We start from the raw sequence: 115,343 nt of genomic DNA on the forward strand, positions 1-115,343 counted from the left end.
CTAGAGAGCTGCGTCAAACAATTGCAATGTTTTCGCCACTCAGCGAAAGACGGGCGGCATTATACATGCCGTACCTTACTCTCAAGAGTGCAATTTCCTCAGGTTGTGTCCGCGTATGACAGGCGAAATGAACATCCTCCCGCTGCCGCAGACCACGCCCGCGACATCGCGGCCGCTGGTGGTGAGCGGTGATCTACTCAAGCTGCTGACGCCGATGGAGGGCCTGATCTCCGTTGGGCAAACCGCCAAGGCTGAAGTGCTCTCGCTCAAGCAGACGGATCAGACTTTTCAACTGTTACTCAAAGTCACCCTCGACAGCGGCCGCCAAGCTACCGTTCAGGCCACCAGCACCCAGCCGCTGCCCCAAGGCACCAGCCTGGCGATTACCCAGCCGTCGGCGGGCAATCTGGCGGTCACGGTGCAACAGGCCATCGCCTCCAGCGTCGCCACCCTCACCCGCATCGACACGGCGCAACTGCCGGTCGGCACCCTGCTGCAAGGCAAAGTGCTGACCTCTCAGGTGATGCCGCAAGTGCCAGGCCAGCCGACGGTGTTTCGTTCGATGGTGAGCCTGCTCAACACCGCACTGAGCGGCAGCACGCTGAGCATCGACAGCCCGACGCCGCTGCGCATCGGCACCTTGCTGAGCGCCTTGGTGCAGGACACCCAGACACTGAAATTCGTGCCGCTGAGCAGCCGTCAGGAGCAGCTGGCGGTGACCCAACAACTGGTCAGCCAGCAAAGTCGCCAGGGTTCTCTGGATGGCTTGATCAAAGTCCTGCAAAACCTGCCGCCGTCGGATCAGACCTCCAGCGACCTGCGCGCCGCCGTAGACAAACTGCTTGCCGGCCTGCCGGACGTCCAGCAACTGAGTACGCCTAAAGGCCTGGCCCAGGCGTTGGCCAACAGCGGCCTGTTCCTCGAAGCCAAATTGCTGACCGGACAAAACCCGACGCTGACGCCTGACATGAAAGGCGACCTGCTCAAGCTGATCGCACAACTGACGCCGGGCCTGCCAGCCAACACCAACCTTAACGCAATCATCGCCGCCAATACACTGGCGCAGGCGCTGCCGAGTTTCGTGCGCAGCGCCCTCGGCATGCTCGGGCAAGTCAGCGCCAAGCCGCAGCCGACCAGCTTCCCCCTGCCCGCGCGCTTGCTGCAAAGCCAGGACGGAGAAGGCGATCTGGAGCACTTGCTGCGTTTGGCCGCGGCGGCCGTCTCGCGCCTGCAAAGCCATCAACTGTCGAGCCTGGAACAGACTGGCGTCACCGACGACGGTCGACTGCTCAGCACCTGGCAGCTGGAAATCCCCATGCGCAACCTGCAGGACATCGTGCCGTTGCAGGTCAAATTCCAGCGCGAAGAAGCGCCCGAGAAAGAACAACCGCACGAACGTCGCGACGAACGCGAACCCAAGCAACAGCTGTGGCGCGTCGAGCTGGCATTCGACATGGAACCGTTGGGGCCGTTGCAGATTCAGGCCCAACTGATCAAAGACAGCCTCTCCAGTCAGCTCTGGGCCGAACGGCCGTACACCGCAAGCCTGATCGAAAGCAATCTGGCCGGGCTGCGCGAACGCCTGCTGGCGTCAGGCCTGAACGTCGGCGATCTGGACTGCCACCTCGGCACACCGCCACAAGGCCCTCAAACCCGCCTCGAACAACGCTGGGTCGACGAAACCGCATGAACGATTCCACCGCACCACGCCAGGCCATCGCCCTCAAATACGACGGCACCCACGCCCCGACCCTCACGGCCAAAGGTGATGAAGAACTGGCCGAAGAAATTCTGCGGATCGCCCGGGATTATGAGGTGCCGATCTATGAAAACGCCGAGCTGGTGAAACTGCTGGCGCGGATGGAACTGGGGGACAGCATTCCGGAGGAGTTGTATCGCACGATTGCCGAGATTATTGCGTTTGCGTGGAATTTGAAGGGCAAGTTTCCCGAGGGGCATGATCCGCATGTACCAATGGTCGAGAAGGATGTCACCGATCGCGGGGACGATTACTGACAGGGCGTTTTAAAAGCAAAAGATCGCAGCCTTCGGCAGCTCCTACAGGAATACGTAAACCCATGTAGGAGCTGCCGAAGGCTGCGATCTTTTGATCTTTTGCTCTTCTCAGTTTCTGTGCAACTTACTCATCAACTCCGCCTCAGCCTGGGTCAACCCGCAAGACTGAGTCAGTTCATCGACGCTGGCCCCCATCCCCACCAGGCGCGCGGCCTGGGCGAAGGAAAGGCTCGACGGATCACGCTGCTCCAACTGCGCCAGTTTGTCCGGCAATGGCCCGACGACCGCGCGCAGTTCGTGCAGGTCTTCACCCATGCGCACGTTGCCGTTCTGGTAGTCGTCGACGCGCTTGGCCAAGTCCTTGATGCGCTGATCGCGCAGCGCATCGCCCTGGGCCTGCTGCGCGGCGATCTGCCTTTGAGCGCGGATGTACGCCAGGAACATCGCCAGCGTGCCTGCCCACAAGAGGAACAGGACAATCACAGCCACCTCAAGAATCAATCAGATACTCTCCAGTTCCGACCATTCTTCTTCGCTCATCATCTTGTCCAGCTCGACCAGGATCAGCAATTCGTTGTTCTTGTTGCACACGCCTTGAATGAACTTGGCGGACTCTTCGTTACCGACGTTCGGCGCGGTCTCGATTTCCGACTGACGCAGGTAAACCACTTCAGCCACGCTGTCGACCATGATCCCGACCACTTGCTTGTCGGCTTCAATGATGACGATACGGGTGTTGTCGCTGACGTCGACCGTGCCCAGGCCGAAACGCTGGCGGGTGTCGATCACGGTGACCACGTTGCCGCGCAGGTTGATGATGCCCAGCACGTAGCTCGGGGCACCCGGCACCGGAGCGATTTCGGTGTAGCGCAGGACTTCCTGAACGCGCATCACGTTGATGCCGTAGGTTTCATTGTCCAGTTTGAAGGTCACCCATTGCAGGATCGGATCTTCAGAACCTTTTGCATTCGTCGCTTGACTGCTCATACCTGACCCCTCGAAAAACCGCTCTTGGCGGTGTGTGTTCTGTGTGGCGGCATTCAACAATGCCGTCGCCTGCTTGTTATGTCGGCTGTTATGTCGATTTGTGTAGTGGCTTACTGCCGCCCATGTGCTTCGCCCCGCCGCTGGCGATCAATTCGGCCAGTGCGGCGACATCGAGCAAAGCGCACATGTGTTCAATCACCGTGCCGGCGAGCCATGGCCGCTGACCCCGATGACTTCTCCATTTGATTTCGTTCGGGTCCAGGCGCAACGAGCGGCTGACCTGATGCACCGCCAGCCCCCATTCGTAGCCCTGAACCGAAATAACGTATTGCAGGCCCTGGCGAAAATCATCACGGTAGCGGTCCGGCATGACCCAGCGCGCGGTGTCCAGGACTTTCAGGTTGCCGGCCTGGCTCGGCAGGATCCCGAGGAACCATTCCGGCTGACCGAACAGCGGCGTCAGCTCGTGCCCGGCCAGGGAATAAATCGAGCCCAGGCACACCAGCGGCACCGCCAGGGTCAACCCGGCGACGTCGAACAACAGGCATTCGAACGGCTCGGCAGCCCAGGCCGGACGGCCATCGGTTTCCACCGGAGGCGGCGTGTTGCTCGGCGGCAGATGAACTTCCACCACCGGCGGCACCAACGCTTGCAGCAACGGTGCAATCGTCGACACGGGCGCCAGAATCGGTGTCGGCGCTTCGATCACGGCCACTGGTGCTTTCACCGCTGGCGCGACGATTGGCGCTGCCACCACGGCGGGTTTCTGCGCATCGCGAGCCTGCTCTTCGAGCACCGCCGCCTGGAACTCGTTCAGAGAGGCTTGCGGCTCGACAACCTCGGGCAATACCTCGATTTCTGGCAACAACTCTTCGGTCGCTTCCTGCAGCAAGCCGTCCAGATAGGACTGGAGGGCCAGTTGCGGGCGCGAGGTGATCTGCACCGGCCGATTCACTGGAACACTTCCGTAGGAGCTGCCGAAGGCTGCGATCTTTTAACGGTTTCGAAGACGCCACAAAGCCAGATCAAAAGATCGCAGCCTGCGGCAGCTCCTACAGGGATAATTGGGTTCATCTCAAGCCACCTGCGGAACAAGTTGCTGCGCCAGCAGATGCTTGAGCAGTGCACGGTACGCGAGGACACCACGGCTCTTGCCGTCGAATTGCGAAGGCGTCAGCCCCGCCCGGCTCGCGTCACGCAAGCGGGTATCGATCGGAATGTAGCCTTGCCAGATTTCTTCCGGGTACTTGTCGCGCAGCACACGAAGGGTGCCGAGAGAAGCCTGGGTGCGGCGGTCAAACAGGGTCGGCACGATGTTGAACGGCAGCGCCAGTTTGCGCGAGCGGTTGATCATCGCCAACGTGTTGACCATGCGTTCCAGACCTTTGACGGCCAAGTGTTCGGTCTGCACCGGGATCACCAACTGCTGGCTCGCCGCCAAGGCATTGACCATCAGCACGCCGAGCAACGGCGGGCTGTCGATCACGGCGTAATCGAAGTCCTGCCAGAGTTGCGCCAGGCTCTTGGCGATCACCAGGCCCAAACCACTCTGGCCCGGCGACTGGCGCTCAAGGGTTGCCAGCGCCGTGCTCGACGGCAACAGGGAAATGCGCTCGTCACTGGTGGGCATCAGCAACTGACCGGGCAAGCCTTGCGGCACGCTGCCCTTGTGCAGAAACAGGTCGTAGCTGCTGTGTTCCAGGCTGTCGGGGTCGTAACCGAAGTAGCTGGTCATGGAGCCGTGGGGATCGAGATCGACCATGACCACACGCTTGCCCGCCTCAGCCAGCAAACCGGCTAAAGCGATGGAGGAAGTGGTTTTACCGACACCACCCTTTTGATTGGCGACTGCCCAGACTCTCATTCGGATTGTTCCTCCCGGTCAAAATGGTCGACCGAGAAATAGCTCAACGTATTAATGCGGGTGACGGAGAATTGACGGCACTCTCTCGTCCCGGCGACTTGACCGGGGTCGGTGCAGTTTGTGTGCCAGCACGCTTCAACGCGGCATCCGGTTTCGCATTGGCGGTTCCGGTGCCGGTGAGGCTGCGGCGTACATCGAGGTTTCGTGACACCACCAGCACCACCCGACGGTTGCGCGCCCGACCCTCGGCAGTGGCGTTATTGGCCACTGGCTGGAATTCGCCATAACCCACCGACGCCAAGCGGCCAGGGTTCACGCCCTGCATCGCCAGCATGCGCACGATGCTCGCCGAACGGGCCGAGGACAGCTCCCAGTTGGTCGGGTATTGCGCGGTGCGGATCGGCTGATCGTCAGTGAAGCCTTCGACGTGGATCGGGTTGTCGAATGGCCGGAGGATCGCGGCGACCTTGTCGATGATGTTGAACGCGATGTCGCTGGGCATGGCGTCGCCGCTGCCGAACAACAGGCTGGAATTGAGCTCGATCTCGACCCACAACTCGTTGCCGCGCACGGTCATCTGGTTGGAGCTGATCAAATCACCGAACGCCGCGCTGATGTCATCGGCAATGCTTTTGAGCGGATCGTTGGCGGCCTGGGCAATGCCGGCGTCGATCTGTTCGCTGTCTTTGACCAGCGGCTTGGCCGGGGTCACGGTCTGCGGTCGCTCTTCGCCGATGGGAATCGGCTTAAGGGCGCGGTCGGAGTCGGTAAACACCCCGATCAACGCCTCGGAAATGACCTTGTACTTGCCTTCGTTGATCGACGAAATCGAGTACATCACCACGAAGAAAGCGAACAGCAACGTAATGAAGTCGGCGTAGGAAACGAGCCAGCGTTCGTGATTGACGTGTTCTTCAGGTTGCCTGCGACGAGCCATAATCCATTACTCCAATCAATCCATGAAGCCCTGAAGCTTCAACTCGATAGAGCGAGGGTTTTCACCTTCGGCGATCGACAGAATGCCTTCCAGCAGCATTTCGCGATAACGCGACTGGCGCAACGCGATGGACTTGAGCTTGGCGGCAATCGGCAGCAGCACCAGGTTGGCACTGGCGACGCCGTAGATGGTGGCGACGAAGGCGACAGCAATGCCGCTGCCCAGTTGCGATGGGTCACCAAGGTTGCCCATGACGTGGATCAGGCCCATCACCGCACCGATGATACCGATGGTCGGCGCGTAGCCGCCCATGCTTTCAAAGACTTTGGCGGCTTCGATGTCGCGGCTTTCCTGGGTGTAGAAATCCACTTCGAGAATGCTGCGAATCGCTTCCGGCTCGGCACCGTCCACCAGCAATTGCAGGCCTTTGCGCGAGTAGCTGTCGGGTTCGGCGTCGGCCACCCCTTCCAGGCCGAGCAAACCTTCCTTGCGGGCGGTGAGGCTCCAGTTCACTACGCGATCGATGCCACCAGCCAGATCCACGCGAGGGGGGAAAAGAATCCAGGCGAGAATCTGCATGGCACGCTTGAAGGCGCTCATCGGCGATTGCAGCAGCGCCGCACCGATGGTGCCACCGAGTACGATCAGCGCTGCCGGGCCGTTGGCCAGCGCGCCGAGGTGACCGCCTTCAAGGTAGTTGCCGCCGATGATGGCGACGAACGCCATGATGATCCCGATCAGGCTGAGCACATCCATCAGATGCAGGCCTCAACCAGGTGCCGGCCGATATCGTCCAGGCTGTACACCGCGTCCGCGAGCTCGGCTTTGACGATGGCCATCGGCATGCCGTAGATCACGCAGCTGGCCTCATCCTGAGCCCAAACCGCACTGCCGCCCTGCTTGAGCAGACGCGCGCCTTCACGACCGTCGGCGCCCATGCCGGTCAGTACCACCGCCAGAACTTTGTCACCGTAGGACTTGGCCGCGGAGCCGAAGGTGATGTCCACGCACGGTTTGTAGTTCAGACGCTCGTCGCCCGGCAGGATTTTCACCGCGCCACGGCCGTCGATCATCATCTGCTTGCCACCCGGTGCCAGCAGCGCCAGGCCCGGACGCAGGATGTCGCCATCCTCGGCTTCCTTGACGCTGATGCGGCACAGCTTGTCCAGACGCTCGGCGAAGGCCTTGGTGAAGGCTGCCGGCATGTGCTGGATCAACACGATCGGTGCCGGGAAATTGGCCGGTAACTGCGTCAGCACCCGTTGCAGCGCAACCGGGCCACCGGTGGAGGTGCCGATGGCGACTAACTTGTAGGCTTTGCGTTTCGGCGCTGGAGACGATGGAGCCGCTGCATGGGTGGTGCGGGCCGGAATCGGCGCCGGTGCCGGACGCGCAGGCGCAGGCGCGCTGCTGCCATAGCTGCCAACGCTCGAAGGCGCAGGCGTCGGGGCTGCCGCGGCTACTGGAGCCGGAGGGGTGTAGGCACTGACACGACGGTTACTGCGCGAGATGCTGAGAATCTTCTCGCACAGCAGTTGCTTGACCTTCTCCGGGTTACGGGAGATGTCTTCAAAATTCTTCGGCAGGAAGTCCACCGCGCCGGCGTCCAGCGCATCGAGGGTTACCCGGGCGCCTTCGTGGGTCAGCGAGGAGAACATCAACACCGGGGTCGGGCAGCGCTGCATGATGTGCCGCACCGCCGTGATGCCATCCATCATCGGCATCTCGTAGTCCATGGTGATCACGTCTGGCTTGAGGGCCAGTGCCTGATCGATTGCCTCTTTTCCGTTGGTCGCCGTACCGACGACCTGGATATTCGAATCCGCTGCAAGAATTTCCGAGACGCGGCGGCGGAAAAACCCCGAATCGTCCACCACCAGGACCTTGACTACCATAAACACTCCATTAGACGGGGCGAGGCTCAGTCGCCCCGCTCCCCCAGAATCAAATACGCCGTGCGGCGTAACGCTTGAGCATGCTCGGAACATCGAGAATCAGCGCAATACGGCCGTCACCGGTGATGGTGGCGCCCGACATGCCCGGGGTTCCCTGGAGCATTTTGCCCAATGGCTTGATGACCACTTCTTCCTGACCCACCAGTTGATCGACGACGAAGCCGATCCGCTGAGTGCCCACCGAAAGGATCACCACATGGCCTTCGCGTTGCTCTTCGTGAGCGGCGGAGCTGACCAGCCAGCGCTTGAGGTAGAACAGTGGCAGCGCCTTGTCCCGCACGATCACCACTTCCTGGCCGTCCACCACGTTGGTGCGCGACAGGTCGAGGTGGAAAATCTCGTTGACGTTCACCAGCGGGAACGCGAACGCCTGGTTGCCGAGCATGACCATCAGCGTCGGCATGATCGCCAGGGTCAACGGGACCTTGATGACGATCTTCGAGCCCTTGCCCTTGGTCGAGTAGATATTGATGGTGCCGTTGAGCTGGGCGATCTTGGTTTTCACCACGTCCATGCCCACGCCGCGCCCGGACACGTCGGAAATCTCGGTCTTGGTCGAGAAACCCGGCGCGAAGATCAGGTTGAAGCAATCGGACTCGCTGAGACGGTCCGCTGCATCCTTGTCCATCAGGCCTTTCTTCACGGCGATACCGCGCAGAACATCGGCATCCATGCCCTTGCCATCATCGGAGATGGACAGCAGGATGTGGTCGCCTTCCTGTTCAGCGGACAGGATCACCTTGCCGCTGCGGGGTTTGCCCATCGCTTCGCGATCAGTCGGCTCTTCGATACCGTGGTCGACCGAGTTGCGCACCAAGTGGACCAACGGGTCGGCCAGGGCCTCGACGAGGTTCTTGTCGAGGTCGGTTTCTTCGCCGACGAGCTCCAGGTTGATCTCTTTCTTGAGCTGGCGCGCCAGGTCGCGAACCAGGCGCGGGAAGCGCCCGAAGACTTTCTTGATCGGCTGCATCCGGGTCTTCATGACCGCGGTTTGCAGGTCGGCCGTGACCACGTCGAGGTTCGACACGGCCTTGGACATGGCTTCGTCGCCGCTGTTGAGGCCCAGACGGACCAGACGGTTACGCACCAGTACCAACTCGCCGACCATGTTCATGATCTCGTCGAGACGCGCGGTATCGACCCGCACGGTGGTCTCGGCTTCGCTGGCCGGTTTTTCCGGTGGCGGCGCGGCCGGGGCACGAGCAGCCGGTGTCGCGGCAGCAGCAGGCTTTGGCGCTTCGGCTTTTGGCTCGGGCGCTTTGGCGACAGGTGCAGGCGCAGCAGCCTTGGCCACGGGTGCAGCGACCGAGGCAGTCGCCCCGACAGCGGCGCCCACTTCAGTGAACTTGCCTTTACCGTGCAATTCGTCGAGCAGCGATTCGAATTCGTGATCGGAGATCAGATCGCCGCCGGCGGCTTTAGCGGTTGGCGCAGCCGGGGTCGGGACCGAAGCGATCGCCGATTCCAGCGCATCGACCGCAAAGGTGCCTTTGCCGTGCAACTGGTCGAGCAGTGCTTCGAACTCGTCATCGGTGATGTCGGAGCTATCGCCTGCCGCTTTCGGGGCTGCCGGTGCGGCGGGCGCCGCGGCCACTGCATCAGCGGCGAACTGGCCTTTGCCGTGCAGTTGATCGAGCAACGACTCGAATTCGGCATCGGTGATTTCGTCACTGGCCGCCGCATCGCTGGTCGGCGCCGGTACTGGAACAGCGGCGGGTGCCTCGGCCTGAGCCTTGACGGCATTCAGCGAGTCCAGCAACTGTTCGAATTCGTTATCGGTGATGTCACCGGATTCACTTTCGGCGGCAGGCTCTTGCACCGCCTCAGCGACAGGTGCCACTTCATCACCGGTTTGCGGCTCGGCCAGACGGGCCAGAGCGGCCAGCAATTCAGGCGTGGCAGCCGTGATCGGGCTGCGTTCGCGGACTTCGCTGAACATGCTGTTCACCGCGTCCAGCGCTTCGAGAACCACGTCCATCAATTCCGAGTCGACGCGACGCTCACCCTTGCGCAGGATGTCGAACACGTTCTCGGCGATGTGACAGCACTCCACCAGCTCGTTGAGCTGGAGGAAGCCGGCGCCCCCTTTTACAGTGTGAAAACCGCGAAAAATTGCATTGAGCAAGTCCGCATCATCCGGTCGGCTTTCAAGCTCGACCAGCTGTTCGGACAGTTGCTCTAGAATCTCGCCGGCCTCAACCAGGAAATCCTGAAGGATCTCTTCATCGGCGCCGAAGCTCATTAAGGGGGTGCTCCTAACAGGTCTAAAAACCTAAAAAACCTAAAATTCTAAAATTCTAAAATCCCAGGCTGGATAGCAAATCGTCCACATCGTCCTGACCGGACACAACGTCTTCTCTTTTATCGGCATGAATCTGCGGACCTTCACCCTGAGAGAGATGTTTTTGCGGATCTTTTTCAGCCAGCATCGCTTCACGGTCATGTTCGATACCCGCAAAGCGGTCGACGTGACTGGCCATGAGCACGAGCTTGAGCAGGTTGCTTTCAACTTCGGTGACCAATTGGGTCACGCGTTTGATCACCTGACCGGTGAGGTCCTGGTAATCCTGAGCCAGCAGAATGTCGTTGAGGTTGCTCGACACAACGCGATTGTCTTCGCTGCTGCGTGTCAGGAAACCGTCGACCCGCCGGGCCAGTTCGCGGAACTCTTCAGCCCCGACCTCGCGACGCATGAACCGCCCCCAATCCGTGCTCAGCGCCTGAGCTTCGTCGCTCAGGCTGTTGATCAGTGGCGTGGCGTTTTCCACCAGATCCATGGTGCGGTTGGCCGCGGCCTCGGTCAGCTTGACCACATAACCCAGACGCTCGGTGGCATCCGTGATCTGAGACACTTCCTCGGCTTGCGGCATGTGCGGGTCAATCTGGAAATTGACGATCGCGCTATGCAGCTCGCGGGTGAGCTTGCCCACTTCCTGATACAGGCCACGGTCACGGGTCTGGTTGAGCTCATGGATCAGTTGAACAGCGTCGCCGAACCTGCCTTTTTCAAGGCTTTCGACCAGTTCGACCGCGTGTTTTTTCAGGGTCGACTCAAAATCGCCCTGTGAAGATTCGATATGCTCCATAGCTCCCCCGTGGCGCAGTTTCTCAACCGATGCGTTCGAAAATCTTCTCGATTTTTTCTTTCAACGCCTGGGCCGTGAAGGGTTTGACCACATAGCCGTTAACACCGGCCTGGGCCGCTTCGATGATCTGCTCGCGCTTGGCTTCAGCGGTCACCATCAGCACCGGCAGGTGCTTGAGCCTTTCATCGGCGCGCACCGCACGAAGCAGATCGATGCCGGTCATACCGGGCATGTTCCAGTCGGTAACCAGAAAATCGAAGTTACCGCTTTGCAGCATCGGCAACCCGGTCAGCCCGTCATCGGCCTCGGCGGTGTTGGTGAACCCAAGGTCACGCAACAGGTTTTTTATGATCCGCCGCATCGTTGAGAAGTCATCAACGATGAGGATTTTCATGTTCTTGTCCAATTCGACCTCCAAGCAGTCTTAAACGCGCCCAGCACCTGGACACGCCATTTCAATCAATCCGGCAAAGCACTCAATGACTGTCTGGAGCACAACAGATCGAGACCTGCGCAGTTCAACACCACACAGGCTCCATTCGCAGTGTCCCCACACTGCCTTCAGCGCGCTCGCCACTCCCCCAAACGCCCCCGCAAACGGGCCGCGCACTGGCTGTGTAACTGGCTGACCCGCGATTCGCTGACCCCCAGGACCTCACCGATTTCCTTGAGATTCAACTCTTCGTCGTAGTACAGCGCCAACACCAGTCGCTCACGCTCCGGCAAATTGGCAATCGCGTCCGCCAGCGCCGCCTGGAAGCGTTCATCTTCCAGATCGCGTGACGGCTCGAGATGAGCACTCGCGCCATCCTCATGCAGCCCTTCGTGTTCGCCGTCCTGCAACAGATCGTCGAAACTGAATAACCGGCTGCCCAGGGTGTCGTTCAAAATCCCGTAATAATCGTCGAGACTCAATTGGAGTTCGGCCGCAACCTCGTGATCTTTAGCATCACGGCCGGTTTTAGCTTCAATCGAGCGAATCGCGTCGCTGACCATGCGGGTATTGCGGTGAACCGAACGTGGCGCCCAGTCCCCCTTGCGCACTTCATCAAGCATTGCGCCGCGGATTCGTATGCCCGCGTACGTCTCGAAACTCGCGCCTTTGCTGGCGTCGTATTTGGTCGATACTTCAAGCAGGCCGATCATCCCGGCCTGGATCAGGTCTTCAACCTGGACACTGGCCGGCAAACGGGCCAGCAAGTGATAGGCAATGCGTTTGACCAGTGGCGCGTAACGCTCGATCAGTTCGTACTGCGCGTCACGCGCCGACTTCTTGTAAAGGTTGTAACCGCTGGCTGTCATAGCACGGGTCCTGCCGTTTGTTGCACGAGGCGCTCGACGAAAAACTCCAGGTGCCCACGCGGGTTGGCCGGCAGCGGCCAGGTATCGACCTTCTGCGCAATGGCCTTGAACGCCAGGGCGCACTTGGAACGCGGAAAGGCTTCATAGACGGCACGCTGCTTCTGCACGGCCTTGCGCACGCTTTCGTCGTAAGGCACCGCACCGACGTATTGCAACGCGACGTCGAGGAAACGATCCGTGACCTTGGTCAACTTGGCGAACAGGTTGCGGCCTTCCTGCGGGCTCTGCGCCATGTTGGCCAGGACGCGGAACCGATTCATGCCGTAGTCGCGGTTAAGCAGTTTGATCAGCGCGTAGGCGTCGGTGATCGAGGTCGGTTCGTCGCACACCACCAGCAAGACTTCTTGCGCTGCGCGCACGAAGCTGACCACCGAGTCACCAATGCCCGCAGCGGTGTCGATCACCAATACGTCGAGGTTGTCGCCGATGTCGCTGAAGGCCTGGATCAGGCCGGCGTGCTGGGCCGGGCTCAGATGAACCATGCTCTGGGTGCCGGACGCGGCCGGGACGATGCGGATACCGCCAGGCCCCTGCAACAGCACGTCGCGCAGTTCACAGCGGCCTTCGATCACGTCGGCCAGGGTGCGTTTGGGTGTCAGCCCCAACAGGACGTCGACGTTCGCCAGCCCCAGATCGGCATCCAGCAGCATGACGCGCCGGCCGAGCTCAGCTAGAGCCAGGGACAAGTTCACTGACACGTTAGTCTTCCCGACGCCACCTTTGCCGCCGGTCACCGCGATCACCTGTACGGGATGCATGCTGCCCATGTTATTTCTTTACCTTGTCTTACTTAGACGGAGGCCACATTACTGGCTGCGCGTTCACCATTGGAACAATGCATGGCAGACCATCGATGTAGGTACAAAAACTGTTCATTAATACCTCAGCCAACCCGCTTGGTCGGGCTGTGGTAAATATCAGCGAACATGTCAGCCATGGCTTCTTCGCTGGGTTCTTCCTGCATTTGCACGCTAACGGCGCGGCTGACCAACTGATGACGACGCGGCAGATGCAAATCATCCGGAATCCGCGGGCCATCGGTCAGGTAAGCCACCGGCAACTCATGGCTGATGGCCAGGCTCAACACCTCGCCCAGGCTTGCCGTTTCATCCAGTTTAGTCAGGATGCAGCCGGCGAGGCCGCAGCGTTTGTAACTGTGATAAGCGGCGGTTAGAACCTGTTTCTGGCTGGTGGTTGCCAGGACGAGATAATTTTTTGATTTGATGCCCCGTCCGGCCAGGCTTTCGAGTTGCATGCGCAGTGCCGGGTCGCTGGCTTGAAGGCCGGCGGTATCGATCAGCACCACGCGTTTGCGCAGCAAGGGTTCCAGCGCCTGCACCAGGGATTGGCCCGGATCGACGTGGGTGACCGACACATTGAGGATGCGACCAAGGGTCTTGAGCTGTTCCTGAGCACCGATGCGATAGCTGTCCATGCTCACCAGTGCGATGTTCTGCGCGCCGTACTTGAGCACGTAACGGGCCGCGAGCTTGGCCAGCGTGGTGGTCTTGCCCATGCCGGCCGGGCCGACCATGGCAATCACACCGCCTTCTTCCAGTGGCTCGACTTCCGGGGTGGCGATCATCCTCGCCAGGTGCGCGAGCAACATGCGCCAGGCCTGGCGTGGTTCTTCAATGTCGGTAATCAGCGCCAGCAGATCCCGCGACAACGGGCCGGACAGGCCGATGCGTTGCAGGCGACGCCAGAGGTTGGCCTGGGCCGGACGGCTGCCTTGCAGCTGATTCCAGGCCAGCGAACCGAGTTGCACTTCCATCAGTTCACGCAGGCTATTGAGTTCGAAACGCATCGAATCGAACGCACGCGGGTCCACGCCGGTCGCCGCGGCAGGTGCGGGCGCAGGGCGCCGAGGCTCGGCCAGCGTCGGTTCGATCAGCGGCTCGGCGGCGGTCAACGGCAAACCGGCGAACAACTGGCGGTTGGTGGTCTTGTCGCTCTCGCCATCGCTACGCAGGCTCAGTTCGGCCTGGGCGGTGACGATCCGCGACTGGGTCTTGCGCAGCTCATCCTCGAGTTCCATGTTCGGAACACGCGGGGCCAGCGCCGACAATTTGTAATCCAGGGCAGCCGTCAGCTCGACACCGCCAGCGATCCGGCGGTTGCCAATGATGGCGGCATCGGCGCCCAGCTCATCACGAACCAGTTTCATGGCCTGACGCATATCGGCGGCGAAAAAACGCTTAACTTGCATAAACCACTACCTCAGCCGTTGGGCCCTACTGTCGCAACGATGGTCACTTGCTTGTTGTCAGGAATTTCCTGGTAAGCCAACACATGCAAACCCGGGACTGCCAGTCGGCCAAATCGCGAGAGCATCGCGCGAACCGGGCCGGCTACCAGCAGAATCACCGGTTGACCTTGCATTTCCTGACGCTGCGCCGCGTCGATCAACGAGCGTTGCAGTTTCTCTGCCATGCTTGGCTCCAGCAGAACACCCTCTTCCGAGCCTTGTCCTGCCTTCTGAAGACTATTGAGCAATATTTGTTCCAACCTTGGCTCCAAGGTGATCACAGGCAGCTCGGACTCAGTGCCTACAATGCTTTGCACGATTGCACGGGATACGCCGACGCGCACCGCCGCCACCAAAGCGGCAGTATCTTGACTCTTGGCGGCGTTGTTCGCGATGGCTTCGGCGATGCTGCGAATGTCCCGTACCGGCACCTGTTCGGCCAGCAACGCCTGCAAGACTTTGAGCAGTTGCGACAGCGAAACCACCCCCGGCACCAGCTCTTCGGCCAGCTTCGGTGAGCTTTTGGCCAGCAATTGCATGAGTTGCTGGACTTCTTCGTGGCCGATCAGCTCGCTGGAGTGCTTGTACAGAATCTGGTTCAAGTGGGTCGCCACTACCGTACTGGCATCGACCACGGTGTAACCGAGCGATTGCGCCTGGGCACGCTGGCTGATTTCGATCCAGACCGCTTCCAGACCAAAAGCCGGATCTTTGGCGGTGATGCCGTTGAGCGTACCGTAGACCTGCCCCGGGTTGATCGCCAGCTCGCGGTCCGGGTAAATCTCGGCCTCGGCCAGGATCACGCCCATCAGGGTCAGGCGATAGGCGCTAGGCGCCAGGTCGAGGTTGTCACGGATATGCACTGTCGGCATCAGGAAGCCCAGGTCCTGTGAGAGCTTTTTACGCACCCCCTTGATCCGTGCCAGCAACTGCCCCCCCTGGTTGCGATCCACCAGCGGAATCAGACGGTAACCGACTTCCAGGCCAATCATGTCGATCGGCGTCACGTCGTCCCAGCCAAGCTCCTTGGTTTCCTGAGCACGGGCCGGCGATGGCAGCAGTTCCTGCTGACGCTTGACCTCTTGCAGAGCCTGGACCTTGACCGCGTTCTGTTTCTTCCAGAACAAGTAAGCGCCACCGCCCGCCAGGGCCGCCATGGACAGAAAGGAGACGTGCGGCATGCCAGGCACCAGGCCCATCACCGCCATCAAGCCAGCAGCTACCGCCAAGGCTTTTGGCGAGGCGAACATCTGACGATTGATCTGCTTGCCCATGTCTTCCGAACCGGAAGCACGGGTCACCATGATCGCGGCAGCGGTCGACAACAGCAGTGATGGCAATTGCGCCACCAAACCGTCACCGATGGTCAACAGCGCATAAACCTTGCCGGCATCGCCAAAGCTCATGCCGTGCTGGAAGATACCGACCGCCATACCGCCGATCAGGTTGATGAACAGAATCAGCAGGCCGGCGATGGCGTCACCGCGCACGAACTTGCTGGCACCATCCATGGAACCGTAGAACTCGGCTTCCTGAGCCACTTCCATCCGGCGCAGTTTCGCCTGGTTCTGGTCGATCAGGCCGGCGTTCAAGTCGGCGTCGATGGCCATCTGTTTACCGGGCATCGCGTCGAGGGTGAAACGTGCGCTCACCTCGGAAATCCGCCCGGCACCCTTGGTCACCACGACGAAGTTGATGATCATCAAAATCGCGAACACCACGATACCGACCACGTAGTTCCCGCCGATCACCACCTCACCGAAGGCCTGAATCACCTTACCGGCGGCGGCATGGCCGTCCTGACCGTGGAGCATCACCACCCGCGTCGAGGCCACGTTCAGTGCCAGTCGCAACAACGTCGCCACCAGCAGAATGGTCGGGAACACGGCGAAATCCAGCGGCCGCAAGGCGTACACGCAGACCAGCAACACGACGATGGACAAGGCAATGTTGAACGTGAAAAACACGTCCAGCAGGAACGGCGGCACCGGCAACATCATCATGGCCAGCATGACCAGCAGCAACAGCGGCACACCCATATTGCCCCGACTGAGGTCGGCAACGTTTGTGCGGGCACTGTTGATTAACTGAGAGCGATCCACCGGTTTTCCCCGTTCCTTTAAAGCAAACTTTTGACGCCTGAAGCAGGCGCAGGGCGGCTACTGCAAGAAGCCTTCCAACTTTTGCCGAGGCTTGAAATAGAGGTTTGTGCAGACCCAAAAAGATCAAAAGATCGCAGCCTTCGGTAGCTCCTGCGGATTAGGTTCACACCGCAACATCGCGGGTAACTCACGATCCGTGCAGGAGCTGCCGAAGTCTGCGATCGTTTGATCTATCAGGAATCGCGCCGCAGATCCGGTGGAATCGGCAGATCATCCTTGAGCGGATCCGGGCGATTGCCCTTGCCCGCGCGGTATTGGCGGATCTGGTAGACGTAAGCCAATACCTGAGCCACGGCCAGATACAGCCCGCCAGGAATTTCCTGCTCCAGCTCCGTGGAGTAGTAGATAGAACGCGCCAGGGCAGGCGACTCCAGCAGCAGCACTTCGTTGGCCACGGCGATTTCGCGGATCTTCAAGGCCAGGAAGTCGCTGCCCTTGGCGATCAGCATCGGCGCCCCGCCCTTTTCAGGATCGTACTTGAGCGCCACGGCGTAGTGGGTCGGGTTGGTGATGACCACGTCAGCCTCGGGGATGGCGGCCATCATCCGCCGCTGAGACATCTCGCGCTGAAGCTGGCGAATCCGCTGCTTGACCTCTGGCCGCCCTTCCTGATCCTTGTGCTCGTCGCGTATTTCCTGCTTGGTCATCAACAATTTGTTGTGGCTTTCCCAGAGCTGCACCGGCACATCGACCGCGGCGATGATGATCAGCCCGCACGCCATCCACAAGGTGCTCCAACCGACCACTTGCAGGCTGTGAATGATCGCCATGTCCAATGGTTCGCGGGAGATGCGCAGTAGATCGTCAATGTCCGACGACAAGACCGCCAACGCCACGAACAACACGATGAAAAACTTCGCCAGGGCCTTGAGCAACTCCACCAGCGCCTTGGCCGAGAACATTCGTTTCAGGCCTGCGGCGGGATTCATGCGACTGAACTTGGGCGCCATGGAGCCAGCGGCGAACAGCCAGCCCCCCAGAGAAATCGGGCCAATTAGCGCGGCCAACAGCAAAGTGATCATCACCGGCTGAACCGCCAACAGAGCGATCTGCCCCGAGTGCAGCAGATAAGTCGCCATGGAGCGCTGATCCAGAATCACCTCTCGCGAGAGCGAGAAGTTCATGCGCATCAGCTCCATCAAATCCTGGGCCAGAGCGCCACCGAAAATCAGCAACCCACCGGCGCCAGCGAGCATGACCGCCAAGGTGTTGAGTTCCTTGGAGCGCGCAATCTCACCCTTCTCACGGGAGTCCTTTTTGCGTTTCTCCGTGGGGTCTTCTGTTTTGTCCTGACCGCTTTCGCTCTCAGCCATGACTCAGCGCGCCCGTGCCAGTTCGCGTAACAACTGCAAGGCCTCGGCGGCCAGCGGTTGATACTGATTGAGAATGTCCGCCAGGGCGATCCAGAGGATGACCATCCCAAGCACCAGGGTCAGCGGAAAGCCGATCGAGAAGATGTTCAGTTGCGGCGCCGCCCGGGTCATCACGCCAAACGCAATATTGACCACCAACAACGCGGTGATCGCCGGCAACACCAGCAACAGCGCCGCACCGAGCACCCAGCCGAGCTTGCCGGCCAGCTCCCAGAAATGATTGACCATCAAGCCGCTACCGACCGGCAGCGTGGTGAAGCTTTCGGTGAGGACTTCGAACACCACCAAGTGACCATTCATTGACAGGAACAACAGCGTCACCAGCATGGTGAAAAACTGCCCGATCACCGCCACCGACACGCCGTTCGTAGGGTCGACCATCGAAGCGAAGCCCATGCCCATCTGGATCGCGACAATTTGCCCGGCGACCACGAACGCCTGGAAGAACAGCTGCAAGGAGAAACCGAGGACCGCGCCGATGATGATTTGCTCGGCGATCAGCAGCAGCGCGCTCAGGTCCAGCGCGTTGACGGCGGGCATGGGCGGCAGACCCGGTGCAATGACCACAGTAATCGCCAGCGCGAAGTACAAACGCACGCGTTTTGGCACCAGCGTCGTACCGAAAATCGGCATGACCATCAACAACGAGCCGATGCGAAACAGCGGCAACATGAATGTCGCCACCCAGGTGCTGATCTGGGTATCGGTCAGCTGCAGCAGCGACATGGCTTAACCGATGACCAGAGGAATGCTGTGGTACAGCTGCAGAATGTATTCCATGAAGGTCTGCACCATCCACGGGCCGGCAACGATCAGCGTCACCAGCATCACCAGCAGACGCGGCAGGAAGCTCAGGGTCTGTTCGTTGATCTGCGTGGCCGCCTGGAACATCGCCACCAACAGCCCTACCAGCAAGCTCGGAATCACCAGCACGGCGACCATCATGGTGGTCAGCCACAGCGCTTCGCGAAAGATGTCTACGGCAACTTCCGGCGTCATGGTGAAACGCCGCCGAAGCTACTGGCCAAGGTGCCGATGATCAACGCCCAGCCATCCACCAGCACGAACAGCATGATTTTGAACGGCAAGGAAATGATCAATGGCGAGAGCATCATCATACCCATCGCCATCAGCACACTGGCCACCACCAGGTCGATGATCAGGAACGGAATGAAGATCATGAAGCCGATCTGGAACGCGGTTTTCAGCTCAGAGGTCACGAAAGCCGGCACCAGAATCGTCAGCGGCGCCTGATCCGGCGCAGCAATGTCGGTACGCTTGGACAGGCGCATGAATAGCTCCAGGTCGCTGCTGCGAGTCTGGGCCAGCATGAAGTCCTTGATCGGCACCTGGGCCTTGGCCACGGCATCCTGCGCGGTGAGTTTTTCCGCCAGATACGGCTGCAAGGCATCCTGATTCACCCGATCGAACACCGGCGCCATGATGAACATGGTGAGGAACAGTGCCATGCCGGTGAGGATCTGGTTCGACGGTGTCTGCTGCAGGCCCAGGGCCTGACGCAGGATCGAGAAAACGATGATGATCCGGGTGAAACTGGTCATCAGCATGACAAACGCCGGGATGAAACTCAGCGCGGTCATGATCAGCAGGATTTGCAGGCTGACCGAGTACTCCTGCGCGCCTTCGGCGTTGGTGCCCAGGGTGATTGCCGGGATCGACAACGGATCGGCAGCGAACGCCAGCGGCGCGGCCAGCATCAGGACCAGCGTCAAGACGATGCGTAACGCACCCATTACTTCTTATCCTTCTGATCCTTGCCCAACAACTCCAACAGGCGCTGGGCGAACTCCGGGGTCGCTTTTTCAGTCCCGCTCGGCACTTGCACCGGCTCCTTGAGCACATGCAACGCAGTGATGGTGCCCGGGCTCAGGCCAAGCAGAATCTGCTCGTTGCCCACCTGCACCAGCATCAAACGGTCACGGGGGCCAAGCGCCCGGGAACCGATCAGCTCGATCACCTGCCCCTTGCCGGCCGGCCCGGCCTGCTGAACCCGGCGCAGCAGCCAGGCGAGGAAGAAGATCAACCCCAGCACCAGCAGCAAGCCGAACACCAATTGCGTCAATTGCCCAGCCACACCACTGCTGACGGCCGGCGCGGCAGCCGCTGTCGCAGCCGTCGTCACCGGCTCGGCAGCCAGCACACTGAATGGCAGGGCCAGCACAAAACCCAGAACCTTTTTCACTCAGCGCAACTTCTTGATGCGTTCACTTGGGCTGATCACGTCGGTCAGGCGGATGCCGAACTTTTCGTTGACCACCACCACTTCGCCGTGGGCGATGAGCGTGCCGTTGACCAGCACGTCCAGCGGCTCACCGGCCAGACGATCGAGCTCGATCACCGAACCCTGGTTGAGTTGCAGCAGGTTGCGGATGTTGATGTCGGTGCTGCCGACTTCCATGGAAATCGACACCGGGATGTCGAGAATCACGTCCAGGTTCGGACCGTCCAGCGTCACCGGATCGTTGTTCTTCGGCACGCTGCCGAACTCTTCCATCGGCAGACGGTTGGACGACGAACCGGCGGCGTCGGCGGCCAGCAAGGCATCGATATCGTCTTGCCCTGCATCACCGGTTTCTTCCAGGGCCGCAGCCCACTCATCAGCCAGTGCCTGGTCGTCCTGGGTATTCATATCGTCAGCCATCATTTGTCCTCGGCAGGCAACCTTCAATCAGAAGCCGTCAGTTAAAAGCGAAAGGGTTGAAGCGCCGGTCAGCGGCGCTCGATCGGTTCGATCACTTGCAACGCGAGGTTGCCTTTGTGCGAGCCCATCTTGACCTTGAAGGCCGGCACGCCGTTGGCGCGCATGATCATTTCTTCCGGCATCTCGACCGGGATCACATCCCCCGGCTGCATGTGCAGGATGTCGCGCAGGCGCAACTGGCGACGGGCAACGGTGGCCCCGATCGGTACGTCGACGTCCAGCACGTCCTGGCGCAAGGCGTTGATCCAGCGCTCGTCCTGATCGTCGAGGTCCGACTGGAAGCCGGCGTCGAGCATTTCGCGCACCGGCTCGATCATCGAGTACGGCATGGTCACGTGCAGGTCGCCGCCACCGCCATCGAGTTCGATGTGGAACGTCGACACCACAATGGCTTCGCTCGGGCCGACGATGTTGGCCATGGCCGGGTTCACTTCCGAGTTGATGTACTCGAAGTTCACTTCCATGATCGCCTGCCAGGCCTCCTTCAAATCGACGAAGGCCTGCTCCAGCACCATGCGCACCACACGCAGTTCGGTGGGGGTGAATTCACGCCCTTCGATCTTCGCGTGACGGCCATCGCCGCCGAAGAAGTTGTCCACCAGCTTGAACACCAATTTGGCGTCGAGGATGAACAGCGCGGTACCGCGCAGCGGTTTGATCTTGACCAGGTTGAGGCTGGTCGGCACATACAGCGAGTGCACGTATTCGCCGAACTTCATCACCTGTACGCCACCGACGGCAACGTCCGCCGAGCGGCGCAGCATGTTGAACATGCTGATGCGGGTGTAGCGGGCGAAACGCTCGTTGATCATTTCCAGGGTCGGCATGCGTCCACGGACGATGCGATCCTGGCTGGTCAGGTCGTAGCTTTTGACGCTGCCGGGTTCGGCAGCGTTATCGGTCTGTACCAGACCATCGTCGACGCCATGCAACAGCGCATCGATCTCATCCTGGGACAGCAGGTCCTGCACGGCCATGTCGTGTTCCTACTGCAGTACGAAATTAGTGAAAAGCAACTGTTCGATCACCACTTTGCCAAGCTCTTTCTGCGCCACTTCCTGGACGCTGGCCGTGGCCTTCTGACGCAACATCTCCTGACCGACCGGGGTCGCCAGCGTGGCGAAATCCTGACCGGAAAACAGCATGACCAGGTTATTGCGGATCACCGGCATGTGGACTTTGAGCGCCTCCAGATCAGCCTGATTGCGACCCTGCATGGTGATGCTCACCTGCATGTAGCGCTGGCGGCCGTTCACGTTGTAGTTGGCCACGAAGGCCGGCGCCATGGGCTCGAAGATCGCCGGCTGCTTGCCGACCACAGCGGTTTCAGCCGCGGCGGCAGGCTTGCTCTGGGCGCTGTGCATGAAGTACCAGGTCGCCCCCACGGACAAGCCGATCGCCAGCACCAAGGCCACGACGACCACAATGATCAGCTTGATTTTGCCTTTGGTTGCGGGGTCTTTTACTACTGCTTCGCTCTTCGCCATGCCAATAATCCGTCACTATTCGGGTTTTCACAGTCGCACGGCAAGGCAAGAGCAAGTGTTATGCCAGAAGTGTCGGGAGGGAGTGGAGGCAGAGGATCATCTGCCACCACAAAACAAATGTGGGAGCGAGCCTGCTCGCGATAGCGGTGCAACAATCAACGCAAATGTTGAATGTTACTGCCTCATCGCGAGCAGGCTCGCTCCCACACAAGGGGTTGGCGTTTGATCAGGCGTAATAATCGACCGCGCTGGAACCGATCACGCTGGTGGTGTTGGCGGCTACTTCAGCAACCGTCGCAGGAAGCTCTTCATCGACGGAATCGAGGCGACCGCCACTGGAATGGGTACGTCCACCCTGCCCTTGTTGAGCCTGTTCCTGGCCCTGGCCTTGCCAGCCACGGGACTGATCGGAAACGTTGACGTCAACCTGGCCCATGCCCTGCTGCGCGAACATGTCACGCAGGCGATGCATTTGCCCGTCGAGTGCTTCGCGAACGCTTGGATGTGCGCTCATGAAGGTCACCTGGGTCTGCTGATCCGGAACCATGTTCACCCGAATATCGAGGCGTCCCAGCTCGGCCGGTTGTAGCTGGATATCCGCCGCCTTGAGATTGGCGCTGGACAGGTACATGACCCGATTGACCACCTCTTCGGTCCAACCGCTCTGATGCATGGCGATCGGCTGGTTCACCGGCAATGCATTGGCCGTCTTCGGCGTTGCGGCCTGGGTCAACGCCGCCAGACGGTTGGCGAAGTCATCGACACGGGTATCGCTGCTGGCGGACTTGAGGTCCTTGAGACCATCATCGATCAAGCCACTGAAAGCCTTCTCGCCGCCCTGGCTGGTGCTGTCCTGACCGGTCTGCACATCAAGCATGCTCGCCATGCCCGCGGCAAAGTTCTGTGCCGAAGTCAGCTCGCCGTCGGCTTGAGCCGGGGTCGGAGCCGCTTTTGGCTGGGCCTGGCTGGCGGCCGAAACGTGCCCGCTCTGTTCCATGGCCATGCGTACCGCTGGCAGTGCATCGAGAGGATCGGCTTCGGGATCGAAATCAGAATCGGCGGTCGCAACAGCCTGCGTCGCTACTGAGGTAACGGTGACTGCGACAGGTGCTTCAACTTGTGGCTGCACAGACGCCACAACCGGCGGGGCTTCCGGTACAGGGGCTGGCACCACCGGTTGTACAACTTGCATCAACGCAGGATCGAGGGACGGATCAACAGGCGCGGTATCGGCCACCGACGTCGACGACTCAGCAGTATCCTGCGCGTCATCGCTGGCTGTCTTGTCGTCGGTCTGCGCCGGTTTATCGGCGGGCAAGGATTTGCCGCTATCGGCAACCGTCGGTTCCGGGGCGGCAGACTGGTCGTTGTTCACGTCCTTTTTGCTGGCGTTGTCCGTAGTTTTGTCGCGCACAGGCTTAGTCGATCCGTCCGCCACGACCGAGGGCTTGTTCTGGGCCTGATTGGCGTAGACCTGAGCGAAGCTGGACGCCTTGTCCCCGGGCTCAGCCGTCAGTGCCGGTGTATTGGCGGACACGGCTTGAGTCTTGGCCGCAGCGGCGGCCTGAAGAAGAATGTTGGGGGTAACGGGCATAAAACGGTCTCCGCTGCACTGGGGTCGTAGGTACAGTTGAGTAAGTTGACTGCAAAGGTCGAGCCAGCTTTGCTCGCTAGCCGCTAAAAGCGTCGGACGGTTGCGTTATTCAGCGAGGGAGCGCTGGCGCTCCGCTTCGTAGAGCGGGCGGATAATGGCGAATTCGCCGTCAATTTCTCCGACCAGCGCTTCAATACCTTCGAGGCTTTTTTGCTTGGCTCGCTGCTCCAGCTCATGACACAGCTCGGCCAGTCGGGTAGCGCCCATATTGCTGCTGCTGCCTTTGAAGCTGTGCGCAGCGGCGCCCAACTTCTCGGCATCGTCAGCTTTTCGCAGCAGGCTTAAGCGCTCTTCGGAATCAGCGAGAAAGGTATCGAGCAATTCTGGATACCCGTCCTCCATAACTTCCTGCAACGCGCTCAGCACGTCGCGATCCAGATGTGTGTCAGCCACTTGTTCACTCCTTGATCAAGAACGCCTGGGATTATGCCAGAGCCTCCCAGAAAAACTCCACGCGAGCACTTCGACCATTATCGGACCAGCTCGCATATTGACTCAACTGGCGGATCAAATTGATTCCGCGTCCCGACAGACGGACATCATCGACGGGACGCGCCATTACCCGCGCCACATCGAAGCCCTTGCCGCTGTCTTCGACCCGGACCGTCAGGCAACCGCCCTCGCCTTTTGGCATCACCTGCAAATGCACCCGCACATAGCCGTCCCGCAATTCGTCCAGGCGTGTGTTGCGCTGCTGATAATAACGCGCAAACCCCGACGCATCGCGTTTCAGATTTGAATCCAGCCCCAGCACGCCGTGCTCCAGAGCGTTGGAATAAAGCTCTGCCAGCACACTGTAGAGTGTGCCACTCTGAGCCCGCAGGCCATGGACCTCAAGCAGCAGTTGCAACAGATACGGCAGCGGATTGAAGCGTTTGAGGGTGGCGGCGCGGAACTCGAAACTCACCGACCAGTCCAGCGGGGAGGACTGGCCGCTGTCGGAATACACGGGCGTCGGCGGGCTCAATTTCGCCGCCTCCAGCAGGCGGACCTCGACCATGCTCACGTCATCCCGGGCCTCGCCGCGAAAGTCCCGCAGGGCCTGTTCGATTTCTTCGAACAGCGCATCAGGCTGACGATTGGCTGCAAACACCTGCTCCAATCGCTCTACGCCAAACAACTGTTCATTGGCATCGCAAGTATCGATCACCCCGTCAGACAGCAAGAACACCCGATCGCCGACGGCCATCGGGAACACCTCGGTGCGATCATCGAAGGCTTGCGGGCTCAGCACCCCCAGCGGCAAGTGCCGTGCCGTCAGCGCTATACGTTCGCCGCTGGCGGTGTTGTGCAAGTAACCGTCCGGCATCCCACCGTTCCAGACCTCCACCGAACCTCGCTGAAAGCTCAGGCACAGCAGGGCCGCACAGCAGAACATGTCCACGGGCAGGATGCGCTTGAGTTTGACGTTCATTTCACGCAGGGTTTCGGACAAGCCATAGCCCTTGGCCGTCATGCCGTAGAAGACTTCGGCCAACGGCATGGCGCCGACGGCAGCCGGCAAACCATGACCCGTAAAATCGCCGAGCAGCACGTGCATGTCGCCGGCCGGGGTGAACGCAGCCAGCAACAGATCGCCGTTGAACAGCGCATAGGGTGATTGCAGGTAACGGATGTTCGGCGCACTCAGGCAACCGGAGTGGGCGACCTTGTCGAACACGGCTTTGGCCACGCGCTGTTCGTTGAGCAGGTAATCGTGATGCCTGGCGATCAGGTCTCGCTGCTCCAGCACCGTGGCCTGCAAACGCCGCAAGCGGTCCATCGCCTTGATCTTGGCGGCGAGGATCACCTGGTTGTAAGGCTTTGCCAGAAAGTCGTCGCCCCCGGCCTCCAGACAACGGGCCAGGGCTTCGCTCTCGGTCAACGACGTCAGAAAGATGATCGGCACCAGGGTTTCCCCGGCCAGTGCCTTGATCTGCTGCGCAGCCTCGAAGCCGTCCATCACCGGCATCATGGCGTCCATCAGCACCAGGTGCGGTCGCTGCGAGCGAAACGCTTCGACCGCTTCGGCACCATTGGCAGCCGTCAGCACCTCATGGCCCTGACGACGGACGATAGTCGACAGCAGCAGGCGATCGGCCGCGCTGTCTTCGGCGATCAGTATCGTCAGCGGCTCGAGCGGCTGCATGACGCTCAACTGATGTCGAACAACTTGTCGAAGTTGGAGATGGCGAGAATCTTCTTCACATCGGAACTGCTGTTGACGACGCGAATATCGGAACTGTCGCCACCGGCGTGATCACGCAGCAAGAGCAACATGCCCAGAGCAGAGCTATCGAGATACGTGGCTTCCTTCAGGTCCACCACAATGGAATCGGGTTTCTTGTTGAGTTTTTCGTAGGACTCGCGAAACTCCTGATGTCGACCGAAATCGAATCGCCCCTTGATCGAGATCGTCAGCTTTTGCCCATCTGGAGATACTTCTGTAACGACTGACATTTCACGGCTTCCTTGTCATTGGCGAACGTACGTGTAGAAGGTTTAGCACCTGATGGGGGCAGGAGCAAGGTCAAAAGATCGCAGCCTTCGGCAGCTCCTATATTGACCGTATGCAAACCCGATCCTGTTGGAGCTGCCGAAGGCTGCGATCTTTTAAAACCGACACTCAATACGGATCCTGTCGCGGCAACCGCTGGGACAGTTCATCCAGCAGCTTCTGCTCACGCTTGTCTTCCAGTTGCTGTGCCTCATCCATGTAGCGCTGAACCAGCTTGCGCAAGCCTTCGACCCTGGCAAACGCCTGCTGCCAGGCTTCCCGGGCCTTGTTCAAGTTGTTTTGGTGCCAGTTCAGGCTCTGGCGCTGCTGGTCGATGGCCGTGCCCAATTGCGCGAGAAAGCCCTGATAACCCAGCAACCATTGGCCCGAAACGCCACTGCTGCCGCGCACGATCCATTGCTCCTGATATTCGAGACGGAACTTTTCCAGGTCGGCGAGTTTGCTTTCCGCCAGACGAACCTGCCCCTGGAAGTGCCCCAGGCGCTGGACCGCGGTTTTTTCGGCTTTCTCAGCCATTTCCACCACCGGCGCCAGGCGTGCCGCGCGACTCAGGGCCATGATCGATTAACCGCCCGGCGCTGGCGCGAAGACCGACGCAAGATGGCCTTCGCTGGCGCCCATGCTGATGTTGTCGTTCAAACCCTGGCGCAAGTACGTCACCATGGCCGGTTGCAGGGCGATGGCGGTATCGGTCTCACGATCACCGCCCGGTACGTAGGCACCGACACTGATCAAATCGCGACTTTGCTGATAACGCGACCAGTACTGCTTGAACATCTGCGCACGAGTCATGTGTTCTGGGCTGACCACCGACGGCATGACCCGGCTGATAGACGCTTCGATATCGATGGCCGGGTAATGTCCTTCCTCGGCCAGACGCCGGGACAGCACGATGTGCCCGTCGAGCACGCCCCGCGCCGAGTCGGCGATCGGGTCCTGCTGGTCGTCGCCTTCGGACAATACGGTGTAGAACGCGGTGATCGAACCGCCGCCCTTTTCGGCGTTACCGGCCCGCTCCACCAGTTTCGGCAACTTGGCGAACACCGACGGCGGATAGCCCTTGGTCGCTGGCGGTTCACCGATAGCCAGGGCGATTTCCCGCTGGGCCTGGGCGAAACGGGTCAGGGAATCCATCAGCAACAGGACATTCTTGCCCTTGTCGCGGAAATACTCGGCGATACGCGTGCAGTACATGGCCGCGCGCAGACGCATCAGCGGCGCATCGTCCGCCGGCGACGCCACCACCACCGAACGCTTGAGCCCTTCTTCACCGAGGATGTGCTCGATGAACTCTTTAACTTCACGACCCCGTTCGCCGATCAGCCCGACGACGATGATGTCGGCCTCGGTGAAGCGGGTCATCATGCCCAGCAGCACACTCTTGCCCACGCCAGTACCGGCGAACAACCCGAGCCGTTGACCGCGACCGACCGTCAACAAACCGTTGATGCAACGAATACCGACATCCAGCGGTTGGCTGATCGGGTCACGCTTGAGCGGGTTGATGGTCGGGCCGTCCATCGGCACCCAGTCTTCAGCCTTCATCCCGCCCTTGCCATCCAGCGCACGACCGGCACCGTCGAGTACCCGCCCGAGCATGCTCATGCCCATCGGCAAACGACCGTTGTCCGCCAGGGGAACCACGCGCGCCCCAGGGGCGATGCCGGCAACGCTGCCGACCGGCATCAGAAAAACTTTGCTGCCAGAGAAGCCCATGACCTCGGCTTCGACCTGCACCGGGTGATAGCTGTCATCGTTGATGACCATGCAGCGGCTGCCCATGGCGGCGCGCAAGCCTTCGGCTTCGAGGGTCAGGCCGACCATGCGCAGCAGGCGACCTTCAAGGATTGGCGCGCCAGCCAGCTCGGTGGCCTCGGCGTAGCTACCGAGGCGCTTGGCGAAGCTGGTGCGATCAAGGCGCATCGGGATCGTCCAGTTCTGGCTCGACCGGGGCAACCGCTGGCTTTTCGTCAGTCGGCAGCTCCAGGCTCAGGTCTGGCGCGGCCGGGTGCAGCGCCTGATCGTGCAATTGATCGAACAGCTTGGCCATGACCTGGGTCACACGGGTTTCGATGGTGGCGTCGATACGGCTGTGCTCCGTCTCGACCCGGCAACCGCCCGGCAACAGGGATTCGTCCTCGACGATGCGCCAGGTTTCTTCATGGCGCTCGCGCAAGGCTTTGACCTGTGCGAAATCCTGCGGATTGACGTACAACCGCACGTTGCCTACGCCCAGCGGCAAGAGCTTGAGCGCTTCGCGCATGACGTGTTCGATCTGCGTCGAGTCTAAGGCCAGTTCGCGCTGAATCACTTGTTTGGTGATGTGCTGCACGAGGTCGACCAGGGACTTTTCGATCTGGGTGTCCTGCTCGGCAATGGGCTCGAACAGGTTGACCATCAATTGTTCCAGGCCAGCGATCTTGGCCGCCAGGGCCACATCGGCTTCCTGACGGACCTTGAGCGTAGTGCTGTGGAAACCTTCTTTTTCACCAACCGCGAAACCCTCGTTGTAGGCCTCCTGGCGAATGCTTTCGAGCTCTTCAAGGGTCAGTGGCTGGACTTCTTCCAGCGGCACTTCTTCCATTTCCGGCGGTTCGGGTTCCGGCTCCGGCTCGGGTTCCGGCACGAACGGGTCGAAGCTGGGCAGCGACCAGATGTCGAAACCACCGACATCCTTGGCACGGATCAGGTCGGTATTGGACTCATCATGTTTGGACGACATAGTGACCTTAGATCATCTCTTCGCCGCCCTTCCCGCCGAGAACGATTTCTCCGGCTTCGGCCATACGGCGGGCAATGGTGAGGATTTCTTTCTGTGCGGTTTCCACGTCGCTGACGCGCACCGGGCCTTTGGCCTCGAGGTCGTCGCGCAACAGTTCGGCCGCTCGTTTGGACATGTTCTTGAAGATCTTTTCCTTGACGCCTTCGTCCGACCCCTTGAGGGCCAGCACCAGAACGTCCGAGGACACTTCGCGCAACAGCGCCTGAATGCCACGGTCGTCGACATCGGACAGGTTGTTGAACACGAACATGAGGTCTTCGATCTGACCGGACAGGTCTTCGTCGACTTCGCGGATCGAGTCCATCAGCTGACCTTCGATCGAACTGTCGAGGAAGTTCATGATGTCGGCCGCGCGCTTGATGCCACCCAGGGTGGTTCGCGAGGCATTCGAGTTGCCGGAGAACTGCTTCTCGAGAATCTGGTTGAGTTCTTTCAGGGCCGCCGGCTGCACGGTGTTCAGCGAGGACACCCGCAGAATGATATCCAGCCGGACTTTGTGGTCGAAGTTGCCCAGCACTTCACCGGCCTGATCCGGGTCGAGGTACGCCACCACGATCGCCTGGATCTGCGGGTGCTCGTAACGGATCACGTCGGCAACAGCACGCGGCTCCATCCACTTCAGGCTGTCGAGGCCACTGGTGTTGCCGCCCAGCAGGATCCGGTCGATCAGGCCGTTGGCCTTGTCTTCGCCCAGGGCCTGGGTGAGCATTTTGCGCACGTAGTCATCGGAGCCGACGCCCAGGCTGGTCTGATCGCCGACGATGTCGACGAACTCGCTCATGACCTGTTCGACCTGCTCGCGGTGCACGTTACCCATCTGGGCCATGGCCACACCCACACGCTGGACCTCTTTGGGCCCCATGTGGCGCAGCACTTGCGCGGCGTCTGTAGAACCCAGGGACAGCAGCAGAATCGCGGCTTTATCAACCCGGGACAGTTTGGCGACAGCGGCTCGGTTATCACTCATCTGCGTTAATCCACTCTTTCACGACCTGGGCCACGCGACCCGGATCTTCTGCCACCAGACTCTTGATTGCGTTCAACTGTGCGTCATAGCCTTCGCTCGGGCTCGGCAGCAGAATGCTGGTCGGGCCACCGAGGCTGACGCGGTCGTTGGCCAGTTCGCCGTCCAGACCGCCCACGCCACCGAGCTCCATGTCGCTGCCCAGGCCTGCCAGTTGCTTGTCTTTGCCGCCACCGGTGATGTTGTTGAGCACCGGACGCAGCACACCGAACACCAGCACCAGGATGAACAACACACCCAGCACTTGCTTGACGATGTCCCAGAACCACGGCTGGGAGTAGAACGGAATATCGGCAATCACTTCACCGCGCTCGGCGGAGAACGGCATGTTGATCACACTGACGCTGTCGCCACGACTGGCGTCGAAACCGACCGCATCCTGCACCAGCCGGGTGAAGCGCGCCAATTCATCGGCGCTCCATGGCGCACGAGTGGTTTCACCGTTGGCCGCGTTGACCTTGACCTGATCATCCACCACCACCGACACCGACAGGCGATTCAAACGGCCCTGTTGTTGTTTGGTATGGCTGATGGAACGGTCGAGTTCGAAGTTCTTGGTGGATTGTTGACGCTTGTCCGCCGGATACGGCGCCAGCATCGGCTGGCCGGTGGCCGGGTCCATGATTTGCAGACCGTTGGCATCGAGCAATGGCTGGCCTGGCTGCACCATACCGGCCGACGCGGTGGCGCCACCGGTGGTTTGCGGCGCCGAGGCTGGCGAAGGAGGCTGGTTACTCAGGGCACCCGGCACGCCTTGCGGGCCATTGCTGGCAGTGCGCTGTTCGTTGACCGACTGCTCGCTGCGCAATGCCGGCTGGTCCGGGTTGAACTGCTCGGAAGTCGATTCGACGGCGCTGAAATCCACGTCGGCGGAAACTTCGGCTTTATAGCGGTCGTTGCCGAGCACCGGTTGCAGGATGTTGTGCACACGCTGGGTGAGCATGCTTTCCATGCGACGACTGTAATCGAATTGCTTGCCGGCCATGGTCAGTTCGGAGTTTTCTGCCTGATCCGACAGCAGGTTGCCCTTCTGGTCGACTACGGTGATCTGCGATTTGCTCAGTTCAGGAACGCTGGTCGCCACCAGATTGATGATGGCGACGACCTGGCCTGGCTCCAGCGAGCGCCCGGAATACAGTTCAACCAGAACAGAAGCGCTGGGCTTGCGCTCATCACGCACGAACACCGAGCTTTTCGGAATCGCCAGGTGCACACGGGCACCCTTGACGTTGTTCAGGCTGGAAATGGTCCGGGCCAGTTCGCCTTCGAGGCCGCGACGATAACGGGTCGCTTCCATGAACTGGCTGGTGCCCAACCCCTGGTCCTTGTCGAGGATCTCGAAACCGATGTTGCCGTCGCTGGGAGTGACACCAGCGGCCGCGAGCTTGAGCCGCGCACGGGACAGGTCATCGGCCTTGACCAGCAAGGCACCGGAGTTCGGTTCAACGGTATAGGGAATATCAGCTGCGGCCAGGGTTTCCATGACCTGCTTGGCGTCCATACCGGCAAGGCTGCCGTACAGAGGCCGGTAGTCCGGTTGCTGGGACCACAACACCACGGCAAAACCAATCGCCACGCTCGCAGCCAGGCCGACCAACAGGCCCACCTGACGCAACATGGTCATCTCGGAGAGGTTTTCCAGGAAGGACAACCCGAACAGCGGCGGTTTGCCGCCTATTGGAGTGGCCTTGGCCGGAACATTATCGACGACTGCTTCTGCCATGACTCAATCTCGTCCTTAAACCGGCATCTGCATGATGTCTTGGTAAGCCTGAACCAGCTTGTTACGCACTTGGGTCAGCGCCTGAAAAGACACGCTGGCCTTCTGTGAGGAAATCATCACGTCCGTCAGGTCGACGCCGCTTTTACCAATCTCGAAGGCACTGGCCAACTGATTGGACGCCTGCTGGGTGTCGTTCACTTTATTGACGGCCTGACCGAGCATGTCGGAAAAGCTGCTGCCACCCATTTCAGGGACTGCGGCAGTCGATTTCGGCGCAGACATCGCATCCATTTGCATGGAGCGCATGTCTAGCATCAACCGATTGAATTCAATACCTTGGCTCATGGTTTCTCTCTTTGACGAAGCTACGTCTTTGGCTACCCGCAATTTTTTTGACACTCACTCGGCGGGTAGTGAGGTGTTAGCAACAAGGGTGCCAGCTCCGTGGCCGCTCTAAACAAAAGCTTCCGAGCTTTGCCTTAACCGTGAATCAGCGCAAAACCATTGTGGGAGCGAGCCTGCTCGCGAAGAGGGAGTGTCAGTCAACATTTATGTATCTGTTACACCGCCTTCGCGAGCAGGCTCGCTCCCACATTTAGATCGGTGTGCTTGCGTCAACTTTCAGGTGGCGAACAAGTACGCTTCCACGTCCATTCCGGCGTCGCGCATTTGCGCCAGCTTGTAGCGCAAGGTGCGCGGGCTGATGCCCAATCGCTCGGCGGCTTCCTTGCGACGGCCACGCTCGGAGCGCAAGGTGTCGATGATCATCTGGAATTCACGACGCCGCAGGTCATCGCCCAGCGCCCCCGCCGATTCCGCTTCGACTTCTACAACACGCGCTGGCGTCGCCGCCAACGTCGGCAGCGGCGCACACGCCACGGGCCCGGCGAGACAGAAATCCTGCGGCTGGATCAAACCGCCCTGCTGCAGAATCAAGGCACGCTGGATCGCGTTGTCCAGCTCTCTTACATTACCCGGCCACTGATAGCCGATCAGACACGCCTGCGCCTCAGGCGACAGCCTCGCCGCGGCATGCTTCATTTTATTGACGTGTTTGACCAACAGGCGCTCGGCCAGCGGCAGGATATCGGCGGTGCGCTCGCGCAGCGGACGCCAGGCCAGCGGGAACACCGACAGGCGATAGTAAAGGTCTTCGCGAAAACGCCCCGCCGCCACTTCAGCAGCCAGGTCGCGGTTGGTGGTGGCAACCACTCGAATGTCCAGTGTGATTGGCTTGCGGGCGCCGACTCGCTCGACCTCACGCTCCTGCAATACGCGCAGCAACTTGGCCTGAAGGCCGAGGGGCATTTCGGAAATTTCGTCGAGCAGGATCGTCCCGCCATCAGCCTGCTCGAACTTACCGGCCTGCGCCGCGATGGCGCCGGTGAACGAACCCTTCTCGTGACCGAACAAAGTGGCTTCAAGCATGTTGTCCGGGATCGCTGCACAGTTGATCGCAATGAACGGCTGACTGGCACGATGGGAGTGCTGATGGATGTAACGCGCCAACACTTCCTTACCGGTCCCCGACTCACCGGAGATCAATACCGTGGAGTCACTGCGCGCCACGCGCGCGGCCAATTCCAGCAATTGCGCACTGGCCGGCTCGAACGCCACGGGCCCTTCACTCTCGGTCGCGCCGAGATTGCCCAGCGCGTGACGCGCCACCAGATCGAGCAAGGCTTTGGGCTCGAACGGTTTGACCAGATAATCCGCCGCGCCTTGACGCATCGCATCGACCGCTCGATCGACAGCGCCATGCGCCGTCATGAGCAACACCGGCAATTGCGGCTGACGAGCCCGCAGCAATCCGAGCAGTTGATGACCGTCCATGCCCGGCATGTTGACGTCACTGACTACCAGATTGAACGCCTCGGCGCCGACCACAGTCAGCGCCTCTTCCGCCGAACCGACAGCGATGTATTCGTGCCCGGCGAGCAATAGCGTATCGGCCAATGCCTCCCGAAGTGCACGGTCATCCTCGACCAGTAAAACCTTGATTGCCATGGCCTTCATTCCATTCCTTGAACGCTGGGCTGCCCACTGGAAAAAAGCGGCAGGATCACCTGCGCGCAAGTGCCACGCCCCGGCCGCGAGCGCAACTGCAGTTCTCCATGATGAGCACGGGCCACCGCCTTGACCACGGTAAGCCCCAGGCCGGTACCGGTGGTTTTGGTGGTAAAAAACGGCTCGCCCAAACGCGCCAGCACCACCCCGTCGATACCGCTGCCGCTGTCGCTGACGCACAGGTGCAGGTTGTTGCCGCGGGTATACAGGTGAACCTTCAAACGGACGCCGCCGACACTGGCCTGAATGGCGTTCTCGATCAGATTGAGGATCGCCCCGACCAACGTGTCGCGATTGCACAGCAACTCACCGGCATGGCTGTCGCACTGCCAGCGAATCGGCAGATCCTGAACATGGGTCAGTGCGGCCGCTTGCAGCGCCTGCATCAACAGCTTGGGCGTCACCCGATCGGTCAACGGCAGCTCGCCGCGAGCAAACACCAGCATGTCGCGAACCTGGTGTTCAAGCTCATGCAGACGCTCTTTCAGACGGCCCGCAAAACGCTGCTGCGTGGCGACCGGCAACTCCTGCTCAGTCAAATGACTGGCGTAGAGCAACGCGGCGGACAACGGCGTGCGAATCTGATGAGCCAACGACGCAACCATGCGACCGAGAGACGACAGGCGCTCGTGGCGAGCCAGTTGATCTTGCAGATGACGGGTTTCAGTCAGGTCGTTGAGCAACACCAACTGACCGGGTTCGGCATCCAGCGAGCGGGTAGCGATCGACAGACGCCGACCGTCCTTGAGAGAGATTTCGTGACCGTCGTCTTCGCGGGGCGCAAAGCATCGAGCAATCACCTTGCGCCACAACTCACCCTCAAGGGGCAGACCGAGCAGTTCACGCGCGGCGGGATTGGTTTCGCGCACGATCCCTTGGGCATCGATGACAATGACGCCACCGGGCAATAGATCGAGGAGGTTTTGCAGACGGTTGGCCAGACGTTCTTTTTCCGCCAGTTCCTGCATGCGCTGAGCGCTGACCACCGCCAGCTCGCCCTTGAGCTCGGTGACCCGGGCTTCAAGCATGCTGTAGGAATCGGTCAATTGGCTCGACATCTGATTGAACAGCGCAAACGCCTGCTCAAGGCCAAGCCGGCTTGCCTGCTCTACGGACGACGGTTGCCCCGAAGCATCAGGGACAGGAGACATCTGGGCGGCTTGGGGCATCGTGCTCTCTCGCGTGGTTGACCGTCAGTTAAACGGAACGTTGCGAGGGATGTAGCAATACCCGTGCCTAAAAAAAACCGCCTATAAATGAAGGGGTTGAAAAACAGGCGTCAATCATCCGCCTGTTCATCACCGTCACGACGGCTCATGCCGTACTTGCGCATCTTCTCCACCAGGGTCGTGCGACGAATGCGCAGCCGTTCGGCCGCCCGCGCCACAATGCCATTGGCATCATCCAGCGCCTGCTGAATCAACCCCTGCTCCAGACCGCCGAGGTAGTCCTTCAGGTCCAGACCTTCCGGCGGCAGCAGGGCGTTGGCGGTGAAATCCGGGGTATGACCATTGATGGCCACCCGCTCTTCGAGATCGCTGCGCAGGCTGTCGACCAGCTGCTCGTCTTCGTCGTCGACGTAGCGGAATTTCTTCGGCAACTCGACCACGCCGATCACTCCGTACGGGTGCATGATCGCCATGCGCTCCACCAGGTTGGCCAGCTCGCGAACGTTGCCCGGCCAGCCGTGACGGCACAGCGACATGATCGCAGCCGAGTTGAAACGGATCGAACCGCGCTTCTCGTGCTCCATGCGCGAGATCAACTCGTTCATCAGCAACGGGATGTCTTCGACGCGCTCGCGCAACGGCGCCATCTCGATCGGGAACACGTTCAGGCGATAGTAGAGGTCTTCGCGGAAGGTGCCGATCTCGATCATGCTTTCGAGATTCTTGTGAGTCGCCGCGATGATCCGCACATCGACGCTTTGAGTCTTGTTGCTGCCCACACGCTCGAAGGTGCGCTCCTGCAAGACACGCAGCAGCTTGACCTGCATCGGCAGCGGCATGTCGCCGATCTCATCGAGGAACAGGGTACCGCCGTTGGCCAGCTCGAAACGCCCGGCACGACTGGTGATCGCCCCGGTGAAGGCGCCCTTCTCGTGACCGAACAATTCGCTTTCCAGCAACTCGGCCGGGATCGCCCCGCAATTGACCGGAACGAACGGCGCGTCACGACGCTTGGAGTGATAGTGCAAGTTACGCGCGACCACTTCCTTGCCGGTCCCGGACTCACCGAGAATCAGCACACTGGCGTCGGTGTCGGCGACTTGCTGCATCATCTGACGGACGTGTTGAATCGCCCGGCTGGTGCCGACAAGGCTGCGGAAAAGATTGGGTTCACGGTGACGACCGCGCTCACGGGCCTGGTCATACATCTCGCGATAGACCTGGGCACGATGCAGCGAGTCGAGCAATTTGCTGTAGCTGGGTGGCATTTCGAGGGTCGAAAGCACTCGGCGACGCTGGTCTTCCGGCAAGTCAATGGAAGAATTATCGCCCATTAACAAAACTGGAAGGAACTCATCCCAGGTTGAGAGTGTCTTTAACAAGCCCATGAGTGCACCAGGAGCATTGACCGTCCCGATGAGGACACAGATTACTTCACGACTTGATGACAAAGAGCCGACAGCCTGCTGCCAGTCATGGCTGCCACAGGGTAAATTTTCTTCGCCAAGAAAATTTAAAATCACCGCCAAATCGCGGCGGCGGACGCTATCGTCATCAATCAGCAGAATTTTGGTTTCACGCCACATGCAATAGCAACTTCCCTAGTCAACTCAATGCCCAAAATGAGGGGCAAGCTAGACGCTTGCAGACACAGTGTGCCTGTAGACGCCTGAAATCTGGAACCAGCCACTAGTTAAGTCAAAAAAACGTGCACAGTCAAATTTATGGCGCACTATGTTTGGATTAACTGAGGGTTAATTAACCAAACAGATGGTAAACCTTTGCCGCGCTCTGTGCTTGGTGGATCTGCGACATCTCGTCGACTATTGCCTGCCGCTCACCCGTCGCCGCCGCCAGAAGCTGTTTATACACCCCCAGCAACTCCTCAAGGTTGTCGCGCAACGCGGCCTCGTCCACCGAAGCTTCACTCAAAACGTCTTCCATGCAGGAACGGCAAGCCAGGTCCAACTCACCAATGGCCTCCCAGTTGCGCTCGGCCAATGCCTCAACCAGGGCGTCCCGGGCTTGTTCGATTCGCTGCAATACAAGACTCATGGTGATCTCCTTAAAACTGGGGAGCAGGTGCGCCGATAGCATCCCAACCGTCTTTCACCGTACGAAGCAAATCGGAAACTTCGTCGAGGATTTTTGGATCATTCTTGATATTGGCTTCAGCCAAACGCTTGGTCATGTAGAGATAAAGATTGTCGAGCTCACCCACCGACTCAATCGATTTCTCAAGATCCAGGCCTTCACGCAAGCCACCGACAATGCCGATAGCCTTGCTGATGAACACGCCTTTACTGGCTACATCGTTGCGCGACATCGCGCCCTTGGCCTGCGCAATTCTATCCAGACCACCCTCCATCAACATTTGCACCAGGCGGTGAGGACTCGCTTCGGAAGTCTGAGCCTGGGCGCCGATCTTCTGATACTGCCGAAGAGCTAACATCGGGTTCATGCTGTACCTCGTCACAACTCAATGGTTTTCTATAAATATTGTATCGACACAGCGTCAAAAAACTTTAGCCTCAACGCACAAAGCCCGGAGTACTGAAAAGTACTGCCGGGCTTTTGGCATTCAGTGAGGAATTACGACTTGTTCTGCGCGTTTATCGCGTCGAACATCGACGTAATGTTGCTCGCTGTAGCCTTTAGCTGCCCGACCAATACATCCATGGCGTTGTATTTCTTGGTCAAGACGTCTGTCAACGTTGCTACCCGACGAGTCACGTCGTCCTGCTGGCTCGCCAGGCTTTTTGCTTGAAGGTTCAAGCTATTGACACGGGTATCCAGGATACCGGTACCCGAAGCGGTATAAGGCTTCAGCGCCGCTTCCATACGCGAGAACAAACCATCAGCACCATCATTGGCAGTTGTACCCGTGAAGAACGTTTGAACCTCGCCCCCCAACTTTTTGTCAGTCATTGCCGAATTGAACTTGGTGCTGTCGAACGACAACGTACCGTCCTTCGCAGTCTGGACCCCCAACTGAGAAAGAACGGTCAACTTGCTACTCGCACCGGGCGCTACCAACTCGTTACGCATCACCGCCAGCATCTGGCGCGGCATCGCATCACCGGTAAATGCCGCGGCAACCGTCAGCTTGCCATCGCTGTCGGCAGTGGCCTGAGTCAAGGAGTTTACTGTTTTAATCAGCGTGTTGTACGCATCGACGAAGGACTGAACACTGGTTTTCAGGCCGTCGGTATTAGTTGCAACTGTGATTGTCGATTGCGCCGGAACACCGCCCGACGCTCCCGCCAATAGAGTGAAACTCAGACCACTGACTGCACCGGTGACGGTGTTGGTCTTGCTGGTCATGCTCAAGCCATCGACAGTGAAAACGGCATCGGCAGCCGGAGCACTGATAGCGCCCGCACCAGCGCCTACCAGCGCCGTCGTGCCATCGATTTCCAGGCCGGCAATACCACTGACGGAAATATCAGAACCGGCGCCAGTGGTCGTCGACCCCAATACCAGACGCGAACCATTGGCGTCGGTAACAATGTTCGCACTGATGCCGCTGGACTGCAGCTTGGTATTGATTGCATCACGCACCGACTGCAACGTCGAGCCCGCAGGTACATCGACGTCGTAATCAGTGCCATTTTGACTGACTTTCAAAGTACCAGTCGGAATGGCACTGGTCGCACCGCCAGCAAAGGCAGCACTGGCAACTTTTGAACTGGTGGCCAGACTCGTAACGGCAATGACATAGTTACCGTTGACCGCAGTGTTATCGGAAGTTGTCGTCAACACTTTAGTGTCGGACGAGGTCGCGGCAAAACCGGAAAAGGATGGAGTGGTTTTAACGTTGAGCTTGTTCATGGCTGCCTGATAGGCCGCCAACGCACTTTTCAACGTACCGGTGCCCGAGATTTTCAGACTATTGGCCTTGGTCTGGGCCGTCACCTGATTCTGCTTGGCTTCGGTATCAGCGCTGACCAGTGCCTTGACGATCGAGCTCACATTCAGGCCGGAACCCAGACCTGTACCCGGTAGAATTGGACTTGCCATGTTCGTCTCCCTGTTTGTGTGTCGCCAGTCTTTTGACCACTAAACGCCCCGAAGAGCGCTGAGACACATTTCATGCCAACTGTCAGGCCTTAGCGCTAAACAGCAGACTACTCGCATCTTTCAGACTGTTTGCCAACTTCAAGGCCTCCTCGGAGGGGATCTGACGAACCACCTCGCCCGATTCACTGGCAATCACTTTTACAACGACCTGACCTGAAGTTTCATCGATGGAAAATTCAAGATTACGGCGAACCGACTGCACAAATTTCTCGATCTGCTGCACGGCCACTTTCAACTTTTCCTGATCGGAGTCCTTACTCTCAGCCACAGCTGTAACACTGTCAGCCTGAGGTTTCTGCACCACGTTTTCGGCGGTACCAGCTGCCGTTTTATGAGCAGGATAAGACAAGTTCAGCTTCACGCTCATATCCATGTCCATCACCTCTTAAAGTAAAAAAGCGAGAGAGCACGACTAGCGCACTCCCTCGCTAAAACTCACCCGACTATTACTGAAGCAGCTTCAGTACAGCGGACGGCAGTTGGTTGGCCTGGGCCAGAACTGCGGTGGAAGCTTGTTGCAGGGTTTGCTGCTTGGTCAACTGAGCAGTTTCTGCTGCGAAGTCGGTATCCTGGATACGACCCAGAGCGGCAGTGGTGTTCTCGTTGATGTTGGTCAAGTTCGCGATCGAGCTGGACATACGGTTCTGAGCAGCACCCAGATCGGCACGAGTGGCGTTCACAGTTGCCAGAGCAGCGTCGATTGCGCTGATTGCGCCGTCGATTTTGGTGTGAGCAGTAGCGTTGTCAACACCCGAAATTACGGTGGTAGTCGAAGCAACCGACAGGGAGCTTGCAGCGAAGCTCTGAGTCAGGTTCAGGCTGATGTGCTGGTCAGCACCGGTAGCAGCACCAACCTGGAATTCCAGTACGCTTGCGCTACCGTCGGTCAGTTTCAGGCCGTTTTGGTTGGTGCTGGTGGCGCTACGAGTCAGTTCGTCCGACAGTGCGGCGAACTCTTTGTTCGAAGCGATACGGTCAGCAGTGCTGTTTGTATCGTTTCGTGCCTGAACAGCCAGCTCACGCATACGCTGCAGGGTGTTTACGTGTTCTTGCAGAGCGCCTTCAGCGGTCTGGGCGATCGAGATACCGTCGTTGGCGTTTTTGATCGCCATGGTCTGACCACGAATCTGCGAGCTCATGCGAGTAGCGATCTGCATGCCGGCCGCGTCGTCTTTGGCGCTGTTGATTTTCAGGCCGGAAGACAGGCGAGTCATCGAGGTGGACAAAGCGCTCGCGGCGTTGTTCAGGTTCTTTTGAACGTTCAACGACGTAACGTTAGTGTTTACTGTTAAAGCCATGACGAATTCCTCGTTGGTTGGGTACTGCGGCTTCCGGCCCTGGCAACCGCCGGGTGTGGCCTAGAGAACCTTCGTAATAGTTATCGTCGGGATCGCAGGTTGCTTTAGGGGATTTTTCAAAATTTTTGCCATCACACTGCCATCCCCCATAAAACAAGGGCTTGGAGGCAGTGCAAGCAAGAAAAATGACGTCAGATAAATGCCAACGATCAACGACGATGACAATTGACAGGTAATCCGTCTCAACCAGCCATCACGGCTTCGATCAACCCAACCAACTCGTACTCCAGGCAGTCAGCCAGTCCCAACCAATTCTGGGCCTCCTGGCAATCCAGCATCTGTGCCAACAAGTAAGCCCATTCCTTTTGCAATACTGGCTCGGCACTGACAATCGACAACTGAAGCTCATCGAAAAAATCGACCATCAGCAGTGCAGCCTCGACGTCTCGCCCCAAACGGAACAAACCAGCACACTGACTGGAACAATCAAGCAAAGATTCAAGCCCGGTCATTGCGTGAACTCCGGATGAAATGCCGCGCCGGAAATCATTGCTCCTGCCCGACTGGTATTGAAAAAGTGCACCTCGGGGTGCCTTGCCAGGTAACGCTCAAGCTCACACAAATAGCTGCGAAAATTCAGTTGAGTCTTCACCCTCTGGCCATATCCATCCAGCACCCAATGCTTAGCCACTGCCAACTGAGGCCCCAGATCGCCGTCCTTCCAGCCCGCGTGGGTTTTGTTGGCAGGAAAAGCAAAGTCAGCACCGAACAGGGTGACCTGACTGGCACCCATTTTTACGGCCAGGTCCACTGCCGGGTGAATCACACTGCCACCTGCATGCAGCCGTGCCTTGGGCACTTGTTGGCAGATTCGTTCGTAGACCGGGCTGACGGAATACCCCACGTACCGCGAACCCTGCCAGGCCTGCAGCACTACGGGATCGATCATCGGCATGTAGACCAGACTGATCCCTTGCGAGCCTTCAGGCGGTAAATGCCGAGTGGTGATCCGTTGGTCGATGCTGACCACGACGTTCGGCCGGATACCATGCTCCAGCAACGGCCTGAAGGCGGTATCGACGCAGATGAACAGTGGCCGCGGCGCCTGTTCAGCAATCGCTCGTAACCGCTCGAAGTGCTGCTCCAGACTTGGTCCGGTGGCAATGACAAAAACCTCGCGGCCAGACACTGTGGCGAAGAGTTCGGCAACATCAAGATCCGCCTTTACCAGTTCAAGGCTGGCCGCCAGCCGCCCGACAATCTCCGAATCGTCGGGGTCGAACTCACGATTATTGAAGGTCAGCTGAATTTCGCTGATCAAACGGTCACGGATCTTCGCATTGAAGTCATCGGCCAGCACCAACTCTGAAGGCAGGGCAAAGAACGGCAAACAAATTTCAGCCAAATCACCGGCGTAGTGCAACTCGACCCGCGAATCGCCGAGCCACGGCTGCTGGTCGAGCAATTGCAACACCAGCGCAAACACCGTGCCGTTGAGGATATGTACATGCAGCCGAGTCAGTTCCGAACGCTGCAGCAGCTCCAGTTGCAGATCCCCCAGCCCCGTGCCGTAAACGTGCAACACCGGACTGTCGACCGGCAGGCTTGCGGCCTGAAGCTGCGCTTCGCGGGTACGGTCATGGCGACTGGTCAGCTGGATGCCGTTGATGCTCAGGGTCGAGCCGAGCCCTTCCACCAGATCGGCCTGCAATGGTCCCGGATCTTCAGTCAGCAGACGCTTAGCCACGGCCGGCCAGCGACGCTGGATGAGTTCGGCGTTGGGTTGAAAAAACTCGCTCATGGCGCCTCGCTGTGATTCGGGCAAAAAAATAGCGCTCAAGGTTACACCTTGAGCGCTTTTTTTGTGTCTGGCTTTCTTTGACTAAAGAGCCGAGGCTCAAGGACGATAGATGATCGCCGAACCCCAAGACAAACCAACACCGAAACCGCTGAGTGCCACACGCTTCCACTTGGAATCGAGCACGTGTTTTTCCAGCAGCAACGGGATGCTCGACGATACGGTATTACCGGTCTCGACCATGTCCTTGATGAACTTCTCAGGCTCGCCCTCGAAACGCCGTGCCACGGCATCGACAATCGCCGCACTGCCCTGGTGAATGCAGAAGGCATCGATCTCGTCGGCCGTCAGGCCCGAGTCAACGAGCAGCTCATGCAAATGCGCCGGCACTTTGAGCAGCGCAAAGTTGAACACTTGACGGCCGTTCATGAAGAAAACCCCGTCGGAAACCTTCAGGTGCGGCGCGCCGGAACCGTCGGTGCCGAACTTGGCCTTGCCCAACTGCCATGGCGCGTCTTCGCCCATCCAGGTGGCGGTGGCGGCGTCGCCGAAGAGCATGGTGGTGTTGCGGTCTTCCGGGTCGACGATCTTCGAGTACGGATCGGCGGTCACCAGCAGGCCATTCTTCAGGCCCGCGGCTTCCATGAAACCTTTGATGGCGTAGATGCCATAGACGTAACCGGAGCAGCCCAGGGAAATATCGAACGCGGCCACGGTCGTCGGCAGACCCAGTTTGTCCTGAACGATGGCGGCGGTGTGCGGCAGACCTTCTTCGTCGCCGTTCTGGGTGACGACGATCAGCACGTCGATGGCTTCACGCTTCAAATCAGGGTTGTTGGCGAACAGCGCGTTGACTGCTTCGACACACAGGTCCGAAGTTTCTTGCCCGGCGTCTTTGCGCGGCAGGAAGGCCGAACCGATCTTGCCCAGGATGAACTCTTCATCCTTTTCGAATTTTGCACCTTGTGCGTAATTGTCCACGCCGGCTACAGGAACGTAGCTCGCAATGCTCTTTATGCCAATCATTACGGCTTCCCAATAATAAACAGCCCAATACCACCGCTCGCAAGGATTCGAGGGGCGCCGACAAACAACGAATAACGTCGCCCTCAATGGGGTGACAGCGGGAAGAATAAAAGGCCATCACTGGGCTAAAAAACAGACCAGGCGCCATCCCCCCGATTAATACAATACAGTGAAGATGCGCGTTATGACTCACAGGTCACGCTATTTCGCCGAATCAGCCCCACAAGCGGTTATTCGACCAACGACCATTCCAGCGGCGTTCCGCGCTTGATGGCCTGGCGGGCGCGGCGGCCCAGAAGGGTTTCAGCGTGTTTGGGGGCCAGCCCCAGGCCAGGGCGGATGGCCCGCAGATTGGCGACGGTGAAGGGTTCACCGGCAACCATGTCCTGGGTGACATACAGCGACCGACGGTACACCAGGGACTTGCGCTCGGCTTCAGTCACGCCGTAATGCACCTGGCCCATGGCCTGCCAGGCGCGTTCGGTTTCGATCACCAGGCTGGCGAGTTCGGCCGGTTCCAGGGAGAAACTGGCATCCACCCCACCGGCGGCGCGGTCGAGGGTGAAATGTTTTTCCACCACTGTCGCCCCTAGCGCCACCGCGGCGACGGACACCCCAACGCCCATCGAATGATCGGACAAACCGACTTCACAGCCAAACAGTTCACGCAGATGAGGGATCGTGCGCACATTGCTGTTGGCCGGCGTTGCCGGGTAAGTGCTGGTGCACTTGAGCAACACCAGGTCCTTGCAACCGGCCTCACGGGCGGCGCGCACGGTTTCATCGAGTTCGGCGATGCTGGCCATGCCAGTGGAAATGATCAGTGGCTTGCCGGTGGCGGCGACCCGGCGGATCAGCGGCAGATCGGTATTCTCGAAGCTGGCGATCTTGTAGGCCGGCACGTCGAGGCTTTCGAGGAAGTCCACCGCCGTATCATCGAACGGTGTGGAGAACGCCAGCATGCCCAGTTCTTTGGCCCGGGCAAAAATCGGCGCGTGCCATTCCCACGGCGTGTGGGCCTTCTCGTACAGCGCGTACAGCGAAGACCCGGCCCACAGGCTGTTGGGGTCCTTGATGAAGAACTCGCCTTCGGACAAGTCCAGGGTCATGGTTTCGGCAGTGTAGGTTTGCAGCTTCAAGGCGTGGGCGCCGGCCTTGGCCGCCGCTTCGACGATTTGCAGCGCCACCTCCAGCGACTGGTTATGGTTGCCGCTCATCTCGGCAATGATGAACGGCGGCGCATCGGCACCGATCGAGCGGTTGCCGATCTTGAAGCTAGTCATTGTTTTGGATCCTTCAATACGCGCGTGAACGCGCAAGCACTCGGAGTGAAACCTGCCTCGCGGAAAACCTTCAGCGATGGCTGATTGGCCGGCAGCACCTGAGCGGTGATGGCCTCAAGTTGGGGCCAATGAGCAGTAACGAACGCTTCACCCCGCGCCAGCAGCGCCCTGCCCCAGCCCAGGCCGAATCGGCCTTCGAACAGATAAATCGAGACTTCGGCCCGAGTACCGTCAAGGTCATAGCGCAGCACACCGACCGGGCCGTCATCCGCCTCGGCGATCAACAGCAACCGCCGCGGATTGCTCAGGCTCGCAGCCAGCCAGGCCTGATGCCGCTGCCAATCGATGACGTGGGTGTCCAGCGACCAGCGCCGTACCGCCTCGGCATTGCGCCCTTCGAACAACCCTTGCGCGTCGTCCTGAGTGGCCCGGCGAACCTGCAGCACCGCACCCGCCAGCGCTGCCGCCACCCGTTGCGCCCCACGGCCATCGACCAGCTGCCGCGAACGTTCGGCCAGACTCTGACGAACCCCCTGATTGCCCACGACAAAACCGATGGCCTGGCGCAACTGCTCGACGCTGACTTGCTCACGGTTGCCCAGGAACACATGAGCCCCCGAGGCCGCCATCACCTCGCCGTTGGCCTGCTGATTATTCGAGACCGCAATGCAGATCGTCGGCAGCCCCATGGCCGCCCGCTCCCAACTGGTGCCGCCACCGGCACCGACGAACAGGTCGGCTTCGGTCATCAGCCGGTAGAAGTCACCGACAAAACTGTGCAGGCGCCAGTTCGGGCGATAGTCCGCCAGCGTCTGCATCTGCTCCCAGGCCGGGTTGTCGGCACCCGCCACAAAATCGACCTCCAGCTCATGGAAATCCGCCAGCGCCAACATCGCGTGGTGGGTCTGCATGGCCGCATCGAAGCCGCCGAAGTTCACCAGCACTCGCCTGGCCCGAGGTTTGATATCGATCGCCGGGCAGCAAAACTCATCGCGCAGCAGGGCAAACCGTGGGCCGAGCAACGTCTGGCAGTCGGGTGTCAGCAGTGAGCCATAGGACTCTGGCGTGCCCGACAGATTCTGGTTGAGCAGCAGGTCGACGCGGTACTGCCGAGTGGCCAGGTCGTCCACCGCCGCGATTCGTGGTGCCCAGCGGCGGGCGGCGGTCTGCCAGTGATGATCGAGGCCATAGTGGTCGACGATGATCCAGTCGAAAGCCGTATGGCCTTCCAATGCTTGCGCCAGCGCGGCAATGTCCGCCTGCCACGGCAACATCGACTCGATGGCCTGCTGCGGGTCTTCATCGCGATAACGGTCCGGCAGCGCGAAGGTCTCGAAACCCTCGCTTGCCAGGTTGTCCAGTCGATGCCCCGGCAACAGCCGACACGCAAAGGCTACATGCGCGCCCTGCTTGCGCAACACCCTGGCCAGGGTCAGGCAGCGGGCGATATGGCCGCTGCCAATGGTCGGCGACGCGTCGGCACGGATCAGCACCCTCATTGCAGCTCTCCCCCGGCCTTCAACGCGGCATAAAGGTATTCGGCGCGTTTCCAGTCTTCGAGGGTGTCGATGTCCTGTACCAGATAGCGCGGCAGAATCACCGGCAAGCTCGCCGGCGAGAACAACACATCACCACGCAACCAGGCCTCGCTGCGCCCCCAGTAGAACTGGCCGGCATCCTGATAGGCCGCCGGCAAATCCTGCGAGCGGGTGTCGCGAAACTCCGGGTACAACGCGGTTAATGCGCCTCGATCGTCAACGGTCAGGGCACGCTGCACCGCAAAGCCGAAATCGCACACCGAGAACGCGAAGGATTTTTCCGGATGCTGCTCCAGCAGATTCAACCCTTGATGCAGGAACCGCGTCTGCAGTAGCGGCGCCGTGGCGTAGATGCAACAGGCAAAGTCAAAATCCTGACCCTGTCGACGTAATTCATCCAGAGCGTGCGCAATCACCGCGGCAGTGCCAGTGAAGTCATCGGCCAGGACCGCAGGCCGCATGAACGGCACCTGCGCACCGCTGGCACGGGCCAGCTCGGCAATTTCTTCGTCGTCGGTGCTGACCACTACGTGAGCAAACAGTCCTGAGCTGATCGCCGTCTGAATCGAGCGGGCAATCATCGGCACACCGTCGAACGGCTTGAGGTTCTTGCGTGGTATGCGTTTGCTGCCACCCCGAGCCGGGATGATTGCGACGCTGTTCACCGGCGTTTTTCCAGAAGGAACCAGGTGATGTCATCCACCGGGAATTGCGGGTCGCGATGGTAACCAAAACCGTAATCGACCAGTTGCAGATCCTCATAACGATCGAGCATTTCGCCGGCAAAATCGCGCTTGAACAGCTTGCCGCTATTACCACGATACGACACCTCGACCGGTGCCGGATTGTAGTACTCGGCGATCAGCACGTAACGATTGCTCAACTCATACAGCTGCGCATAAGCGGCGGCCAGCAACTCTGGCGCCAGATGAATCAGCACGCCTTTGCTCAGTGCCAGGTCAAAGGTGCGCTCGCGAGGAAAATCGAACAGCGACCCCTGCCAGATCTGCGCAATTCCCAGTGCCCGGGCCTGGGCGCAAGCACTGCTATTGATTTCCACCCCAAACAAGTCGCACTGAGGCAACAGTTGACGTAACGCCTGCAGGTTGTTACCGGCATTGGTACCCAGCTCGACCAGGCTCTCAATCCGCCCTGCCCGGGTCAGTGCCTTGGCAAACAATGCCAGGTTGGCAGCCACCAAAGGCTGCCCGACATTGCGCTCGACATACTGATTACCAAAGTCGCCCTGCCAGAATTTTTCCTGTTCACTCAGTTCACGCATCACACTTTCCCATCAGCGGCCCATGGCAGCATTTATTCGGTCAGCCGTCGCAGTTGCTCGACCACATAGTCCTGTTGTTCATCGCTCAGCAGAGGAAACAGCGGCAGGCTGATGGCCTCGGCGTAATAACGTTCGGCCTGGGGGAAATCCCCCTCGGCAAAACCCAGGTCGCGATAGTACGGCTGCAAGTGCAGCGGAATATAGTGCAGGTTCACACCCAATCCGGCCGCTCGCAAGCCTTCGAACACCTGTCGATGACTGAGGTTGATCCGCTCCGTCTGCAAGCGCACCACGTACAGATGCCACGCCGATTCGGCTTCAGGCTGCGCGCTGGGCAAGGTCAGTGGCAAGTACGCCAGCAACCGGTCATAACGCGCCGCCAGTTCACGGCGGCGCTCGATAAAGCCATCGAGCTTGTTCAGCTGTGACAGTCCGAGGGCCGCTTGCAGGTCGGTGATCCGGTAATTGAAGCCCAGTTCCACTTGCTGGTAGTACCAGGGGCCGTGACTGGGCTCGGTCATCTGCTCGGGATCACGGGTCATGCCGTGGCTGCGCAGGCGCTGCAAGCGCTCGGCCAGTTCCGGGCGATTGGTCAGCACCATGCCGCCTTCGGCGCTGGTGATGATCTTCACCGGGTGGAAACTGAACACGGTCATTGCCGCGAATTCGCCGCAACCCACCGGGCGCCCGGCATAGGACGCACCGACCGCGTGGGAGGCATCTTCGATCACCGTGAAACCATAGCGCTCGGCCAGTTCGGCGATCATGCGCATATCGCAGCTCTGACCGGAGAACGCCACCGCCACCAGCACTTTCGGCAGCTTGCCGTCGCGTTCGGCGATTTCAAGCTTCGACGCCAAGGTGTAGGCGTCGAGGTTCCAGGTCAGCGGATCGATGTCGACAAAATCGACGTCGGCGCCGCAGTAGCGACCGCAGTTGGCCGAGGCCAGAAAGGTGTTCGGCGTGGTCCACAACCGATCGCCCGGCCCAAGGCCGGCGGCGAGACAGGCAATGTGCAACGCCGCCGTGGCATTGCACACCGCTACCGCGAAATCGGCCTGGCAACGCTCGGCCATGGCCTGTTCGAAACGCTCGATGGTCGGCCCTTGAGTCAGCCAGTCGGACTGCAACACGGCGACCACCGCATCGATGTCCGCCTGATCGAGGCTTTGCCGACCGTAGGGAATCATGCCGACAGCTCCGCGTGCAGGTCGGCGATCTGGCCGACCGACAGGAAGTGCGGGTTGGTGTCGGAGCGGTACTCGAAGTCTTCGCTCACCGGCCGGCCCTGCTCGCCCAGTTTGTCGACGGCAAAATCCACGTCGACGCTGGTGAAACGGATCGACGGCTGAATGGTGTAGTGATCATCGAACTCCAGGGTCATGCGCGCGTCGTCCAGCGGCACCATCAGTTCATGGAGTTTTTCCCCCGGACGAATGCCGACGTGTTTGTGCGGCAAATGTTCAGCCATGCCCAGCGCCAGATCGACGACGCGAATCGACGGGATCTTCGGCACAAACACTTCACCGCCGTGCATGCGGGCGAAGCTGTCGAGCACAAACTTCACACCGTGATCCAGGGTGATCCAGAAACGCGTCATGCGCTCATCGGTGATCGGCAGCTCTTTGGCGCCCTCGGCAATCAGTTTGCTGAAGAACGGCACCACCGAACCCCGCGAGCCGGCGACGTTGCCATAGCGCACCACGGCAAAGCGGGTTTGCTGTTCGCCGGCAATATTGTTGGCGGCCACGAACAGTTTGTCCGACAGCAGCTTGGTCGCGCCATACAGGTTGATCGGGCTGGCGGCCTTGTCGGTGGACAGCGCGACGACTTTTTTCACACCATTGTCGATGGCCGCGGCAATGATGTTTTCCGCGCCATTGACGTTGGTGCGGATGCATTCGGTGGGGTTGTATTCCGCCGCCGGCACTTGCTTCAGGGCCGCGGCATGCACCACGTAATCGATACCACGCATGGCCTGACGCAAACGGTCGGCGTCGCGCACATCACCGATGAAGTACCGCATGCACGGTGCGTTGAACGTTTGTTGCATCTCGTACTGCTTGAGCTCATCGCGGGAAAACACCACCACCCGCTTGGGCTGGTATTGCTCCAGCAACCGGCGGATGAAATTACGCCCGAACGAGCCGGTGCCGCCAGAGATGAAAATCGATTTACCGTTGAACATGCCTTGAGTCCTTCTACCTGTCAGCCAGGCTTATGCGAGCAGCTGCGCCCAGTTCACACTGGTCGGTTCGCCGAGAGTAAAGCCCTTGCCGGTCAAGGCCAGGTTCTGGTTGTAGGCTGAGTCCTGTTCGAAGCGGGCCTGCCACTTGTCGCACAGGGCTGCCAGCACTGCCGGGGCGTCGGGCAAGGTGCCCGGATGAAGAATTTGCACCTGCGCAGTCCATACAGTCAGGAACCCGGCATCGGCGACCTTCAGGCACAGATCGACATCGCCGAAGCTATCGGCGAAGTGCTCCTCGTCCATACCACCGACGGCGTCATACAGCTGCTTGCGAATCATCAGACACGCCGACGAAACAGCCGAGACGTTTTGCTCGACCACCAGGCGCTGCATGTAGCCCCTGCTGTCTTTCTTTTCACCCACGAAAGGCGACCCCAGGCCAGCATTCAATCCAAGGATCAACCCCGCCTGGGTCACGTTGCCTTCACGGTCAATCAGCTTCGCCCCCACCACCCCCACTTCCGGACGCTGGGCCTGATTGAGCAACAACTCGATCCAGTTGGCATTAACCACTTCGGCATCAGCGGCGAGCAGCAGCAAATACTCACCCTTAGCCTCCCGATACGCCAGGTTATGCAAATGCCCGGCACTGAGATGGCACTCGGAACGCAAAACCCGAATTCGGCCTGCGGCGTGCTCCTGGCTCTGCAGCCAGACCGATACCTGTGGGTCTTTACTGCAATTATCGACAACCAGCACTTCGTATCGAGCATAACGCGTGCGCTGCACGACACTGGCCAGACAGCGCTGCAGTTCGGGCAGATTGTCCTGACTGTTGAGGATGATAGACACCAGCGGGCGTGCCTCGTGGCGGTAATCAATCTGGTAGGTGCCCGGAAACGCCGATCCAACCTGAGCCTGATAACCACGGTTTCCCAAGTGGCGCGTCAACACCTGACGCTCCTGAGGATTGTCGAGCAGCGCCGGCGCCTGACAAATCAACAGTGGTTCCGCCAAGTGAGCCAGCCCCGCCAGCCCTCCTTGTTCGATCAAACGCAATAGCAAATCCAGCTCCAGAGCCTGGCTGAACTGTGCAGAGTAACCACCGACTCCGACCAGTACCTCGCGGCGCACCAACCAATGCCGTGCCATCAGTGCGGGCAGGCTTTGCAGCAAGTCCAGATTGAAGCCAGGGCGGAACACATCGATCAGTACGCCGCTAGCCTGGCGATGTATCTCATCAGCCGCTACTGCACGGCACGCTGGCGCATCCTGCAATTCAAGACTGGCTCTAAGCAAACCACTGGGCGTGAACTCGTCGCCGGCTTCAGCCAGCAGCAACCAATCGCACGTAGACTGAAGAGCGATCTGGTTGAGCTTGTCGATGTAGTTGTCGTTGCTGACCTTTACGAAATGTAGACTGTTTTGCTCAGTGGTCGCCGCCGGTGGTTCGGTGGTGGTGAATACGACGACCTTGAACGCTCTGAAATCGCCGTCCAGCAAACTGTCGAACGAGGACTGCAGTTTGTCCATGTTGCCATCCAGGTGAAGCAACAGTATGCCGAACTGCGGTCCGCCCGCCCGGGCATTCAAGTGACGTGCAATCGCCTGGGCTTCATCGCGTGAAGGGGTACGTGCTTCCAGCCAGGTGAGCAACCGGCCGGTGTGCATGGTGTTCAGAAGCTCGCGGCTGTCCTGGGTAGAAACGCTGTTCAGGCGCTGCCACCAGACTGAAATGGCCTCGGCCATCGTGGACTCGCCATCGTCCCGCAACTGTTGCTCCAGGCGCTGGGCAACACGCCGATTGAACGCATTGCTCTCCAGTGCCTGCCACAAACGTGCCTTGATACTTTGTGCCGTGTCGTTGCCATGGATACGCAGTAACTGTTCTTGCTTGAGCAGCACCGCCTCGAGCTCTTCAAGCTGCAAACGCCCGGCCGGCATGGCGTGCAGCAAAAACTCAATTTCGCTCAATTGATCGAAGAACTGCTGGTTATAGAACGGCAGCTCCACGTACTGCTGCAGCCCGAACTGTCGAGTCGGCCCCGCAAGTGGATCGCTCCAGCGCGAAGTGAAGATTTTCTCGATGGTCAACGAACGACGCTTGTGCAAACACTCCGACATGGCCGCAAAGCATTCCAGCGCCAACTTGGTGACCTGGGCCTGATCGAGCCCGCTGATCTGCGTAGAAAGTGTGGCCAGAAACCCGGCGAATTTCTGCCGTTCGGCCACCGACTTCTGATCGGTATAACTGAGCACATGGATGACTTCAGTCTTATGGTCGGAAGTCCCGTAGTTGACCTCACGCACAACGTAAGGTACCGGCAGCATGCGCGCCTTGGCACGGGCCAAGAGGTAGTACACATGACCGATTTCCTGCCACTCGAAACTCAAGTCAGTGGGAATGACCGCGTTCCAATCCTGCAACAACGAGGTGCGCGTAACGGCATAGAACGGCGGAATGAACTGGCCCATGTACGACAACACCCGGTCTTGCGCGAGGTCATCCGAGTAATCTTCACGAACCTTCTTGTCACGCCGGTAGTAGCCCACATGATCGGCGTGGGTCAGGTACATCAGGCAATAGCCGTGGCACATACCATAGTCGGGATTGGCCTCAAGGAAGGCGACCGACTGGTTCAATGCGCCGTGCAGCATGAAGTCATCGTCAGTGGCGAACGCCATGAACGGCGTGCGAACCTGATCGACGCCGTACTTGAGTTTGGCCTGGAAACCCAGGCAGGAAAACTGCGGAAGGTGCTGGTAGTCGACCCTGGGAAACTGCTCGACAATGCCTTCAGCGGGGATTGCGGAGGAATCCAGTACCATGATCGTGCAAGGGTAATCACGGTAATACTGCAGCGCGCGCCTTAAAAATGCCGGGCGGTTTTGGGTAATCAACACCAGCGTGAATTGCTCACGTAGTGATAATGCGTGTTCAGAACCGTAATTACCTTGCATAACCCTTCCCCACAACCGGCGAATCGCCCAATGAACCCAACTATGAAACAGCTTAACGAACGCGACGCAGATAGCCGTCCGGCGCCACGGTGAGCAGCAGTTTGTTCTGCATCTGCTGGTCGATCTCGAAGTCCTTGTTTTCTTCCAGGTACTTCCACACGGCGGTCTTCGGGTTATCGCCCGGGCCCCACGGACGATCCGGGAAGAAATCGGCCGGCATGTCTTCGACCACGGTGTCCATGACCACGCAGTAGCTGTCCACCGAAACCAGTGGTGCGTACAGGCGCAGCTCTTCGAGCACGTGATCGTGGGTGTGGTTGGAGTCCAGTACCAGAATGACTTTCTTGCCTTCGGCAATGGCACGTACTTGCGCGGCAATCGCAGGATCGATGCTCGAGCCTTCGATCATCGAAATGCGCTTGCTCATCGGGTGGCTTTCGATGGCTTCACGGTTGTGCGGACGAATGTCAAGATCGATGCCCAGCACCTCACCGTGGCCTTGCAGCTCCAGCAACGAGGCGTAGTAGATGATCGAACCGCCGTGGGCGATGCCACACTCGATGACCAGATCCGGTTTGACCTGCCAGATGATCTCTTGCATCGCCATCATGTCTTGGGGCAGTTGGATGATCGGACGGCCCATCCACGAGAAGTGGTAGCTGTACTTGTGTTTGGCCGATTCGTTGAAGAAATCCCGGGCCAGGCCGGTGAGTTTCTGGTTGTCACCCTGCTGGGCGATCTGTTCCTGGCACTCGGCTTCGAAGGCTTTATTGATGCTGTTGTCGGTCATTTTCAAAATCTCAATAGTCACTGGAACGAAGCGCTGTCGACGGCGTGATAGACGTAGCGTCCACCGGTCATCCGCTTGATTTCTTCGAGGTAGTTGGAGTTCATCACAAACAGGTTGGCGCCTTCGGGCAAGGCATCCATGGCCTCTTGCGGCGAAGACACCCGCACGCCACTCAGGGGCAGATATCGGCCCTGTTTGGCCGGATTGATGTCCACCACACGATCTACCGCCACGCCCGCTCGTTGCAGGAACAGCGAATAGATCACGCCTTTGGACGACGCCCCCCAGATCGCCGAACCTTGCTCCGGGTTTGCCTGAATGATCTGCACCGCGCGCTCGAGGCTGCGGGTGAAGTTGTCGGGCAGGTCCAGGCGTGGCACCGGTTGTTCCGGGCTCAGGCGCAAGGTCGCCAGGTCGGCGACGATGTACAGGTATTGGCCACCGAACAGGTGACCGGCCTCATGCACGGTGCCGAACATCCGGCGCAGGTCATCGAGGCGGAAATAATTGACGTGCTCATAGAACAGATCGAACCAGGCACGGTGCTCGAGGATCCAGTCAAAGCACGGCACTTCGATGTAGATCTGCCCGCCCTGATTGGCCCGGGCCATCTCGGCGAGAAAACTCACCGGGGCCTGGATATGTTCCAGCACATGCCGCAGCACGATGGCGTCCGCCGACAGCCCCAGGCCGCGAGTGAACGGCGCCTTGATCACGTCGGCGTTGTCGCCCTCGTAGGCCGGGTCGATGCCGGTGATGGCGTAGCCCAGGCCTTTTAGCAGTTCAAGAAAGTAGCCTTTGCCGCAACCGACTTCGATCAGTTCCTGGCCCTTGAAGTGACGGGCAATGATCCCTTCGACATCGCTCAGGTGCTGCTGGAACTGGCCGGAATGCGCCTGCTCGTTCTGATAGTCGGCGTCGTAGCTGAGCTTGTCGGCGTCGAAGGCCTGATTGAAGATCAGCCCGCTCGTCTCGTCTTGCACCAACACCATGTCGGCGCAGGCCGAAGCTTTCGCCGATTGCGCGTCGGCAAAGGTACGGTTCTGCAACACCGGCAGGTCGGCGACCCGATACAACTCATGCCTCATGCTCTGCTCCCAGTAGCTGTTGCAAGCGGTCCGCCACGCCCCAGAACGCCATCGGCTCATGGGTCGGGTATGGGTAATGGCCCAGGTTCAAACGGATCGACGCGCCGCGCTCACGCAGCCGCTGCTCGACCAGCGCTCTGACCGATATCGGCTGGCCGCTGGAGCAATTGATCACACCGTCGAATTCGCACTGTTGCAGGATCGCGACGAGGTAATGGGCGGCCGTGTCGATCGCCAGGTAATCGCGCAACTGCTCACCGGCCGACATGTTGAAGCTGTCGTCCCCGGCCTCGATCGCCCGGTCCAGCGCCGCCAGCAAACTGTTGGGGTTTTGCCCGGCGCCGTGCAGGTAAAACAGCCGCGCCCATTGCAGGGTGAAGGGCTGTTGGCGCTGCAGGTTTTCGAGGAACAGACGCAAGGTGTTCTTGGCCAGCCCATAAGGGTTACTTGGCTGTGCCTCGGTCTGCTCACTGAGCGGCCCGCTCTGCAGGCCGTATTCGAAACAGGTGCCGGTGACCAACACTTGCGACACGCCCGCCTCGACCGCACCTTTGATGAACCGGTAATCGGCCATCAGGTTGTGCTCGAAGTGAAACAGCGCCTGATAATTCGGCAACCCCGGCCAGGCGAGATGTGCCAAGGCATCGACGCCATCGGTCAGCGTGGCAATGTCCAGGTCGGCGGCATGAATATCCGCCGCGATGAATTCCACCTCATTGATCCACGGCAAACCCGCAGCAGTCTCGGCATTGCGCGCCACGGCGCGAACGTCGCAACCCCGGGCGAGCAATGCTGCGACCAGATGCCGGCCGACGAATCCGGTAGCACCGGTGACCAGCACCTTCACAGGACGGTCAACTCGGGAACGGCAATCACGAAGCGGCCACCCCACTCACGCACCTGGGCCAGTTGCTGACTGACTTCGTGTAACAGGTTCCATGGCAGTACCAGGATGTAGTCCGGCTTTTCCAGATCGATCTGTGCCGGTGAAACGATCGGAATGCGGCTGCCCGGCAGGTACTTGCCCTGCTTGTGCGGGTTGGCATCAGCGACCCAAGCCAACAGATCCGGTTTGACCCCTGCGTAATTGAGCAATGTGTTGCCCTTGGCCGCCGCGCCATAACCGACCACGCGCTTGCCGTCGGCCTTGGCCTGCAACAGGAAGCGCAGCAGCTCGTGCTTGATGCGTTCGGCCGCTGACGCCAGGGTCGCGTAGTACTCGGGGGTTTTCACACCCGCCGCAAGTTCGGCCTGCAACTGCTGCTGAACGGCTGGCCGCACCTCACGGCGAACACCGTCGGCACGCTGGACGAACACCCGCAACGAACCGCCATGGGTCGACAGCTGGCTGACGTCGAACACTTCCAGGCCATTACGCTCGCACAAGGTTTGCACGGCGGTCAGGGACAGGTAGGAATAGTGCTCGTGATACAGCGTGTCGAACTGCTGCCCGGCCATCAGCGTCAACAGTTGCGGAAACTCGAACGTCGCCACACCGGTCGGCTGGAGCAAGGTGGCGAAACCACCGAGGAAATCATTGATGTCCGGGACGTGGGCCAACACGTTGTTGGCGGCCATCAGGTCGGCAGCCCAGCCTTCGTTTTTCAGCTGCGCAGCGGTGTCGCGACCGAAGAACAGCTCGCGAATCTCCAGGCCTTTTTCCCGCGCCGCTTGCGCGGTGCTGCGGGTCGGCTCAACGCCCAGACAAGGGATGCCGCGCCCGGCGACGTACTGCAACAGGTAACCGTCGTTGGCGGCGATTTCCACCACACGGCTGTCGGCGGTCAGGCCGAAGCGCTCGACCATCTCCGTCACATAGCGCTCGGCATGGGCCAGCCAGGTGCTGGAGAACGAACTGAAATAGGCATACTCGGCGTCGAACAGGCTGTCGGCGCTGGTGTAATCCTCGGTCTGCACCAGCCAGCATTGCTGGCACACCGCAACTTTCAGCGGCACCCATTGCTCGGCTTGCTCCAGCTGATCGGCGCGCACGTAGGCATTGGACGGCGGCGAAGTGCCGAGATCGATCAGCGGCAAGGCCAGAGGAGTACCGCAACCACGGCAGTTCATAGACGCACTCCAGCGAAGTGTTCATCGAGCAAGGGATGGCTGGAATCCCTGGCCGACAGATTATTGACAGGCAACGGCCAGGCAATCGCCAGCCGTGGATCGTTCACCGACAACCCACCCTCATGCGCAGGCGTGTAATCGGCGCTGTGCAGATAGAGCAATTCGGCATCATCGGTGAGGGTCTGGAAACCATGGGCGAACCCGGCCGGGATCAACAGGCTGCGACCGTCACCGGCCCGCAGGTGTTCGGCGTGCCAGTGCAGGAACGTCTCGGAGTCGGGGCGCAAGTCCACCGCCACATCCCAGACCTCGCCGCGCAGGCAGGTAATCAGCTTGGCTTCCGGCGCATTGGAATTCTGATAATGCAGCCCCCGCACACTGCCCCGCTCACGGGTGCAGGAGTGGTTGATCTGGCGGATATGAAACGGCTGGCCGAAAGCGCTCAGGCTGCCTTCGCAGAACAGCCGGGCGAAGTGCCCGCGATCGTCTTCAAAGCGTTTGTGCTGCACGCTGAACAGACCGGCCAGCGGCAAGGCTTTCAACAGAAATTCGCTCACAACGCGCCTCGGTACAGGTTTAACTGGCCCAGGGTGACTTCACGCATGTCATCGCCGTTCTGCCACGCCAGGTGCCAATCGAGGGTCTGGGTCAGGCACTGCTGCAACGACCAGCGCGGTTGCCAGGCCAACAGTTGACGGGCGCGACTGCTGTCCAGACGCAGCAGGCCGGCCTCATGCAGATCACTCGGTTCGATACGCAATCCGCGCGCTTGCGGCCAGCGGTTGGCGAGCAACTCGACCACTTCGCCGACGCTGCACATGTCCGCTTCGCTCGGACCGAAGTTCCACGCGCCGGCAAACTCCGGGCCTTGTTCGTAGAGACCGGCAGCCAGTTGCAGATAGCCGGCCAGCGGCTCCAGGGCGTGCTGCCATGGGCGCACGGCCTGCGGGTAGCGCAGGGTCACTGGCTGGTCGGCCGACCAGGCCTTGAGCACATCGGGAATAAGGCGCTCAGGCGCGAAGTCGCCACCACCCAGCACGTTACCGGCGCGCGCGGTGGCCAACGCCAAGCCATGCTCGGCATATTTGTCGGCCGGGAAAAACGATGCGGCGTAAGACTGTGCCAACAATTCGCAGCAAGCCTTGCTGCTGCTGTAAGGATCGTGACCACCCAGGGCCTCGTCCTCGCGGTACGGCCACAGCCATTCCTTGTTGGCGTAGACCTTGTCGGTCGTCACCAAAACACAGGCGCGCACGCCGCCGACCTGGCGGATCGCTTCGAGCAGATTGAGCGTGCCCATGACGTTGCTGGAGTAAGTGCCAAGCGGATCGCGGTAGCCTTCGCGCACCAGCGGTTGGGCCGCCAGGTGCAGGACGATTTCCGGCTGGGTTTCGACGATCAGTTCCAGCAAGGCGCCCAGATCACGCAGATCACCGCGCTGATCGTTAATGCCCTCGTGTACCCGCGCCAGTTCGAACAGGCTCGGTTCGGTGGACGGATCGAGCGAAAACCCGCTGACCTCGGCTCCGAGGCTTTGCAGCCACAACGTCAACCAACTGCCCTTGAAACCGGTATGGCCGGTCAGCAGGACGCGCTTGCCGCGCCAGAATTCCGGGCTCAGTCCCATTGCTTCCATGGGGCCTCCCCGCTCAGCCACAGCGCTTCAAGGTGATTTTTGTCGCGCAGGGTATCCATCGGGTGCCAGAAACCTTCGTGCTGGAAGGCCTGCAACTGATCCTCGGTGGCCAGGGCCGCCAGCGGCTCGGCTTCCCAAGAGGTTTGATCGTCAGCAATGTACGGCAAGACCTTGGGTGACAGGACGAAGAAGCCGCCATTGATCCAGCCACCGTCGCCCCGGGGTTTTTCGGTGAAACCCAATACCTTGTCGCCATCACGTTCCAGTGCGCCGTAACGTCCCGGTGGCTGCACCGCCGTCACGGTAGCGAGCTTGCCGTGGGTCAGGTGGAAGTCCACCAGGGCGCCGATATTGAGGTCCGAAACACCGTCGCCGTAGGTGAAGCAGAAGGCCTGCTCACCTTCCAGATAACGGGCAGCACGGCGCAGGCGGCCACCCGTCATGGTGTCATCGCCCGTATCGACCAGCGTGACGCGCCACGGCTCACTGTAGTTCTGGTGAACGTCCATACGGTTATTGCACATGTCGAAGGTGACGTCGGAGGTGTGCAGGAAGTAGTTGGCGAAGAAGTCCTTGATCGCATAGCCCTTGTAGCCAAGGCAGATCACGAAGTCATGAATCCCGTGGGCGGAGTACTGTTTCATAATGTGCCAAAGAATTGGCTTGCCGCCGATCTCGATCATTGGCTTGGGCTTTAGGTGCGACTCTTCGCTGATGCGCGTGCCCAGGCCACCCGCCAAAATAACTGCCTTCATCGTCTCCCCTCTTGTTCTTCACAGGGCTCGGCCAAGCTGTATCGAGCTTCTGCGGGCCTTCTGGCTAAAACTTTCTTGCCGTGTCGGGCGCTTCTGGAATGACCGGAAGTGCTCGTTTTATGGCGATATGAGGGGGGCCTGCAGGAAACGCGCCAGCTCTTTCAGGCCGGGGGACAGCACTTGAATCAGCGACAGAAGGTAATTAGCAGGTACACAGTCCCAATAAAAAGGGGAACCGGATCAGTCACGACCAGATTCCCCAAGTACTTCAAAAAAGACCTTCAACTCCATTGCGAGTGAAGGTCCGAAACATCAGCCAAACAAATCGAACGCATCACCATTGGCGGTTTTGAAATGCTCAATGGTATTGAAGCCTGCGTACCAGTCCTGCAGTTTCACGCCATGGTCGGGTACATCGCCCTGAATATCAAAGCGATCGTAGAGATAGAGATCATTGCCGACTCGCATGAGCTGCAAGTCGGCCGCGGATTGGACATTGTTCAATACCAGCGTGTCATCGGCACTCGCTCCGTCATCGCGGATAGTCACCAACTTACTGGTATTGACAGTATAGGTATCATCACCCTCTCCACCGTTGGCGAAGCCTCCGGACTTCATGTTCCAGGCGAACTCCCCCTTCACGTTCAGGGTCAACTTGTCAGTACCGGTGCCGCCATCGATTTTTGGCTCGCTCGCCCTGATCGGCTTCGCCTTATATCCGGTTCTTGTCCATCGGCTCGCGGTTTCGATTCACGCTTCCCCCCACACTCGATCGCCCTCATGCAGTTGCGCTTCACTTCGTTCGCTGTGGTCAGCTTACGGCGCGACTTTCACCCGCAAGATTGCGCCCATGCTGGGCGCACCAAATAAAACAGGCGGCCCAAGGCCGCCTGCAGGTGTACATCCATGCTCGATCAGTTTGGCAACCAGCCCTCGGCCCAGTAGTTGAGGTTGTTGCCCTTGAGCATGTAATCGCGCAGCACTTCTTCACGCAGCGCATCGCCCATGCGGTAGCTCGCATCAGGGTCGGACAAGTGCATGCGGATTGCCTCGAGCCATTCCTCGGTGCTGTTGCTGACGACTTTGGTGCACGTCAAATAGCCGCGATAGGCCTCGGTGTCGGTGCAAATGACCGGGTAGCCGCAAGCGCCGTACTCCAACAGACGCAAGTTGCTCTTGCAATCATTGAAGATGTGATATTCCAGCGGCGCCAATGCCAGGTCCAGATTCAGACTAGCCAGCTTGGCCGGATAGGCATGCAGATCGATGGCCGGGTGGAATTCATGAATGTACGGCTTCAACTCCTCGGGGCACATTCCGAAGAACACCCATTCCACGTCTTTGGCCAGAACCCGAACCACCTCGGCGATAATCTCCAGATCCCCTCCATGACTTGTCCCACCACCCCAACCGACACGCGGGCGTCTGGACGCTCTGCGGCGACTTTGCAACCCACTCCACAGATGGGGCGCGAGCATATTGGGAACGACACGAATATCGCTATGCATGCCAGCCAGTGCATCGGCCAGCGGCTGGGTCGAAACGACGACACGGTCGCACAGGCCGATCCCACGACGAATCGATTGTTCGATATCGGACGGCATGTTGCGCAGGTGCCCGTTCTTGCTGGGCACCTTGATGATGTAATCATCCATCTCGTAAATACGCAGTGCCTTGGAATAGGTCTTCAGCCGAACAATTTCGCCGACTGGGCCTTCACTGTAACGACCTTGCAGAATGATGACGTCCGGCGACTGACGCTCGATCTCGATGATGGAGGGCATCTCGTAGGCAATATGCCCACCGACGCGCCCCGCAGCTTCGAGCTCGATAAAAGGCTGACTGACACGGTAGTGACCAACCGCCGTCATGTTCATGGGCAACGCGAGGATGTTGGGCAGCGAACGTGTCGCAAACGGGTCCCAACCAAAACGCAGCCCAGGTTCGACACTGAAACTGGAACCGGTCAGGCTCAGGCTCGGATTGTAAGCAGGGTCTCTGGCGATGATCGGTAGCCAGCGCAGATACAGCGCCTGCTCTTCCTGTTCACGCAACTGTTGACGCGTATGATCGTCAAAACCTGTTGCCGGCGCCGCCAACACCAACTGTGCCGCGGGCGTCCAGACAACCAGGTAGCCGTTCTGACGCAGCCGCAGGCATAAGTCGACGTCGTTGAAATCATGACTGAAGGCACTTTCATCCAGCCCTCCGACGCTGTCGAAGGCCTGCTTACGCACCATCAGGCACTCAGCACTGACCGCGCTCCAGTTCTGCGCCACCTGCAAACGTTGCATGTAACCTCGGGCCTGCATCTGCTCGCCAGCGAACGGTCGACCGACCGGACCACGCAGCCCCATAATCAACCCGGCATGCACAATGGTGCCCTGAGGGCAAACGAGCTTGGCACCCACGACACCGATTTCGGGACGCTGGGCATGGTTGAGCAACGCGTCCAGCCAGTTCGGTTCGACAATGACCACATACGGACTGAGCATCAGCAGGTACTCACCATGTGACTGCGCAGCCGCGAAGTTGTGAATCGCCGCCACGTTAGCCGCCTGCGGATACTCCAGCACGCGTAGCACATCCGTTCCCAACTGACGGATACCGTCGAGCCAGGTACGCGTGTCGGCATCCTGACTGGCGTTGTCGACAATCAATATTTCGTAACGGGCATACGCCGTTTTTTCGAGCAGGCTTTCGACGCAACGACGAACTGCCGACAGCTGATCTTTGATCGATATGATGATCGATACCAGCGGCCGCTGCGGATGCACGTAGACCACCTGATTAATCAGCGACAGGTTGTCCTGATTGACTTGATGCCCGACGCCGATACGATTCAGATGGGCCTGCAGCACATGAGGGTTCTGCTCGACCACTTGAGGAAGCGAAAGCCACGTGGCCAGAGAGAACTGCGATTCCACCAGGACTTCGGCAATATGCTCGATGACGTGGGGGCCACTGGACTCCACCAGACGCCAAAGCAGATCATGGGGTGCCAGTTCGCCATAGACTCGATCAAAACCACCCAGCGCCAGAAAGCGTTCACGGTCGAACGCCAATGTGCGACCGACATAAGGGTAACCGCGCATCAGGTCCAGATTGAAATCAGGCTTGAATACCGGCTCTACCGATACACCATCACGCAGCACGTCTTCATCGCTGTAGACGCTGGACATCGATGGCCGCTCAGCAATGCGCTCAGCCATCAGCAACAGTGCGTGCTCGGTCAGCCGGTCACCGGAACGCAACAAATAGAACCAGTCGGCCCCATCGAGTTGCTGCACCAAGCCGTTGAGTTGCTGCCATCGGTCTTCCTGTAAAGCGAGGGTCAGCACCCTGCCACCCAGGTTTTTATCCTGAGTATCACGGGACAGCAGAACCACCGCCTCTGCCGGGTAGGACTGGCTTTCCAGACTACCCAGAGTGACTTCCAGCGCAGCACGGTCACCGCCGTCATCAATAATGACCGGAACGATCTTCGCCCGCCGCGACCAGCCAGCCAACCGTTGCGGCAGCAACCGTTGCTGCGCCGAAGACAGATTGCGTGCAGCCAGCCACTGCGCAAAGAGCTCTGGAAAACTGTCGCAGTCACTGCCCACTTTCCATTGCATGATTGTCTGCTGAATCCCTAGCAGACGCGTCAGGCACAACTCTTCCCACTGATGATCGCCATCATCATGGGACGCCTCGGTCAGCGCCGCGTATCGAACCCAACCATGGGCCGGTGGCGCCTCACCGTTTCGCGCTCGCAGCATTTGCCCCAGCCACTGCAATTCGGTCGCAGCCTGCTGCCTGATGGGTGCCTGATGACTCAACCGATGCGGATGCAGTCGCTCAATGCTTTGAACCTCATTGATCAACACCATATTGCCGCGGCGCAACAAACAGACAAACAAGGCGAAATCAAGCAAAGCCACAAAGCCTGGTTTCGATTCGGTCAAGGCCGGCAAGAACGTTTGTGCGTCGGCGCGACGCATCATCGCGCCACTCAGGCCGCCAAGAAAATTGATCGGCGAACCTTCGAGAATCGCCAGCAGATCATCACCCTTGAACAGCGCACTGACCGGCGAAAAGCAGCAGTTCTCCAGACGTGGCGTTAGCAGGTAATCTTCAGCGTCACTCAAGTAACGTTGCGCGACCACCAGCGTGGCATCCGGATACTCGCTGAGCGCCACCGCCTGACGGGATATGCAGTCGGGAAACAGTCGATCATCGTCACACAGGAACTTGATGAACTCACCACGGGCTTCTTCGAGGCAACGCACGAGATTGCTCTGAAACCCAAGCGGTTTCGGGTTGGGCAGGTAGCGCAGAGCCACCCTTGTCTGGGCAGAAAACGACTCGACTATCGACTTGATGTCATCGTCACGGCTGTCATCACAGACAATGATCTCGAGATTGTCGTAACCCTGAAACAAGGCGCTCTGCAGTGCCACGCGAAAGAAGCGTGGGTTGCAGGCGGGAATAGCGATGGTGACTAAAGGAACTGGATTCACGGAGGGAACTCTCGAGCGGTGGACGCTCACTCAGACAAGTGAGACGCCCTGTAACCGCTGAAAAAATACGGTTTGCACTCGACGACTGTCGCCAGCCGGACTCCTCGAAGGGAGCCCATTTAGATTTTGTTGAACAGGCCCAATTGCGAAATTTTGCTGAACGCCAATTGTGATGCCTGCAACATGGTTTGCTGCAGGGTCAGACGCGTCATGACTTCGGCAGCGTCGGAATCACGAATCGACGACTGGGTCTGGGTATTGGCCAGTCCCAGACTTTGATTGATGTCTGTCTGACTGTCCAGCGCCTGACCGCGTGCACCTACCGAGCTGAGCGCAGCCGACAACTGATCGTTACCACTTGTCAGGTTGGCCAGCCCGGAATCCAGAGACGCCTTCAAGCGCTGGGTGGCAACCGAGTCGCCTGCGGTTGGTACCAGCAGCGCCGTACGCAATTGGCTGACGGTATCCAGAATATTCTGGGTCTGGTGCGAGTTGACCGCAATGATTTGCTGGTCACCGGCAGCCGGTGTACCACTGACGTTAAAGGTCACACCTGAGGCCGTTACAGTGCTGCCGGCCATGGTGCCGGTCGACACTGGCCTGCTATTGGCCGTCAACGGCGATGCATACAGCTCGTAATTGGTAGCACTGGTGAATTTGAGGATCGCTTCGCCTTCCGGGAAGCTGGCGTGATAAGCAACCGAGTTGGTGATGGTGCTGCCGGTGATCAGCGCCGTGGAAGGATTGCCCGGGCTACGCGTAGTGGTGAACGTATCCGGTTTGGCCGCCAACTGGAAACTATGGCCGGCAATCACGGCATCAGGGTTGGTATCACCCGCCTTCAGGTTGATATTGAGGCGCAGGTCGACACCACGAAAGGTTACATTCTGGGAGTTGGCCGACGACGAATTGAACACACCATTGTTGGTAGCTTCCGAGGTCACATCATTGCCGAGCGAATCGGTGATTTGCAGTTGCGTGCTGCTCAGAAAGCTCACCGTGTAGGGTTCGCCGCTGCGGAACTTGTTGTTGAAGGTGGTATCGGCCGATACCTGTCCGTTGGACAACGTCACCCGCCCATCGTCCACTGCAGGTGAAGTCATTGTGGTCAGGCTGCGGCTGGTATTGACTGCCTGCTGGAACACCTCCCAGCCCGTGCTGTTAGTGGCCATCGACATGGTATCGCCGACCGGCAAATCCAGCGTGACCTGATCGCCGTTGTAGCTGTAGGTGCCGTCGCTGTTGCGCGAAAACGGGACGGTGTCGCCCTTGGAACCGGCAAAGATATATTTACCGTTTTCGTCTTTGGTGTTCATCAGGCTCAGCAACTGATCTTCGATCTGCCCCAACTCGTCGGCATTGGCTTTGCGGTCAGCATCGGTATAGGACGCGTTGCCTGCCCCCACGGCCAGTTCTTTGGCACGCTGCAGCACGTTATTGATACTGTCCATCACCGCCTCTGTTTGCCCCAGAGTGCCCTTGATGGTAGTGATGTTGGTATTGAACTGGCTCAGCATCGAACTCTGCTGATCCAATTGCAGCAGGCGCGAGGCACCGACCGGATCGTCGGCAGCGGTATTGATGCGAACCAGGCTGCTGGCCTCTTCGCTGCTCTTGACCACCTTGGAAAAATTCTTCTGATAGTTGGCAGCAGAGGACTCGTAAAACTGGGCGGTAGAAATGCGCATGGGCTACGACTCCTTAAAGACTGTTGATCAGTGTGCTGAAGATTTCCTGCGCAGCCTTGATGATCTGCGAAGACGCGGTGTAGTACTGCTGGTACTTGACCAGGTTGCCGGTTTCCTCATCGAGGTCGACACCCGACAGCGAATCGCGAGCGCCCTTGGCGTTGGCCAGGATGGCAGTGGTCGCAGCACTGTCGAGCTTGCCTTGCGCGGCCTTGGCGCCGACGCCCGAGACCAGTTTGCCGTAGGCGTCGCTCAGGGAAATACCATTGCTGGCCGAACCGGTATCCACGGCCTGCTTGGTCTGCAAGTTGGCCAATACAGTACCGTTGCGGTTATCCAGGCTGCCCGGTTGGTTGAGCGTCACGTTGATCGCCGTCGAGGTACCCGGTGAACCCGCAATGGTCATGTCAAACGACACAGTGCGCTGCACGATGGGCGGGCCCGGATCATTGATCGCGGCACCGGTAGCGTCGACCAGTGGAATGGTCAGGCTCAGCGTATTGTTCTGGCCCGGCACGATGGTGCCGCTGCTGAGCGAGTTGCCTTGGGCATCGAGCATTTGGTAAGTCTGAGTCGTACCACCGGCCGCACCGAATACGACTTTGACCGGCGTCGACGTCTTCAGGCCGTTCTGGATCGTGGTGGTGGTCGCCGTGTCGTAGATATCGAACTTGGTGGTCAGGGTCGGTTGACCGCTGGCCGGAATCGTCAGTGTGCCGCTGCCGCCCGCCGCAATGGCTGCGCCCAACGGTGCCGCGATGGCCAGACGTTTGGAGTCGGTCATTTCGGTCTTGATGTTGGTCGCCGCGTTGCGGGTCGGGGTAATCTTGAACGTGTCGCCGGCGGCTGCGGTACCACCGGAAAGTGTCATGGAGAAACCATCGATCACCGGTGGCGGCGTGGTCAGCGTGCTGTACGCGCCCATGGCGGTGCCTTCAGGCAGACGCTGCACGGTGTAGTTGGTAGCGCTGGTGAAGGTGACCTTGTAATCGTTGATGGTCAGCTTGCCGCTGTCCTCGATGCTCACATCGAAGTTGCCTGAGCCGGCGCTGTTGCCGACCGTGGCAACGCTGCGCTGAGCCATTTGCGCGGCACTGTTGATGCTGTTGAACAGGTTCGAACCGAAGTCACCGTTCTTGTCGATGCCCTGGGCCTGGACGGTGTTCATCTGATCGGCGACGACCAGCGCCACACGCCCCAGCTCATTCATGGCCGGGTCCAGCACAGTGCTGCGATAACGCAGTAAGCCGCCCATCTCGCCACCGGTCATCACCGAGGTGATATCGATGGTGCTCGAACCGCGATTGAGCTGAATGGCCGAACGCGACGGATCGTCTTTGCTCGGCACCACTTCCAGCTTGCTGGCGGTGCTGCCCATGACCAGCGGCTGACCGCTGCCCAGGTAAATGTCGAGGTTACCGTCACGCTCGAGCACTTGCGCACCGGTGAAGGTGGACAACTGGCGCACGGTCTCGTTGCGCGCGTCGAGCAAGTCGTTGGGCTGGCCGCCGGCGTTGGAAACTTCGGAGATCTTCTGGTTCAACTGGGCCACGGTGGCCGCCAGTTTGTTGACCTGATCGGCCATGTCCGCCAGGTTGCCGTTGATGTTCGCGTTCTGCGTGGTCAACTGGCTGGAGATCGAGTTGAAACGGTTGCTCAGGGCTTGCGCATCGCTGAGCAGCAGTTGGCGGGAAGCATCATCGCCCGGTTTGGCGTTGACGTTCTGTACCGAGGCGAAGAACTTGGTCAGAGCGCCGTTGAGGCCGGTGCCGCTGTCCGACAGCAACGCATCGAGCGGGCTGATCTGCCCGGCGTAGGCTGCCGAGTCGCTGTTGAGCGAGGTGGTGGTTTGCAGTTGCGTATCGAGGTAGCTGTTGTACACCCGACGCACATCGGCCAGGGTCGTACCCGTGCCGATGTAGACATTGCCGAACTGATTCGAGGCCTTGCTGCCCTGCACGGTTTGCTGACGCGAGTAGCCTGCGGTGTCGGCGTTGGCAATGTTGTTACCGGTAACCATCAACGCGCTTTGGCCAGCGGATAAACCCGACATCCCGATATTGAGCAAACTCATGGTTCAAACCTTATACCTTGTGCCTATAAAGGCGTGGTGGAAGCGCCCGCCGCAGCGTAGTTTTGGTAACTCGTCATCTGCTTGGCTATCTGCGAAATCTTGCTTGCGTAATCCGGGTCGGTTGCATACCCGGCTTTTTGCAACTCGCGTACATACTGTTCTGGGTTATCGGCCGCCTTCAGCACATCTTGATAGCGATTATTGCTTTGCAGCAGCGTCACAAGGTCATGGAAGCTGTCCTTGTAAGAGGCGTAGGAACGGAACTCGGCCGTCTCCTTGACCATCTGGCCATTTCTGAATTCGCTGGTGATCGCCCGCGCCGAATCGCCCTTCCAGTTACTGCTGGCCTTGATGCCGAACAGGTTGTGGCTACTGCTGCCATCCTGGGCGCGCATGACCGATTTGCCCCAACCGGTTTCCAGGGCAGCCTGAGCCACCAGGTAACGCGGATCGACGCCGATACGGTCGGCAGCCTCTTTGGCCATTGGCAGCATGGTGTTGACGAATTCGTCGGCGGAGCTGAAGGCTTTCTTCGCCGGTGCCAGTGGGATTTGAGCCATGGCACGACCATAAATCTGCAGACGCCCGCTGGATGTCGTGTCCGTTTGCGAAGCCAGCCAATCGCCGTTGTACAGAGAGCCGGAACCGGTCGTGGTGCTCGGCGGCACCTGGATTTTGTTCTGCGCTGCGGTGGCGGTCGTCGCCGCGGTCGATGTCGATACCGATGCAGATGGCACCAGCCCGGCGAGCAAACGGTCGGCCAGTTTCGGTGGCAATGCCAGACGCCGCTGATTGATCAGCGCCATGTCATTGCGGTGAGTGCCCTCGCCCGCACTGGCTGGCGCCTTCACCGAACGCGAAGCCCACAGCGGGCGCTCGCCATTGAGGCGCGACAGCGGCCCGTTGGTGGCGACCGTACCGGCGGCAATCGGCGTTTCCACGGCAGCTTGCGCGGCGGCCTGCTTGGCGGCAGACGCTGCCGCGGCCTCCCCCGGCGCCATCGGTTTGTTCTTCGACATCTGGCGCATCAGCACGTCCGCCAGGCCAATACCGCCGCCCTCGCGGGACAGGGAAACGGCCAACTGCTGGTCGTACATTTCCTGGTACTGCTTGGCCGCCGGCGTATTGAGCGGGTTGTCCTGGCCCAGCGCTTCGGTGGCCGAGCGCATGGACTTGAGCATTTCACCAAGGAACAGCGACTCGAATTCCTGCGCCACCTTGCGCATGTTCGCATCGCTGTTCTTGTCGCCAACCTTGAGCTGGTTCAGGCGATTCAGGTCCGAGTAGGAACCCGAATCGCTGCTGCTGACCAGACCGCTTTTGCGCATATCCATGATCGCCGTCCTCAGATCACGATCAAGTCGGCTTGCAACGCGCCAGCCTGTTTCAGCGCTTCGAGGATCGCCATCAAGTCACCCGGTGCCGCGCCGACCTGGTTCACCGCACGGACGATCTCGTCGAGGGTGGTGCCCGGGCCGAACTTGAACATCGGCTTGGCTTCTTGCTGAGCGTTGACCCGCGAGCGCGGCACGACCGCCGTCTGCCCGTTGGACAGAGGGCCGGGCTGGCTGACGATCGGGTCTTCGGTAATGGTCACGGTCAGGCTGCCGTGGGTCACAGCGGCCGGCGAAACCTTGACGTTCTGGCCGATCACGATGGTGCCGGTGCGCGAGTTGATGATGACTTTCGCCACCGCCTGACCCGGATCGACTTCGAGGTTTTCGAGGATCGACAAATAGTCGACCCGCTGGCTCGGATCGAGTGGCGCGGTCACGCGGATCGAGCCACCGTCGATGGCCTGAGCGACGCCTGGGCCGAGCATGTCGTTGATCTTGTCGACGATGCGCTTGGCGGTGGTGAAGTCCGAACGGTTGAGGTTCAGGGTCAGGGTGTTGCCCTGATTGAAACCGCTCGGCACGGCACGTTCGACCGACGCACCGCCAGGGATGCGGCCGGCCGACGGAACGTTGACGGTGATCTTGGAACCGTCACGACCCTCGGCATCGAAACCGCCGACCACCAGGTTGCCCTGAGCGACGGCGTAGACGTTGCCGTCGATACCTTTGAGCGGCGTCAACAGCAAGGTGCCGCCGCGCAGGCTCTTGGAGTTACCGATGGACGCCACGGTGATATCTATCTGCTGACCTGGCTTGGCGAACGCCGGCAAGTCGGCGCTGATCGATACCGCCGCAACGTTCTTCAGCTGCACGTTACCGGAACCTGCCGGTACCTTGATGCCGAACTGCGAGAGCATGTTGTTGAAGGTCTGCAGGGTGAACGGGGTCTGGGTCGTCTGGTCACCGGTGCCGTTAAGCCCGACCACCAGGCCGTAGCCGATCAATTGGTTGGAACGCACGCCGGAAATACTGGCGATGTCCTTCAGCCGCTCGGCTTGTGCATCGAAGGCCGCCGTCAGCAACAGGGCACCCACCATCAGGTGTTTGAAGTTCAACATGCTCAACTGGAAAGCCACCTAGAAAGGGAACAGCGGGCTGAGGAAGAAACGGTCGAACCAGCCTGGCTGACTCGCATCGGCAAACGCGCCGGTGCCCGAATAGGTGATGCGCGCATCGGCAACGCGAGTCGACGACACGGTGTTGTCGGTGGCGATGTCATCGGCGCGAACGAGGCCGGCAATCCGCACCAGCTCATCACCGGTATTGAGGGTCAGCCACTTCTCGCCGCGCACGGCGATGATGCCGTTGGGCAACACGTCGGCGACAGTCACGGTGATCGAACCGGTCAGGCTGTTGCCCTGCCCGGCTTTACTGTCACCCTTGGTCGCGCGATCGCCGCTGTAGCCGGCGTTCAGACTGAGATCACCAGTGTCTAACGGGTTGTTCACGCTGGGCACCGTACCAAACAGCGAGGACAGACCGATGCTGGCCTTGCTGGTCTTGTCGACCTGAGAGTTGGCGTTCTTGCTCGCCTGGGTGCGCTCGTTCAGGGTGATGGTGATGATGTCACCGACCCGGAACGCCTTGCGGTCGCTGTACAGGTTCTGTTCGAAACCGGCCTGGTAGATCGAGCCGTTATTGGCGGCAGCCGGCAGCGGCGTGCGCGGCAACACCGGGGCGTAGTAAGGGTCATTGGGCTTTGGCGTCGGACCGACGCACCCCGCCAGCGCGGCGACCCCACTCAGTGCCAGAACAGATACGAAGCGATTCATGACCCTACCTCACGGTGTTGCAGGCGACCTCATGGCCGCCTCATAGACTTGATTACAGATTCTGCGTTACGAACGAGAGCATCTGGTCGGCGGTGGAGATCACCTTGGAGTTCATCTCGTAGGCGCGCTGAGTGGTGATCATGTTGACCATCTCTTCAACGGTGCTGACGTTGGACGTTTCCAGGGTGTTCTGCAGCGTGGTGCCGAAACCGGCCAGGCCCGGGGTACCGACTTGCGGCGCGCCGCTGGCAGCGGTTTCCTGGAACAGGTTGTTACCCACCGCTTGCAGACCGGCCGGGTTGATGAAGTCAGCGGTTTGCAGGTTGCCGATCACTTGGGCGGCCGGGTTGCCGGCAACGGTGATGGACACGGTGCCGTCACGGCCAACGGTGAACGTCTGGGCGTTGTTCGGAATGACAATGGCCGGTTCCAGGGCGAAGCCGCTGGCGTTGACGATCTGGCCGTTGGAGTCCAGGTGGAAGGTACCGTCACGGGTGTAGGACGTGGTGCCATCGGGCTGCAGGATCTGGAAGAAACCACGACCGTCGATGGCCATGTCCAACGGCTGCTCGGTGGTTTGCAGGCTGCCGGCGGTGAAGTTTTTCTGGGTACCGACGATGCGCACACCAGTACCCACTTGCAGACCCGACGGCAATTCGCTGTCCTGGGTCGACTGGGCGCCTGGCTGGCGCTTGATCTGATACAGCAAATCCTGGAACTCGGCGCGGTCACGTTTGAAACCCGTGGTCGATACGTTGGCCAGGTTGTTGGAAATGGTGGTGAGGTTGGTGTCCTGGGCGGACAGACCTGTTTTGGCAACCCATAGAGCCGGAAGCATTCGATTCTCCTCGTGCGCCTGTTTTACGGCGCGACGTTCTGATAATTAGCTGATCTGCAAGACCCGAGCCATGGCCTGGTCATCGTCTTTGGCGGTGTTCATCATCTTGATGTGCAGCTCGAACTGCTTGGCCAGCGCCAGCACCGAGGTCATTTCTTCCACGGCATTGACGTTGCTCGACTCAAGGAACCCGGACACCAGCTTGACGTTGGCATCGGCTTGCGCCGGCTTGCCGTCCTGGGTGTGGATCGAACCGTCCAGGCCTTTGGTCATGTTCTTGAAGTCCGGGTTGACCAGCTTGATGCGGTCGACTTCGGCCATCACCCGCGGGCCTTCGCCCATCGCACGGATGCTGATGGTGCCGTCTTCGCCGACTTCGACTTGCTGCTCGGGCGGCACGGCAATCGGCCCGCCATTGCCCATCACCGGCATACCGTTACCGGCGCGCAGCACGCCCAGGGCGTCAACGTTCAGACTGCCGGTGCGCACGTAGCTTTCACCGCCATCGGGGTTCTGCACGGCGATCCAGCCGTTGCCTTGCACCGCGACATCGAGGTCGCGACCGGTTTCCACCAGCGTGCCCGCAGAGAAGTCGGTGGCCGGACGTTCGCTCATGGCAAACGCGCGCGCCGGAAAGCTGTCACCAAACACCGGCATCGAACGGGCCTGTTCCAGGTCCTTCTGAAAACCGTTGGTAGAGATGTTCGCCAGGTTGTTGGCATGAGCCTTCTGCGCCAGTGCATTCTGGCTGGCGCCGGTCATTGCCACATAAAGGTACTTGTCCACACTCTTTCCTCTGCATGCCGGACGTTTGCCGCCCACCGCTGTACTGCTGAGCCATAAGCAATTTGCAGACCAACTTTTTTCTGGCGGCGCAGGGCCCGGCAAACAAGGGACTTGAGGGTTTCAGAGGGGATGGGGGGAATGTATCGAAGACGAAAAACCGGCGGTGTTATGCCGCTTACGGCAAGCATCGACCTGTAGCAGCAGCCTCGCAGGCTCGGCAGCTGCTACAAAGGCAGGCTAGCCGGGCTCTTTGCCGACTTCATACTCACGCAACTTATTGGCAATGGTCGTATGGGAAACCCCCAGCCGCTTGCCCAATTGCCGACTGCTCGGATGCTCGGAATACAAGCGCTCCAGCACGGCTTTCTCGAAGCGCCCGACAATCTCGTCCAACCCGCCCTCGAGGGAGAAATCGCCAAGGGGCTGACGCACACCGTAATCCGGAAGACGAATGTGCTCGGCTTTGACTGTCCCGCCCTCGCACAGGGAAACCGCCTGAAACAGCACGTTCTCCAACTGCCGCACATTGCCCGGCCAGTGATAGTGACTGAGCCGCTCCATCGCCGCCGGGGCCAGTTTCGGCAACGGGCAACCGATCTGCCGACTGGCCTGATCGAGGAAATGCTCCACCAACGGCGCCAATCCGTCGAGGCATTCGCGCAACGGCGGAATGTGCAACGAGAGCACGTTCAAGCGGTGATACAAATCCTGGCGAAACTCACCGCGAGCACACAGCTCGGACAAGTCCACTTGAGTCGCGCAGATCACCCGCACATCCAGATAAACCTCTTCATCGCTGCCGACACGACGGAAGCAACCGTCCTGCAGAAAGCGCAGCAATTTCACCTGCAAGCGCGGGCTCATTTCGCCGACGCCATCGAGAAACAACGTACCGCCCGCCGTCAGCTCCAACAGCCCGAGCTTGCCTTCGGCCCGCGCTCCTTCGAAGGCACCAGGGCCGTAGCCGAACAGTTCGGTTTCGGCCATGGACTCCGGCAGACCGGCGCAGTTGAGCGCCATCAGCGGTGATTGCCCACGCGGGCTCGCCAAGTGACAGGCCCGCGCCAACAACTCTTTGCCGGTGCCGGTTTCGCCCTCTATCAACAGCGGCGCATCCAGCGGTGCCATGCGTCGCGCTTCGCGAACCACCGCCGCCATCACTTTCGAGCTTTGGAAAATGCTGTCGAACCCGCGCAATTCCTGCTTGCGCACGTTATAGATGCGCTCGCCCACCCGGTCCGCCCGGTGCAACGTCAACACCGCGCCGGCCATGGCCTCGCTTTCGTCATGTTCCGATTGCAACGGCGCGATGTCGGCGAGAAACACATCCCCCTTGACCTTCACCCGCAAGCCGTTGATCCGTGACTTGTTGGCGCGCACCAGCTCCGGCAAATCGAAGTCCTCGGCGTACCGCGACAGCGGAATCCCCGGCACCTCATCCACCCGCACCCCGAGCAACTGCGCCGCCGCACGGTTGGCCGCGACGATGGAGCCGCCCATGTCGATCGACAGCACCGGAAACTCCAGGGCACCGAGCAAGGCATTGAGCTCCATGTGCCGACGCTCGCTGGGCATCAGCCCTACGCGCTTGACGCCGAATACCCCGCCAATCGCCTCGAACTTCGGGCGCAACGCCTGGAACTGAATATTGATCAGGTTCGGGCAGTGCAGATAGATCGCATTGCCATGTTCACCGCCCACTTCGCCACGGGCGACATTGATCCCGTACTCGACCAGCAGGTTGAGAATGTCGCGCAGGATACCGATGCGGTTCTGGCAGTGGACTTTGATACGCATATAAAGGCCCAAAAAAGCGGTGAGTGAGGTTGATGCCTGGCGCACAACCTGTGGGGTATTCGCAGTGCCCTCGGACATTTTTTGCCGAGTGGCTCAGTTAGTCGTCAAGATTATGTGACAGGTAGAGCGCATTTCAAACCCTGAGAACTCAATACTTGCGCCATAGCGGCCAATCCGTAACGAATACTTTACAAAAAGCACGGATTTTTCCTACGCATAACGGGAATCACCTGCTGCAACACCGCACACCTTGGGGTATTTCTAGGTCCATAGCTGTACACACAACAAGAACGAATCCCCTAGCAGGAGAGCAGCATGAAGCAGACGCAATACGTGGCTCGCGAGCCCGATGCGCAAGGTTTTATCGACTACCCCGCCGAAGAACACGCGGTGTGGAACACGCTGATCACTCGCCAGCTGAAAGTGGTCGAGGGCCGTGCGTGCCAGGAATACCTGGACGGTATCGAAAAACTCGGTCTGCCCCACGACCGCATTCCGCAACTCGGTGAAATCAACAAAGTCCTCGGTGAAACCACCGGCTGGCAGGTTGCCCGAGTCCCCGCACTGATTCCCTTCCAGACCTTTTTCGAATTACTGGCGAGCAAACAGTTTCCGGTGGCGACCTTCATTCGTACCCGCGAAGAGCTGGATTACCTGCAAGAGCCAGACATTTTCCACGAAATCTTTGGCCACTGTCCGCTGCTGACCAACCCCTGGTTTGCCGAATTCACCCACACCTACGGCAAACTCGGCCTACAGGCTTCCAAGGAAGAACGGGTGTACCTGGCGCGTCTGTACTGGATGACCATCGAGTTCGGCCTGGTCGACACATCGCAAGGCCTGCGCATCTATGGCGGCGGTATTTTGTCCTCGCCGAAAGAAACCGTTTATTCCCTGTCGGACGCACCTGAGCATCAGGCCTTCGACCCGCTGGAATGCATGCGCACGCCATACCGCATCGACATTCTGCAACCGTTGTACTTTGTCCTGCCGAACCTCAAGCGCCTGTTCGACCTGGCCCACGAAGACATCATGGGCATGGTCAAACAAGGCATGCAGCTTGGATTGCACGCACCGAAATTTCCGCCAAAAGCTGCGTGACCCGCGCCTTTTGGCATCAAGTGAGTCTGTTACGGATCGCCGCTTTGCTTTAGCGTGGTCCCACTGACGACCGTTTTTCAAAACACTCGATTTCAGGAACACATCATGTCCACATTAAACCAAGCCCACTGCGAAGCCTGCCGCGCCGATGCCCCTCAGGTCAGCGACGAAGAATTGCCGATCCTGATCAAGCAGATCCCTGACTGGAACATCGAAGTCCGCGACAGCGTGATGCAGTTGGAAAAAGTTTTTCTGTTCAAGAACTTCAAACACGCGCTGGCGTTCACCAACGCGGTCGGCGAAATCTCTGAGGCCGAAGGTCACCACCCGGGCCTGCTGACCGAGTGGGGCAAAGTCACCGTGACCTGGTGGAGCCATTCCATCAAAGGCCTGCACCGCAACGATTTCATCATGGCCGCGCGCACCGACGAAGTGGCCAAAGACGCCGAGGGCCGCAAATAATGCATTTCGACGCCATCGGCCGAGTACCCGGCGACCCGATTCTCGGCCTGATGGAGGCCTATGCGCAGGACCCCAACCCGCGCAAATTCGACCTTGGCGTGGGTGTCTATAAAGATGCCCAGGGCCTGACGCCCATCCTCGAAGCGGTGAAGCTTGCCGAGCAGCGCCTGGTGGATCGCCAAGCCACCAAGACCTACATCGGCGGTCACGGCGATGCTGCGTTCGGCAAGGTCATCAACGAGTTGGTGCTGGGCGCCGATTCGGCGCTGATCGCCGAGCAACGGGCCGGTGCCACTCAGACGCCGGGCGGCACCGGCGCGCTGCGCTTGAGCGCCGATTTCATTGCCCAATGCCTGCCGGGCCGAGGCGTATGGTTGAGCAACCCGACCTGGCCGATCCACGAAACCATTTTCGCGGCAGCGGGGGTCAAGGTCAGTCACTACCCGTACGTGGGCAGCGATAACCGTCTGGATGTGGACGCGATGCTCGCGGTGCTCAATGAAGCGCCCAAGGGCGACGTGGTGCTGCTGCACGCCTGCTGCCACAACCCGACCGGTTTCGACCTGTCCCACGACGATTGGCGCCGGGTGCTGGACGTGGTGCGCAGTCGTGATTTGCTGCCACTGATCGACTTCGCCTATCAGGGCTTTGGCGACGGCCTGGAGCAAGATGCCTGGTCGACCCGGCTGTTCGCCGCCGAATTGCCGGAAGTGCTGATCACCAGTTCCTGCTCGAAGAACTTCGGCCTGTACCGCGACCGCACCGGCGCGCTGATTGTCTGCACGCAAACCGCCGACAAGCTGCTGGATATCCGCAGCCAACTGGCCAACATCGCCCGCAACCTGTGGTCGACACCACCGGATCATGGCGCCGCCGTGGTCGCGACCATCCTTGGCGATCCAGAGCTGAAAAGCCGCTGGGCCGACGAAGTGGAAGCCATGCGTTTGCGTATCGCCCAGTTGCGCAGCGGTCTGGTCGAAGCGCTGGAACCCCATGGCTTGCGCGAACGATTTGCGCACATCGGTGTGCAACGCGGGATGTTTTCCTACACCGGTTTGTCGCCGGAACAGGTCAAGCAACTGCGCGAGCATCACAGTGTGTACATGGTCAGCTCGGGCCGGGCGAACGTGGCCGGGATTGATGCGACGCGCCTGGATCTGCTGGCCGAGGCCATCGCTGACGTTTGCAAATAACCATCGAGCACTGCAAGTCCCCCTGTGGGAGCGGGCTTGCCCGCTCCCACATTTGAATGTGTGTCGCCCCCTCTTATCGACCTGTCTAGACAATCCCATCCGTCGCAACATGTGGACATAAAAGTCTATTTGTCATTTCTCCTGCTGTATCCTGCCCAGGCTTTTTTAAAGCGCGGATCTACCAGATCTATCAACAGACTTAGCGAGGAGCGCGACATGCACGAGATCCCTAATCTCCCCTTCCCAAGCCTGCACGAAACTGAGCAGACAACCACGCAACAAGCCGGTGCCCAACAGCCCGAGACGAAAGAAGCACCTGAACGCCGCCAGGCCGACAGCGAAGACTGATACATCCGCACCACCAGACCGTGTGGAAAGCGCTAATATGCGCTTTCCACACCGCCTGAACCGCGAGCCCCGCACCATGAGCGATGATTTTACTGAAGCACAGGCCAGCGTCCTGATCGGCACCGCCGAGAAGATGATCGACATCTGGAACCGCCTTTCCCCCGAGAAGCAAGCCGCCCTGCTGGCCCGCTTCGGCAGCGAAGAAAACGCCCTGGCCGCCCTGGTCACGACGCAACTGGTCGCCCCTGCAAAATCCTGACTCATCCCGTTCGGCAAATAGTTTTACTTTTTCACGCCTCGCGACTGTCCACGCCGCTATCATAAGCAGCCTATCTATCCTGCTGCCCCGTGGACCTTTTACCCATGTCAAAAACCCAGCGCCCCTTGGCGGTCACGCTGCAAGTTGTCTCCATCGTCCTGTTCACGTTCATCGGTTACCTGAATATCGGCATTCCCCTGGCCGTACTGCCGGGCTACGTCCACAGCGACCTCGGTTTCGGCGCCGTGATCGCCGGGCTGGTGATCAGTGTGCAATACCTGGCCACCCTGCTCAGCCGCCCGTACGCCGGGCGCATCATCGATAACAAGGGCAGCAAACTGGCGGTGATGTATGGCCTCGCCGGCTGTGGTTTGAGCGGTGTATTCATGCTGATTTCCGCCTGGACCCAAAGCCTGCCGACGTTAAGCCTGATCAGTCTGTTGATCGGTCGTCTGGTGCTCGGCAGCGCGGAAAGTCTGGTGGGTTCCGGGTCGATCGGCTGGGGCATCGGCCGCGTCGGCGCGGCGAACACCGCCAAGGTCATCTCCTGGAACGGCATCGCCAGTTATGGCGCGTTGGCGGTCGGCGCACCGCTGGGGGTGCTACTGGTGAGCCAACTGGGTTTGTGGAGCATGGGCGTGAGCATCGTGCTGCTGGCCGTGCTGGGCGTGGCGCTGGCCTGGCCGAAAGCCGCGGCACCAATTGTCGCAGGTGAACGTTTGCCGTTCATGCATGTGCTGGGACGGGTATTTCCTCATGGCTGCGGTCTGGCGCTGGGCTCCATCGGCTTTGGCACCATCGCGACCTTCATTACCCTGTACTACGCGACTCAGCATTGGTCCAACGCGGTGCTGTGCCTGAGCTTGTTCGGCGCCAGTTTTATCGGTGCGCGACTGCTGTTCGGTAACCTGATCAACCGCCTCGGCGGCTTTCGCGTGGCAATTGCCTGCCTCTCGGTGGAAACCCTCGGGCTGTTGCTGCTGTGGCTCGCGCCGGACGCTCATTGGGCACTGGCTGGCGCGGCACTGAGCGGTTTCGGTTTCTCGCTGGTGTTCCCGGCCTTGGGCGTGGAAGCGGTCAACCTGGTGCCCGCTTCCAGCCGTGGCGCGGCGGTCGGGGCTTATTCGCTGTTCATCGATTTGTCGCTGGGGATTACCGGACCGCTGGCGGGTGCGATTGCGGCAGGCTTCGGTTTTGCCTCGATCTTCCTGTTCGCCGCCCTCGCCGCCTTGAGCGGATTGATGCTGAGCGTTTACTTGTACCGGCAGGCGCCAAAGTATCGGGAAGAACGTGAAGCCCGCTAGAAATCCACCTTGCCACGCCCGGCCTTGATGCTGCCGCGTTTGGTCTTGGATTCGAGCCGACGTTTCTTCGAACCGAGGGTCGGCTTGGTCGGGCGGCGTTTCTTTTCGACTTTGGTGGCACTGAGGATCAATTCGCTCAGACGCTCCAGTGCGTCGGCGCGGTTCTGCTCCTGCGTGCGGTACTGCTGGGCCTTGATGATCAACACACCTTCGCTGGTGATGCGACTGTCGCGCAGCGCCAACAGCCGCTCCTTGTAGAACTCGGGCAAGGACGAGGCCGGAATGTCGAAGCGCAGATGCACGGCGCTGGAGACTTTATTGACGTTCTGCCCACCGGCACCTTGTGCGCGAATGGCCGTCAATTCGATCTCGGCATCCGGCAGATGCACGTTGTTGGAAATCACCAGCATGGAAAATCACTACCTCAGGTCGCTATGCGACAGATAAACCCAACTCCGACAGCAGCATCGAGGCTTGTGCGCGAGAAATCACGGCACCCTTGAACAGTTTGGCATCATTGAGCCGAAAACCGCTCAAATCGGCACCGCGCAGATCCGCACCGGCAAACGTCGCCCCATTGATACGTGCATGCGCCAGGCTGCAATCGACAAACTCAGCCTTGCGAAAGTCCGCATCGCTCAAGTCCGCCTCAGAGAAATCCAGGTTGCTCAGCGTGCTCTTGGCAAATGACATTCCCGGCAAGAAAGCACTGTTAAGTCGCGTTTCACTGAATGAAAGGCCCAGGCTCGAACAGTGACTGAAGTTCGCGCCCGTCAACTTGCATCCGTCGAAATTGACTTGCGCCAGTTTGGCTCGCTGCCATCGAGTGTTGTTCAAATCACAATTACTGAACGATGCCTCCAGCAGATGTGCCGCTTCGAAAATCGCGTGCGCACCCCGACAACCCTTCCATTGAGTTCCCTCCAGGCGCGCCCCGAGAAACTGGCTGCGCAACAATATGCAACGCTGGAACTCGCAGTGATCCAGCACCAGCCTCGACAAATCAGCGTCGGTAAAGTCCACGCCCGTGAAGCGCAATGGCACGTTGCTCCCGTCAATCAGCGCTTGAACATCTTCACGACCCAGCATCCCGCCTTCGATTTCATAATGTGTCTGCCCTTCGCCCATGCCTGGCTCCTATGTGATTGGATTGGCTGAAGGCAGTCTATCGCCACCTCGCGTAGGACCGCAGACAAAAAAACCGGCAGAAGCCGGCTTTTTTGTTGTCATCCTTTGCCTACTTGATCGCAGAACCGACAACAGCAGTGCCGTGGTCACGACGCTTGTTCTTGATGCCGTAGCAGATCCACATGAACGCGACCCACACCGGAATCGCATACACCGAGATCTGGATGCCCGGAATCAGCAGCATCACGCCGAGGATGAACGCCACGAACGCCAGGCAAATGTAGTTGCCGTATGGGTACCACAAGGCCTTGAACAGCGGCGTCTGTCGGGTCTTGTTCATGTGCTGGCGGAACTTGAAATGCGAGAAGCTGATCATTGCCCAGTTGATCACCAGGGTTGCTACCACCAACGACATCAACAGTTCCAGCGCGTTTTGCGGGATCAGGTAGTTCAGCAACACCGCGATCAACGTCACGGCGGCCGACGCCAGGATCGAACGCACCGGCACGCCACGCTTGTCGATCTTCGACAAGGCCTTCGGCGCATCGCCCTGCTCGGCCATGCCCAGCAACATGCGGCTGTTGCAGTAAGTGCCACTGTTGTACACCGACAGCGCCGCGGTCAGGACCACGAAGTTGAGGATGTGCGCGGCGGTGTTGCTGCCGAGCATCGAGAACACTTGCACGAACGGGCTACCGCTGTAGGCATCGCCGGACGCATTCAGCGTCGTCAGCAGGCTGTCCCAAGGGGTCAGCGACAGCAGGACCACCAACGCACCGATGTAGAAAATCAGGATCCGGTAGATCACCTGGTTGATGGCTTTCGGGATCACGGTTTTCGGCTTGTCGGCTTCAGCAGCGGTGAAACCGAGCATTTCCAGGCCGCCGAAGGAGAACATGATGATCGCCATGGCCATCACCAGACCGCTGACGCCGTTCGGGAAGAAGCCACCGTGGGACCACAGGTTGGTCACCGAGGCTTGCGGGCCGCCGTGGCCGCTGACCAGCAAGTAGCTGCCCAGGGCAATCATGCCGACGATCGCCACGACCTTGATGATCGCGAACCAGAACTCGGCTTCGCCGAAGACTTTGACGTTGGCCAGGTTGATCGCGTTGATCAGCACGAAGAAAGCAGCGGCCGAGGCCCAGGTCGGGATGTCCGGCGCCCAGTAGTGGATGTATTTGCCGACCGCAGTCAGCTCGGACATGCCCACCAGAATGTACAGAATCCAGCAGTTCCAGCCCGACAGGAAACCGGCGAAACCGCCCCAGTATTTGTGGGCGAAGTGGCTGAAGGAACCGGCGACCGGCTCTTCGACGATCATTTCGCCCAGTTGGCGCATGATCATGAAGGCGATGAAGCCGCAAATGGCGTAACCGAGAATCATCGACGGGCCGGCGGATTTGAGTACACCGGCCGAGCCGAGGAACAACCCGGTACCAATCGCGCCACCGAGGGCGATCAGTTGAATATGGCGATTTTTCAGGCCGCGTTTAAGCTCGCCTGAATGCGAGTTTTGTCCACTCATGAAAAGGGTCTCACGCAAGGTTTGATGATGTTCAGTAGACGTTGCTGCTCGGTTGCGATTTCAAGCAGCGCCGATCAAACCCCAGCGCAGGCACCAGGAGTTCAGCGTTTTTACGACAGTCATGCGTCACCTATTTGTTTTTATCTGTGACGAAATCGAACCCGACACGCTCGTGACGCGGCGGAGTGAACAAGGCGGGTAGCCTTGAAGTTTGCGCTATTGCGCAGAGGGTCACAGTTAAAACGCGGCGCATTGTACACCTGTAACCCCCTGCTGCCAGACACCGCTGGATCAGCGCGTCGGTTGCCGGGATTGCGTGTGTCCGCCTCGAGTGGCTCGGGCGGCTGCAAAAATTGAGTCAGGCCTTTGCAGGCCATCGACGGGAGCAGCGGAGAAATCGCTCCACGGGGTGAGATGGAGATAAGTCACGGCGTTCATTGCGCCTCCTTCTTGTTATGCACCTGCACGACAGGCATGGGGCGCATCTCACCCTTCAAACGATGCTGAAACAAGCGCACCAGAGCCCTTGAATCCCATCCACACAGCGGCGGACGGCAGCTTTTCCTTACAGCCCTTTCCCCAGCGGCATTCCACGGGGTTTGAGCGGGCTTTTCGTAAGGTTTTGTTTACAAGGCGTAACGCAAATTTTCCAAACCAGATCCAGAGACTCTCTGACTGTAAATTGACGATAGGAAGCTTGCTAAGTAAATACCCGACTTAGTTTTCTGTTTTCTATTAAAAAGTTCGCTTTCGAAAAACGGAATAAATAGTTCAAATGAAAATTGTTTGATTATTTTTTTGCATTCCAAAAATCTGTGAACTAGGTTTGCAGCAACTTGCCGAGCCGCATCGACCGACAAGTTGACGCGCTCTTCAACGGGTGAAAAGCACGCCGCTGTTCTTACCGAAGCTGTTCTTACCAAAAGAAGTCATCTAGGAGATTCACCATGCAAGCACTGGACAAAGACTTGGACACTGAACTGCAACTGGACGATTGGTTTGAAGCACCGACCCATGAGGCCGCCGTTGAAATGATGCAAGCCGATGCGGTTGTTCCGTTCGGCACGGCGATGTGGCCTTTGTAAGGTATTCCGACGGGCACGATCCGGCCGGTCGTGTCCGCCTCTTTCTCGGTTTGTCAGGGAGGACTACATGGATAAGCAGCGCGCCATTTCGCATTTCCTTTACTACCTCGAACATCACCCTGCCGTTGCCGGTGTCAACCCGGCAAAGGTCTTGCTCGGCCACACCGCTGACTACGAGGCACTGACCGGCGCCATTGCCGAGCAAGCCGGTAACAGCCCACGGTTCAGCTTCAGCGCAATGCGCCTGGACCTCGAACCCACCCAATTGCTGGCTCAGGCGATTGCCGACAGCGATCTGTACATTTTCTTCTACGACTCTTCCACCCTGCCCAACCCGCGTCCCGACGGCCCGGACTTTGTCCGTGCACTGCAAGGCGTTATGGCGCAGAACTGGAAGAAGTCGCTGCTGTTCAAGGATTACGGCGATTACTTCTACGACACCTTCAGTGTCACCCCGCAGCGAATTGCCGGATTGAACAGGCACTTGATCCAGCGCATGTCCCACGCCACCACCTTGAGTTTCAAAGATGATCATGGCTCGTGGTTCGAAACGCCATTGAGCAGTATCAAGAAATGGACCGACATCAACGGTATCGGCAACTTCGATCTGGCCCCCGGCGAGATCGCCACCCATAGCGAGGCCATTAATGGCCGGGTGAAGTTTATGGGGACGTTCCTCGGCACAATTCCGTTTGCCCGCAAGTACGGCGTACTGACGTCACCGCTGGAGTTGTGGATCGAGAACTCGACCATCAGCAAAATCGCCACCGATGTGCCGGGACTGGAGCATGACTTCAACAAGTACCTGGACGCCAATCCGTCCAATCGACGAATCGAGGAGCTGGGGATCGGCACCAATGAAGGCGTGAAAGCGTTGTATGCGCGCAATGCCGGGTTCGAGGAGCGCCATTGCGGCTTGCACCTGGGGCTGGGCGGTGGCGCCAAGGGTAGCCATCATCTGGACCTGATCTTCTCCAGTGGCGTGTTGGCGCTGGATGATGAGCCGGTGTTTAACGGACGGTTTGTCTTTTAGCCCAAGATTCTGCAGTGATGCCGAGGACGCCTTCGCGGGCAAGCCTCGCTCCCACATTGATCGCATTCCTATGAAACAACTCGGTCACCTGTGGGAGATTCTATGGTTGAGGGGAAGCCCTCAACCGGCTTTTGGTTGGTATTCGCTCTGCCCTTTCAGCAGAGCGAATACGATCCGAGCAAGCTTGCGAGCCAGTATCACCAGCGCCTGAGTGGTGCTGAAGCCTCGAGCTCTTTGCTCTTCGTAAAAGCCTTTCCAGGCGGGCGTACGGCTGGCCGACATGGCTGCATTGTGCAAAAGCCGGCGGGCTTCCGGGTCACCTCGCTTGGTCAGACTCCGACGACCATCCTTTTGTCCTGACTTCGACACGCGCAGATCCATTCCCAGGAAGGCAATAAAGGCATCCGCGTTTCTGAAGTCGCCCCGCTGAAACGCCGTGAGCAAGCGGGCTCCGGTCAAAAAACCAATGCCTTCAACTTTCACGCAACGCTTCAACTGACTGAGCAAGCCGGCTTCCTTCAGATGATCATTAATCGTCTTTTCGACCAGCGCCTCAAGCTGCTGCATGGATTTCACTTGCTCGGCGAAAGCTGTCTTCAACAGCGGCTCATTCGCCCAGCTTTGCACCAGGCCGACCCGCGCCTGAACCAAGGCTGCGCGACGACGGAAGAGGCTCAGGAGCTGGCGGTACAGCGGTGATGGCGGGGTCCACGGATGAAGATCATCACCTTCGTTCTTCAGATAGCGAGCGAGCAGCCTGGCATCCAGCGCATCGGTTTTGGCACGGATATTCACCCCTTTGCGGTAATGGCTGAGCTCATAGCCACCCACCATGTAAATCGTGCAGCCGGCCTCATAGGCCAGATCAGCGAACTCCAAGTGATAGATATTGGTCGATTCAATAGCTACCGCGACTGTCCCTGGCAAGGCCTTCAACCACGTCTTGATGGCTGCTTTGTTGTTGGGAATCTCTTCAAGCAGGTCAAGTTCGGCGTGATAGATCACCAGTTCGTTCTTGGCGACATCCACACCTACGATCGGCTGTGTGACAGAAACCGGCATTGCCATTGTATTTCCTCCGGGATATGGTTTTGAACACTTGAAGGGCTCACCCAGAGGCGCAGGCTTGTTCCTATCGTCGGTCTAGCCAGATGCATTCTTTATCGGCGCTTGGGTGAAAGGAGGAGGGGCGAAATCTCCCACGGATCTGTACTGCGTCAACAGTCAGAATCGGGCTTTGTCCCTCCTCCTCCCTTCAAGTCCTACCATACAAGCGGGCTTGCCCGCGATGACTGACTTACAAACACCCCTTCACTAAAACCAGCCCCAAAAAAAACGCCATCCTCGAAGGATGGCGTTTTTCATGGAGCGCTTACCGATTACTCAGGCTTGCGGCGACCGAAGCCCGGACGCTGGCCGGAACCGGCTGGTGCGCCGCGGCGCTTGCCCGATGGCGCGTCACGGTCGACCAGCACGATGCCTGGGCGTTTCTTCGGCGCCGGCTTGGCCGGGCGCTTGGTGTCGGCCGGGCGGTCTGCCACCGGCGTACCACGGCCGGCAGGCGCGCCGCGGTCGCTACGACCACCGGACGGAGCGCCACGGCCTTCGCCACGCTCAGTGCGACCGTTGGCCGGACGTGGAGTGCGTGGGCCGCGCTCGCCGTCCTGACGTGGCGCTGGCTTACGGGCCGGGCGCTCGCCTTCGATCTGCGGCTCGCGGGATTCGCGTGGGCTGGCAGCGGTCGCACCAGCAGCTGGACGCAACGTGCGCACGCGCTCGGTCTTGCCCATCGGACGCGACGATTTACGCTGCATACGATCGAGCTTGTCCTTGCTCTTGGCGTTCATCTGCGGCATCGCCACCGGGGTCAGACCGACTTCGGCACTCAGAATGTCGACTTCGTACTGGCTCATTTCGCGCCAGCGGCCCATCGGCAGGTCGGAATTGAGGAACACCGGACCGAAACGCACGCGCTTCAGGCGGCTGACCACCAGCCCCTGGGATTCCCACAGGCGACGGACTTCGCGGTTACGACCTTCCATCACCACGCAGTGGTACCAGTGGTTGAAACCTTCGCCGCCTGGTGCCTGCTTGATGTCGGTGAACTTGGCCGGGCCGTCTTCGAGTACCACGCCTGCCTTCAGACGCTCGATCATCTCGTCATCGACTTCGCCACGTACACGTACCGCGTATTCACGGTCCATTTCGTAGGAAGGGTGCATCAGGCGGTTGGCCAACTCACCGTCGGTGGTGAACATCAAGAGACCGGTGGTGTTGATGTCCAGACGACCGATATTGATCCAGCGACCTTCTTTCGGGCGCGGCATCTTGTCGAACACGGTCGGACGGCCTTCCGGGTCGACACGGGTGCAGATTTCGCCGTCGGGCTTGTTGTACATGATCACGCGGCGTACCGACTCGGCGGCTTCTTCGCGCTTGATCACCTTGCCATCGATGGTGATGGCGTCATGCAGGTCGACGCGCAGGCCGAGGGTGGCGTCTTTGCCATTGACCTTGATGCGGCCGTGGCTGATCCAGGCCTCTACGTCACGGCGCGAGCCGACGCCGATACGGGCGAGGACTTTCTGCAGTTTTTCGCCTGCGGGGCCGATTTCCTGGTCGTCTTTCTGGTCGTTGATACTCATCTGGGCACCTCCCGGTGTGATCAAGTTCAGGCCTTGGCCTGAAGATGTGAAATCTGGTCGTTTGACGAAGGAATCGCCAAAGGGTCGCGAATCATACGCTCATGGGAGCGTTCGCGCATCAGAGACTAGCTGATCGATGGGAGGTTATTGGCTTTTCCGCCGACCGGTGGCACCAAGCTCGAATTCAATACAGAACCAATGTGGGAGCGAGCCTGCTCGCGATAGCGGTGGATCAGACAACATTGATGTCGACTGACGCGCCCTCATCGCGAGCAGGCTCGCTCCCACAGGTTTTTGTCAATCTTCGAACTGGCGGCGCTCGGCCTCGATGGCTTCTGCCAAAGCCTGGGCTTCGGCTTCTTCGTCGGTCAGCTCGGGCTCAGGCTTCGGCTGTTCGAGAGCGGCGACGGCGGCCAGGAGCTTTTCGCGAGCTTCGGCAACGCCAAGAATGTCATCTTCCTGTTCTGGTTCTGGTTCTGGTTCGGCTTCGGCTTCGGCTTCGGCTTCAGCTTCAGCTTCAGCTTCGACCTGAGGTTCAACTTCGGTTTCAGGCTCGGGTCCTGCCAACTCCCCTTCAGTCTCGGTGAACTCGCCATCGCGCAACAAATCGTCGAAATCGGTCTTGAGCCCCTCCTCCATGGTGTCCAGCTCCAGCAGCAACGTATGGAAACTGGTTTCTTCCTTGGGCTCCTCCGGTTCGGCGCTGGCATCCGCCAATTCTTGCAACCCGGCCGGCACCGGTGCGTCATCGAACTCGAGCATCGGCTCGGGTTCCAGTTCACGCAGCTCCGCCAACGGTGGCAGGTCGTCGAGGTTCTTCAGGTTGAAGTGATCGAGAAACGCCTTGGTGGTGGCGAACATCGCTGGCTTGCCGGGCACGTCACGGTAACCGACGATGCGGATCCACTCACGCTCCAGCAGGGTTTTCACGATGTGACTGTTAACCGCCACGCCGCGCACGTCTTCGATCTCGCCCCGGGTGATCGGCTGGCGATAGGCGATCAGGGCCATGGTTTCGAGCATGGCCCGCGAGTAACGCTGCGGCCGCTCTTCCCACAAGCGTCCGACCCACGGTGCGAATTTTTCGCGGATCTGCAAGCGATACCCGGAGGCGACTTCCTTCAACTCGAAGGCTCGCCCATCGCAGGATTTGGCCAGAATCGTCAGCGCTTTCTTGAAAACCGGCGGTTCGGGCCGCTCGCCTTCTTCGAAGAGTTCGAACAGGCGCTCCAGCGATTGTGGTTTTCCCGAGGCCAACAGAAAGGCTTCAAGCAGTGGCGCCAGCTCGCGGGGTTCAGTCAGGTTCATGATTCAACTCGTTATTCGGCTCGGGCCCGGACATGGATCGCCGCGAACGGCTCATTCTGCACCAGCTCGACCAAGGATTCCTTGACCAGTTCGAGGATCGCCATAAAGGTGACTACCACCCCCAGGCGCCCTTCTTCAGCGGTGAACAGCTCGACAAAAGGCACAAAACCGCCGCCCTTGAGCCGCTCCAGCACATCGCTCATACGCTCGCGGGTGGACAATGCCTCGCGGCTGACCTGGTGGCTTTCGAACATGTCGCCGCGGCGCAGGACCTCGGCCATGGACATCAGCAACTCTTCCAGACGCACATCCGGCAACAGCTTGCGCGCGCGTGCCTCCGGGGCATCGAGCTTGGGCACCAACACGTCGCGGCCAACGCGGCTCAGGCCATCAATGCCTTCGGCGGCAGCCTTGAAGCGTTCGTATTCCTGCAGACGACGGATCAGTTCGGCGCGGGGGTCGTCGTCTTCGTCTTCAATCGTTTCGGCCCGTGGCAGCAGCATCCGCGATTTGATCTCGGCGAGCATCGCGGCCATCACCAGGTACTCGGCGGCCAACTCCAGGCGCACCGACTGCATCAACTCGACATAGCCCATGTACTGACGGGTGATTTCCGCCACCGGGATGTCGAGGATATTGATGTTCTGTTTGCGGATCAGGTACAGCAGCAGGTCGAGCGGGCCTTCGAAGGCCTCGAGAAAGACCTCAAGCGCATCCGGCGGAATGTACAGGTCCAGCGGCATTTCCATGACCGCCTGGCCATAGACCATGGCGAAAGGCAGTTCTTGCTGGGCGCCGGCCTGGCTGTCGACGGGTTCTACTGCAGACATCTAGGCCTCGGCCATAAATGGCGCAGGGTCGCCGCAACCGACGCGGATGACTTCCGGCTCGCCGTCGGCGAGGTTGATCACGGTGGATGCCTTGATCCCTCCGAAACCGCCGTCGATGATCAGGTCCACCTGATGCTCAAGCAACTGGCGCATTTCGTAGGGATCGGTCAACGGGTCGGTGTCGCCAGGCATGATCAGGGTCACGCTCATCAGCGGTTCGCCAAGTTCTTCGAGCAGCGCCAAAGCAATCGGGTGGCTCGGCACGCGCAGGCCGATAGTGCGCTTTTTCGGGTGCAGCAATAGCCGCGGAACTTCCCGGGTGGCGTTGAGAATGAAGGTGTAAGGCCCCGGCAAGTGAGCTTTGAGCAAGCGGAAGGTGCCGGTGTCGATCTTGGCAAACAGCCCCAACTGCGACAGGTCGCTGCAAATCAGCGCGAAGTTGTGCTTCTCATCCAGCTGACGCAACCGGCGCACACGCTCCACGGCGCTCTTGTCGCCGATCTGGCAACCAATGGCGTAGGAAGAGTCCGTGGGATAAATCACCACCCCGCCGTTGCGGATGATCTCGACAGCCTGTTTGATCAGGCGCGCTTGCGGGTTTTCCGGATGAATCTGGAAAAATTGACTCACATTCTCTACCTGTTCAGACGGCGGCAATAATTGGGTCATGTTTGAATCGACACCACAGTGGTGGCAGATCCTCCGGGAGCGGGCGGTATTCACCGATCTCGGACCAGCCTCCAGGGCCATGAAAATCACTGCCGGCACTGACCAGCAGACCAAATTCGCGGGCAAGAATCGCCAGGCTGCCCACCTGTTCGGCGGGTTGATGGCCATTGACCACTTCAATCGCGTGGCCCCCGGCTTGAATATAGTCAGAAATCAGGCGGCGACGCTTGCTGCGAGTGAAATCGTAGTGCCAGGGATGCGCCAGGCTGACCCAGGCACCCGCGGCGCGCAGGGTTTCGACGGTGTCTTCCAGGGTTGGCCAGTGTTGTTTGACGTCTCCCAGTTTGCCGGCACCCAGCCATTTGCGGAACGCTTCGGCGCGATCCTTGACGAAACCTTCGCGCACCATCCAGTCGGCGAAATGCGGACGGGCCGGCGCGTTGCCACTGTCGCCCAGTTCCTGCTGAATGGCCCGGGCACCGTCAAGCGCCCCCGGCATGCCTTTCAACGCCAACTTGCGGCTTATTTCTTCGGACCGTAGCCAGCGGCCATCGTGCAATTTTGCGATGGCCTCGACCAACGGCGCGGCATTGACGTCGAAACCATAGCCCAACACATGAATGGTCGCCCCGCCCCAAGTGCAGGACAATTCGACGCCGTTGACCAGTTGCATCCCCAGCGCCGTCGCGGTGCTACGGGCCTCGTCGAGGCCTTCGAGGGTGTCGTGATCGGTCAAGGCCAGGACTCGCACGCCTTTCTCGAACGCACGCGCAACCAGTGCCGCAGGCGCCAGGGCGCCATCGGAAGCCGTGCTATGGCAGTGCAAATCAACATTCACAGGACTGTGTCACCTCAAATCAGCTGACGCTATCGCGCGTCAATATGTTTGTTATTATGCCGCCACATCCTGCTTCTGGCTGCCACTGTGAAACAATTCATCGACTTCATCCCGCTTCTACTGTTTTTCATCGTCTTCAAAATCGATCCACGGGTCGTCGACATTGGCGGCCATCAACTGACAGTCGGTGGTATTTACAGCGCCACAGCGATGCTGATCATCAGCTCCCTGGTGGTCTACGGCACGCTGTTCATCAAGCAGCGCAAGCTGGAGAAAGGCCAGTGGCTGACCCTCATCGCCTGCCTGGTCTTCGGCAGCCTGACCCTGGCGTTCCACAGCGAGACGTTCCTGAAATGGAAAGCCCCGGTGGTCAACTGGCTGTTCGCTCTCGCGTTCATCGGCAGCCACTTCGTCGGTGACCAACTGCTGATCAAGCGCATCATGGGCCACGCACTGACCCTGCCGGAACCGGTCTGGACCCGTCTGAACATCGCCTGGATCGTTTTTTTCCTGTTTTGCGGCGCCGCCAACCTATTCGTTGCGTTCACGTTCCAGAGCTACTGGGTCGACTTCAAGGTCTTCGGCAGCCTGGGCATGACGTTGCTGTTCCTGGTCGGCCAGGGCATCTACCTGTCCCGCCACTTGCACGATGCCGATACCACCACGCCAAAAACCGAGGACTGACATGCTTTACGCAATCATTGCCACAGACGTCGCCAACTCCCTGGAAGCCCGCCTGGCCGCACGGCCTGCGCACCTTGAGCGCCTGCAAGTGCTTAAAGGCGAAGGTCGTATCGTATTGGCCGGCCCACACCCGGCGGTCGACAGCAATGATCCGGGCGCAGCGGGCTTCACTGGCAGCCTGATCGTTGCTGAATTCGATTCCCTGAGCGCCGCAAAGGCCTGGGCCGACGCCGACCCGTACATTGCCGCAGGCGTCTACGCCAATGTTTTGGTCAAGCCGTTCAAGCAAGTCCTGCCGTAAAATCCTTCCGCGCGGTGAGCCTTGTCGGCTCATCGCGTGTTCAATCGCTCATTATTCTCGTTTACCGGCCGACAACCTGCCCAATACTCGTATTGGAATCAGGAGTTGCGATGCGCAAAGGTCCGTTGTGTCTGATGTTGGTGACGTTGTCGATCATGGCGCCCGCCCACGGTGAAGAAAGCGCCAATGGCGTTAATTCGACGCCGCTGTCCTTGAGCGCCGGCAGCCAGATCACCGAGTTGCAGCAGCGCTTGAAGGCAAGCGAACAGCAACGAGAAGAACTGAGCAAACAACTGCAAAATACCGATGGCGAACGCGAAAGCGCCCAACTGAGCCGGTTGCGCCAAGAGAATCAGCGCCTGAAGCTGCAACTCAAGGAAACCCAGGCCAGCAACCCGCTGCCGCGCCTGCTGACTGACCAGCAACAGTGGTTCGTCATCGGAGCCGCAGTTGCGCTATTGGCCCTGCTCTGCGGTATCTTCGCCAGTGGTGCCACTAGAAAACGTAGGCAATGGCTAAATTGAGTGAGTCATGAGCGAGCTGTTACTAATTGATGATGACCAGGAGCTGTGTGAGCTCCTGAGTAGCTGGCTGAGCCAGGAAGGCTTTCAGGTACGCGCCTGCCACGATGGCCAGAGCGCCCGTCGCGCGCTGGCCGAGACGTCTCCGGCAGCAGTGGTGCTGGACGTGATGCTGCCAGACGGCAGCGGCCTGGAACTGCTCAAGCAACTGCGCAGCGACCATCCGGAGTTGCCGGTGCTGATGCTCTCGGCCCGTGGCGAACCCCTGGACCGCATCCTCGGCCTGGAACTCGGTGCCGACGATTACCTGGCCAAGCCGTGCGACCCCCGGGAACTGACAGCCCGCCTGCGCGCGGTGTTGCGCCGCAGTCATCCGACGGCAGTCTCCAGCCAGCTAGAACTCGGCGACTTGTGCTTCAGCCCGGTGCGTGGCGTGGTCAGCATCGATGAACAGGAGTTCACCCTCACCGTCTCCGAAAGCCGCCTGCTCGAAGCCCTGCTCAAGCAACCCGGCGAACCGCTGGATAAACAGGAGCTGGCGCAAATCGCCCTGGGTCGCAAACTTACCCTGTACGACCGCAGCCTGGACATGCACGTGAGCAACCTGCGCAAAAAGATCGGCCCACACCCCGACGGCCGCCCGCGCATCGTGGCCCTGCGCAGTCGCGGTTACTACTACAGCCTGTAAGAACCGAGAAAGAACCGAATAAGAGCAACCTGTGGCGAGAGAGCTTGCTCCCGCTGGGCTGCGAAGCGGCCCCAAAAGCGGGACTGCTACGCAGTCCAGCGGGAGCAAGCTCCCTCGCCACAGACGGGTGCCTGCACATGGAGCTTTGACAGGTCGGCACAAGACCCTCTTTACCCAAGCTTTACGCTCCGCTGACCGCCGCTGACCTTGATCTGCGTAATCTGTACACATCCGGAACGTACCGGGAACGAGACAAGGAGATACACCATGCGCAAGACTCTTATCGCTCTGATGTTCGCTGCCGCCCTGCCGACCGTTGCCATGGCCGCGCCTGAAGGCGCAGGCCCGATGGGTGATCACATGGACGGCTCACGCCACGGCGGTCAGATGCACGGCATGCACGGTAAAGGCCCTTACAGCCAGCTTGACCTGAGCCGCGAACAGCGCGAGCAGATCCGCAAGATCATGGGCGAGCAGATGCACGAGCGTCAGCAACTGGTCGACAAGTACCTGGAAAAACTCTCGCCAGCCGATCAGAAAGCCCTGAAAGACGAGATGGCGGCCAAGCACCAGAAAGCCGAAGCCGACGTTCGCGCGGTGCTGAAACCGGATCAACAGAAGCAATTCGACGAGATCCAGAAGAAAGAGGCTGAACGTCGCGCAGAATGGGCCGAGTTCAAGGCCTGGAAAGCGCAGCAAGCGCAAAAAGCGCAATAATGCGTTAACCCTGGACCCAACGGCTAATCACCGTTGGGTCTGATGCCACTCGATTTTAATGTAGGAGCGAGCCTGCTCGCGATGGCGTCCTTTCAGTCACGTTGATGTTGAATGTGCCGACGCTATCGCGAGCAGGCTCGCTCCCACATGGATTGCGTTTGTTCGAGGATTTTCTGTGCGTTCATTGTTCTGGCGTATCCTGGCCAGCTTCTGGCTGGCCATCGCTCTGGTTGCAGGGCTTTCCATTTTGCTGGGGCACATGCTCAACCAGGACGCGTGGATTCTCAGTCGTCACCCGGGTCTCAACACCCTGGCCGAACAGTGGACGCAAACCTACGAAAGTCAGGGCGAAGAAGCCGCACAAGACATTCTGGAGCAGCGCAAGCGCCAGTATCACATCGACGTTCAGGTGCTCAACGAGAGCGGGGACCCGGTGGTGCGCGGCACCTTCCCTCGGCGTGCAGCAGCCTTCGAGGCACGGCAGCAAAACGATGATCGGCGCCTGCCGTGGCGGCGTCTGACCGATGAATACACCAGCGCCAAGACGGGTGACACCTACCTGCTGATCTACCGCATTCCGCACCCGGAACTGGACGCTTGGCACCGTGAAAGCCTGCTCTGGCCGTTGAGTGCGCTGGGTATCGCCCTGGTGGTGCTGACCCTGTTCAGCCTGCTGGTGACCTTTTCCATCACCCGACCGCTGAGCCGTTTACGCGGCGCGGTGCATGAGTTGGGGCAAACGACGTATCAACAGAACAGCTTGGCGCAACTGGCCAATCGGCGCGATGAATTCGGTGTGCTGGCCAACGACTTCAACCGCATGGGCGCACGCCTGCAAAGCCTGATCGGCAGCCAGCGGCAATTGCTGCGCGATGTGTCTCACGAGTTGCGTTCGCCCCTCGCCCGGCTACGCATTGCGCTGGCACTGGCCGAGCGGGCCAATCCTGAAGAGCGGGAAAAACTCTGGCCGCGCCTGACCCGTGAATGCGATCGACTGGAAGCACTGATCAGCGAAATCCTGGTGTTGGCGCGGGTCGATGCCGACAACGCCAGTGCCGAAGAGGTGGATCTCAATGCGCTGCTCAATACCCTGCAAAAAGATGCTCAGCTGGGCTCACCGGAGCAGAACGTGCGCCTTGAGGCCGAGCCGCAACTGAACCTCAGAGGCTGGCCGACCATGATCGAGCGCGCCGTGGACAACCTGTTGCGCAATGCCCAGCGCTTTAACCCGGTCGGGCAACCGATCGTAATGCAGGCGTTGCGCCAGGGCGACAGGATTGTGGTCAGCGTGCGCGATCACGGCCCCGGTGTAGAGGCCGAGCATTTGAATCAGTTGGGGGAACCGTTCTATCGGGCGCCGGGCCAGACAACGGCCGGGCATGGCCTGGGCCTGGCCATTGCGCGCCGCGCGGCGGAACGGCATGGCGGCAGTCTGGTGCTGGCGAATCACCCTGGGGGCGGGTTTATTGCCAGTCTGGAATTGCCGTTGGCGCCGGGGGCTGTGGTTCAACCCTGAACCCTGTGGGAGCGGGCTTGCTCGCGATGGCGGCGGCACCTTCAACATCTCAGTGCCTGACACTCCGCTATCGCGGGCAAGCCCGCTCCCACAGGGGAATCGTTTCCTCAGTTACTACCCGGCCAGGCACTGACGAACTCGGTCAAATCAACCTTCTCCGCCACACGCGGTTCTTTCTGCGGTGTACCGAGATAAAGGAACGCAATCACCTCTTCCCCTTCCGCCAACCCCAAGCCTTTAGCCACATGCTCCGAATACGCCAGCTCTCCGGTGCGCCATACCGCGCCAATGCCTTGTGCGTAAGCGGCCAGCAAAATCCCGTGAGCCGCGCAGCCTGCCGCCAACAATTGTTCGGATTTGGGGTATTTGACGTGATCCTGCAAACGGGCAATCACCACAACCACCAGCGGTGCACGCAGCGGGCCGTTACGGGCCTTGTCCAGCGCGGCTTCTGACACCTCGCTGTCTTGCAGCTTCGCCGCTTCGGCCAGCAACTCGCCCATTTGCTCGCGCGCCGCGCCTTCGACTGTCAGGAAGCGCCAAGGCTGCAAGTGGCCGTGGTCTGGCGCGCGCATCGCGGCGGCAAACAGCACTTCCCGTTGCTCGGCGGTGGGCGCCGGGTCGAGCAGTCGTGGAACGGAAACACGGTTGAGCAAAGCGTCGAGAGCCTGCATCGGCCACCTCCTGAAAAAAATGTCTGGCTATTCTAGCGGTATCCGGCACGGGGCTGCCGGTTTACATGCCCTGCCCCGCAGGTAGAATGGCGCCCTCCCTAATTCAGCCCGAGCGGACTTCATGGCGTTGCCGACCTTACGGATCATTGGTTTCATCATCGGCATCTTCCTGATCACGCTGGCCATTTCCATGGTCGTGCCCATGGCCACCCTGGTGATCTTCGAACGCACCAGCGACCTCACATCGTTCCTCTGGGCCAGCATGATTACCTTTGTCGCCGGCCTGGCCCTGGTGATTCCAGGGCGCCCCGAGCACATCCATCTGCGCCCGCGAGACATGTACCTGTTGACGGTCAGCAGCTGGCTGGTGGTGTGCATCTTCGCCGCCCTGCCGTTCCTGCTGACCCAGAACATCAGCTACACCGACTCGTTCTTCGAAAGCATGTCCGGCATCACCGCCACCGGTGCGACGGTGCTCACGGGCCTGGACAGCATGTCCCCCGGCATCCTGATATGGCGTTCATTGCTGCACTGGATCGGCGGGATCGGCTTTATCGGCATGGCGGTTGCGATTCTGCCATTGCTGCGCATCGGGGGCATGCGGCTGTTTCAGACCGAGTCGTCGGACCGTTCCGAAAAAGTCATGCCTCGTTCGCACATGGTGGCGCGTTTGATCGTTGCGACCTACGTCGGCATCACCATTTTCGGCAGCCTGGCGTTCTGGTGGGCCGGGATGAGCCCGTTCGACGCCATCAACCATGCGATGTCAGCGATTTCCACCGGTGGTTTCTCGACCTCCGACCAGTCTTTGGCCAAGTGGCCGGAGCCTGCGGTGCATTGGGTCGCGATCGTCATCATGATTCTCGGCGCCCTGCCGTTCACCCTGTATGTCGCCACGTTGCGCGGTAACCGTCGGGCGCTGATCAAGGATGAACAGGTTCAAGGCTTGCTCGGCATGTTGCTGGTGACCTGGCTGGTGCTCGGCACCTGGTATTGGTGGACCACCGAGCTGCATTGGCTGGAGGCGTTGCGACATGTGGCGCTGAACGTGACGTCGGTGGTGACCACCACCGGCTTTGCATTGGGGGACTACAGCCTCTGGGGCAACTTCTCGCTGATGCTGTTCTTCTATCTGGGGTTTGTCGGCGGCTGTTCGGGTTCAACCGCTGGCGGGATCAAGATTTTCCGCTTCCAGGTGGCCTACATTCTGCTCAAGGCCAACCTTAACCAATTGATTCACCCGCGCGCGGTGATCAAGCAGAAATACAACGGCCACCGTCTGGACGAAGAAATCGTGCGTTCGATCCTGACCTTTTCGTTTTTTTTCGCCATCACCATTTGCGTCATCGCGCTGCTGTTATCGCTGCTCGGCGTGGACTGGATGACTGCCCTTACCGGCGCGGCCAGTACAGTGTCCGGCGTCGGCCCGGGGTTGGGCGAAACGATCGGCCCGGCGGGCAACTTCGCCAGCCTGCCCGACGCCGCGAAGTGGATTCTCTCGTTCGGCATGTTACTGGGCCGGCTGGAGATCATTACGGTGTTTGTTCTGTGTATCCCTGCGTTCTGGCGTCACTGATCCGCTCGGGGGCTTCCATCAACCGCGCCCGGTATTCGCCGGGGGTGGCGTCAAACCAGCGTCGGAAGGCGCGGAAGAAGTTGCTCGGATCGGCAAACCCCAGCAGGTAGGCAATTTCCAGCAGGGTCATGCTCGGTTGCGCCAGGTATTGCTCGGCCAGTTCACGCCGCGTGTCATCCAGCAACATCTGAAAACTCGTGCCCTCTTCCTGCAAGCGTCGCTGCAAGGTGCGTTGCGACAGGTGCAGCGCCTGCGCCACCGCATCGCGCTTGGGTTCGCCCTGGGGCAGTAAACGGCACAGCACCTGCCGCGCATTGTGGGTCACGCGGCTCTCGGAAAACCGCGCCAGGTACTCACCGGCAAAGCGGTCGTGCAACAACGCCATAGCCTCATTGGCGGTGGGCAACGGCGCCTCCAGGTCGGCGCGTTCGAAGATCAAGGCGTCATACGGCGCGTTGAACATTATCGGGGCATGGAAGGCTTGCTTATAGGGTTCGAGATCGACGGGCAGATCGCCCTGCAGTAGTACTTTGCGCGGTTGCAGCGTGCGCCCGGTCAACCAGCCGCAAAGCGCCAAGGCACAGGCCAGCGATGCTTCGGCGCTTTGTCGGGTCGGCGGCAGGTGGTCGCCATGCACCGTCAGAACCAACGCATAGCCTTCATCCAGCAAGCGGAAACTCAGGTCGGCACTTTCGGCGATGATTCGCTGATAACGCACCAGGCGCTGAAAGCCTTCGGCCAGGGTCCGGCTGGACATCAAGGCATAACCGGCGACGTGCAGGGACGCCGGTCGCACCACCTTGCCCATGTTCAGGCCTATCGCCGGGTTGCCGGACACCTCGACCGCGCGCTGCCAGAGCCGTGTCATGGAATCTTGCGGGAAGCGCGCATCCGGATCATCCAGTGCCGCATAGTCGAGCCCTAGCTGCTTGAACAGACCCCGGCAGTCCAGGCCGTCCATTTCCAGTGCTTTGACAATCCCCATCGCCCAGCTTGCAGAAGTCGTTCGTTCGCTCATGGCGTTTACTACGTGATGGCCGCATGCCACGACCCATTTCCGAAGGATACTAAAGTGGCGCCTATTGTCACTGGCTGATGCCAATGATCACTCTAGACTCAAATAAGCTACCCGCAGAACAACTTGTCGCCTGCACACACACCACAGAGATCGCAGTCGTGGAAAACATCAAACGATTCAACAGCTTCGCTGAGTTTTACCCGTATTACCTCAGCGAACACCGCAACAGCACATGCCGACGACTGCATTTTGTCGGCACCACGCTGGTTATTTTCATTCTGGTGCTGACCATCGGCAAAGGCGCCTGGTGGATGTTGCTGGCCCTACCGCTGGCCGGTTACAGCTTTGCCTGGGTCGGGCATTTCTTCTTCGAGAAGAATCGCCCTGCAACCTTTCAACATCCTCTTTACAGCTTGCTCGGCGATTTCGTCATGTACCGCGACATGCTTGTGGGTCGTGTGCCGTTCTAGGCTGTGCAGCCACTGCGACGCTGGATCCAGCGTCCTACACTCAAAACATCCCTTACGATCAGAACAAGAGGGTAGCCGATGTATGCCCGCGCCCGTTTTACCCATATGCAGGACGGCACACAGGAAGACTGGGCGATCATCGCCGCAGATTTCAGCGCCTATGCCCGACAATTGCCGACACGGATCGTGGCGCACCTGAAGTTACTGGAGGGGGATTTTGGCGGTTTCCCGGTGGATCGTCTGACCCACTCCCTGCAAACCGCCAGCCGTGCCTGGCGCGATGGTCGTGACGAAGAGTACGTGATCTGCGCCCTACTCCATGACATTGGCGACACACTAGGCTCCTACAACCACCCGGACATCGCCGCGGCGATCCTCAAGCCGTTCGTCAACGCCGAGAACCTGTGGATGGTGGAGAAACACGGGATTTTCCAGGGCTATTACTTCTTCCATCACCTGGGCATGGACCGGCATTTGCGCGAGCAATTCAGCCGTCATCCGCAGTATCAGGCAACCATCGAATTTTGCGCCCGGTACGATGCGGCGGCGTTCGATCCGGCATACGACACGCTGCCACTGAGTTTCTTTGAGCCGATGATGGAGCGGTTGTTTGCGCAGCCGAAGAATTCAATTTACAAGGCGGCGATGGAAGAACACGCGTCAGCCTGATGAATGTCGGGGACCGCTGCGCAGTCCATTCGCGAGCACGCTCGCTCCCACAGTGGATCTACAGTGAGCCACCTATATTTGGCACACCACAGCTCTAATGTGGGAGCGAGCCTGCTCGCGATGAGGCCAGCCCAGATACCTAGTTTTTAAGCTGGCTCCGCGACCTTCACCGCCTTCAACTCCGCCTCTCGCGCCTGGGCATCGGCCAACCGATACAACTCGATCGAACCGTCCCAATGCTCGATCAGCGCCGTGCACGACTCCACCCAATCCCCGCAATTGAGGTAATCCACCTCGCCAACCTTGCGAATCTCTGCATGGTGAATGTGCCCGCACACCACCCCGTGCAACTCGCGTTTGACGCATTCGTGGGCGATGGCCTCTTCAAAATCGCTGATGAAGCTGACGGCGGTCTTGACCTTGTGCTTGAGGTACGCCGACAGCGACCAGTAGCCGTAGCCATAACGGGCACGCCAATGGTTGAGCCAGCGGTTGAGGGTCAGGGTGAACTCGTAGGCCGAGTCGCCGAGAAAAGCCAGCCAGCGGTGGTAGCGGGTGATCACGTCGAACTGGTCGCCGTGAATCACCAGCAGATGACGGCCATCGGCAGTCACATGCACGGCTTCGTCCACCAGTTGGATATTGCCCAGCATCAGCTTGGAATATCGGCGCAGGAACTCGTCATGGTTGCCGGTGACGTAGATCACCTCCGTGCCGCGCTTGCTCATGGTCAGCAAGCGACGAATCACATTGGTGTGCGCCTGGGGCCAATACATGCCGCTGCGCAGTTTCCAGCCGTCGATGATGTCACCGACCAGGTAGATCTTGTCGGCGTGATAGCCCTTGAGAAACTGCGACAGGTGCTCGGCCTGGCAGTCCCGGGTGCCCAAATGCACGTCGGAAATCCACAAGGTCCGCACACGTTGCTTACGGCTGGGTTTGGCGAGCTCGGCGCTGGTCATGGGCAACCCTCTGGACAAGTTTTGGCAAGCTTGCGCCGGTCGGGTTAATTGCCCATGACAATCGCAAGTCAGTCCTGTGACAACGCGCGAACGCGGGGCCTCGGTGTAGACTGACGACCTCACTCAGCAAAATCGCCATGAGACCTGCGATGAGACCGATCCTCACGCTACGCCAGTACACCCACGACCTGATCGTCCACAGCCACGACCACGCGCAACTGGTGTTCGGGCTGTCGGGCGCGCTGGATTTCGAGGTCGAGGGGCGCGGCAGTCAGGTGGTTCAGCAGAGTTTCGTGGTGGTGCCGTCCGGGGCGCATCATGCCTGCGACAGTGCCCATGGCAGTCGTTGCCTGGTGCTGGATGTGCCGAGCGAACAGTGGGTATCTCAGTCACTGGGGAACCACGCCGAGGCCAGCCGCCGCTTGCTCGACACTGCCGGACGCCTGTCGCTGGACGCCGGGCAAAGCCAACTGGTGAGTTGGCTGGCGAGCACTCAGATCATTGATCCGCTGATCGCCCAGCAAGGCGCAGTGCTGTTGCTGGCCAGCCTCAACAACGCCAGACCTGACAGTGCGGGCGGTCGGCGCCTGCCGTATGCGGCGCTGAATGCTCACATCGATCAATACGCGGCCTATCCGCTGCAAGTTGCCGATCTGGCGCGCATTGCCGGCCTGTCCAGCGCTCGCTTGCATGCTCGGTTCGTGGCTGAATGCGGGCAGACACCGATGGACTACATTCGCAGTCGTCGGCTGCACATTGCCGTGGGCTTGCTGCGGGATTCGGCGCTGCCCATTGGCGAGATCGCTTGTCGGGTCGGTTACAGTTCCCAGAGCGCGTTCGCCGCCGCGGTGTTGCGCGAGTTCGGTGCATCGCCCGGTAAATTACGACGCGAGGCTGGCGACAAATGACGCGAGTCTGGCGACAGACATAACCGGCTCAGCACGATTCAATGTAGGAGCTGCCGAAGGCTGCGATCTTTTCGGGATCGACAAAGATCAAGATCAAAAGATCGCAGCCTTCGGCAGCGCCTACACATGTGTTCGTTTGTCGTTAAGGATTGCAATGACTCCCCGTACCGCCCTTGGCGCTCTGCATATCGGTGCACTGATGTTCGGCCTGACCGGCGTGTTCGGCAAACTTGCCGCTGCCTCACCGGCGATCATCGTGTTTGGCCGTGCCGCGTTTGCCGTCCTCGCCCTGGCATTTTTCGCCCGGTTCGCCAGTAATACCCGTTGGCAGACACTCGACGCCGTGGACTGGCGCCGCCTGTTGCTCAGCGGCTTGCTGCTGACCGGGCACTGGGTGAGTTTCTTCATCGCGGTGAAGGTGGCCGGGGTGGCGATCGCGACCCTGGGCTTTGCCAGTTTCCCGGCGTTTACCGTGATCCTCGAAGGGCTGATTTTCCGTGAGCGCATCCGCGCTAATGAAATCCTGCTGGTGGTGCTGGTCAGCGTCGGACTGGTGCTGGTCACGCCGGACTTCGATCTGGCCAGCGGTGCCACCACCGGCCTGCTGTGGGCGGTGACTTCCGGCTTGCTGTTCGCCCTGTTGTCCCTGACCAACCGCGCCAGCTCCGGACGAATCCCGCCGGTGCAGGCCGCGCTGTGTCAAAACGTGGTGGTTGCGATCTGTCTGCTGCCGGTGGCGGTGCCACAGTTGAGCGAAGTGCGCGCCATCGACTGGCTGTGGATCGGCCTGCTCGGGGTGTTCTGCACCGGCGTGGCCCACAGCCTGTTCGTCGCCAGCCTGGCGGTGATCAAGGCCCGGACCGCGTCAGTGGTGTTTGCGCTGGAGCCGGTTTACGGCATCACCCTGGCCTGGTTGTTGTTCGATGAAAACCCGACCCTGCGCATGTTGATCGGCGGCGCGTTGATCATCGTGGCCATCGTGGTTTCCAGCAGGCTCTCCGGCAGCTCAAGCAAGAACGCCGTGGCGGCGCAAGCCCCGTCTCACTGAGTGCGGTCGTTGTGGCCCAGGTCGCGGTCCGGATCGATCTGATCGCGGACCCGCTGCTTGAGCACCTTGGCCTCGGGGAAGCCGCCGTCGGCCTTGCGCTCCCAGAGCTGCACATCGTCACAGAAAATGTGAAAAACCCCGCCAGTGCCAGGCACCAGGGACACTTTGCCCAGGTCGTCACCGAAGGTACTGAGCAGCTCCTGGGCCAGCCAGGCGGCGCGCAGCAACCATTGGCATTGCGTGCAGTAGGTGATGACGATTTCCGGTTTACGTGTGGTCATGATGGGCAAAACTCCTGAGCCTGAGGGCGTCGCCATGATAGCCGCCTTTATCGCTCGCCCCGAGATCCATGCGCGCCATTTTCGGGCTTTGGCGAAGAGGCGGTCCCCGGGGCAAACGTTCCAGGCATCCTCAATAAAATGTGGGAGCGGGCTTGCTCGCGAAGCAGACGACGCGGTTTATCAGAAAAACCGCGTCATCGTTCTTCGCGAGCAAGCCCGCTCCCACATTAGATCTTCAAAACATCCCTATCGGATGCCGGCCAACAGCGTCCGGGCCGTTTCCTTGAGCGGCTCGTCGCCTTCCTTGAGCAACTCGTTGAGCAGCTCGATGGCGCTGTCCAGATCACCGTCGTCGATGCAGGTCTGAGCCTGCTCGAGTTTGCCCGCGCTGCTCGGCCCGGCCGGTTCAATATCCATCAATTCGGCATTCAGCGGCTCAAGCTCCAGCGGTTGGCCAGGATCGCCGAATTCGTTGAGAAAGCTGTCATCCAGAGATTGAGAGTCAGGTTCGGCGCCCCATTCAAGCTCAGGCTCGCCCAGCGTCGGCTCGTCGGGTATTTCGAAGACATCGGGCAACACATGCAGGTTCGAGGTGAACCCGGGCTCGACTGCCTGCGTTGGCTCATTCGGCGGTTTGGCGCTGGACGATGAGTTTTCGAAGGGGCTGATCAGGTCCCAATTCGCATCCATCGACAGGTCATCAAGGTTCAACTGGAACTCATCGCTTGATGCCGCTTCAAGTTGCGCAGCCGTCGGTGGCGTCGCTGCCACGGCAGCGACTGCCGGTGCGGCGCCGATCAGTTTCGGATGGCGGGCGCGGATGTCCTGAAGTTGCTGTGCATCGAACCCGGCGTCTTGCAGGCTGCTTTCCTGCGCATCATAAGCCTGCACATCGCCCTGTTTACCGAGGACTTCCAGCAACTGCACGGCCAGATCGGTGCGCTGGGGTTCCCTGGCCAACGCGTCTCGCAACAAACCGGCTGCCTCGGACAAACGGCCGTACGCCAGGTAGATACCGACGCCTTCCAGCACGTCACCGGCGGGCGTCTCTTCGGCCGATCCGGCAACCGGTTGCGCCTGGGACGCCTGCCTCGCCGGTTCTGCTGCACGGTTGAGCACCGGTTCATGGCGCGACGGCGGCACGGGTAACGGCTCGGGCAAGGCCTGAACCTGCTGACGTTGTCGGCGAATGAACACTGCGAGCATTAACAAAGCCAGCAGCACCACCAACCCGGCGATCAACGGCCAATGGGTTGTTTCCGGCGTCTCGGCAACCACCGGGACCGGCGCCGTCACCTCGGGTGCGACCGGCGGCGCCGATGCCGACGCCTGCTTGACTTCCGCCAATTGGGTTTGCAGCTCGGTCACCTGTTTTTTCTGAGCGGCGATCTGCTCGTCCTGAGCCTGAAGCTTCGCGTGGAGTTCATCGAGAGTCTTTTGCAGCTGCTGGTTCTGCAGCACGCTGGTGGCCAGTTGCTCGGCAACAAGATCACTCGCCGGTGCGGCGGCGGTTTGATCGGCGGCAGGCTTGGCCGCCGAATCCTTCGCAGCAGGTGGCGGAGCAGCAGCCGGTTCGACGGACGGAAACTCGGAGGCCTGAGGGCGCGGCGCGGGGGCGTCATTGGCGGGAACAATCCCCGGTGAACCCGGCGGATCGATCAGCACCGTGTATTCGCGCAGCAAGCGCCCGTTGGGCTGATTGAGCTGCACCAGAAAATTCAGGAAGGGTTCCTTGACCGGTTTACTGGAAGTCACCCGGATCAGGCTGCGGTTGCCCCGCAGGATCGGTGTGAATTTCAGGTCGTTGAGGAAGAACACCCGCTCGACGCCGGCGCGGCTGAATTCCTCCGCCGTCGCCAGGCTGACCGACAGCTCGCCCTCCTCCAGACCACTGGCGTCCACCAGGGCGATGTCCGCCTTGAACGGCTGATTGAGCGCCGAATGCTGGGTGATGTCGCCCAACCCGAGCGCAGGGGCCAATGCCGAGTAAGTGACGGCACCACCGACCAGCAGCAGCCTGGCGCAACACCGCAATACAACGTGCCAACTCTCGAGCATGAGCATCCCTTAGATAACCAGAACCAACCTGTACGCGTTCGTACATCCGGTACGAACACGATATTGCCTAGTAGTTCTTTATAGTCTGCCCAACGGGGTATCTCAAAAGTCCGGCGCGTGGTTGTGACTCAAGATTTTTCCAGGTTGGCCAGAATGTGCCCGTGGACACGCATGCAGACCTTCAAATCCGCCTCATCGACACCTTCGAACAACTCGTGGCGCAGTTGAGTGGCAATGGTTTCAATTTGCTCGATCAACGGCCGGGCCGAGGCACAGAGGACGATTTTTTTCGCCCGGCGGTCTTCCAGCACGGACTGGCGTTGCACCAGGCCCTGACTTTCCAGACTGTCGAGCAGCCGAGCCAGAGTCGGCCCTTCGACGCCGACGCTTTGCGCCAGTTCGCGCTGGGTCGGGGCATCATCGAAACGCGCCAGGTGCAGCAGCACCAGCCAGCGTGCCTGGGACAGACCCAGGCCAGCCAGTCGGCGGTCCAGTTCGGCACGCCAGCCTCGAGACATCTGGGCCAGTTGCATGCCAAAGCGGTGTTGATCGGTTAACGGCATAAAAAACTCATGGTTAGACTGAAATAGAGAAAAACTAATTATTAGTCAGCTAAGCATGACCTTTGGCTATAGGCAAGGTGTGCGCTGTACTGAATCGATACATCTGTGCGACAGGTCATTCAGATTTCGAATTCCGACTGCAGAGCGGCACGCACGCAATACAAAACACCTTCCGGCACCCGCCCTGCGAACAGCGCGGCAATCTCCGACACGGGCGGCAGTTCGCCTTCGCCGTCGAGGAAGGCGTCCTGGACTTCGCCCATCAAGTCTTCGGGCAGGTCCAGCGCCTGTTCCAGCGACAACTGCTGCTTGCCGATGGCCTCGGCGAGCATCGTGTAGACGTTCTTTTCCGAGCATTGCAACTGACCGGCGATCTGCAGGGGTGTCATGCCGGCCCGGGCGAGCGTGATCAGCTCGTGGCGCACATCGGCCACCACTTTCGGCGCCTCGACCTGACCGCCGAGCACTTCGAGGAAGGCCTCGCCGTAACGTTCCAGCTTGCGCGCGCCGACGCCGCTGACTGTGGCCATTTCCGCCAGCGAAGTTGGCTGGCTGCGGAGCATTTCCAGCAGCGTCGAGTCGGGGAAGATAACGTACGGCGGCACGCCATGCTCTTCGGCGAGTTTGCGGCGCAAGGCACGCAAGGCTTCCCACTGTTCGCGCTCTTCACCGCGAACCAGATGGCTGGCCTGGCTCTTGCTGCTTTTGGCGGTGGTTTGCGGCTTGAGGTCGCGGCGCAGTTCCAGGGTCACTTCGCCCTTGAGCAACGGCCGGCAGGTGTCGCTCAGGCGCAGCCCGCCGTAGCCCTCGAGGTCAATGTCCGCCAGACCGCGGGCCACCAGCTGTCGGAACAACGAGCGCCATTCACTTTCGCCCAGCGCTTTGCCTACGCCGTATACCGACAAATGCTGATGGCCGAAGCTGCGGACCTTTTCGTTGTCCTTGCCCAGCAACACGTCCACCAGATGACCGACGCCGTAGCGCTGGCCGGTGCGGTAGATCGCCGACAGCGCCTGACGGGCCGGCTCGGTGGCGTCCCATGTCTGTACGCCATCGACGCAGTTGTCGCAGTGGCCGCAGGGCTCGGGCATGTCTTCGTCGAAGTACGCCAGCAGCGTCTGGCGGCGGCAGCGGGTTTCTTCGCAGAGCGAGAGCATGGCGTCGAGCTTGTGCTGTTCCAGACGCTTGTGGCGCTCGTCGCCTTCGGAGTTTTGCAGCATCTGCTTGAGCATCACCACGTCTTGCAGGCCGTAGGCCATCCAGGCATCCGCCGGCAGGCCGTCACGACCGCCGCGACCGGTTTCCTGATAGTAGGCCTCAAGGGACTTCGGCAGATCGAGGTGCGCCACAAAACGCACGTTGGGCTTGTCGATGCCCATGCCGAACGCCACGGTGGCGACCATGATCAGGCCTTCTTCGTTGAGGAAGCGCTTCTGGTGATGAGCCCGTGTGTCGTTGGGCAGGCCGGCGTGGTACGGCAACGCCGGGAAACCTTGCTCGCTGAGGAACACCGCCACTTCGTCGACCTTTTTGCGCGACAGGCAGTAAACGATGCCGGCATCGCTGCGCCGCTCGGCGAGAAACGCCAGCAACTGCTTGCGCGGCTGCTCCTTGGGCACGATGCGATAGAAAATGTTGGGGCGGTCGAAACTCGACAGAAAGCGCTCGGCATCCTGCAAATGCAGGCGATCGACGATTTCTTCCCGGGTGCGCTTATCGGCGGTGGCGGTCAGGGCGATGCGCGGGACGTTGGGGAACAGCTCCGCCAACTGGCCCAGTTGCAGGTATTCACGGCGGAAGTCGTGGCCCCATTGGGACACGCAATGCGCTTCGTCGATGGCGAACAGAGCAATTTCAAGGCTTTGCAGGAAGGCCAGCATCCGCGGCTGAACCAGACGCTCGGGCGCCAGATACAGCATTTTCACTTCGCCACGCTTGATCCGCGCCGCCAGATCACGCTGTTGTTCCGCGCTCAACGTAGAGTTCAACGCCGCCGCCGCGACGCCCAGCTCTTCGAGGGTCGCGACCTGATCGTCCATCAGCGCGATCAGCGGCGACACCACCACCGCCAGGCCCTCGCGCAGCAGCGCCGGCACCTGGAAGCACAAGGACTTGCCGCCACCGGTAGGCATCAGCACCAGGGCGTCGCCGCCACTGGCCACGCGCTCAATGATTGCACCCTGACGGCCACGGAAACGGTCGTAGCCGAAGATGTCCTTGAGGACGCGTTGAGCCTGTTCGAGCATAAAAACTCCAAAAATCACCGAAACATCCCTGCAAGGCTGGTTCAGAATCACGCAGGTTGCACTGACAAATCGTAAGTGCGCATTGCATGACGCTTCACATTTCAGCCCGGATGCCAGCAGGGCATCACAAAACGCGGGAGTATACCCGAGGCCTCCCCTGCAAAGGGCGCCGCTGATAAGACGCGCGCAAGCCAATGCAACGCTCCCACAGGGTTTTCTGTTGCCCCCAACCACAGATTCCATCACAAGGGGGCAAATATGCCGCGCGGCTGGCCTGAGCGCTCAAGAAGGCCTAGAATTCCCGCATCGTATATTCTCCCCAAGGTAGCCCTTTAATGTCCTTCGCTGAGCAACTAACCCGCCTGCAAGTCTTCCTCGACGCCGACGAGCTGCATGACGAGGCGCTGGACTATGTGGCCGCCCACGGCTACCTCACCGCGCTGTCGATCTGTTCCGAGAGCGTTCCCGACCGTGAATGGATCGATGCACTCTTCGCCGAAGAGCCGCACTACGCCGACGACACCGAGCGTGAAGCGATCGAATCCACCCTGCTGGCCCTCAAGGCTCACATCGCCCGCCAACTGGCGTCCGACGAAGAGTTCGAGCTGCCGTGCGACCTCGACCTGGGCGACGACCCGGACGACTCCGACCTGCGCGGCTGGTGCATCGGCTTCATGGAAGGCGTGTTCCTGCGCGAAGCGGCCTGGTTCGAAACCGCCGAAGACGAAGTCAGCGAAATGCTGCTGCCGATCATGGTCGGTTCGGGTCTGTTCGACGAACAGCCTGAGTTCTCCGACATCGCGGCCGACGCCAACCTGATGGACGACATGATCGTGCAGATCCCGGAAGCCCTGACCGCGCTGTACCTGCTGTGCAACGCGCCAGACGAAAAACCGGCGATCCTCAAGCCACGTCACCACTAAGGTTTTGCCTATGGACAACCCCATAGGCAACCGCCCCCTGATGTTGCGCTACGTGCTGCTGGCCATCGGCTGGCTGAGCGTAGCGTTGGGGGTGATCGGGATTTTCCTGCCGGTACTGCCCACCACGCCATTCCTGTTGCTGGCGGCCGCCTGTTTCGCCCGCAGTTCGCCGCGTTTCTATCACTGGCTGGTTGAACATCCGCGGCTTGGGCCGTGGGTTCGCGACTACCTGAGCGGCAACGGCATCCCGCTCAAGGGCAAGGTCTACGCCATCGGGTTGATGTGGGCGAGCATCCTGTTCTCCTGCTACCTGGTGCCCCTGCCTTGGGCGCGGGGGTTCATGCTGACCAGTGCGGTGCTGGTGACGATTTATATCCTCAAGCAGAAAACCCTGCACAAATCTTGAGATTGATCGTTCCCACGGTCCCCGTGGGAACGCCGCCCGGGACGCTCCGCGTCCCCTTCGCCGGTGTGACGCAGAGCGTCACAGGATGCATTCCCACGCAGAGCGTGGGAACGATCATCAACTCTGCCCCTTCGTCCGACGACCTGCCCTTCCTCACTGAAAACACCGCCTAGACTTCAGACATCTGCACCCGAGCAGCCAGACATGTCCCGCAGTCCGCGTAGTCCAGGATGGTCAACGCTCCGGCTTCGGTTCGGCGGATGGCTGCTGCTGGCGAGTTTTCTACTGGCCGGTTTGGGCAGTGTCTGGGCCGACTGGGATTTTGCGCAGATTCTGCAAACGGCTGAAAAACGCCACGGCCCCCTTGGCCCGGCCCGGGGACGGATCGAGGCCTGGAGTCAAATGCTGCAGAGCGAACGCAACCTGCCTGAGCGCGAACAACTGAACGCGGTCAATCGCTTCTTCAATCAACAACTGAGTTTTCAGGACGACATGCGCATCTGGCGTCAGACCGACTATTGGGCCACGCCAGTGGAATCGCTGATCAAGGCCGCTGGCGACTGTGAAGACTACGCCCTGGCGAAATATTTCAGCCTGCGCCACCTCGGAGTTCCCAGCGAAAAACTGCGCATCACCTACGTCAAGGCCCTGACCCAGAACCAGGCGCACATGGTGTTGACCTTCTACAGCATCCCCACGGCCGATCCTCTGGTGCTGGACAACCTGATCGACGAGATCCGCCCCGCCTCCCAACGCAAAGACCTGCTGCCGGTGTACGCCTTCAACGCCGAAGGCCTGTACTTGCCCGGGGCCAACGGCGGTAAACGCAGCAGCGACTCGAAAAAACTGTCGCGCTGGCAAGACGTATTGAAAAAGATGCAAATCGAAGGGTTCGCCGTGGGCGAAGGCTAGCCGCCACAGCAAGGAGCGTTTTATGTCACTGCGCAAACAGTTGTTTCTCGCCATTTGCCTGTTCTTGCTGGTGGCCTTCAGCGGCAGTTTTTTTGTCAGCCTGGAAAGCTCTCGCGAACAGATGCTCGGCCAGTTGCGCTCCCACGCCCAGGACGCCGCCACGGCGTTGGGTCTTTCGCTGACGGCGCAGATCGACGATCCGGCGATGATCGAATTGATGGTCAGCTCGATTTTCGACAGCGGCTATTTCAGCAGTATCCGGGTCGTCAATATGGCGGATGAACAGGTGTTGGTGGAACGCAGCACACCGGCGCGCATCGAGGGCGTTCCGGGCTGGTTCGTCAGTTTGGTGAACCTGCGCCCACAGGGCGGCGATGCGCTGATCATGCGTGGCTGGGAACAGGCGGCACGGGTCGAAGTGCTGAGCAATCCGCAATTCGCCCTGGCCAAACTCTGGGACAGCACCCTTGGCAGCCTGATCTGGCTGCTGATTTGCGGGCTGCTCAGCGCCGTGTTTGGTGGCTGGCTATTGCGCCGGCAATTGCGGCCGCTCGACAACATGGTCAAACAGGCTGAAGCGATCAGCAAACGCGAGTTCCGCAGTTTGCCGAAACTGCCGCGCACACCGGAACTCAAACGCGTGGTGCTAGCCATGAACCAAATGGTCGAAAAACTCAAAGCGTTGTTCGCCGAAGAGGCCGCGCGCAGCGAAAAGCTGCGCGCCGAATCCTATCAGGACAACCTCACGGGCCTGGCCAACCGGCGCTTGCTGGATGAACAACTGGCCGACCAACTACTGGTATCCGAGCAAAGCCGCGACGGTCATTTGTTGATGCTGCGGATCAACGACCTGATCGGCCTCAACCAACGTCTGGGCGGCCAGCGCACCGATGCCCTGATCAGCGCCGTCGGCGAATTGCTCTCGCGCCTGACGCAACCAGCGGAACGTCGCACCTGGCTCGCGGCGCGCAATCGCGGTGGCGAATTCAGCTTGCTGACCCCAGGCCTGGACAATAAGGGTGCCGCACGCCTGGCTTCGGAAATCAGCGCCACCCTGGAAAACCTGCGCCTGACCGGCGCCAGCGATTGCATGCCGGTGGCGCACCTGGGCATGGTCGCCTATCACCCCGGCGAGGCGACCGGCGACGTGCTGCTGCGCCTCGATCAGGCACTGACCCAAGCCCGGCAACACCCCGAACGGCCGTGGATATATCTGGCCCACTCCGATAATGCGCTCAACCAGTCCCAATACGACTGGCGCAACTGGATCGACGACGCGCTGACCGAGGGCAAGATGCAGCTGTATTTCCAACCGGTGGTGCAGTGCGCCGACACCAGCCAGGTGTTGCATCACAAAGTCCTGGCGCGCCTGCTCGATCCCCAGGGCGAGGCGATTGCCGCCGGGCATTTCCTGCCGTGGATCGAGCGTCTCGGCTGGTCGGCGCGGTTCGATCTGGCGATGCTCGAAACCACCCTCGAATACCTCGCCGCCAACCGTTGGCCACTCGCACTGAGCCTGTCCGGCAGCACCCTGCGCGATCAGGCTCAACTGAAACTGATCTGCGACCTGCTTGAATCACTGCCCGAACTGGCGCCGTTGCTGACCCTGGAAATCGACGAACGCCAACTGCCGCCCCCCGAAGAACTGCAACGCCTGAGCTACAGCCTGCTCAACACCGGTTACCGCATCGGTTTGCAGCACTTTGGCGGCAGCTTCAGCCAGATCGGCAACCTGACGCAACTGGGGCTGGCCTACCTGAAAATCGACGGAGCGTACATTCGGGGAATTGATGAGCAGAGTGACAAGCGCTTGTTCATCGAGGCGATTTTCCGGGCGACCAACAGCATTGATCTGCCGTTGATTGCCGAGATGGTGGAGACGCAGGGGGAGTTGGAAGTGATTCGGGAGCTGGGGTTGTTTGGGGTAATGGGGCGGTTGATTGGGCCGCCGGAGCCGATGTGAGGGATTCGACCGCTCATCTTAAACCTGTGTACTCCTGTCAGATCCGACAGTAGGCAAACATTCGCGCTGACTATCTAATCCATCCATATCGGTGCCGCCCATTCGGGAGGCCAGGCGCCTCTATGGAAGGAACGCATTCATGAACAGCCTAGTGACAAACGCTGCCCCAGCCTCCAATGGACAAATCGTTGTATTCCCGCCCGATCGCGGCATCGGTGTGCTGGCCGTAGACCGACCCTTCCCACCGGGTTACAAACCGCAGGGCGACGGTGCTTTGGGGATCAACATCAACATGGTGCACGGCGACCGTGACGGCTTGCTGGTCTACATCCTGGCCTACCTGAATATGGCCGTCGGCGACCACATCAAGGTTTATATCGAAACAAAAAACGCGCCCGTCACTGAGTTCCCGGTCACCGACGCGCATTTCGATGCTGAAGGGAACGCAAAAAACATTCCGTTCCATATCTCGGCCAAAGACATGGAAGCCAGGTTTCTGCCTCTGCAGCCCGAGAACAAGGACTTCTGGTTCGAAGTTCAGCGCGTGAGCGACAACGCCGAAAAATCACCGCCTGTTCCGTTGTTCTACAAATACCCGGCGCCCGGCGAAGCGGACACTGACGGCGGCAAGCCATTCAACCAGGGCCTCAAGTTGCCCGTTGCCTCGGAAAGCTTCGTCGATCAGACCGTGATCGATGACGGCATGTTCGTAACCGTGCCGGAGTACTTCAATCAGTCCATCGGTGATGTGGTGGTGCTTGCCTTCGGATCGCTGCTCCTGGAGAGCACCGTCACCGCGCTAGGTGATGTTGTCTTTGAGCTGACACCAGAAATGCTCGCCACCCTGAAGCCCACCAACAGCCTGGTGGTGCGCTGGGAAGTATTCGACGTGGTGGAGAACTCCAGCGGCTGGTCGGATGCACTCATCCTCTCTTTCAAACCTGGCGTCGTGTTGCTGGCTGCACCGATTTTTGCACAGGCCGACCCCGACAACGTGGTGCATCACGATGGGCTCGCGGGTGGTGCCATGACGGTGCTAGTCACCGGGGTATTCGCAAAAGATGATCTGATCGAACTGACCCTGGAAGGACTCACGAAAGGTGGCGCCCCAGTCACCCACACCTATAGCCGGACGCTGACTGCCGCCAGCAGGACAGTAGATTTTCCGGTCGAGAATGAGCGGGTACGAAACTTGATCGGGGGCTCCTTGCACGCGTCCTACAGGTTGATCAAGGCCAGCAAGACCCAGCTTTCGAAACCCGCCGATGTCACCATCACGGGCACATCCCAGCCATTGGGCCTGCCGATTGTCGAACCGCTGGCAGACAACGAACTGCCGGTCGACACCGCCATGGCCACGGTGCGGGTCGCTGAATATTGGCCCTTGAAAAAAGGAGCTACGGTCGAAGCTCGCTGGCAAACCACCGATCAGGACGGGATTGTGGCCCTGTTCATTTTCCGACTGATCGTCACCGACCCGACACAGCCGGTCACCTTTCAAGTGCCCGCCAAATACATCGCGCCCTACGCCAATACCCCATTGACGGTGCAATGCATGATCACCAATCCGGGTGAGGTGCAGGTGTTTTCCGAATGGCTGCAATTGATGATTGGCGAGGAAGCGAAGATCGAGTTGTTGCCGCCACTTCTGGTCAAGCCGGCCGCCAATCCGATCGACCCGTTAGGTGATCTTCCGACGGTGCGGGTCGAATTTCTGGCGGCGATTGCACAAGACCGGGCGAGGCTGGTGGAAAGGAAAGCGCCGGTCGGCTCCCAGCCCTTCCCGCTTACTCTTCTGAACAAGAACAAGCGCGCCAACTTTTTGCTGAACCGGGAGTTTCTTGTAGCCCGTCAAGGCACGTCGCTTGAGTTGTTCTGGAACTTGAATCGTGACGGGAAAAAAGTCACGTCATCGGAATCATTGGCCTTGACGCTCAAGCCGATTGCGGCCGAAGACTCGCGGTTTCCAACACCGGGGATTGAGGGAGCCACCACGGAGCTGGACGTGACCACGCTGCTACCCACTGCGCAGCTCACCGTGGCCGAATGGCTGGGTCAGGCGTCGGGGCAGTGTGTCTGGTTGCGGTACGACGGTTTCGACGCCAATGGTGCAGCGGTTTCTCTGGAGCTTTTTAAAGGAGAAGCGCACAACGGATCATCGGGATTCAGTTGTCCGGCGCAAGTAGACTGGTTGAGCGCACTTGGGCACGGAACTGTGTTGACCATCAGTTTCAAGGTGAATTTTAACCAGAAGGCAAATTTTACGACGGCAGTGTCTTTTCCTAAGCGCACCTATACCGTCAAGGCAGTTGAACTGGTACAACCGACCATCGAGTTGGTGAAAACTTCCAAAGGCGATGTCATTCCGGACAAAGGAAACACATTTGAGAGCAACCTGAATGTGAGCGGAACCGCATCGAAAAACCTAACGGTCGAACTTTTTGTCCAAGGAAACTCCAAAGGCGTGTGGCCAGTCGACGGAATGGGAAAATGGCAAACTTCGCCACTCTCTTTTTCCGAGGGAGATAATACTTTAATAGCCAAAGCGAAGTACGGCACAGAACCGGAATCTGAGAAACGAAACTTCATTATCAAGCCGACCCTGAAAGATGAACTGACCACATTTAGGAGCGGAACATTCGAAGGGTGGGTACGTGGCCCCATCACAGACCCGAGAGATTTGCGTATTATTTCGCACCAAGGCCGTAACGTACTGTTCAACAATACTTACAGCAGCTTGGCAGGCATCTTCCTAAAAAAATCCTTTCCGAATTTTAAAATAGGACAGCGTTATCAATTTTCCATTGAAGCCATCAGAATCGACGTGGGTGGGGGCAACGTTGCACCTGTAATTTCTTTGAGTACCAGCCAAGGCCCGCTGACCGGAACCTCTGCCCTCACAATAAACTGGACAGCACTGTCTGGAGTATTCACTGCACAAACCAACTCTTTGGAATTGTACATAAATACTCATCAGGCAACTCATGTCAGCAATGATTACGCAGTGGTAAATCTACGTATAAGAGCCATCTGAGAAACGGTGTAGAAAATGGGGGCGAATTTATTTATTCGCCCCTTCCTTACCCAGCTTGGGTGAGCAATCAGCGATCGGGTTTAGCAGCCCGACTTTGATCAAGGACGCATAAGGAGCGTCACTATGTCCAAAGGCACACCCAATCCCCTGATACCGATATCGTTTCCGAAAGTAAAGACTGACCACTCGTCTAAAACCGTGCGCATTCTGTCAGATCTGACAGTAGTCAGTCTTCCCAGCCTGGTGTGTGATCAACCTCGTCCCGAAAGGACTCAGGACTTGTCACCTTCCAGGAGAACATGATGGATATCCAGTCCGCCGCGTTGAACGAACTGTTTGTGCTGTATCCGGTAATCATCCCGGGATGGGTGTCCCCGGTGAAACCTGCCTACATCGCTCACGGCGGCATTCCCAAATCCCTTTACGATGGCCAGCCCAAGGGCCTTGAGTGTCTGGTCGACCCATGGACCGAGGCATGCGCCCGGACACTGGCGGTGGATGACCGCGTTGATTTGTACATCAACAACGATCCCACCCCCGTGACCGGCAAGACTGTCGATCCGGGAGAGGAGCGACTGCGCATGCGCCTGTACGTGCCTCACGGGCGGCTGCGCCATGGCGTCAACAGACTCCATTACAAAGTCACCCGACCCAGTGGCATCGTCAAACCCTCTCGGGATTTGAATGTGCTGTATCACCTGCGCTCCCCTGGTGAACCTGCGCCGAAAAGCCTGAGTCTGGTGATCCCGCCCGACGTTATCACGTATGGGGTGAGCGCCGAGTGGGCGGTGCGAGGCGTGACGTTCGGGTTCGATTATGCCAACCGACGAACCCACGACCGTATTCGCTTTCTGCTGGGCGATGTGACGGTTGAATGGGAGGTACTCGACACCTCGGTGCCGGAGACCAGAACACTGTTCACCGACACGTTCCAGCACGTGGGTGACAACCCGAACACACTGGTCGACTTCGTGGTGTTCGACCAATTGGGCAACTTCAGCCAGTCGCCCACCAAGCGCCTGGATATTCACCTCGATCGTCTTGCGCTATCGGCCCCGACCGTCAAGGGCATGACCGGCACCCACTTCAACCCCACTCAACCGGAAGTCAGGGTAGTGGTGCCTCAAGGCTCGCTATTGCCCAGCGACAAGCTGACCGTGATCTGGAAAGGTGCCAGCGATGTCCCGACGGGTTCCTACATCAGCCCGCAACGCCCGGTCAGCGCCGGGCTGGAAATTGCGGTGCCCCGTTCGATGCTGGCCTACAGCCTGAACAAAACCGTCACCGTCAGCTATGTCATCGAACGCAACGGCAAACCCTCCACCTCACCGCCCCTGAATCCGAACATTCTTGCGCTGTCGCCGACCGCCTTGATTCCACCCAAAATTCTTGAGGCCGATGCCAACAACCTGCTGGACGTGATCGCGCTCGGTACTGCAAACGCCACAATCCATGCGTTGCCTTGGACGCTGATTGAAGCAGGCCAACCGTGCTGGCTGAGTCTGGAGGGCCAGAGGGCGGACGGTACGGCGCATAACTTGCAGCTGTGGAATGGCCTCCCGGCACAGGTCAATGCAATGTGGGTCAACCAGGGATTCTGGCCCGCAGCACTGGCCAGCAACTACCTTAAGCAACTCGGGCCGGGCTCCACGCTGACGATCAAGTTCAAGGCGTCGCTGGACAAAAGCAACGACCCGGCCAAAGCCACGGTG

At 59.7% G+C, this 115,343-nt stretch carries 110 protein-coding genes (1 of these 110 cut by a window edge); 27 read left to right on the forward strand and 83 right to left on the reverse strand.

Features of this window, described 5'->3' with window-relative positions:
* Window positions 1-115 precede the first annotated feature (115 nt).
* Both QMK51_RS20305 and QMK51_RS20310 read left to right on the forward strand, forming a co-directional pair.
* The gene (locus QMK51_RS20305) at window positions 116-1,690 is read left to right on the forward strand and encodes a flagellar hook-length control protein FliK (RefSeq protein ID WP_320391402.1); all 1,575 of its coding nucleotides are present in this window, start codon (window positions 116-118) and stop codon (window positions 1,688-1,690) included.
* Window positions 1,687-2,016, forward strand: coding sequence for an EscU/YscU/HrcU family type III secretion system export apparatus switch protein (locus QMK51_RS20310; RefSeq protein ID WP_320391404.1), 330 nt, complete (start codon window positions 1,687-1,689; stop codon window positions 2,014-2,016). The genes QMK51_RS20305 and QMK51_RS20310 overlap by 4 nt, the downstream gene beginning before the upstream one ends.
* A gap of 108 nt (window positions 2,017-2,124) precedes the next feature.
* Here the strand turns inward: QMK51_RS20310 and QMK51_RS20315 are convergent, their stop codons facing one another.
* The 67 genes from QMK51_RS20315 to QMK51_RS20645 all read right to left on the reverse strand — a co-directional run bounded on the left by QMK51_RS20315 (window position 2,125) and on the right by QMK51_RS20645 (window position 73,762).
* Entirely contained in the window at window positions 2,125-2,517 is a 393-nt protein-coding gene (locus tag QMK51_RS20315) for a DUF2802 domain-containing protein (RefSeq protein ID WP_105339832.1), read from the reverse strand.
* The gene (locus QMK51_RS20320) at window positions 2,518-3,003 is read right to left on the reverse strand and encodes a chemotaxis protein CheW (protein WP_258696938.1); all 486 of its coding nucleotides are present in this window, start codon (window positions 3,001-3,003) and stop codon (window positions 2,518-2,520) included. It abuts the gene before it with no gap.
* Window positions 3,004-3,091: 88 nt separating this feature from the next.
* Entirely contained in the window at window positions 3,092-3,958 is an 867-nt protein-coding gene (locus QMK51_RS20325; RefSeq protein ID WP_258696939.1) for a CheW domain-containing protein, read from the reverse strand.
* 120 nt (window positions 3,959-4,078) lie between these two features.
* Window positions 4,079-4,867, reverse strand: coding sequence for a ParA family protein (locus tag QMK51_RS20330; protein ID WP_258696940.1), 789 nt, complete (start codon window positions 4,865-4,867; stop codon window positions 4,079-4,081).
* Window positions 4,868-4,910: 43 nt separating this feature from the next.
* A complete protein-coding gene (gene motD / locus QMK51_RS20335) occupies window positions 4,911-5,804 on the reverse strand; it encodes a flagellar motor protein MotD (protein ID WP_320391407.1) in 894 nt (297 codons plus the stop codon).
* 15 nt (window positions 5,805-5,819) lie between these two features.
* Window positions 5,820-6,560, reverse strand: coding sequence for a flagellar motor protein (locus tag QMK51_RS20340; protein ID WP_305411618.1), 741 nt, complete (start codon window positions 6,558-6,560; stop codon window positions 5,820-5,822).
* Window positions 6,560-7,699, reverse strand: coding sequence for a chemotaxis response regulator protein-glutamate methylesterase (locus QMK51_RS20345; RefSeq protein ID WP_320391410.1), 1,140 nt, complete (start codon window positions 7,697-7,699; stop codon window positions 6,560-6,562). The genes QMK51_RS20340 and QMK51_RS20345 overlap by 1 nt, the downstream gene beginning before the upstream one ends.
* 49 nt (window positions 7,700-7,748) lie before the next feature.
* Window positions 7,749-10,001, reverse strand: a complete 2,253-nt coding sequence (locus QMK51_RS20350) for a chemotaxis protein CheA (RefSeq protein ID WP_320391411.1) — start codon at window positions 9,999-10,001, stop codon at window positions 7,749-7,751.
* 55 nt (window positions 10,002-10,056) lie between these two features.
* Window positions 10,057-10,845: a protein phosphatase CheZ gene (locus tag QMK51_RS20355; RefSeq protein ID WP_320391412.1), complete on the reverse strand. Its 789-nt coding sequence runs from the start codon at window positions 10,843-10,845 to the stop codon at window positions 10,057-10,059.
* A 22-nt stretch (window positions 10,846-10,867) separates the two neighbouring features.
* Window positions 10,868-11,239, reverse strand: a complete 372-nt coding sequence (locus QMK51_RS20360) for a chemotaxis response regulator CheY (RefSeq protein ID WP_167331167.1) — start codon at window positions 11,237-11,239, stop codon at window positions 10,868-10,870.
* A gap of 167 nt (window positions 11,240-11,406) precedes the next feature.
* On the reverse strand, window positions 11,407-12,147 hold the full coding sequence (fliA, locus tag QMK51_RS20365; protein ID WP_007894214.1) for an RNA polymerase sigma factor FliA: 741 nt from the start codon (window positions 12,145-12,147) through the stop codon (window positions 11,407-11,409).
* Complete coding sequence (gene fleN / locus QMK51_RS20370; protein WP_003222917.1) at window positions 12,144-12,974, reverse strand: flagellar synthesis regulator FleN; 831 nt, start codon at window positions 12,972-12,974, stop codon at window positions 12,144-12,146. The genes fliA and fleN overlap by 4 nt, the downstream gene beginning before the upstream one ends.
* 116 nt (window positions 12,975-13,090) lie before the next feature.
* Window positions 13,091-14,416, reverse strand: coding sequence for a flagellar biosynthesis protein FlhF (gene flhF / locus QMK51_RS20375; protein ID WP_258696945.1), 1,326 nt, complete (start codon window positions 14,414-14,416; stop codon window positions 13,091-13,093).
* Between the two features lie 11 nt (window positions 14,417-14,427).
* Entirely contained in the window at window positions 14,428-16,557 is a 2,130-nt protein-coding gene (gene flhA / locus QMK51_RS20380; RefSeq protein WP_320391419.1) for a flagellar biosynthesis protein FlhA, read from the reverse strand.
* Window positions 16,558-16,790: 233 nt separating this feature from the next.
* Complete coding sequence (gene flhB / locus QMK51_RS20385) at window positions 16,791-17,930, reverse strand: flagellar biosynthesis protein FlhB (RefSeq protein WP_320391421.1); 1,140 nt, start codon at window positions 17,928-17,930, stop codon at window positions 16,791-16,793.
* A 3-nt stretch (window positions 17,931-17,933) separates the two neighbouring features.
* The gene (gene fliR / locus QMK51_RS20390) at window positions 17,934-18,716 is read right to left on the reverse strand and encodes a flagellar biosynthetic protein FliR (RefSeq protein ID WP_320391423.1); all 783 of its coding nucleotides are present in this window, start codon (window positions 18,714-18,716) and stop codon (window positions 17,934-17,936) included.
* A gap of 3 nt (window positions 18,717-18,719) precedes the next feature.
* Window positions 18,720-18,989, reverse strand: a complete 270-nt coding sequence (gene fliQ / locus QMK51_RS20395; protein WP_320391424.1) for a flagellar biosynthesis protein FliQ — start codon at window positions 18,987-18,989, stop codon at window positions 18,720-18,722.
* Window positions 18,986-19,744: a flagellar type III secretion system pore protein FliP gene (gene fliP / locus QMK51_RS20400; RefSeq protein ID WP_320391425.1), complete on the reverse strand. Its 759-nt coding sequence runs from the start codon at window positions 19,742-19,744 to the stop codon at window positions 18,986-18,988. Before fliP ends, fliQ begins: the two co-directional genes overlap by 4 nt.
* The gene (gene fliO, locus QMK51_RS20405; protein WP_258696951.1) at window positions 19,744-20,193 is read right to left on the reverse strand and encodes a flagellar biosynthetic protein FliO; all 450 of its coding nucleotides are present in this window, start codon (window positions 20,191-20,193) and stop codon (window positions 19,744-19,746) included. Before fliO ends, fliP begins: the two co-directional genes overlap by 1 nt.
* Window positions 20,194-20,652 carry a flagellar motor switch protein FliN gene (gene fliN, locus QMK51_RS20410; protein WP_008039811.1) on the reverse strand — a complete coding sequence of 153 codons (459 nt, stop codon included), beginning with the start codon at window positions 20,650-20,652 and terminating at the stop codon, window positions 20,194-20,196.
* Window positions 20,653-20,720: 68 nt separating this feature from the next.
* Window positions 20,721-21,689 (reverse strand): flagellar motor switch protein FliM, encoded by a 969-nt coding sequence (gene fliM / locus QMK51_RS20415; protein ID WP_007938639.1) that lies wholly within the window; start codon window positions 21,687-21,689, stop codon window positions 20,721-20,723.
* Between the two features lie 9 nt (window positions 21,690-21,698).
* Window positions 21,699-22,199, reverse strand: a complete 501-nt coding sequence (gene fliL / locus QMK51_RS20420) for a flagellar basal body-associated protein FliL (RefSeq protein WP_320391426.1) — start codon at window positions 22,197-22,199, stop codon at window positions 21,699-21,701.
* Between the two features lie 226 nt (window positions 22,200-22,425).
* Window positions 22,426-23,793 (reverse strand): flagellar hook-length control protein FliK, encoded by a 1,368-nt coding sequence (locus QMK51_RS20425; RefSeq protein WP_320391428.1) that lies wholly within the window; start codon window positions 23,791-23,793, stop codon window positions 22,426-22,428.
* Window positions 23,794-23,898: 105 nt separating this feature from the next.
* Entirely contained in the window at window positions 23,899-24,246 is a 348-nt protein-coding gene (locus QMK51_RS20430) for an Hpt domain-containing protein (protein WP_258696954.1), read from the reverse strand.
* A 31-nt stretch (window positions 24,247-24,277) separates the two neighbouring features.
* A complete protein-coding gene (locus QMK51_RS20435; protein ID WP_320391431.1) occupies window positions 24,278-25,981 on the reverse strand; it encodes a fused response regulator/phosphatase in 1,704 nt (567 codons plus the stop codon).
* 5 nt (window positions 25,982-25,986) lie between these two features.
* The gene (locus QMK51_RS20440; protein WP_320391433.1) at window positions 25,987-26,292 is read right to left on the reverse strand and encodes an STAS domain-containing protein; all 306 of its coding nucleotides are present in this window, start codon (window positions 26,290-26,292) and stop codon (window positions 25,987-25,989) included.
* A gap of 166 nt (window positions 26,293-26,458) precedes the next feature.
* Complete coding sequence (gene fliJ, locus QMK51_RS20445) at window positions 26,459-26,908, reverse strand: flagellar export protein FliJ (RefSeq protein ID WP_320391435.1); 450 nt, start codon at window positions 26,906-26,908, stop codon at window positions 26,459-26,461.
* 6 nt (window positions 26,909-26,914) lie between these two features.
* Window positions 26,915-28,273 (reverse strand): flagellar protein export ATPase FliI, encoded by a 1,359-nt coding sequence (gene fliI / locus QMK51_RS20450; RefSeq protein ID WP_320391437.1) that lies wholly within the window; start codon window positions 28,271-28,273, stop codon window positions 26,915-26,917.
* Window positions 28,263-29,072 (reverse strand): flagellar assembly protein FliH, encoded by an 810-nt coding sequence (fliH, locus tag QMK51_RS20455; RefSeq protein ID WP_320391439.1) that lies wholly within the window; start codon window positions 29,070-29,072, stop codon window positions 28,263-28,265. The genes fliI and fliH overlap by 11 nt, the downstream gene beginning before the upstream one ends.
* Before the next feature lie 7 nt (window positions 29,073-29,079).
* Complete coding sequence (gene fliG, locus QMK51_RS20460) at window positions 29,080-30,099, reverse strand: flagellar motor switch protein FliG (RefSeq protein WP_003184041.1); 1,020 nt, start codon at window positions 30,097-30,099, stop codon at window positions 29,080-29,082.
* Window positions 30,092-31,879 carry a flagellar basal-body MS-ring/collar protein FliF gene (gene fliF, locus QMK51_RS20465; RefSeq protein WP_320391441.1) on the reverse strand — a complete coding sequence of 596 codons (1,788 nt, stop codon included), beginning with the start codon at window positions 31,877-31,879 and terminating at the stop codon, window positions 30,092-30,094. Before fliF ends, fliG begins: the two co-directional genes overlap by 8 nt.
* 15 nt (window positions 31,880-31,894) lie before the next feature.
* Window positions 31,895-32,224, reverse strand: a complete 330-nt coding sequence (fliE, locus tag QMK51_RS20470) for a flagellar hook-basal body complex protein FliE (protein WP_258696960.1) — start codon at window positions 32,222-32,224, stop codon at window positions 31,895-31,897.
* A gap of 276 nt (window positions 32,225-32,500) precedes the next feature.
* Window positions 32,501-33,886, reverse strand: a complete 1,386-nt coding sequence (fleR, locus tag QMK51_RS20475) for a sigma-54-dependent response regulator transcription factor FleR (protein ID WP_320391443.1) — start codon at window positions 33,884-33,886, stop codon at window positions 32,501-32,503.
* A 5-nt stretch (window positions 33,887-33,891) separates the two neighbouring features.
* Window positions 33,892-35,097 (reverse strand): sensor histidine kinase, encoded by a 1,206-nt coding sequence (locus tag QMK51_RS20480; RefSeq protein ID WP_320394544.1) that lies wholly within the window; start codon window positions 35,095-35,097, stop codon window positions 33,892-33,894.
* A gap of 128 nt (window positions 35,098-35,225) precedes the next feature.
* A complete protein-coding gene (locus QMK51_RS20485; RefSeq protein ID WP_258696962.1) occupies window positions 35,226-36,701 on the reverse strand; it encodes a sigma-54 dependent transcriptional regulator in 1,476 nt (491 codons plus the stop codon).
* Window positions 36,702-36,873: 172 nt separating this feature from the next.
* Window positions 36,874-37,170 (reverse strand): flagellar protein FliT, encoded by a 297-nt coding sequence (locus QMK51_RS20490; RefSeq protein WP_320391446.1) that lies wholly within the window; start codon window positions 37,168-37,170, stop codon window positions 36,874-36,876.
* 10 nt (window positions 37,171-37,180) lie between these two features.
* The gene (gene fliS, locus QMK51_RS20495) at window positions 37,181-37,576 is read right to left on the reverse strand and encodes a flagellar export chaperone FliS (protein WP_320391448.1); all 396 of its coding nucleotides are present in this window, start codon (window positions 37,574-37,576) and stop codon (window positions 37,181-37,183) included.
* Between the two features lie 131 nt (window positions 37,577-37,707).
* Window positions 37,708-39,135: a flagellar filament capping protein FliD gene (fliD, locus tag QMK51_RS20500; RefSeq protein WP_320391450.1), complete on the reverse strand. Its 1,428-nt coding sequence runs from the start codon at window positions 39,133-39,135 to the stop codon at window positions 37,708-37,710.
* Window positions 39,136-39,217: 82 nt separating this feature from the next.
* Entirely contained in the window at window positions 39,218-39,568 is a 351-nt protein-coding gene (locus tag QMK51_RS20505; RefSeq protein ID WP_320391452.1) for a flagellar protein FlaG, read from the reverse strand.
* Between the two features lie 73 nt (window positions 39,569-39,641).
* Window positions 39,642-40,493 (reverse strand): flagellin domain-containing protein, encoded by an 852-nt coding sequence (locus tag QMK51_RS20510; RefSeq protein WP_320391454.1) that lies wholly within the window; start codon window positions 40,491-40,493, stop codon window positions 39,642-39,644.
* 242 nt (window positions 40,494-40,735) lie between these two features.
* Window positions 40,736-41,005: a hypothetical protein gene (locus QMK51_RS20515; protein ID WP_320391456.1), complete on the reverse strand. Its 270-nt coding sequence runs from the start codon at window positions 41,003-41,005 to the stop codon at window positions 40,736-40,738.
* Entirely contained in the window at window positions 41,002-42,294 is a 1,293-nt protein-coding gene (locus QMK51_RS20520) for a motility associated factor glycosyltransferase family protein (protein ID WP_320391458.1), read from the reverse strand. The genes QMK51_RS20515 and QMK51_RS20520 overlap by 4 nt, the downstream gene beginning before the upstream one ends.
* A gap of 96 nt (window positions 42,295-42,390) precedes the next feature.
* Window positions 42,391-43,317: a ketoacyl-ACP synthase III gene (locus QMK51_RS20525; RefSeq protein ID WP_320391460.1), complete on the reverse strand. Its 927-nt coding sequence runs from the start codon at window positions 43,315-43,317 to the stop codon at window positions 42,391-42,393.
* Between the two features lie 230 nt (window positions 43,318-43,547).
* A complete protein-coding gene (pseI, locus tag QMK51_RS20530; RefSeq protein WP_320391462.1) occupies window positions 43,548-44,600 on the reverse strand; it encodes a pseudaminic acid synthase in 1,053 nt (350 codons plus the stop codon).
* Window positions 44,597-46,099, reverse strand: coding sequence for a UDP-2,4-diacetamido-2,4,6-trideoxy-beta-L-altropyranose hydrolase (gene pseG / locus QMK51_RS20535; RefSeq protein ID WP_320391463.1), 1,503 nt, complete (start codon window positions 46,097-46,099; stop codon window positions 44,597-44,599). Before pseG ends, pseI begins: the two co-directional genes overlap by 4 nt.
* Window positions 46,096-46,803 (reverse strand): pseudaminic acid cytidylyltransferase, encoded by a 708-nt coding sequence (gene pseF / locus QMK51_RS20540; protein WP_320391465.1) that lies wholly within the window; start codon window positions 46,801-46,803, stop codon window positions 46,096-46,098. Before pseF ends, pseG begins: the two co-directional genes overlap by 4 nt.
* Entirely contained in the window at window positions 46,800-47,420 is a 621-nt protein-coding gene (locus QMK51_RS20545) for a pseudaminic acid biosynthesis-associated methylase (RefSeq protein WP_320391467.1), read from the reverse strand. Before QMK51_RS20545 ends, pseF begins: the two co-directional genes overlap by 4 nt.
* 32 nt (window positions 47,421-47,452) lie before the next feature.
* On the reverse strand, window positions 47,453-48,610 hold the full coding sequence (gene pseC / locus QMK51_RS20550; protein WP_320391469.1) for a UDP-4-amino-4,6-dideoxy-N-acetyl-beta-L-altrosamine transaminase: 1,158 nt from the start codon (window positions 48,608-48,610) through the stop codon (window positions 47,453-47,455).
* Window positions 48,607-49,608: a UDP-N-acetylglucosamine 4,6-dehydratase (inverting) gene (pseB, locus tag QMK51_RS20555; RefSeq protein ID WP_320391471.1), complete on the reverse strand. Its 1,002-nt coding sequence runs from the start codon at window positions 49,606-49,608 to the stop codon at window positions 48,607-48,609. Before pseB ends, pseC begins: the two co-directional genes overlap by 4 nt.
* A 30-nt stretch (window positions 49,609-49,638) precedes the next feature.
* A complete protein-coding gene (locus QMK51_RS20560) occupies window positions 49,639-52,569 on the reverse strand; it encodes a TIGR00180 family glycosyltransferase (RefSeq protein ID WP_320391473.1) in 2,931 nt (976 codons plus the stop codon).
* A 52-nt stretch (window positions 52,570-52,621) separates the two neighbouring features.
* The gene (locus QMK51_RS20565; protein WP_258696977.1) at window positions 52,622-53,359 is read right to left on the reverse strand and encodes a cephalosporin hydroxylase family protein; all 738 of its coding nucleotides are present in this window, start codon (window positions 53,357-53,359) and stop codon (window positions 52,622-52,624) included.
* 17 nt (window positions 53,360-53,376) lie between these two features.
* The gene (locus QMK51_RS20570) at window positions 53,377-54,447 is read right to left on the reverse strand and encodes a class I SAM-dependent methyltransferase (RefSeq protein ID WP_320391474.1); all 1,071 of its coding nucleotides are present in this window, start codon (window positions 54,445-54,447) and stop codon (window positions 53,377-53,379) included.
* Window positions 54,437-55,294, reverse strand: coding sequence for an NAD(P)-dependent oxidoreductase (locus tag QMK51_RS20575; RefSeq protein WP_320391476.1), 858 nt, complete (start codon window positions 55,292-55,294; stop codon window positions 54,437-54,439). Before QMK51_RS20575 ends, QMK51_RS20570 begins: the two co-directional genes overlap by 11 nt.
* A complete protein-coding gene (locus QMK51_RS20580) occupies window positions 55,291-56,517 on the reverse strand; it encodes a class I SAM-dependent methyltransferase (protein ID WP_320391477.1) in 1,227 nt (408 codons plus the stop codon). Before QMK51_RS20580 ends, QMK51_RS20575 begins: the two co-directional genes overlap by 4 nt.
* A complete protein-coding gene (locus QMK51_RS20585) occupies window positions 56,514-57,074 on the reverse strand; it encodes a dTDP-4-dehydrorhamnose 3,5-epimerase family protein (protein ID WP_258696981.1) in 561 nt (186 codons plus the stop codon). Before QMK51_RS20585 ends, QMK51_RS20580 begins: the two co-directional genes overlap by 4 nt.
* Complete coding sequence (gene rfbG / locus QMK51_RS20590; protein ID WP_320391479.1) at window positions 57,071-58,153, reverse strand: CDP-glucose 4,6-dehydratase; 1,083 nt, start codon at window positions 58,151-58,153, stop codon at window positions 57,071-57,073. The genes QMK51_RS20585 and rfbG overlap by 4 nt, the downstream gene beginning before the upstream one ends.
* Entirely contained in the window at window positions 58,135-58,908 is a 774-nt protein-coding gene (rfbF, locus tag QMK51_RS20595; RefSeq protein ID WP_320391481.1) for a glucose-1-phosphate cytidylyltransferase, read from the reverse strand. The genes rfbG and rfbF overlap by 19 nt, the downstream gene beginning before the upstream one ends.
* A gap of 312 nt (window positions 58,909-59,220) precedes the next feature.
* Window positions 59,221-59,562: a hypothetical protein gene (locus QMK51_RS20600; RefSeq protein ID WP_320391483.1), complete on the reverse strand. Its 342-nt coding sequence runs from the start codon at window positions 59,560-59,562 to the stop codon at window positions 59,221-59,223.
* Window positions 59,563-59,822: 260 nt separating this feature from the next.
* The gene (locus tag QMK51_RS20605) at window positions 59,823-63,410 is read right to left on the reverse strand and encodes a glycosyltransferase (protein WP_320391485.1); all 3,588 of its coding nucleotides are present in this window, start codon (window positions 63,408-63,410) and stop codon (window positions 59,823-59,825) included.
* 119 nt (window positions 63,411-63,529) lie between these two features.
* Complete coding sequence (locus tag QMK51_RS20610; RefSeq protein WP_320391487.1) at window positions 63,530-65,098, reverse strand: flagellar hook-associated protein 3; 1,569 nt, start codon at window positions 65,096-65,098, stop codon at window positions 63,530-63,532.
* Between the two features lie 13 nt (window positions 65,099-65,111).
* The gene (gene flgK / locus QMK51_RS20615; RefSeq protein WP_320391489.1) at window positions 65,112-67,172 is read right to left on the reverse strand and encodes a flagellar hook-associated protein FlgK; all 2,061 of its coding nucleotides are present in this window, start codon (window positions 67,170-67,172) and stop codon (window positions 65,112-65,114) included.
* A gap of 23 nt (window positions 67,173-67,195) precedes the next feature.
* Window positions 67,196-68,506: a flagellar assembly peptidoglycan hydrolase FlgJ gene (gene flgJ / locus QMK51_RS20620; protein WP_320391490.1), complete on the reverse strand. Its 1,311-nt coding sequence runs from the start codon at window positions 68,504-68,506 to the stop codon at window positions 67,196-67,198.
* Between the two features lie 11 nt (window positions 68,507-68,517).
* Window positions 68,518-69,627 (reverse strand): flagellar basal body P-ring protein FlgI, encoded by a 1,110-nt coding sequence (locus QMK51_RS20625; protein WP_258700773.1) that lies wholly within the window; start codon window positions 69,625-69,627, stop codon window positions 68,518-68,520.
* Window positions 69,628-69,645: 18 nt separating this feature from the next.
* Window positions 69,646-70,341 (reverse strand): flagellar basal body L-ring protein FlgH, encoded by a 696-nt coding sequence (gene flgH / locus QMK51_RS20630; RefSeq protein ID WP_258696988.1) that lies wholly within the window; start codon window positions 70,339-70,341, stop codon window positions 69,646-69,648.
* A gap of 52 nt (window positions 70,342-70,393) precedes the next feature.
* Window positions 70,394-71,179: a flagellar basal-body rod protein FlgG gene (gene flgG / locus QMK51_RS20635; protein WP_320391493.1), complete on the reverse strand. Its 786-nt coding sequence runs from the start codon at window positions 71,177-71,179 to the stop codon at window positions 70,394-70,396.
* Window positions 71,180-71,224: 45 nt separating this feature from the next.
* A complete protein-coding gene (locus QMK51_RS20640; protein WP_258696990.1) occupies window positions 71,225-71,965 on the reverse strand; it encodes a flagellar basal body rod protein FlgF in 741 nt (246 codons plus the stop codon).
* 237 nt (window positions 71,966-72,202) lie between these two features.
* Window positions 72,203-73,762: a sigma-54-dependent transcriptional regulator gene (locus QMK51_RS20645; protein WP_320391495.1), complete on the reverse strand. Its 1,560-nt coding sequence runs from the start codon at window positions 73,760-73,762 to the stop codon at window positions 72,203-72,205.
* A 315-nt stretch (window positions 73,763-74,077) separates the two neighbouring features.
* Here QMK51_RS20645 and phhA point away from each other — a divergent pair, with 315 nt between their 5' ends.
* The 6 genes from phhA to QMK51_RS20675 all read left to right on the forward strand — a co-directional run bounded on the left by phhA (window position 74,078) and on the right by QMK51_RS20675 (window position 78,429).
* Complete coding sequence (phhA, locus tag QMK51_RS20650; protein ID WP_320391497.1) at window positions 74,078-74,863, forward strand: phenylalanine 4-monooxygenase; 786 nt, start codon at window positions 74,078-74,080, stop codon at window positions 74,861-74,863.
* Between the two features lie 105 nt (window positions 74,864-74,968).
* A complete protein-coding gene (locus QMK51_RS20655) occupies window positions 74,969-75,325 on the forward strand; it encodes a 4a-hydroxytetrahydrobiopterin dehydratase (protein WP_007938547.1) in 357 nt (118 codons plus the stop codon).
* A complete protein-coding gene (locus tag QMK51_RS20660; protein WP_408980536.1) occupies window positions 75,325-76,518 on the forward strand; it encodes an amino acid aminotransferase in 1,194 nt (397 codons plus the stop codon). Before QMK51_RS20655 ends, QMK51_RS20660 begins: the two co-directional genes overlap by 1 nt.
* A gap of 216 nt (window positions 76,519-76,734) precedes the next feature.
* A complete protein-coding gene (locus QMK51_RS20665; RefSeq protein WP_007902501.1) occupies window positions 76,735-76,866 on the forward strand; it encodes a hypothetical protein in 132 nt (43 codons plus the stop codon).
* 76 nt (window positions 76,867-76,942) lie between these two features.
* The gene (locus tag QMK51_RS20670; protein ID WP_019579540.1) at window positions 76,943-77,125 is read left to right on the forward strand and encodes a hypothetical protein; all 183 of its coding nucleotides are present in this window, start codon (window positions 76,943-76,945) and stop codon (window positions 77,123-77,125) included.
* A 104-nt stretch (window positions 77,126-77,229) separates the two neighbouring features.
* Window positions 77,230-78,429, forward strand: coding sequence for an MFS transporter (locus QMK51_RS20675; RefSeq protein ID WP_320391500.1), 1,200 nt, complete (start codon window positions 77,230-77,232; stop codon window positions 78,427-78,429).
* On the opposite strand, the gene arfB is transcribed toward QMK51_RS20675, so the two are convergent.
* The 3 genes from arfB to QMK51_RS20690 all read right to left on the reverse strand — a co-directional run bounded on the left by arfB (window position 78,426) and on the right by QMK51_RS20690 (window position 81,085).
* Window positions 78,426-78,839: an alternative ribosome rescue aminoacyl-tRNA hydrolase ArfB gene (gene arfB / locus QMK51_RS20680; protein ID WP_320391501.1), complete on the reverse strand. Its 414-nt coding sequence runs from the start codon at window positions 78,837-78,839 to the stop codon at window positions 78,426-78,428. The genes QMK51_RS20675 and arfB overlap by 4 nt on opposite strands.
* 22 nt (window positions 78,840-78,861) lie before the next feature.
* Window positions 78,862-79,557 (reverse strand): pentapeptide repeat-containing protein, encoded by a 696-nt coding sequence (locus QMK51_RS20685; protein ID WP_320391503.1) that lies wholly within the window; start codon window positions 79,555-79,557, stop codon window positions 78,862-78,864.
* Between the two features lie 109 nt (window positions 79,558-79,666).
* Entirely contained in the window at window positions 79,667-81,085 is a 1,419-nt protein-coding gene (locus QMK51_RS20690; RefSeq protein ID WP_320391505.1) for an amino acid permease, read from the reverse strand.
* Between the two features lie 947 nt (window positions 81,086-82,032).
* On the opposite strand from QMK51_RS20690, the gene QMK51_RS20695 reads away from it, so the two are divergent.
* Complete coding sequence (locus QMK51_RS20695; RefSeq protein WP_007938535.1) at window positions 82,033-82,170, forward strand: hypothetical protein; 138 nt, start codon at window positions 82,033-82,035, stop codon at window positions 82,168-82,170.
* 67 nt (window positions 82,171-82,237) lie between these two features.
* Window positions 82,238-83,203 carry a leucyl aminopeptidase gene (locus QMK51_RS20700; protein WP_320391508.1) on the forward strand — a complete coding sequence of 322 codons (966 nt, stop codon included), beginning with the start codon at window positions 82,238-82,240 and terminating at the stop codon, window positions 83,201-83,203.
* A 120-nt stretch (window positions 83,204-83,323) separates the two neighbouring features.
* Here QMK51_RS20700 and QMK51_RS20705 read toward each other — a convergent pair whose 3' ends face one another.
* From QMK51_RS20705 to QMK51_RS20730, 6 genes are all read right to left on the reverse strand, one after another.
* Window positions 83,324-84,271: an IS110 family transposase gene (locus QMK51_RS20705; protein WP_320390752.1), complete on the reverse strand. Its 948-nt coding sequence runs from the start codon at window positions 84,269-84,271 to the stop codon at window positions 83,324-83,326.
* Window positions 84,272-84,582: 311 nt separating this feature from the next.
* A complete protein-coding gene (rluB, locus tag QMK51_RS20710; RefSeq protein ID WP_258696998.1) occupies window positions 84,583-85,848 on the reverse strand; it encodes a 23S rRNA pseudouridine(2605) synthase RluB in 1,266 nt (421 codons plus the stop codon).
* Window positions 85,849-86,145: 297 nt separating this feature from the next.
* Entirely contained in the window at window positions 86,146-87,156 is a 1,011-nt protein-coding gene (scpB, locus tag QMK51_RS20715; RefSeq protein ID WP_320391511.1) for an SMC-Scp complex subunit ScpB, read from the reverse strand.
* An 11-nt stretch (window positions 87,157-87,167) separates the two neighbouring features.
* Window positions 87,168-87,926 carry a ScpA family protein gene (locus QMK51_RS20720; RefSeq protein WP_320394545.1) on the reverse strand — a complete coding sequence of 253 codons (759 nt, stop codon included), beginning with the start codon at window positions 87,924-87,926 and terminating at the stop codon, window positions 87,168-87,170.
* 60 nt (window positions 87,927-87,986) lie between these two features.
* Window positions 87,987-88,616 (reverse strand): L-threonylcarbamoyladenylate synthase, encoded by a 630-nt coding sequence (locus QMK51_RS20725; RefSeq protein WP_258697000.1) that lies wholly within the window; start codon window positions 88,614-88,616, stop codon window positions 87,987-87,989.
* Window positions 88,617-88,629: 13 nt separating this feature from the next.
* A complete protein-coding gene (locus tag QMK51_RS20730; protein WP_258697001.1) occupies window positions 88,630-89,493 on the reverse strand; it encodes a PHP domain-containing protein in 864 nt (287 codons plus the stop codon).
* 87 nt (window positions 89,494-89,580) lie between these two features.
* Here QMK51_RS20730 and QMK51_RS20735 point away from each other — a divergent pair, with 87 nt between their 5' ends.
* The 6 genes from QMK51_RS20735 to QMK51_RS20760 all read left to right on the forward strand — a co-directional run bounded on the left by QMK51_RS20735 (window position 89,581) and on the right by QMK51_RS20760 (window position 93,920).
* Entirely contained in the window at window positions 89,581-90,177 is a 597-nt protein-coding gene (locus tag QMK51_RS20735) for a septation protein A (RefSeq protein ID WP_258697002.1), read from the forward strand.
* Between the two features lies 1 nt (window position 90,178).
* Complete coding sequence (locus QMK51_RS20740; protein WP_008010986.1) at window positions 90,179-90,478, forward strand: YciI family protein; 300 nt, start codon at window positions 90,179-90,181, stop codon at window positions 90,476-90,478.
* 110 nt (window positions 90,479-90,588) lie between these two features.
* Window positions 90,589-91,002 (forward strand): translation initiation factor 2, encoded by a 414-nt coding sequence (locus tag QMK51_RS20745; protein ID WP_258697004.1) that lies wholly within the window; start codon window positions 90,589-90,591, stop codon window positions 91,000-91,002.
* A gap of 7 nt (window positions 91,003-91,009) precedes the next feature.
* Entirely contained in the window at window positions 91,010-91,687 is a 678-nt protein-coding gene (locus QMK51_RS20750) for a response regulator transcription factor (RefSeq protein WP_223487811.1), read from the forward strand.
* Between the two features lie 267 nt (window positions 91,688-91,954).
* The gene (locus tag QMK51_RS20755; protein ID WP_320391518.1) at window positions 91,955-92,404 is read left to right on the forward strand and encodes an LTXXQ domain protein; all 450 of its coding nucleotides are present in this window, start codon (window positions 91,955-91,957) and stop codon (window positions 92,402-92,404) included.
* Between the two features lie 175 nt (window positions 92,405-92,579).
* A complete protein-coding gene (locus QMK51_RS20760; protein ID WP_320391520.1) occupies window positions 92,580-93,920 on the forward strand; it encodes a HAMP domain-containing sensor histidine kinase in 1,341 nt (446 codons plus the stop codon).
* 107 nt (window positions 93,921-94,027) lie between these two features.
* On the opposite strand, the gene QMK51_RS20765 is transcribed toward QMK51_RS20760, so the two are convergent.
* Window positions 94,028-94,594, reverse strand: coding sequence for an NAD(P)H nitroreductase (locus tag QMK51_RS20765; protein ID WP_320391522.1), 567 nt, complete (start codon window positions 94,592-94,594; stop codon window positions 94,028-94,030).
* Window positions 94,595-94,715: 121 nt separating this feature from the next.
* On the opposite strand from QMK51_RS20765, the gene QMK51_RS20770 reads away from it, so the two are divergent.
* On the forward strand, window positions 94,716-96,170 hold the full coding sequence (locus QMK51_RS20770; protein ID WP_258697008.1) for a TrkH family potassium uptake protein: 1,455 nt from the start codon (window positions 94,716-94,718) through the stop codon (window positions 96,168-96,170).
* On the opposite strand, the gene QMK51_RS20775 is transcribed toward QMK51_RS20770, so the two are convergent.
* A complete protein-coding gene (locus tag QMK51_RS20775; protein WP_320391524.1) occupies window positions 96,127-97,188 on the reverse strand; it encodes an AraC family transcriptional regulator in 1,062 nt (353 codons plus the stop codon). The genes QMK51_RS20770 and QMK51_RS20775 overlap by 44 nt on opposite strands.
* A 158-nt stretch (window positions 97,189-97,346) precedes the next feature.
* Here QMK51_RS20775 and QMK51_RS20780 point away from each other — a divergent pair, with 158 nt between their 5' ends.
* Both QMK51_RS20780 and QMK51_RS20785 read left to right on the forward strand, forming a co-directional pair.
* Window positions 97,347-97,658 (forward strand): Mpo1-like protein, encoded by a 312-nt coding sequence (locus QMK51_RS20780; protein WP_258697010.1) that lies wholly within the window; start codon window positions 97,347-97,349, stop codon window positions 97,656-97,658.
* A 78-nt stretch (window positions 97,659-97,736) separates the two neighbouring features.
* Entirely contained in the window at window positions 97,737-98,327 is a 591-nt protein-coding gene (locus tag QMK51_RS20785; RefSeq protein WP_320391527.1) for an HD domain-containing protein, read from the forward strand.
* Window positions 98,328-98,473: 146 nt separating this feature from the next.
* Here QMK51_RS20785 and QMK51_RS20790 read toward each other — a convergent pair whose 3' ends face one another.
* Window positions 98,474-99,289: a UDP-2,3-diacylglucosamine diphosphatase gene (locus QMK51_RS20790; protein WP_258697011.1), complete on the reverse strand. Its 816-nt coding sequence runs from the start codon at window positions 99,287-99,289 to the stop codon at window positions 98,474-98,476.
* Window positions 99,290-99,438: 149 nt separating this feature from the next.
* On the opposite strand from QMK51_RS20790, the gene QMK51_RS20795 reads away from it, so the two are divergent.
* Window positions 99,439-100,197, forward strand: a complete 759-nt coding sequence (locus tag QMK51_RS20795) for an AraC family transcriptional regulator (protein ID WP_320391529.1) — start codon at window positions 99,439-99,441, stop codon at window positions 100,195-100,197.
* Window positions 100,198-100,351: 154 nt separating this feature from the next.
* Window positions 100,352-101,245, forward strand: coding sequence for a DMT family transporter (locus tag QMK51_RS20800; RefSeq protein WP_320391530.1), 894 nt, complete (start codon window positions 100,352-100,354; stop codon window positions 101,243-101,245).
* Here QMK51_RS20800 and QMK51_RS20805 read toward each other — a convergent pair.
* From QMK51_RS20805 to recQ, 4 genes are all read right to left on the reverse strand, one after another.
* Window positions 101,239-101,526 (reverse strand): SelT/SelW/SelH family protein, encoded by a 288-nt coding sequence (locus tag QMK51_RS20805; RefSeq protein WP_320391531.1) that lies wholly within the window; start codon window positions 101,524-101,526, stop codon window positions 101,239-101,241. The two genes, QMK51_RS20800 and QMK51_RS20805, sit on opposite strands and share 7 nt — an antisense overlap.
* A gap of 246 nt (window positions 101,527-101,772) precedes the next feature.
* Window positions 101,773-103,584 (reverse strand): FimV/HubP family polar landmark protein, encoded by a 1,812-nt coding sequence (locus QMK51_RS20810; RefSeq protein ID WP_320391532.1) that lies wholly within the window; start codon window positions 103,582-103,584, stop codon window positions 101,773-101,775.
* 128 nt (window positions 103,585-103,712) lie between these two features.
* A complete protein-coding gene (locus QMK51_RS20815; RefSeq protein WP_258697016.1) occupies window positions 103,713-104,147 on the reverse strand; it encodes a MarR family transcriptional regulator in 435 nt (144 codons plus the stop codon).
* 119 nt (window positions 104,148-104,266) lie between these two features.
* Window positions 104,267-106,393: a DNA helicase RecQ gene (recQ, locus tag QMK51_RS20820; protein ID WP_320391535.1), complete on the reverse strand. Its 2,127-nt coding sequence runs from the start codon at window positions 106,391-106,393 to the stop codon at window positions 104,267-104,269.
* Window positions 106,394-106,728: 335 nt separating this feature from the next.
* Between recQ and QMK51_RS20825 the strand changes: the two genes are divergently transcribed.
* The 6 genes from QMK51_RS20825 to QMK51_RS20850 form a co-directional block, all read left to right on the forward strand.
* Entirely contained in the window at window positions 106,729-107,316 is a 588-nt protein-coding gene (locus QMK51_RS20825) for a YecA family protein (RefSeq protein WP_258697018.1), read from the forward strand.
* Between the two features lie 10 nt (window positions 107,317-107,326).
* On the forward strand, window positions 107,327-107,722 hold the full coding sequence (locus QMK51_RS20830; RefSeq protein ID WP_258697019.1) for a YbaN family protein: 396 nt from the start codon (window positions 107,327-107,329) through the stop codon (window positions 107,720-107,722).
* Between the two features lie 204 nt (window positions 107,723-107,926).
* Window positions 107,927-108,634, forward strand: a complete 708-nt coding sequence (lapG, locus tag QMK51_RS20835) for a cysteine protease LapG (protein WP_258697020.1) — start codon at window positions 107,927-107,929, stop codon at window positions 108,632-108,634.
* A 22-nt stretch (window positions 108,635-108,656) separates the two neighbouring features.
* On the forward strand, window positions 108,657-110,597 hold the full coding sequence (gene lapD / locus QMK51_RS20840) for a cyclic di-GMP receptor LapD (protein WP_320391539.1): 1,941 nt from the start codon (window positions 108,657-108,659) through the stop codon (window positions 110,595-110,597).
* A 139-nt stretch (window positions 110,598-110,736) separates the two neighbouring features.
* Window positions 110,737-113,631, forward strand: a complete 2,895-nt coding sequence (locus QMK51_RS20845) for a hypothetical protein (protein WP_320391541.1) — start codon at window positions 110,737-110,739, stop codon at window positions 113,629-113,631.
* 302 nt (window positions 113,632-113,933) lie between these two features.
* Window positions 113,934-115,343: the 5' portion of a hypothetical protein gene (locus QMK51_RS20850; RefSeq protein ID WP_320391543.1), read on the forward strand. It continues 759 nt past the right edge of the window; 1,410 of the gene's 2,169 nt are visible here — the first part of the coding sequence; the start codon lies at window positions 113,934-113,936; the stop codon falls past the right edge of the window.

Source organism: Pseudomonas sp. P9_31, assembly GCF_034008235.1.
Classification (GTDB): domain Bacteria; phylum Pseudomonadota; class Gammaproteobacteria; order Pseudomonadales; family Pseudomonadaceae; genus Aquipseudomonas.

What these genes read in the sequence shown, in the direction of transcription:
- QMK51_RS20305 (WP_320391402.1), top strand. Translation starts at nt 116, where the DNA reads ATGACAGGCGAAATGAACATCCTCCCGCTGCCGCAGACCACGCCCGCG.
- QMK51_RS20310 (WP_320391404.1), top strand. Translation starts at nt 1,687, where the DNA reads ATGAACGATTCCACCGCACCACGCCAGGCCATCGCCCTCAAATACGAC.
- QMK51_RS20320 (WP_258696938.1), bottom strand. Translation starts at nt 3,003, where the DNA reads ATGAGCAGTCAAGCGACGAATGCAAAAGGTTCTGAAGATCCGATCCTG.
- QMK51_RS20330 (WP_258696940.1), bottom strand. Translation starts at nt 4,867, where the DNA reads ATGAGAGTCTGGGCAGTCGCCAATCAAAAGGGTGGTGTCGGTAAAACC.
- motD (WP_320391407.1), bottom strand. Translation starts at nt 5,804, where the DNA reads ATGGCTCGTCGCAGGCAACCTGAAGAACACGTCAATCACGAACGCTGG.
- QMK51_RS20340 (WP_305411618.1), bottom strand. Translation starts at nt 6,560, where the DNA reads ATGGATGTGCTCAGCCTGATCGGGATCATCATGGCGTTCGTCGCCATC.
- QMK51_RS20345 (WP_320391410.1), bottom strand. Translation starts at nt 7,699, where the DNA reads ATGGTAGTCAAGGTCCTGGTGGTGGACGATTCGGGGTTTTTCCGCCGC.
- QMK51_RS20350 (WP_320391411.1), bottom strand. Translation starts at nt 10,001, where the DNA reads ATGAGCTTCGGCGCCGATGAAGAGATCCTTCAGGATTTCCTGGTTGAG.
- QMK51_RS20355 (WP_320391412.1), bottom strand. Translation starts at nt 10,845, where the DNA reads ATGGAGCATATCGAATCTTCACAGGGCGATTTTGAGTCGACCCTGAAA.
- QMK51_RS20360 (WP_167331167.1), bottom strand. Translation starts at nt 11,239, where the DNA reads ATGAAAATCCTCATCGTTGATGACTTCTCAACGATGCGGCGGATCATA.
- fliA (WP_007894214.1), bottom strand. Translation starts at nt 12,147, where the DNA reads ATGACAGCCAGCGGTTACAACCTTTACAAGAAGTCGGCGCGTGACGCG.
- fleN (WP_003222917.1), bottom strand. Translation starts at nt 12,974, where the DNA reads ATGGGCAGCATGCATCCCGTACAGGTGATCGCGGTGACCGGCGGCAAA.
- flhF (WP_258696945.1), bottom strand. Translation starts at nt 14,416, where the DNA reads ATGCAAGTTAAGCGTTTTTTCGCCGCCGATATGCGTCAGGCCATGAAA.
- flhB (WP_320391421.1), bottom strand. Translation starts at nt 17,930, where the DNA reads ATGGCTGAGAGCGAAAGCGGTCAGGACAAAACAGAAGACCCCACGGAG.
- fliR (WP_320391423.1), bottom strand. Translation starts at nt 18,716, where the DNA reads ATGTCGCTGCTGCAGCTGACCGATACCCAGATCAGCACCTGGGTGGCG.
- fliQ (WP_320391424.1), bottom strand. Translation starts at nt 18,989, where the DNA reads ATGACGCCGGAAGTTGCCGTAGACATCTTTCGCGAAGCGCTGTGGCTG.
- fliP (WP_320391425.1), bottom strand. Translation starts at nt 19,744, where the DNA reads ATGGGTGCGTTACGCATCGTCTTGACGCTGGTCCTGATGCTGGCCGCG.
- fliN (WP_008039811.1), bottom strand. Translation starts at nt 20,652, where the DNA reads ATGGCTGACGATATGAATACCCAGGACGACCAGGCACTGGCTGATGAG.
- fliM (WP_007938639.1), bottom strand. Translation starts at nt 21,689, where the DNA reads ATGGCCGTGCAGGACCTGCTGTCCCAGGATGAGATCGATGCGCTGTTG.
- fliL (WP_320391426.1), bottom strand. Translation starts at nt 22,199, where the DNA reads ATGGCGAAGAGCGAAGCAGTAGTAAAAGACCCCGCAACCAAAGGCAAA.
- QMK51_RS20425 (WP_320391428.1), bottom strand. Translation starts at nt 23,793, where the DNA reads ATGCCCGTTACCCCCAACATTCTTCTTCAGGCCGCCGCTGCGGCCAAG.
- QMK51_RS20435 (WP_320391431.1), bottom strand. Translation starts at nt 25,981, where the DNA reads ATGCAGCCGCTCGAGCCGCTGACGATACTGATCGCCGAAGACAGCGCG.
- QMK51_RS20440 (WP_320391433.1), bottom strand. Translation starts at nt 26,292, where the DNA reads ATGTCAGTCGTTACAGAAGTATCTCCAGATGGGCAAAAGCTGACGATC.
- fliJ (WP_320391435.1), bottom strand. Translation starts at nt 26,908, where the DNA reads ATGGCCCTGAGTCGCGCGGCACGCCTGGCGCCGGTGGTGGAAATGGCT.
- fliI (WP_320391437.1), bottom strand. Translation starts at nt 28,273, where the DNA reads ATGCGCCTTGATCGCACCAGCTTCGCCAAGCGCCTCGGTAGCTACGCC.
- fliH (WP_320391439.1), bottom strand. Translation starts at nt 29,072, where the DNA reads ATGTCGTCCAAACATGATGAGTCCAATACCGACCTGATCCGTGCCAAG.
- fliG (WP_003184041.1), bottom strand. Translation starts at nt 30,099, where the DNA reads ATGAGTGATAACCGAGCCGCTGTCGCCAAACTGTCCCGGGTTGATAAA.
- fliF (WP_320391441.1), bottom strand. Translation starts at nt 31,879, where the DNA reads ATGGCAGAAGCAGTCGTCGATAATGTTCCGGCCAAGGCCACTCCAATA.
- fliE (WP_258696960.1), bottom strand. Translation starts at nt 32,224, where the DNA reads ATGAGCCAAGGTATTGAATTCAATCGGTTGATGCTAGACATGCGCTCC.
- fleR (WP_320391443.1), bottom strand. Translation starts at nt 33,886, where the DNA reads ATGGCAATCAAGGTTTTACTGGTCGAGGATGACCGTGCACTTCGGGAG.
- QMK51_RS20480 (WP_320394544.1), bottom strand. Translation starts at nt 35,097, where the DNA reads ATGTCTCCTGTCCCTGATGCTTCGGGGCAACCGTCGTCCGTAGAGCAG.
- QMK51_RS20485 (WP_258696962.1), bottom strand. Translation starts at nt 36,701, where the DNA reads ATGTGGCGTGAAACCAAAATTCTGCTGATTGATGACGATAGCGTCCGC.
- QMK51_RS20490 (WP_320391446.1), bottom strand. Translation starts at nt 37,170, where the DNA reads ATGAGTCTTGTATTGCAGCGAATCGAACAAGCCCGGGACGCCCTGGTT.
- fliS (WP_320391448.1), bottom strand. Translation starts at nt 37,576, where the DNA reads ATGAACCCGATGTTAGCTCTTCGGCAGTATCAGAAGATCGGCGCCCAG.
- fliD (WP_320391450.1), bottom strand. Translation starts at nt 39,135, where the DNA reads ATGGCAAGTCCAATTCTACCGGGTACAGGTCTGGGTTCCGGCCTGAAT.
- QMK51_RS20505 (WP_320391452.1), bottom strand. Translation starts at nt 39,568, where the DNA reads ATGGATATGAGCGTGAAGCTGAACTTGTCTTATCCTGCTCATAAAACG.
- QMK51_RS20510 (WP_320391454.1), bottom strand. Translation starts at nt 40,493, where the DNA reads ATGGCTTTAACAGTAAACACTAACGTTACGTCGTTGAACGTTCAAAAG.
- QMK51_RS20515 (WP_320391456.1), bottom strand. Translation starts at nt 41,005, where the DNA reads ATGACCGGGCTTGAATCTTTGCTTGATTGTTCCAGTCAGTGTGCTGGT.
- QMK51_RS20520 (WP_320391458.1), bottom strand. Translation starts at nt 42,294, where the DNA reads ATGAGCGAGTTTTTTCAACCCAACGCCGAACTCATCCAGCGTCGCTGG.
- QMK51_RS20525 (WP_320391460.1), bottom strand. Translation starts at nt 43,317, where the DNA reads ATGATTGGCATAAAGAGCATTGCGAGCTACGTTCCTGTAGCCGGCGTG.
- pseI (WP_320391462.1), bottom strand. Translation starts at nt 44,600, where the DNA reads ATGACTAGCTTCAAGATCGGCAACCGCTCGATCGGTGCCGATGCGCCG.
- pseG (WP_320391463.1), bottom strand. Translation starts at nt 46,099, where the DNA reads ATGAGGGTGCTGATCCGTGCCGACGCGTCGCCGACCATTGGCAGCGGC.
- QMK51_RS20545 (WP_320391467.1), bottom strand. Translation starts at nt 47,420, where the DNA reads ATGCGTGAACTGAGTGAACAGGAAAAATTCTGGCAGGGCGACTTTGGT.
- pseC (WP_320391469.1), bottom strand. Translation starts at nt 48,610, where the DNA reads ATGATTCCCTACGGTCGGCAAAGCCTCGATCAGGCGGACATCGATGCG.
- pseB (WP_320391471.1), bottom strand. Translation starts at nt 49,608, where the DNA reads ATGTTCAACGGTAAATCGATTTTCATCTCTGGCGGCACCGGCTCGTTC.
- QMK51_RS20560 (WP_320391473.1), bottom strand. Translation starts at nt 52,569, where the DNA reads ATGCAAGGTAATTACGGTTCTGAACACGCATTATCACTACGTGAGCAA.
- QMK51_RS20565 (WP_258696977.1), bottom strand. Translation starts at nt 53,359, where the DNA reads ATGACCGACAACAGCATCAATAAAGCCTTCGAAGCCGAGTGCCAGGAA.
- QMK51_RS20570 (WP_320391474.1), bottom strand. Translation starts at nt 54,447, where the DNA reads ATGAGGCATGAGTTGTATCGGGTCGCCGACCTGCCGGTGTTGCAGAAC.
- QMK51_RS20580 (WP_320391477.1), bottom strand. Translation starts at nt 56,517, where the DNA reads ATGAACTGCCGTGGTTGCGGTACTCCTCTGGCCTTGCCGCTGATCGAT.
- rfbG (WP_320391479.1), bottom strand. Translation starts at nt 58,153, where the DNA reads ATGGAAGCAATGGGACTGAGCCCGGAATTCTGGCGCGGCAAGCGCGTC.
- rfbF (WP_320391481.1), bottom strand. Translation starts at nt 58,908, where the DNA reads ATGAAGGCAGTTATTTTGGCGGGTGGCCTGGGCACGCGCATCAGCGAA.
- QMK51_RS20610 (WP_320391487.1), bottom strand. Translation starts at nt 65,098, where the DNA reads ATGCGCATTTCTACCGCCCAGTTTTACGAGTCCTCTGCTGCCAACTAT.
- flgK (WP_320391489.1), bottom strand. Translation starts at nt 67,172, where the DNA reads ATGAGTTTGCTCAATATCGGGATGTCGGGTTTATCCGCTGGCCAAAGC.
- flgJ (WP_320391490.1), bottom strand. Translation starts at nt 68,506, where the DNA reads ATGGATATGCGCAAAAGCGGTCTGGTCAGCAGCAGCGATTCGGGTTCC.
- QMK51_RS20625 (WP_258700773.1), bottom strand. Translation starts at nt 69,627, where the DNA reads ATGTTGAACTTCAAACACCTGATGGTGGGTGCCCTGTTGCTGACGGCG.
- flgH (WP_258696988.1), bottom strand. Translation starts at nt 70,341, where the DNA reads ATGAATCGCTTCGTATCTGTTCTGGCACTGAGTGGGGTCGCCGCGCTG.
- flgG (WP_320391493.1), bottom strand. Translation starts at nt 71,179, where the DNA reads ATGCTTCCGGCTCTATGGGTTGCCAAAACAGGTCTGTCCGCCCAGGAC.
- QMK51_RS20645 (WP_320391495.1), bottom strand. Translation starts at nt 73,762, where the DNA reads ATGCGTATCAAAGTCCACTGCCAGAACCGCATCGGTATCCTGCGCGAC.
- phhA (WP_320391497.1), top strand. Translation starts at nt 74,078, where the DNA reads ATGAAGCAGACGCAATACGTGGCTCGCGAGCCCGATGCGCAAGGTTTT.
- QMK51_RS20655 (WP_007938547.1), top strand. Translation starts at nt 74,969, where the DNA reads ATGTCCACATTAAACCAAGCCCACTGCGAAGCCTGCCGCGCCGATGCC.
- QMK51_RS20660 (WP_408980536.1), top strand. Translation starts at nt 75,325, where the DNA reads ATGCATTTCGACGCCATCGGCCGAGTACCCGGCGACCCGATTCTCGGC.
- QMK51_RS20665 (WP_007902501.1), top strand. Translation starts at nt 76,735, where the DNA reads ATGCACGAGATCCCTAATCTCCCCTTCCCAAGCCTGCACGAAACTGAG.
- QMK51_RS20670 (WP_019579540.1), top strand. Translation starts at nt 76,943, where the DNA reads ATGAGCGATGATTTTACTGAAGCACAGGCCAGCGTCCTGATCGGCACC.
- QMK51_RS20675 (WP_320391500.1), top strand. Translation starts at nt 77,230, where the DNA reads ATGTCAAAAACCCAGCGCCCCTTGGCGGTCACGCTGCAAGTTGTCTCC.
- arfB (WP_320391501.1), bottom strand. Translation starts at nt 78,839, where the DNA reads ATGCTGGTGATTTCCAACAACGTGCATCTGCCGGATGCCGAGATCGAA.
- QMK51_RS20685 (WP_320391503.1), bottom strand. Translation starts at nt 79,557, where the DNA reads ATGGGCGAAGGGCAGACACATTATGAAATCGAAGGCGGGATGCTGGGT.
- QMK51_RS20690 (WP_320391505.1), bottom strand. Translation starts at nt 81,085, where the DNA reads ATGAGTGGACAAAACTCGCATTCAGGCGAGCTTAAACGCGGCCTGAAA.
- QMK51_RS20695 (WP_007938535.1), top strand. Translation starts at nt 82,033, where the DNA reads ATGCAAGCACTGGACAAAGACTTGGACACTGAACTGCAACTGGACGAT.
- QMK51_RS20700 (WP_320391508.1), top strand. Translation starts at nt 82,238, where the DNA reads ATGGATAAGCAGCGCGCCATTTCGCATTTCCTTTACTACCTCGAACAT.
- QMK51_RS20705 (WP_320390752.1), bottom strand. Translation starts at nt 84,271, where the DNA reads ATGGCAATGCCGGTTTCTGTCACACAGCCGATCGTAGGTGTGGATGTC.
- rluB (WP_258696998.1), bottom strand. Translation starts at nt 85,848, where the DNA reads ATGAGTATCAACGACCAGAAAGACGACCAGGAAATCGGCCCCGCAGGC.
- scpB (WP_320391511.1), bottom strand. Translation starts at nt 87,156, where the DNA reads ATGAACCTGACTGAACCCCGCGAGCTGGCGCCACTGCTTGAAGCCTTT.
- QMK51_RS20720 (WP_320394545.1), bottom strand. Translation starts at nt 87,926, where the DNA reads ATGGTCTATGGCCAGGCGGTCATGGAAATGCCGCTGGACCTGTACATT.
- QMK51_RS20740 (WP_008010986.1), top strand. Translation starts at nt 90,179, where the DNA reads ATGCTTTACGCAATCATTGCCACAGACGTCGCCAACTCCCTGGAAGCC.
- QMK51_RS20745 (WP_258697004.1), top strand. Translation starts at nt 90,589, where the DNA reads ATGCGCAAAGGTCCGTTGTGTCTGATGTTGGTGACGTTGTCGATCATG.
- QMK51_RS20750 (WP_223487811.1), top strand. Translation starts at nt 91,010, where the DNA reads ATGAGCGAGCTGTTACTAATTGATGATGACCAGGAGCTGTGTGAGCTC.
- QMK51_RS20755 (WP_320391518.1), top strand. Translation starts at nt 91,955, where the DNA reads ATGCGCAAGACTCTTATCGCTCTGATGTTCGCTGCCGCCCTGCCGACC.
- QMK51_RS20765 (WP_320391522.1), bottom strand. Translation starts at nt 94,594, where the DNA reads ATGCAGGCTCTCGACGCTTTGCTCAACCGTGTTTCCGTTCCACGACTG.
- QMK51_RS20770 (WP_258697008.1), top strand. Translation starts at nt 94,716, where the DNA reads ATGGCGTTGCCGACCTTACGGATCATTGGTTTCATCATCGGCATCTTC.
- QMK51_RS20775 (WP_320391524.1), bottom strand. Translation starts at nt 97,188, where the DNA reads ATGAGCGAACGAACGACTTCTGCAAGCTGGGCGATGGGGATTGTCAAA.
- QMK51_RS20785 (WP_320391527.1), top strand. Translation starts at nt 97,737, where the DNA reads ATGTATGCCCGCGCCCGTTTTACCCATATGCAGGACGGCACACAGGAA.
- QMK51_RS20790 (WP_258697011.1), bottom strand. Translation starts at nt 99,289, where the DNA reads ATGACCAGCGCCGAGCTCGCCAAACCCAGCCGTAAGCAACGTGTGCGG.
- QMK51_RS20795 (WP_320391529.1), top strand. Translation starts at nt 99,439, where the DNA reads ATGAGACCGATCCTCACGCTACGCCAGTACACCCACGACCTGATCGTC.
- QMK51_RS20800 (WP_320391530.1), top strand. Translation starts at nt 100,352, where the DNA reads ATGACTCCCCGTACCGCCCTTGGCGCTCTGCATATCGGTGCACTGATG.
- QMK51_RS20805 (WP_320391531.1), bottom strand. Translation starts at nt 101,526, where the DNA reads ATGACCACACGTAAACCGGAAATCGTCATCACCTACTGCACGCAATGC.
- QMK51_RS20810 (WP_320391532.1), bottom strand. Translation starts at nt 103,584, where the DNA reads ATGCTCGAGAGTTGGCACGTTGTATTGCGGTGTTGCGCCAGGCTGCTG.
- QMK51_RS20815 (WP_258697016.1), bottom strand. Translation starts at nt 104,147, where the DNA reads ATGCCGTTAACCGATCAACACCGCTTTGGCATGCAACTGGCCCAGATG.
- recQ (WP_320391535.1), bottom strand. Translation starts at nt 106,393, where the DNA reads ATGCTCGAACAGGCTCAACGCGTCCTCAAGGACATCTTCGGCTACGAC.
- QMK51_RS20825 (WP_258697018.1), top strand. Translation starts at nt 106,729, where the DNA reads ATGTCCTTCGCTGAGCAACTAACCCGCCTGCAAGTCTTCCTCGACGCC.
- QMK51_RS20830 (WP_258697019.1), top strand. Translation starts at nt 107,327, where the DNA reads ATGGACAACCCCATAGGCAACCGCCCCCTGATGTTGCGCTACGTGCTG.
- lapG (WP_258697020.1), top strand. Translation starts at nt 107,927, where the DNA reads ATGTCCCGCAGTCCGCGTAGTCCAGGATGGTCAACGCTCCGGCTTCGG.
- lapD (WP_320391539.1), top strand. Translation starts at nt 108,657, where the DNA reads ATGTCACTGCGCAAACAGTTGTTTCTCGCCATTTGCCTGTTCTTGCTG.
- QMK51_RS20845 (WP_320391541.1), top strand. Translation starts at nt 110,737, where the DNA reads ATGAACAGCCTAGTGACAAACGCTGCCCCAGCCTCCAATGGACAAATC.